Genomic DNA, 107,351 nt, shown 5'->3' with positions numbered 1-107,351 from the left:
TGATTTTTCTATCTTTAGCCCGACATGACACTTAAATCTGCCCGGTATATAGACGGAATCGCTGCACATGCGCAATATACTGCTCAATATTGCCCCCTGCCTTTATTCTGGACGACACTTCGTAATGACACCCCCTCCACATCGCAGCCTGGCCGCCACCCTGTATCCGGTTGCCCTACTATTAATAGCCATGGCCTCCATTCAATCGGGAGCCTCCCTCGCCAAAAGCATGTTCCCTGTAGTGGGCGCACAGGGCACAACAACGCTGCGACTCATTTTTGCCAGCCTCATCATGCTGTTATTGCTACGTCCCTGGCGTGCCAAGCTCACCGCCCAATCCCTGCGCACCGTGATCGTTTACGGGATGGCATTGGGCGGCATGAACTTTCTCTTCTATATGTCGGTTCGTACCGTTCCACTGGGCATTGCCGTAGCACTGGAGTTCACCGGCCCCCTGGCAGTCGCCATATACGCCTCACGCAGGGCAATCGATTTTCTCTGGATCGCCCTGGCAGTCGCTGGCCTGCTTCTGCTTATACCGACCGGTGCGACCAATGCCGGTATTGACCTGCTTGGAGCCGGCTACGCGCTGGGCGCAGGTGTTTGCTGGGCGTTGTACATCCTGTTTGGCCAGAAAGCCGGTGCGGACAATGGCGTACAAACCGCCGCTTTGGGGGTAATGATCGCCGCTCTGTTCGTCGCCCCGATTGGTATCGTGCACGCGGGTGCCGCACTGCTCACACCGAGCCTGATTCCAATCGCCATCGGCGTCGCCATCCTGTCTACGGCCCTGCCCTACACCCTGGAAATGATCTCCCTGACCCGAATGCCAGCCCGCACTTTCGGTACCCTGATGAGCGTCGAACCGGCAGTCGCGGCCCTGTCGGGGCTGGTCTTTCTGCAGGAGTACTTGTCCTTGGCCCAATGGCTAGCCATTACCTGCATCATCCTCGCGTCGGTCGGCGCAACGATGACCATGGGCAACACTGCGAAGCCTGCCGTCGCGGCAGATTGAAGCAGGATTTAACGAAGGTCTGGTATTTGCCCCGCATTTAGGCCATGTTTAGACCGGTAACCCAATGTCAGACATGGATTTTTTCATACAGGACGTCATGAACGCTTCAAGCAAGAGCGAACACAATCGTACGTGGACACAAGATCCACGACGATTATAAGGACGGGAATGAAACGAATTTTGATACTGATCGCCGTACTTGCAGTAGCGGGCTGTGCGGCAACATCGAAAACTGAAGTCAAGCGCGGCAAGAAAGGCCTGCACATCAACTGCTCCGGCCTGTCCTCATCCTGGGATCAGTGCGCCGCCAGCGCCGCCAATTCATGTGCTCCCAAGGGTTACAAGGTCATTGCCAAGTCCGGCGACGCCGTCGAGGAGCCCGGGGATTATCCCTTCGGGCTCAACCCCGCTGGCTATACCAGCCGCAGCATGATCGTCATCTGTAAATAGGCCACGTCAGTCGAGCCCTTGCTCGGCCATTCGGCGCCTAATCTCCTCATGACTGGATTTGAGGACGTCACGCTGGACCTGCGGCGTGACCAGCATCCGCGCAACCACCAATGCTCCCACGCATTGAGACAGGATGGCCCAGGCCAGACTGTCGCTTCCCAATATCCGCGCCCAGCTTTCGTGCAAACGACAGATCCACGTTTGCGCCGCCTCCCTCACCTGGACATCCGATCGCGCGATCTCGGCACCCAGCACCGGTAACGCACACCCTGCTTCGGGCTGCTCAACGTGGCTCATGCTCAGGTACTGCTTGAGGCAGCGCTCCAGCTTCATTGAGTCCATCGCACCGTCGCCACTCAGACGATCCAGGCTTTGGGCCAATTCCCGCTCAACAATGGCCTTGAAAAGCTCATCCTTCGATGAGAAGTGGCTATAAAACGCACCGCCGCTCAACCCGATAGCTTTCATCAAACCATCGACGCCGACCGTGGAGAAACCCGACTTCTTGGCAGAGACGGCACTGCTGGCGAGCAGTTTCTCGCGGGTTTCCATTTTGTGATTGGCTGAATATCGCATGGTTCCTGCCCCTGATTGCTCACCTTGACGCTTGCCGGATCTTAGCATAACGTCCGTTTAGTTAACGATCGTTTACCAATGAGGCTGACCATGAATAACAAGAAGGTCGTACTGGTTGTTGGCGCGGGCGATGCCACCGGCGGAGCGATTGCCAAACGCTTTGCGCAGGAAGGTTTTGTGGCCTGCGTTACCCGTCGCAGCGCCGACAAACTCGAACCCCTGGTGGATGGAATCCGCGCCCAAGGCGGCGAAGCCCACGGGTTTGCCTGCGATGCACGCAAAGAGGACGACGTGATCGCACTCATCGAGCAAATCGAGAACCAGATCGGCCCGATCGAAGCCTTTGTGTTCAACATCGGCGCCAATGTCCCCTGCAGCATCCTCGAAGAAACCGCACGCAAGTATTTCAAGATCTGGGAAATGGCCTGTTTCTCAGGCTTTCTCAATGCACGGGAAGTGGCCAAGCGCATGGTCAAGCGCCAGCGCGGGACAATTCTGTTTACCGGGGCAACGGCGGGATTGCGTGGCGCTTCGGGGTTTGCCGCATTCGCGGGCGCCAAGCATGGCATCCGGGCACTGGCCCAGAGCATGGCCCGTGAGCTGGGACCGATGAATATTCACGTGGCCCACGTGGTGGTGGACGGCGCCATCGACACTGACTTCATCCGCGATAATTTCCCGGAGAAATATGCCACCAAGGATCAGGACGGCATCCTGAACCCCGAACACATCGCCGACAACTACTGGTACCTGCACAGCCAACCCCGCGACGCCTGGACCTTCGAACTGGACCTGCGGCCCTGGAGCGAACGCTGGTAAACCTCCCCTCACACAACAAGAGAGCAGATCCCATGAGCAAATCGGTGGAGTTTTACTTCGATTTCGGCAGCCCGACCACGTACCTGGCCTACACCCAGTTGCCGACGCTATGCGCGCAGACCAACAGCCAGCTGATCTATCGCCCGATGTTATTGGGTGGCGTCTTCAAGGCAACCGGCAATGCATCACCGGCGACAGTGCCGGCCAAGAACCCTTACCTGTTCAAGGATCTGAATCGCTTCGCCAAGCGCTATGAGGTCGCCTTCAAGTTCAATCCTCACTTCCCCATCAATACACTGCAACTGATGCGCGCGGTGACTGGCATGCAATTGCGCCAACCTGAACGCTTCGAGGCCTTCGTCGATTGCCTGTTCCGCGCCTTTTGGGTGGACGCCCGCAACCTCAATGACCCCACGACCGTCGCAGCAGTCCTGAACGAAGGCGGTTTCGACGCCGACTATGTGCTGGCCCTGACGAACGACGAGCAGGTCAAGCAAGCCCTCAAGACCGCCACTGAAGAAGCCGTCGCACGAGGCGTGTTCGGCGCCCCGAGCATGTTTGTCGGCAACGAGTTGTTCTTCGGCCAGGATCGGTTGGACTTCGTCCGTGAAGCCCTTGCCTGATCCTCTACTTCAAATTGCCATCGTTCGCGTGTTCAGCCATTGCAGTGCGTCACCGTCCAGCAACGGGCCCAAGCGACGCTGAACCTCGGCGTGGTAAGCGTTGAACCAGTCTTTTTCGTCCTGGGTCAGCAAAGAAGGTTCCAGGCAGCGGGTGTCAATCGGGCACAGGGTCAGGGTTTCGAACTCAAGGAACTCGCCGAACTCGCTGCTTCCGGCTTCACGGTTCAACACCAGGTTCTCGATACGCACACCCCAGCGACCGGGACGATAAGTGCCCGGCTCGATGGAGGTGATCATGCCAACCTGCATCGCCGTTTGCGGCGCGGCAGCGGCTTGATAGGCAATCACCTGTGGGCCTTCGTGGACATTGAGGAAATAGCCGACACCATGACCGGTGCCGTGGCCGTAATCCACCTGCTCCGCCCAGATCGGTGCGCGGGCGATGGCATCCAGCAACGGCGAAAGAATGCCCCGTGGGAATTTGGCCCGGGACAGGGCAATCACGCCTTTGAGCACGCGCGTGCAATCTCGTTTCTGCTCGGCAGTGGGTGTGCCGACCGGCACCATGCGAGTGATGTCGGTGGTGCCCCCCAAGTACTGGCCGCCGGAATCGATCAGCAACAGGCCATCACCTTCGATGACCGCATGGGCTTCTTCCGTGGCGTGGTAATGAGGCATCGCGCCGTTGGCGTTAAAGGCGGCGATGGTGTTGAAACTCAGGGAGACGAAGTCCGGCCGGCGCGTGCGGGCGGCGGTCAGGTGCTCGTCGATGGTCAATTCGGTGATGCGCTCACGCCCCCAGGCCCCTTCCAGCCAGGCGAAGAACTCACAGAGCGCCGCGCCATCCTGCTCCATGGCCCGACGGATGTGCTCGGCATCGGCCAGGCTTTTTCGGGACTTGGCCAGCGTCGTTGGGTTGAGACCTTCGACCAGCTTCACGCCGCTGCCCAGATTATCCAGCAAGCCGACCGTCACCCGCGCCGGATCGATCTGCAGGCTCGCACCGTCCGGCACTTCACGCAAAGCGGCGGCGGCTTCGCTGTAATCGCGCAGGGTCACGCCGTCCTGTTCAAGAACGGCACGCAGCGCTGCGTCAACCTTGTCCAGGGCCACGAACAGCGTCGCCTGTTGCTGGCCGATCAAGGCAAAGGAGACGAATACCGGGTTGAACGACACATCCGCGCCACGCAGGTTGAACAACCAGGCGATGTCATCCAGCGTGGCGATGAAATGCCAGTCGGCACCACGCTCCTTGAGGGATTCGCGCAGCTTGGCGAGTTTCTCGACCCGGCTGACGGTCGCCTGGGGCGGCAAATGGGCATAGACCGGCTGATCCGGCAAGCTTGGGCGATCGCTCCAGGCCTCCTTGAGCAGGTCGATGTCGGTACGCAACCGCGCGCCACGCTCCGCAAGTTTGCCACCCAGGGTTCGGGCCGATGCCACGGCCATGACCGCGCCGTCGACGGCGACCACCCCACCCTCAGGCGTTTGTTCCGCCAGCCAGTCCAAGGGGCCGGGTTGGCCGGGAATGAGCTTGACCAGTTCGATACCACTGCCCTCCAGTTCCTTGGTGGCCTGCTCCCAATAACGGCTATCGGCCCAGACGCCAGCGAAACTGCCGGTCACGATCAAGGTACCCACCGAGCCATGGAAGCCCGACAGCCATTGCCGCCCCTGCCAATAGCCCGGCAGATATTCGGACAGATGCGGGTCGGCCGATGGCACCAGAAGCGCATGAATGCCCTCTCGGCTCATCAGTTGGCGGATTTTGGCCAGGCGCTGGGGAACCAGTCCACGGGACAAAGGCTCGGTGCTCATTGTTTCTCCTGCTCATTGATATTGTTGTTCGATGCCGAAAACGGCTTATGGGGTCGTGACCCAGAACGCCGGCGCAGTCGCGCACGCCGCCTGGATCAGCCGCACCGCCTCGTCGATATCCTGTTCAGTGGTAAAGCGGCCCAGGCTCAGGCGAATGGTCCGCCCGGCCGCGCGCGCATCGTGCCCCAGGGCCAGCAGCACGTGGGACGGGCTGTTCTGCGCCGAATTGCAGGCCGAGGTGGCGGAAAATGCAATCGATGCGCTCAACGCCGCCGGGTTGAACTCACCTTCGTTGAAGGTCAGGCTCAGCGTGTGGGGAATCCGGCGGCTCGCACTGCCGTTTATACGCACACCGGGCAAGGCCCGCAGCGGCTCAAGCAAACGATTGCGCAACCGGGCGATTTTAGCGAGTTCTTCCTCGAATGCCTCGGCCGCGAGTTCGAATGCGGCGCCCATGGCTGCGATCTGGTGGGTCGCCAGGGTCCCGGAGCGCAAACCACCTTCATGCCCACCGCCGTGAATCTGTGCCGACAGCCGTGGCCGGGCACGCTCGCCGACGTAGAGCGCACCGATGCCCTTGGGGCCGTAGATCTTGTGCGCGGAAAAAGACATCAGGTCCACCGGCCAACGAGACAGGTCGATCTGCACCTTCCCGGCGCCCTGGGCTGCGTCCACATGAAACAGCGCACCGTGCGCGCGAACGATCTCGCCGATGGCGATGACGTCGTTGACGGTGCCCAACTCGTTGTTCACCAGCATCAGCGACACCAGGAACGTGTCTTCGCGCAACGCCTCGCGAACCGCTTGCGGGCTGATCAGGCCCTCGGCGTCCGGCGCCAGCCAGGTCACCGCGACGCCGCTCTCTTCAAGCTGGCGCGCCGTATCGAGAATCGCCTTGTGTTCGATCAGACTGGTGATGACATGGCCGGCGGAACCACCGCGCGCCTGGGCCACCCCCTTGAGGGCCAGATTATTGGACTCGGTAGCGCCGGACGTCCAGACGATCTGTTCGGGCTGAGCCCCGACCAGTTGCGCCACCTGCTGGCGGGCACGCTCTACCGAGCGCCGGGCCTCCTGGCCGAAGGCATGGGAACTGGAAGCCGGGTTGCCAAAGTTGCCGTCAAAACCCAGACACTCGACCATGACCCGGATGACCCGCTCATCCACCGGCGTGGTGGCGGCGTAGTCGAAATACAAAGGACGTTTATTCATAGGAAACTCGCAGAGCCTGCTCCGGGATCAGGCGCCCTCGTTGGGTTCGAGACTAGCAATACCTGATCAAAGACCTTAAAGAAGTCGGACTTCGTTTAAAAGTGCGTAGGAACGCTCCTGAACAGCGAGCTTAGCAGGCATCGCGGCGAAGCTCAGCCCTCAACTGATGCTTTCGAGCAACAATGGATACAGCGAAGCGACCAACAGCAGCGCCATGCCCCAGTTGAACAGGCGCAACCAGCGACGATCACGCAACAGGTTGCGCAACAGGCTGCCGCAGACCACCCACAGACTCACGCTTGGCAGGTTGATCAGGGCAAACACCGCCGCAATCACCAACACGTTGAAGAAATAACCCTGCAGTGGCGTGTACGTGCTGATGGCACCGATGGCCATGATCCAGGCCTTGGGATTGACCCATTGGAACGCCGCCGCGCCCCAGTAGCTGATCGGCGTATTGTCTCCCGGCTGGCTTTCCGAAACCGGACCGGAGTGGGCGATTTTCCACGCCAGGTACAACAGATACGCCGCGCCGATGTAGCGCAGCGCGGTATAAAGCAGTGGATAAGTCTGGAACACCGCGCCCAGGCCAAGGCCCACCGCCAGCACCAGGGAAAAGAAGCCGCAGGTAATACCCAGCATGTGAGGAATGGTGCGGTTGAAACCGAAATTGACACCCGAGGCCAACAACATGGTGTTGTTAGGGCCAGGCGTGATCGAGGTCACCAGGGCAAACAGGGCGAAGCCCAGCAGCAGGTCAAGCGAAAGGGTCATTTCAAGGCAGTCCATCAGGGCGATCAGTCAAGTCACGACCCTACCCCACGCCTTGGCGCAAACCCACGGACAGTTGGGCAAAACTTTAAGCGGTACAGTCCCTCAACTTGACCGACCTGGCTGTTGCACGACCCGCTCGGCACTCATCTGGCCCTGATCGTCGAAACCCACGTTTTTCTGCGACGAACCGAGTAACTCGGCTTTTTTCGCGTGGTACTCATCGAACGAGAGGCCGCGGCGATTCAGGGCCTCAAGCGCCAGTTCGCGGGTCTCGTCGGCGGTGTAGGGGCGCAGCTCCGGGGAAGAACTGGCGCAACCGCCCAAGAGGGTGGCGGTCAACAGCAGCAAAACAGCAAGGGTACGGTTCATGGCAAGTGTCCGGTGTTCTGGAGTTGGGCGATGAACAAAGGCTACCCGCCAGCCCTGCGCGGCAGAAATCAACCCTCTCGATAGTGGCTATTGCCTTTGCGGATCAGCCGCTGCACTCAGTCGACCAACTGGCAATGCAACGCGTTGTCCAGACTGCGCTCGATGTTGCGCAGCACTTGGAACGAGCCAAACGTCACGGCTTTGGCTCGATGAGCCTGAATCAGCCACCAGAAATCCCGCTCGCCCGTTTCGAAGCTTTGAAGCGCCGCCTCGCCTGCCTCGCGGGTTTGCCACTGCAAATAGTTGAGCACCCGCCGACCATCCTCGCTGGCCTGGATACTGGCACTCAGGAACCCCAGGTGGTCCCGAGCCAGGCGCTCGGTTTGTTCCGACAAGGCGGTTACCAGCGCCTGCTGCCATTGCGGTTCGATATCGAACTCCATCAACTGGGTGAAACTGCGGTTGTTCCTTGGTGATTGCATGAAAGGTCCCCTCTGCACGTAAGGCGGATCTTGCGACCCGAACGCGAGCAGGGTAAAACCTAAAGTTAACTTTAGGTCAAGCAGCGAATCGAAGCGATGACGCAGATCGATATCCACAAGGAACTCACCGTCGGCCAAGTGGCCGCCCGCAGCGGCGTGGCGGTCACGGCGCTGCACTTCTATGAATCCAAGGGGCTGATCAAAAGCACGCGCAACCAGGGCAACCAACGTCGCTACTCACGGGCAGTATTGCGCCGCGTGGCGCTGATCAAGGTTGCCCAGCGCCTGGGCATTCCTTTGGCGGAAATCGGCGAGGCGTTGAAAAGCCTGCCGGACAACCGTGCGCCAACGGCCGCCGACTGGCAGACCTTGTCGGCGCAGTGGAGCCGGGACCTGGACGAGCGCATCAACCAATTGGTGGCGCTGCGTGATCGACTCAACGGCTGCATCGGCTGCGGATGCCTGTCGATGGAGGCTTGCCCGCTGCGCAATCAGGGCGACGTGCTGGGCAAACACGGGCCAGGGGCTCACCTGCTGGAGCAGCCGTGAAGCGTTCGTCGGGACATGAGCCCGTCCACGGCGGCTGACCTATAGTGGATGGGCGCAAAACCGACGAAGACTCTCTTCGCCCCCCCATAACAACAAGGAGAACCGTCATGGGTGTCAAAGCCATTCCCGAAGGTTTCCATAACATCACGCCCTACCTGGGCATTCAAAAAGCTGCCGAAGCCATCGACTTCTACAAAAAAGCCTTCAATGCCACCGAGGTCATGCGCTTGGCCATGCCCGACGGAGGCATCGGGCATGCCGAACTGCGGATCAACGGGTTTGCGATCATGCTCGGCACGCCTTGCGACCAAGGCCCACTGAGCAACCCGGACAAATCGCCATCGGTCGGCCTGCATTTATATGTCGAGGACGTGGACAGCGCATTTGCTCAGGCCATTGCGGCTGGTGGCACAGTGATTTCAGAGGTCAAGGACCAGTTTTACGGCGATCGTACCGGCACCTTGAAAGATCCCTATGGACATCTGTGGTTCCTGGCGACGCACAAGGAAGATCTGAGCCAGGAACAGATCGAGCAACGGGCCAGGGAGATGTTCCAACAGCAAGGCTGATTTGCCCAGAAGCTCCCTGGCCACAAAAAGCACTGAAACTAAACGCGAAACATTTTCTTTCATCTTCCTTTTCGGGATTTCGCTCGCTCGTTCGTCTTAATTAGATGCAGTAGGCCGCGTCGGCAAAAGCCACGGCCTGCCTTTTACGGTTCACGGTACTGCGAAGCCCGTAATACCGAACCTTTCATCGAATCAAGACGTTCAATCATGTCGAAGAAATCCCGCTCCAAACTCTGGTTCCTGGTCCATAGCTGGCTGGCACTGCCCATCTGGTTTTTCGTGCTCATCGTTTGCGTGACCGGCACCCTCGCGGTGGTCAGCCAGGAGATCGTCTGGCTGGTCAACCCTGACATGCGTGCCAGCAAGCCCTCGGACGATGCCCCGCTGCTCAGCTATGACCAGGTGATTGCCTCGATCAAGCAAGCCCAACCGCAAACTCAGGTGCAAAGCATCGCGCGTCCGGACGAGTCGCATTTTGCGCTGGAGGCCAAGGTGACCTATCCCGATGGGCGCCCCGACACGGTCTACGTCAATCCGTACAGCGGCGTCATCCAGGGCTCGGCACCGGCGTTCAATTTCAGGGGCTTCACCCGCGCGCTGCACGGATGGTGGTTGGTGCCGTTCACCAACGGCTACAGCTGGGGCTGGTACCTGGTGTCGCTCCTGGGGCTACCGTTGCTGGCGTCCCTGGTGACCGGGCTGGTGGTCTACAAGCGCTTCTGGAAAGGCTTTTTCCGTCCAACCTTGCGTATCCGCCACGGCGCCCGCATTTTCTGGGGCGACTTCCACCGGCTCAGCGGTATCTGGTCGATCTGGTTCATCGCGGTCATCTCCGTCACCGGCACCTGGTTCCTGATCGAAGCCTTGCTGTCCGACAACCAGATTTCCATCTCCAGCGCCCCGGTCATCCCGGTCGTCGCCCGGGAAAGCGTGCCGCTGTCCGTCGATGGCGTTGCGCCGCCGCAACTGAACCTGGACCGGGCCATCGAGATCGCCCGGCAGCGCATCCCGGGCTTGGAAGCGAGCTTTGTCAGCCTGCCCGGCAACGCCTACAGCCATCTGGAAGTCGGCGGCCGTGGTTGGTACCCGCTGATGTACCAGACCGCCACCATCAATCCCTACAACGGTGACGTGGCGGCCTCGCGGTTGCTGTCGGACCGCACGACGCTGGAGTTCGTCACCGAGTCCATGCGCCCGTTGCACACAGGCGACTTTGGCGGCCTGTGGATCAAGCTCATCTGGTTTTTCTTCGGTTTGGTCCTGAGCATGATGGTCCTCAGCGGGTTGCTGATCTGGACCAAACGCACCGCCCTGGCCACTGCCAATGCGTTCAAGCGCAGCCAAAAACCTGCACGTGAAGCCCGGGCTGCCCGGGCATTGCAGCCGTCCATGCAACGTGAATCGCCGGAGGGCAACCTGTGAACCCGTCCAACACAGCCTCGCCACCGTCACGCCTGAGTCTGTTCTGGCACAAATGGCGCTTTCACCTCAACGTGTTGTTGCTGCTGATTCCCCTGGGCTTCATGCCCAAGTATTTCTCGGAGGCGTCGTTGTTTCGCGGCGACGCCGGGCTCGGCGAGCGGGAAGTCGGTGAAGTCCAGGTCGGTCCCTGGAGCCTGCGCCTGGCGGAGTTTCGCAACGAAGCCCCCCGCGTCCAAGGGCCTGCCGGGCCGATGAAACACTTCAACGCCGCCCTGTGCCAAAGCTGTATCGACCAGGTCAAGGCCACCTACCTGCGTATCGGCAAGCCCCGCAGCCTGCGGGCCGCCGGGGTGATTTTCTTTGGCTCGCCCTATCGCATGGGCGCCTTGTTGCCGGTTCCACCAAAGACCCAGCCCGATGCCGAACTGTGGATAACCCTCGAAGGTTGGGACGGTTCGATGCATCAGGCCTCCATTCCCCTGAGCCAGGCCTCCCCGGCCACCGTCGCCTGGCTGAAGAACCAAGGAGCCAAACCATGACCCTCCGCGCTTTATCCAAGGGCTTGGCGCTGCTGTTCTGCGCAGGTGCAAGCACCAGTGCCCTGGCCCACAACCCGATGTGCGAATGCAAGGCCATCGACGCCGAGCAGATCCAATGCACCGGAGGTTTTTCCGACGGCAGCGGTGCACCCGGAGTGACCCTGGACGTGATCGGCTATGACGAGACCATCCTCGTCCCGGGCAAGCTCGGCGCCGATTCGAAGCTGACCTTCAAGAAGCCGGACGCAGAGTTCTACGTGCTCTTCGACGCCGGTCCCGGCCACGTGGTGGAAATCGACCAAGCCGACATCGAGGCCCCATGACCCACACCACTACCCAAGTCATCCGCCCCGCTGGCGCGGGCCATGAAACCCTGTATGTGTTGCTGCTGTGCCTAGTCATCGTGCTGGTCGCCGGATCTGTGGTGGCCTGGCATGGCAAAGCCGAAGACACCACGCACCTGGCCTCGAACCAACTCGACGCCCGTCGCGACCTCAGCGCCGCCGAGCAGGGCATCTACGCCGACCTGCGGGTGACCCTGGATGAAATTCGCTTGCTGCGCGAAGACCAACCCACCCTGCCCAGTCCGCCAACCCTGGCCGAAGAAGGCTTCGCGCCATTCGCCCAGGACGCCAGTTCCGTCAGCCGGGGCGGCCACGCCTGGCAACAACTGCAGAACCGGGCTTACTTCGGCGCCAGTGCCAATCCGTCGGTGGCCGGCTCGTTTCTGATGCGTATCGGCGAAGCGTCCGACGCCGCCCCGGACATCTGGCTCAACCGCGGAACCGGCCTAGCGACGCCCACCGCGCTGGACGATGCGACGCTGTCCGCCACCGGCTGGCAACAGATCGTCGCGCAATTCGATGCCGGCGTAACCCGCCAGCACCGGCACTGACCCCACGCCTTCATTCGAGAGAAGACCGTTTGCCCATGCCTATTGCATCCCAACGCCGCCCCTTGCTGCGCCTGCTGCTGATCGGCCTGCTGGCCTGCCTGTTCACCTCGCCGGTGAGCGCCGAAACAGCCAAGCGCCTGCGCATCGGCATCACCCTGCACCCTTATTACAGCTATGTGACCAACATCGTCGGCGACAAAGCCGAGGTCGTGCCGCTGATCCCGGCCGGTTTCAACCCCCATGCCTATGAACCACGGGCCGAGGACATCAAGCGCATCAGCGGCCTCGACGTGATCGTGCTCAACGGCGTGGGTCACGACGACTTCGCCGACCGCATGATCGCCGCCAGCGAAACCCCGAATGTGAAAGTAATCGAGGCCAATGAAAACGTGCCCCTGCTGGCTGCCACCGGCACGGCGGCTCGTGGCGCGGGGAAGGTCGTGAATCCACATACTTTCCTGTCCATCAGCGCCTCCATTGCCCAGGTCAATAACATCGCCCGAGAGCTGGGCAAGCTCGACCCGGACAACGCCAAGGCCTACACCCAGAACGCCCGCGCCTACGGCAAGCGCTTGCGTCAGATGCGCGCCGCCGCCCTGGCGAAGCTGACCCAGGCCCCCAACGCCGAGTTGCGGGTCGCCACGGTGCATGCCGCCTACGACTACCTGTTGCGCGAATTCGGCCTGGAAGTAACCGCCGTGGTCGAGCCGGCCCATGGCATCGAACCAAGCCCCAGCCAATTGAAGAAAACCATCGACCAACTGCGCGAGCTGGACGTGAAGGTGATCTTCTCGGAGATGGATTTCCCGTCCACCTACGTCGACACCATCCAGCGTGAATCGGGCGTGAAGCTGTACCCGCTCTCACATATTTCCTACGGCGACTACAGCCCCGAGAAGTACGAAAAGGAAATGGCCGGCAACCTCGACACCGTGGTCCGGGCCATCCAGGAGTCTGGCGCATGACCGTCCAGGAAACCCTCACTCTGCAGCACGTTGGCCCCTTGATCGAGTTCGCCGACGTCAGCCTGAACCTGGGCCGCACCACCATTCTCGACCGCGTGGCGTTTCAGGTGGAACCCGGCAGCATCCATGCCTTGGTGGGCCCCAATGGCGGCGGCAAGAGTTCGCTGATCAAGACCTTGCTCGGGCAGATGCCACACCAGGGGCTCTTGAGCCTGCAATGGCCAGGCGAGCCCGGCGTGATCGGCTACGTGCCCCAGGCGCTGGAGTTCGACCGGGGCCTGCCCATGACGGTGGACGACTTCATGGCGGCGATGTGTCAGCGGCGACCGGCTTTTCTCGGCTTGAGCAAACACTACGCTGGGGCCATTGGCCAGGCCCTGGAGCGGGTCGGCATGCAGGACAAGCGCAAGCGGCGCATGGGCGCGCTATCCGGTGGTGAGCGCCAGCGAGTGTTGCTGGCCCAGGGGCTGATTCCCTCGCCGCAACTGCTGGTACTGGATGAACCGATGTCGGCCCTGGATGAGGCCGGTATCCAGGTGTTCGAGCAGTTGCTGCAGGACTGGCGCCAAGCCGGGATCACCGTGCTGTGGATCGAACATGACCTGGAAGCCGTCGGGCGCCTGGCCGACCGTGTCACCGGCCTGAACCGCCGGGTGCTGTTCGACGGTCCGCCCCGCCAGACCCTGACGCCAGAACGCCTGCTGACGCTGTTTTCCACCCATCCGCGCACGAACGGGAGCGCTGCCTGATGAGTTATGAAGCCTTTCGTCTGATGGTTCAGGGCTGGGCCTCGTCCGGTTACCTGCCCGAGGCGCTGGCCTACGGGTTCGTGGTCAATGCGTTGCTGGCCGGGTTGTTGATCGGCCCGGTGCTGGGCGGTCTCGGCACGCTGGTAGTGGTCAAGCGCTTCGCGTTTTTCTCCGAGGCGGTGGGTCATGCGGCGCTGACCGGCGTGGCCATCGGCATCCTGCTCGGCGAACCCTACACCGGCCCTTACGGCAGCCTGTTCGGCTACTGCCTGTTGTTCGGCATCCTGCTCAATTACCTGCGCAACCGCACCGGCCTGGCGCCGGACACGCTGATCGGCGTATTCCTGTCGGTGTCCCTGGCCTTGGGCGCTAGCCTGCTGTTGATCCTGGCGGGCAAGATCAATGTGCACATCCTGGAAAACGTACTGTTCGGCTCGGTGCTGACGGTCAACGGCAATGACCTGCTGGTGCTGGCGGTGGTCGGCTCGCTGGTGATGGCCCTGGCCTTGCCGCTGTACAACCGCATCATGCTCGCCAGCTTCAACCCGCAACTGGCGGCAGTGCGCGGGGTGGCGGTCAAGACACTGGACTACCTGTTCGTGATCCTGGTGACGCTGATCACCGTGGCAGCAGTGAAAGTCATCGGCGCCATTCTGGTGGGCGCGTTGCTGGTGATTCCGGCTGCGGCGGCTCGCCTGCTCAGCCAATCATTGAAAGGCTTTTTCTGGTGTTCAGTGCTGATCGCCACCGCCAGCACCTTGTGCGGGATCCTCGCGCCGATTGTGTTCGACCTGCCGATCCCATCCGGTGCCGCGATCATCCTGGTGGCCGGCATCGCTTTCGCCCTGAGCGCCATCGCCCGCGGTGTCGTCCCCAGCCTCAAAGGGAATCTTGGATAAATGGTTTTTTCATTGCGACAACTGAGCCTGGCCGTCGCGTTATGCGGCGTGGCCATCACCTCGTCATTCGCCGGCGAAAAGGTTCGTCTGCTGGCTTCGTTGCCGGTCACCTACGGATTGGGCGAGGCCTTGCTCAAGGGCACCGAGGTCAGCCTGGAGCGGGCCGCGCCCGCCAATCTGCCCGGCACCCGGCAGAGCGCCTACTTCAGCGGCCGTGGCGCGCCGGCCTTGAGCAAACTGGCCAGCGCTGCTGACGGGGTCATCGGCCTGCGCTCGCTGTGGCCGGACGATCCGCTGTACCCCATGGCCCGACGCAGCAATATTCGCATCGTCGAAGTCGATGCCGCGCGCCCGGTGGACGGTGCCCTGCCCGGTATCGCCGTGCAACCGGGCATGGCCGACGGCCTGGCGAGCCAACCGTGGATGGCCAGTCATAACCTGGGGCGCATGGCCGACGTGATCGCCGCCGACCTGGTGCGCCTGGCCCCGGCGGACAAACCGAAGATCGACGCCAACCTGGCGACCCTGAAGCAGCGCCTGCTCAAACTCAGCGCCGATAGCGAAAAACGCCTCGCCAGCGCCGACAACCTGAGCGTGGTCAGCCTGAGCGAGCATTTCGGCTACCTGATCAGCGGGCTCAACCTGGACGCCATCAGCACCGATACCCGGCCCGACGCCGACTGGACAGCCGAAGCCCTCAAGCAATTGACCGCGACCTTGAAAGACAACGACGTGGCGCTGGTGCTGCACCATCGCCAGCCTTCGGAGGCGCTGAAAGCCGCCATCACCGAGGGTGGCAGCCAGTTGTTGGTGCTCAGCACCGATGGGACCGATCCGGTGACGGAGCTGGAAAGCAATGTGGGGCTGGTCGTTACCGCGCTGACGGAAGGCTGACGGCCATCCCCAGTGGGAGCGAGCTTGCTCGCGAAGAGGCCATTAAGGCAATCGATACACCCGTGGCGAGGGAGCTTGCTCCCGCTGGGCCGCGAAGCGGCCCCAAAACCTGCCGAATGCGGAGCATCAGACACACTGCATCCGCCGGTCTACGACCGCTTCGCGGCCGAGCGGGAGCAAGCTCCCTCGCCACAGGGGATTGGTGGTGGACGCAGAATTCGTGAACACCTGGGATCAAAACTGTGGGGGCCTGCTCGCGATGAGGCCAGCACATTCAGCATTGATATCGGCTGACACACCGCCATCGCGAGCAGGCTCGCTCCCACAGGGTTCAACTCAGCTCAGAGCTTGCCCTGGCACCCGCACAAACCCTTCCATCAACACCCGCGCGCTGCGGCTCATGATGGCTTTTTTTACGGTCCATTCGCCGTTGACCTGGCTGGCCTCGGCGCCGACGCGAAGAGTGCCGGACGGGTGCCCAAAACGCACCGCGTTGCGCTCGACGCCGCCGGCCGCGAGGTTGACCACGGTGCCGGAAATAGCAGCGGCCGTGCCAATGGCCACCGCTGCGGTGCCCATCATGGCGTGGTGCAGCTTGCCCATGGACAGCGCCCGCACCAACAGGTCAACGTCCCCGGCCGCGACAGCTTTTCCGCTGGATGAAACGTAGTCCGCCGGCGGCGCGACGAACGCCACTTTCGGTGTGTGCTGGCGCTGGGCGGCTTCGTCCAGGTGCTTGATCAAGCCCATGCGCAGAGCGCCGTGAGCGCGAATGGTTTCGAACATGGCCAATGCCTTGGGATCGCCGTTGATGGCGCCCTGCAACTCGGTGCCGATGTAGCCGACGTCGCGGGCATTGATGAAAATCGTCGGGATCCCCGCGTTGATCAGCGTCGCCTTGAAGGTGCCAACACCGGGCACTTCCAAGTCGTCCACCAGATTGCCGGTGGGAAACATCGAGCCACCACCGCCCTCTTCCTCGGCCGCCGGGTCCATGAATTCCAGTTGCACTTCGGCCGCCGGAAAGGTCACGCCGTCGAGTTCGAAGTCCCCGGTTTCCTGCACCGCGCCGTCCGTGATCGGCACATGGGCGATGATGGTCTTGCCGATGTTGGCCTGCCAGATCCGCACCACGGCCACGCCGTTCTGTGGGATGCGACCAGCGTCCACCAAACCACTGCTGATAGCGAATGAACCGACCGCTGCCGACAGGTTGCCGCAATTGCCGCTCCAGTCCACGAACGGCTTGTCGATGGACACCTGGCCGAACAGGTAATCGACGTCGTGGTCGGCTCGGGTGCTCTTGGACAGGATCACAGTCTTGCTGGTACTGGACGTCGCGCCGCCCATGCCGTCGATCTGCTTCTCGTACGGGTCGGGGCTGCCGATTACCCGCAGCAACAGGGCATCCCGGGCGGTGCCTGGGACACGGGCCGCTTCGGGCAGGTCTTGCAGACTGAAGAACACGCCTTTGCTGGTGCCGCCACGCATATAGGTAGCGGGAATTCTGATTTGCGGTGCGTGAGCCATGATGCTCCTCAAGCGGACACTCCGGGTGTCCGCGGCTGTGATTTAGACGGCAACCGCCGATTCAAGGAAGTCCTGGGCAAAGCGTTGCAGCACGCCCCCGGCTTCATAGATCGACACTTCTTCAGCGGTATCGAGGCGGCAGGTCACCGGCACCTCGACGCGCTCGCCGTTCTTGCGCGTGATGACCAAGGTCAGCGTCGCACGCGGGGTGCGCTCGCCGATCACGTCATAGACTTCGCTACCGTCGATGCCGAGGGTCTTGCGATCGGTGCCGGGCTTGAACTCCAGCGGCAATACGCCCATGCCCACCAGGTTGGTGCGGTGGATGCGCTCGAAACCCTCGGCGGCGATCGCCTCGACACCGGCCAGGCGCACGCCCTTGGCCGCCCAGTCCCGGGACGAGCCCTGGCCGTAGTCGGCGCCGGCAATGATGATCAGCGGCTGCTTGCGCTCCATGTAGGTCTCGATGGCTTCCCACATGCGCATCACTTTGCCTTCCGGCTCGACCCGGGCCAGGGAGCCCTGCTTGACCTTGCCGTTTTCCTGGACCATTTCGTTGAACAGTTTCGGGTTGGCGAAGGTGGCGCGTTGCGCGGTCAGGTGGTCGCCGCGGTGGGTCGCGTAGGAGTTGAAGTCCTCTTCCGGCAGGCCCATTTTCGCCAGGTATTCACCGGCGGCGCTGTCCAGCATGATGGCGTTGGACGGCGACAGGTGATCGGTGGTGATGTTGTCCGGTAACACCGCCAGCGGGCGCATGCCCTTGAGCGGCCGCGCACCGGCCAGTGCGCCTTCCCAATATGGCGGACGACGGATGTAGGTGCTTTGTGGGCGCCAGTCGTACAGCGGCGTCACTTTCGGCCCGGTGTCTTCCTGGATGGCGAACATCGGGATGTACACCTGGCGGAACTGCTCCGGCTTCACCGAGGCCTTGACCACCGCATCGATTTCTTCGTCGCTCGGCCAGATGTCCTTGAGGCGAATTTCGCGATCGTCCACCACGCCCAGCACATCTTTTTCGATGTCGAAGCGGATGGTCCCGGCGATGGCATACGCGACCACCAGGGGTGGCGAAGCCAGGAACGCCTGCTTGGCGTACGGATGGATACGTCCGTCGAAGTTGCGGTTGCCCGACAACACGGCGGTGGCGTACAGGTCGCGGTCGATGATTTCCTGTTGGATCACCGGGTCCAGCGCGCCGGACATGCCGTTGCAGGTGGTGCAGGCGAACGCCACCACGCCGAAGCCCAGTTGCTCCAGCTCTTTGGTCAGGCCCGCTTCATCCAGGTATAGCGCCACGGTTTTCGAACCCGGTGCCAGGGACGACTTGACCCATGGCTTGCGGGTCAGCCCGAGTTTGTTGGCGTTGCGCGCCAAGAGGCCGGCGGCGATCACGTTGCGCGGGTTGCTGGTGTTGGTGCAGCTGGTGATGGCGGCGATGATCACCGCGCCGTCGGGCATTTGCCCCGGCACATCGTCCCACTGCCCGGAAATGCCTTTGGCGGCCAGGTCCGACACCGCGACGCGGGCGTGGGGGTTGCTCGGGCCGGCCATGTTGCGCACCACCGACGACAGGTCGAAGGTCAGGCCACGCTCGTATTGCGCGCCCTTGAGCTTGTCGGCCCACAGGCCTGCCTGCTTGGCGTAGGTCTCGACCAGTCGCACCTGGTCGTCTTCACGGCCAGTGAGCTTCAGGTAATCGATGGTTTGTTGGTCGATGTAGAACATCGCCGCCGTCGCACCGTATTCCGGGGCCATGTTGGAAATGGTCGCGCGGTCGCCCAAGGTCAGGGCACTGGCGCCTTCGCCGAAAAACTCCAGCCAGGCACCGACGACTTTTTGCTTGCGCAGGAATTCGGTCAGCGCCAGCACCATGTCGGTGGCGGTGATGCCCGGTTGCAGCTTGCCAGTCAGCTCGACGCCGATGATTTCCGGCAGGCGCATCCACGAGGCGCGCCCCAGCATGACGCTTTCGGCTTCCAGGCCACCGACGCCGATGGCAATCACGCCCAGGGCATCGACGTGGGGGGTGTGGCTGTCGGTGCCGACGCAGGTATCGGGGAATGCCACGCCATCACGTTGCTGGATCACCGGGGACATTTTTTCCAGGTTGATCTGGTGCATGATCCCATTGCCCGGCGGAATCACGTCGACGTTCTTGAAGGCCTTCTTGGTCCAGTTGATGAAGTGGAAGCGGTCTTCGTTGCGCCGGTCTTCGATGGCGCGGTTCTTGGCGAAGGCTTGCGGATCGGAACCGCCGCTTTCCACCGCCAGGGAGTGGTCAACGATCAGTTGGGTCGGTACCACCGGGTTGACTTGCGCCGGGTCACCGCCCTGCAAGGCGATGGCGTCGCGCAGGCCGGCCAGGTCCACCAGCGCGGTCTGGCCGAGGATGTCGTGGCACACCACGCGCGCCGGGAACCACGGGAAGTCCAGGTCGCGCTTGCGCTCGATCAGTTGCAGCAGCGACTCGCGCAGCGTGGCCGGGTCGCAGCGACGCACCAGGTTCTCCGCCAGTACGCGGGAGGTATACGGCAGGCCGTCGTAGGCGCCGGGGCGGATGGCATCCACCGCCTCGCGAACGTCGAAATAATCCAGCGAAGTGCCGGACAGCGGTTTGCGAAATTCTGTGTTCATCGTCAGGACTCGGTCACGGTGGTTTCAGAAAGGCGCTTGCCACGACCATGATCGCTCCCACGCTCTGCGTGGAAACGCATCCAGTGACGCTCTGCGTCACAGGGACGCGGAGCGTCCCGGGCGGCATTCCCACGCAGAGCGTGGGAACGATCATGGCAATAGCGCGGACCCTCCAGCTCAGCGTTGTTCGATTGGCACGAACTTGCGCTGTTCGACGCCGGTGTATTCGGCGCTCGGTCGGATGATGCGGTTGTTGGCGCGTTGTTCGAACACGTGGGCGGCCCAGCCGGTCAGGCGCGAGCAGACGAAGATCGGCGTGAACAGCTTGGTCGGGATGCCCATGAAGTGGTACGCCGAGGCATGGTAGAAATCGGCGTTGGGGAACAGCTTCTTCTGCTCCCACATGGTCTTGTCGATGGCTTCGGACACCGGGAACAGCACCGTGTCGCCCACTTCATCGGCGAGTTTTTTCGACCAGCTCTTGATGACCTCGTTGCGCGGGTCGTTGTCCTTATAGATCGCATGGCCGAAGCCCATGATCTTGTCCTTGCGCGCGAGCATGCCGAGGGTGCCTTCGATGGCCTCCTGCGGTGAGCTGAAGCGCTCGATCATTTCCATCGCCGCTTCGTTGGCACCACCATGCAACGGGCCGCGCAACGAGCCAATGGCCGCGGTGATGCAGGAAAACAGGTCCGACAACGTAGAGGCGCAAACCCGGGCGGTGAAGGTCGAGGCGTTGAATTCGTGCTCGGCGTAGAGGATCAGCGACACGTTCATCACCTTGACGTGCAACTCGCTCGGCTTCTTGCCGTGCAGCAAGTGCAGGAAATGGCCGCCGATGGACACTTCGTCGGTCACGCATTCGATGCGCTGGCCTTCGTGGCTGAAGCGATACCAGTAGCACATGATCGCCGGGAAAGCGGCCAGCAGACGATCGGTCTTGTCATGCTGCTGGGAAAAGTCCTGCTCGGGTTCCAGGTTGCCCAGGAACGAGCAGCCGGTGCGCATGACGTCCATCGGGTGGGCGTCGGCGGGAATGCGCTCCAACACCTCTTTCAAGGCTTGGGGCAAGTCCCGCAACTGGCGCAGTTTACCGGTGTAAGCGTCCAGCTGTGCCTGGGTCGGCAGCTCGCCGTACAGCAGCAGGTAGGCCACTTCTTCAAATTGCGCATCTGCCGCCAGGTCGCGAACGTCGTAGCCGCGATAGGTCAGGCCGGCGCCCGACTGACCCACGGTGGACAATGCGGTTTGCCCGGCCACCTGGCCGCGGAGCCCGGCGCCACTGAGTACTTTTGCTTCGGCCATTTGCTGTCTCCATTTTCTTGAATTTGTAGGGGAGTCGCGCCTTACTTCTTCGCCGCGAACAACGCATCGAGCTTCTGCTCGAAGGTGTGGTAGTCGATGCGATCGTAAAGCTCCATGCGCGTTTGCATGGTGTCGATGACATTCTGTTGTGTGCCGTCGCGGCGGATCGCGGTGTAGACGTTCTCGGCCGCCTTGTTCATGGCCCGGAAGGCCGACAAGGGGTAGAGCACCAGGGACACGTCGGCACCGGCCAGTTGCTCGGTGGTATACAGCGGGGTCGCGCCGAATTCGGTGATGTTGGCCAGGATCGGCGCTTTCACGCGGCTGGCGAACAGCTTGTACATCTCAAGCTCGGTGATGGCTTCGGGGAAAATCATGTCGGCACCGGCCTCGATGCACGCGGCGGCGCGGTCCAGGGCCGACTCCAAGCCTTCCACCGCCAAGGCATCGGTACGGGCCATGATCACGAAACTGTCATCGGTACGGGCATCGACGGCGGCCTTGATGCGGTCGACCATCTCTTGCTGGGAGACGATTTCCTTGTTCGGACGATGGCCGCAACGCTTGGCGCCGACCTGGTCTTCGATATGAATCGCCGCGGCGCCGAACTTGATCATCGACTTGACCGTGCGCGCCACGTTGAATGCCGAGGAACCGAAGCCGGTGTCCACGTCCACCAGCAGCGGCAGGTCGCACACGTCGGTGATACGCCGTACGTCGGTCAGCACGTCATCCAGGCCAGTGATCCCTAAGTCCGGCACGCCGAGGGAGCCGGCCGCCACGCCGCCGCCGGACAGGTAGATCGCCTTGAAACCGGCGCGCTTGGCCAGCAGCGCGTGGTTGGCGTTGATGGTGCCCACCACTTGCAGCGGATGCTCATTGGCGACCGCATCGCGAAAACGCTGGCCTGGAGTGCTGTTGCTCATGACTCACCTCGTTCAGTGGCGCTGTCCTGGAAATGACGCGCGATGTTGCGTTTGGAAGCGCCGATGTGCCGGCGCATCAGTAATTCAGCCAGTTCGCCGTCGCGGTCGGCGATGGCGTCCAGAATCCGATGGTGCTCGGCAAAGGCCTGGCGCGGACGGTTGGGCGTGGTGGAAAACTGGATGCGGTACATGCGCACCAGTTGGTACAGCTCGCCGCAAAGCATTTGCGTCAGGGTGCGGTTGCCGCTGCCCTGGATGATCCGGTAATGGAAGTCGAAATCGCCTTCCTGCTGGTAATAACCGACACCGGCCTGGAACGCCGCATCGCGCTCGTGGGTTTCCAGCACCCGGCGCAGTTCGTCGATTTCTTCCAGGGTCATGCGTTCGGCCGCCAGGCGGCAGGCCATACCTTCGAGGGATTCACGGATTTCGTAGAGTTCCAGCAGCTCGGCATGGCTCAGCGACACCACCCGGGCACCGACGTGAGGCACCCGCACCAGCAGGCGCTGGCCTTCCAGGCGATGAATCGCCTCGCGCAGCGGCCCGCGGCTGATGCCGTAGGTGCGCGCCAGCTCGGGCTCGGAGATCTTGCTGCCGGGGGCGATCTCGCCTTTGACGATGGCGGCCTGGATACGTCGGAAGACGTTCTCGGAAAGCGTCTCCGAATCGTCTTGGGCCACCACCGGGGTTTCGAGCTGATCGAGCATATTGTCGACACCTTGCAAATCAATATGGCAAAAACTAACCAATAGCGGCGTTAACGTCAAAGAAAAAATCAATATTGTCGACAATCGTCTAATAAGCTCACCCGCCATAACCGCTCGTTTGAATGCGTCGTAGCGTCCGGCCAGCGGTGGCGTCAGAAAACCACCGTGCTAGAATGCCGCGCGATTTGCCGCTCTCCTTTTATAGGGAAGGCTGCCCAGGGAGCTTGTGCAGTAATGCCAGGGCCTGAACCGATAAACGGAACGCTGCGCACCAGGATCTATGACACTCAAGCCCTTCACCGCTGCTCTTTATTTCATGTGCCTGCCGGGGCTTGCCGTGGCGGGTGAAAAAACCGTGTACGGCCTCAACGAATACGCCGCCCTGCAGGGCATCGACCTGGAGGTCGCCGCCAAGCTGGACACCGGCGCCAAGACCGCCTCCCTCAGCGCCCGGGACATCAAGCGCTTCAAGCGCAATGGCGAATCCTGGGTGCGGTTTTACCTGGCCATCGACGCGGCCCACTCGCACCCCATCGAACGTCCGCTGGCCCGGGTCAGCAAGATCAAGCGCCGCGCCGGTGACTACGACCCGGACGAAGGCAAGAAATACACGGCCCGGCCGGTCATCGAACTGGACATCTGCATGGGCTCGGCCCTGCGCAGCATCGAAGTGAACCTGACCGACCGTAGCGCCTTCCAATACCCGTTGCTGATCGGTTCCGAGGCGCTCAAGCGCTTCGATGCGCTGGTCGACCCCAGTCTTAAATACGCTGCCGGCAAACCCGCCTGCGCCAATGCCGCTCAAACCGCAGAGTAATTCCAATGCGCTCCCTTACCCTCCATCTGAAAATGCTGATCGCCATCCTGGTGGTGCTGGGCCTGTCGGTGACGGCCTATCAGATTTTCGTGCTCGGCATCCCGGTCACCGAAGACGCCACCGACGACTTGTGGAACATCGACGCCAAGGTCGAGTTCGTGCCCAACGCCAAGGATCCGGTGAAGATCCAGATGTTCGTGCCGCCCCTGAGCCGCGACTACGTCAGCCTCAACGAAAGCTTCATCTCCAACAATTACGGGGTGGCGGTGAACCGGGTCGACGGTAACCGCAAGGTGACGTGGTCGGCCCGTCGGGCCAAGGGCAACCAGACCCTGTATTACCGCCTGGTGCTGACCAAGCGCTACAGTGCCGAGAAAACCAAGGTCAAGGGCCCGACCTTCCGCGACAGCATCGCCGTCGAAGGCCCGGAGAAACTGGCCGCCGAAGCCCTGCTCGCGCCGATCCGCCAGCATTCGGCCGACGTCGAGACGTTCATCAGCGAAGCGATCAAGCGGGTCAACAACCTCAACGACGACAACGTCAAGCTGTTGCTGGCCGGCGACCCGTCCTCGGCCAACAAGGCGCGCATCGTCGAACTGGTGCTGTCCATCGCCCACGTGCCGGTGGAAAAGGTCCACACCATCCGCCTGGTGGCCGAGCAGCCGCAGACACCTGAACTGTGGCTGCGCAGCTTCAACGGCACCGACTGGCTGTATTTCAACCCGGACACCGGCGAACAGGGCCTGCCCACCGACCGCCTGCTGTGGTGGACCGGCGATGAAAACTTGATCACCGTCGATGGCGGCAAGAAAGCCACCGTCACCTTCAGCATGAACAACAGCGAAATGAACGCCATTCGCCTGGCCAAGCTGACGGACGAGAACACCGACGCCAACTTCCTCGAATACTCGCTCTACGGCCTGCCGCTGCAGACCCAGCAAACCTTCATGATCATGGTGATGATCCCGATCGGCGTTCTGGTGATCCTGATCCTGCGCAACCTGATCGGCCTTCAGACCCTGGGGACCTTCACCCCGGTGCTGATCGCCCTGGCCTTCCGTGAAACCCAACTGGGCTTCGGCATCATCCTGTTCACGGTGATCACCACGCTGGGCCTGTCACTGCGTTCGTACCTGGAACACCTCAAGCTGCAGATGCTGCCAAGGCTCTCGGTGGTGCTGACGTTCGTGGTGGTGCTGATCGCCGCCATCAGCCTGTTCAGCCACAAGCTGGGCCTGGAGCGCGGCCTGTCGGTGGCGCTGTTCCCGATGGTGATCCTGACCATGACCATCGAACGCCTGTCCATCACCTGGGAAGAACGCGGCGCCGGCCACGCGATGAAAGTCGCCATCGGCACTCTGTTCGCTGCGTCCCTGGCGCACCTGATCATGAGCGTGCCGGAACTGGTGTACTTCGTGTTCACCTTCCCGGCGATCCTGCTGATCCTGGTGGGCTTCATGCTGGCCATGGGTCGTTATCGCGGCTACCGCCTGACCGAGCTGGTGCGGTTCAAGGCCTTCCTCAAGGCAGACTCCTGATGTTCGGCTTCTGGAAGACCTGGAAGGCCCTGGAAGCCCGGGGCATCATGGGCATCAACCGGCGTAACGCCGATTACGTGCTCAAGTACAACAAGCGCAGCCTGTACCCCATCGTCGATGACAAGATCATCACCAAGGAACGGGCCATTGCCGCCGGCATTCATGTGCCGGAGCTGTACGGGGTGATCTCCACCGAGAAGGAAATCGACAAGCTCGACGAGATCATCGGCGGGCGTACCGACTTCGTGATCAAGCCGGCCCAGGGCGCGGGCGGCGACGGCATCATCGTCATCGCCGACCGCTTCGAAGGCCGTTACCGCACGGTGTCCGGCAAGATCATCAGCCATGAGGAAATCGAGCACCATGTCTCCAGCATCCTCACGGGCCTGTATTCCTTGGGCGGGCACCGTGACCGGGCGCTGATCGAGTACCGCGTGACGCCGGACCAGATCTTCAAGAGCATCAGCTACGAAGGCGTGCCGGACATCCGCATCATCGTGCTGATGGGTTATCCGGTGATGGCCATGCTCCGGCTGCCAACCCGACAGTCCGGCGGCAAGGCCAACCTGCACCAGGGCGCCATCGGTGTGGGCGTCGACCTCGCCACGGGCCTGACCCTGCGCGGCACCTGGCTGAACAACATCATCACCAAACACCCCGACACCACCAACGCGGTGGACGGCGTGCAACTGCCCTACTGGGACGGCTTCATGAAACTGGCCGCCGGTTGCTATGAACTGTGCGGGCTGGGCTACATCGGCGTCGACATGGTGCTGGACCAGGAGAAAGGACCGTTGATCCTGGAACTGAACGCCCGGCCAGGCCTGAACATCCAGATCGCCAACGACTGCGGCCTGACCTTGCGCACCCACGCAGTGGAAGCCCACCTGGAAGAACTCAAGGCCCGCGGCGTTACCGAAACAGTGGAAGAGCGCGTGGCGTTTGCCCAGGCGTTGTTTGGGCATATTCCGCCGGTTGAAGGCTGAGGGCTGAGGGCTGAAACTGAGGTTTGAAGTTTGCCCCTGTGGCGAGGGAGCTTGCTCCCGCTGGGGTGCGAAGCGCCCCCAAACCCGGCACCACGGTGCATCAGGCTGACCGCGTTAACTGCCTGGGGGTTGCTGCGCAACCCAGCGGGAGCAAGCTCCCTCGCCACAAGGTGTTCACACCCGAATATTTTCGATAGCCCCCATACTTACTCATCTCCGACATCCCCCTAGGAGCAAATCCTACAGGGGATTACAATCGCTCCCCCGCCTGAACGGCTGATCCGCCCCGCCCATGCCAACCTGCTCCGTATACCCGCTGCCCTACCACGCCAACCCCGCCGAGTACTTCGCGGCGATCCGTCATGCCCCCGGTAGCGTGCTGCTCGACAGTGGCCGGCCGAGTGCGGAACGCGGGCGTTACGACTTGCTCAGTGCCTGGCCGCTGGAACAACTGGCCGTATTGCCCGACGAGAGCGGTAGCGATTTCCTGCAACGCCTGCGCATTCAGCTGACGCAGCTAGGTGACGCGGAACTACCGACCACAGTGCAATTGCCCTTTGCCGGCGGCGTGATCGGCTACTTGAGCTATGACTTCGGCCGACACCTCGAAACCTTGCCGTCCCACGCCAAGGACGACCTGCAACTGCCCGACGCGCGTTTCGGCGTGTACGACTGGGCGCTGGTCAGCGATCACCAGGCCGGCACCAGCCAATTGGTCTTCCACCCCCATTGTGGCGAAGACGAACGCCAGCGCCTGATCGCGCTGTTCAGCCAGCCGACTGCGGCATCCGTTGGCGTCTTCAGCCTCGAAGGACCGATGACCCCCGACCTCAGCGCCGAAGCCTACCGACAGGCCTTCGAGCGCATCCAGGCGTATATCCAGGCCGGCGACTGCTATCAGGTCAACTTTGCCCAACGCTTTCGCGCGCCCTGCCAGGGCGACGCCTGGGCCGCTTACCAAGCGCTGCGGGCGGCGTGCCCAACACCATTTTCCGGCTTCCAGAGCCTGCCCGATGGCGGCGCCGTGCTGAGCCTGTCCCCCGAACGCTTCGTCAAGGTCAGCGAAGGCCAGGTGGAAACCCGGCCGATCAAGGGCACCCGGCCCCGCGGCACAACACCCAGCGAAGACGCGGCCCACGCCGCCGAGCTGCTGGCCAGCCCCAAGGACCGGGCGGAAAACCTGATGATTGTCGACCTGCTGCGCAACGACCTGGGCCGCACCTGCCGCATCGGCTCGGTGCGGGTGCCGGAGCTGTTCAGCCTGGAAAGCTACCCGAACGTGCATCACTTGGTCAGCAGCGTGACCGGCGAACTGGCTGTGGATAAGGACGCCTTGGACTTGATCGCCGGCAGCTTTCCCGGCGGCTCGATCACCGGCGCGCCAAAAATCCGCGCCATGCAAATCATCGACGAACTCGAACCGACCCGACGCGGCCTGTATTGCGGCTCGTTGCTGTACCTGGACGTGCGCGGGGAAATGGACAGCTCCATCGCCATCCGCAGTTTGCTGGTCAAGGATGGACAGGTGTGCTGCTGGGGCGGCGGCGGGATTGTCGCGGACTCGGACCGGGAGGCCGAATACCAGGAGTCGATTACCAAGGTCAGGGTCTTGCTGGAAACCTTGCAGAACCTCTAACCCTATCGCGAACTACACACAAACCCTTGTGGGAGCAAGCTCGCTCCCACAGGTTTTTTACTTACAGGCTGAGATTGCGGTTCGAAGCCTTGAGGAATTCCTGCTTCAACTCGGCAAAGCTATGCACCGCCGGGAATTGCGGGAATTCACGAATCACGTTTTCAGGCGCATGGAACAGAATCCCGGCGTCGGCCTCACCCAGCATCGTGGTGTCGTTGTAGGAATCCCCCGCCGCAACCACGCGGTAGTACAGGCTCTTGAAAGCCAGGACCGACTGGCGCTTGGGATCTTTCTGACGCAACTGGTAGCCGGTCACCCGCCCGCTGTCATCGGTAATCAAGCGATGGCAGAGCAATGTCGGGAAGCCCAACTGGCGCATCAACGGCTGGGAAAACTCATAGAACGTGTCGGACAGAATCACCACCTGGAAGCGCTCGCGCAGCCAGTCGACGAACTCGATGGCGCCGTCCAGCGGCTGGAGGGTGGCAATGACTTCCTGGATGTCGGAAAGCTTGAGGCCGTGCTCATCGAGGATGCGCAACCGTTGCTTCATCAGCACGTCGTAGTCGGGAATGTCCCGAGTGGTTGCCCTGAGGGAGTCAATCCCGGTTTTTTCAGCGAAGGCGATCCAGATCTCCGGGACCAGCACACCTTCCAGGTCGAGACAGGCAATTTCCACAAGACACTCCCATTTTTTCTGATGTTTATCGGTTGAGCGAACAAAAGGCTTGCCGACTCTAGCCATTCCCCGGTGGCTGCGCAACGCACAGGAGCGCGCCAGCCACGACAGCTTTTGTTACCATCAGCCCTATATAGAGCGCCCAGCGCCACCGACCTGTAGGAAACCGCCCTGATGAGCCCATCGTTCGACGTCGTGGAACTCGCCACGACCTATGCCAACAAGTCCCCCCAGGACATCCTCAAGCTGGCCTTCGCCGAGTTCGGCGACGACCTGTGGATATCGTTCAGCGGCGCCGAAGACGTGGTGCTGGTGGACATGGCCTGGAAACTGAACAAGAACGTCAAGGTGTTCAGCCTCGACACCGGCCGCCTGCACCCGGAAACCTATCGTTTCATCGATCAGGTGCGCGAGCACTACAAGATCGACATCGAGCTGGTTTCGCCGGACTACACGAAACTTGAACCCTTCGTGAAGGAAAAAGGCCTGTTCAGCTTCTACAAGGACGGTCACGGCGAGTGCTGCGGCATCCGCAAGATCGAGCCCCTGCGACGCAAACTGACCGATGTCCGCGCCTGGGCCACCGGCCAGCGCCGTGACCAGAGCCCCGGCACCCGCAGCCAGGTGGCGGTGTTGGAAATCGACACGGCGTTTTCCACCCCGGAGCGCACCCTGTACAAGTTCAACCCCCTGTCGCAGATGACCAGCGAAGAAGTCTGGGGCTACATCCGCATGCTCGAGCTGCCTTACAACAGCCTGCATGAACGCGGCTTCATCAGCATCGGCTGCGAACCCTGCACCCGCCCGGTGCTGCCAAACCAGCACGAGCGCGAAGGCCGTTGGTGGTGGGAAGAAGCCACGCAGAAAGAATGCGGGCTGCACGCCGGGAACATCATCGCCAAATCCAAGACCGTCTAAGCGTCCGCCGCCCCCTGTACACAAAAATGTCACTACAAGTGGCATTTTTGTGTGCACTTATTACGTTAATGCCCCCAAAAGTTACACACCTTCCCGCCTCGTCAGCCGTTCCAACCCCACTGACGTTCGCCAAAAAATAAATACCTGTTTAAACGGTCAATTTTAAATTTAGGTATTTCAGTCAGTTATTCAAAGATCATAACGAAACGAAATTAGCGCTTCTGCGGATAGATCCGTAAGTGGCATAGATCTGGCTTGATCTTACACGTGTTTTGTATACAACTTACCTAAAACATACACACACTTTAGATCCGCAAGCCTGAAGCGCCCTATCCCGTACAGGCTGCAGATGCCCCGTAATCAATGATGCTCGCCCGCCGCGACGAAGATTTGTCGAGCCCCGCGCTCACGCACAGTCATCGCTGCGCCGAGAATCAGGAGCCTGCCGGAATGCGTACAAGTCTCTCCAATAACATCGCGCTGGATCTGCCCTCCACCACCACGGCCCTCGACGACACAACTGCCACGTCCCCGGCCCTGAGCCCGAGGCTGCACAACAAAGACCTGGCGCCGACCAAGGCCGAGGGTCGACGCTGGGGTCGCTACAGCATCTTTGCCCTGTGGACCAATGACGTGCATAACATCGCCAACTACTCCTTCGCCATCGGTCTCTATGCCCTGGGCCTGGGTGGCTGGCAGATCTTGCTGTCCCTCGGGATAGGCGCGGCGCTGGTGTATGGCTTCATGAACCTGTCCGGCTACATGGGCCAGAAAACCGGGGTGCCGTTCCCGGTGATCAGCCGGATCAGCTTCGGGATCCATGGCGCGCAGATTCCGGCCTTGATCAGGGCGGTCATCGCCATTGCCTGGTTTGGGATCCAGACCTACCTGGCGTCGGTGGTGTTCCGCGTGTTGCTGGTGGCGATCCACCCAGGCTTCGCCGACTACGACCGCGACTCGGTCCTCGGCCTGTCGAGCCTGGGTTGGGTGTGTTTCGTGGCGATCTGGTTCGTGCAACTGGTGATCCTGGCCTACGGCATGGAGACGGTGCGCCGGTATGAAGGTTTCGCCGGCCCGGTGATCCTGGTGACCGTCGCGGCCCTGGCCGGTTGGATGTATACCCAGGCTGGCGCCACCATTGCCTGGTCGATCCGCGAGCCGCTGACCGGTGGTGAAATGTGGCGCAATATCTTTGCCGGTGGGGCGCTGTGGCTGTCGATCTACGGCACCTTGATTCTCAATTTCTGCGACTTCGCCCGCTCCTCGCCGTGCCGCCGGACCATCATCGTCGGTAATTTCTGGGGCTTGCCGGTGAACATCCTGGTGTTTGCCGGGATTACCATCCTGCTCTGCGGTGCGCAGTTCCAGATCAATGGACAAATCATTGAAAGCCCGACCCAGGTCATTGCCTCGATCCCCAACACCTTCTTCCTCGTGTTGGGCTGCCTGGCCTTCCTGATCGTCACCGTGGCGGTGAACATCATGGCCAACTTCGTCGCCCCGGCGTTCGTGCTCAGCAACCTGGCGCCCAAGTACCTGACCTTCCGCCGCGCCGGGTTGATCAGCGCCGCCATTGCCGTGCTGATCTTGCCGTGGAACCTCTACAACAGCCCCCTGGTGATCGTGTATTTCCTCTCCGGCCTCGGTGCCCTGCTCGGGCCGCTGTACGGGGTGATCATGGTCGACTACTGGCTGCTGCGAAAAGGCCGCATCAACGTGCCGCAACTGTACAGCGAGGACCCAAACGGTGCGTATTTCTACAGCAACGGGGTCAACCTGCGCGCGGTGGCGGCGTTCATTCCGGCGGCGCTGATCGCGATTATCCTGGCGTTGGTGCCTGGTTTTGACAGCGTTTCGCCATTTTCCTGGCTGATTGGCGCTTCGATTGCAGGGCTGCTGTACCTGATCATTGCCAAGCGCCAACCGAATTACGAGGACGTCAGCGGTGAATCCATCGCTGTGGATAACGTTCATCATTGATCCCTCAAACGGCCCGGCCGGTACGGGTCGCTTACTTTCATGCATCAAGGAGGACAGTTCATGCGAATTCTCGTGGTCAACGTCAACACCACCGAATCCATCACCCAGGCCATCGCCCGCCAGGCCCAGGCCGTGGCCGCGCCGGGCACCGAAATCGTCGGGCTCACGCCGCATTTCGGTGCCGATTCCATCGAGGGCAATTTTGAAAGCTACCTGGCGGCCATTGCGGTGATGGACCGGGTGATGTCCTATGACCAGCCGTTCGACGCGGTGATCCAGGCTGGCTACGGCGAGCATGGCCGCGAAGGTCTGCAAGAACTGCTGAACGTGCCTGTGGTGGACATCACCGATGCCGGCGCCAGTACCGCCATGTTCCTCGGCCACGCTTATTCGGTGGTCACCACCCTGGACCGTACCGTGCCGCTGATCGAAGACCGGCTCAAGCTGTCCGGCCTGTTCGACCGCTGCGCCTCGGTACGGGCCAGTGGTTTGGCGGTGCTGGAGCTGGAGCAGGACCCGCAACGGGCGATTGACGCCATCGTGCAACAGGCGGAACTGGCAGTGAGCCAGGACAAGGCCGAAGTGATCTGCCTGGGCTGCGGCGGCATGGCCGGGCTCGACGAGCAGATCCGCCAGCGTACCGGCGTGCCGGTGGTCGATGGCGTGACGGCGGCGGTGACCATTGCTGAATCGCTGGTGCGGCTGGGGTTGTCGACGTCGAAAGTGCGCACCTACGCGACGCCTCGGCCCAAGACCATCATTGGCTGGCCGGGGCGGTTTGGGCGGTGAGTTCACGGCTTTAGACTTTCGCCTGGGCGGCATCGGAACCATAAGCGGCCATGACAGGAAAAACGGCTATACACTCCAACCTGTCCCCCAAAAAAACGGCAAATCAAAATCTCCGGAACGATTGCCATCCCCCCGCTTCGAACTCATACATCCATCACCCATTGCGAGGTGTACCATGACGCCGCAAACGCAAGACAAGGACGAGAACGACTCCTCGGGCACGCCTGTCGTCAATGACCCGGGCAATGAAGACCCCGGGTCCCTGATGGATGACGCCCAGGTTCCCTTGATCGAGGAGGATGAAACCCCGGAATACCCGCTGCCTTCGCCCACCAACTCCCTGAGTCGCGACCAACGTCCGCCCGATGACGATGCGGGCGTCGAGCAGGTACCCAGCGACGATGAGGATGTCGAAGCGACCCCGGATGACCCGGACATCGCCGGTGACGATGCCTCTGGCAAGCCGAGCTGATCGCGGGCCCGTCTGTCGATTCAGTGGCACCATCGTCCCGCCACGCGTGCCACACATCAGGTAAGGATCTTGAAAAGGAGACTCACCATGATGAAGTCCAACATGACAGCGCTGACACTCGCCGGGATTCTTTCGCTCAGTTCACTGGCTGCCTTGGCAGAATCTTCGGGCGGCACGCCCCCCGTGGACAAGGGCGGGATGCCACCCTCCTCAGAAATGGAGGCCGGCTCCAGTTCCGGTGCCAACGGTAACGCCTTGCCCCCGGGCTCCGTGAGCGGCGGGAACGGCGGCGATGCCAACGGCAGCAGCACTAGCCCCGGTACGGGTAGCGGTTCGATGAGTGGAGGCAGCACGATGGGCGGTGCCGACGCCGGCGGTGGGACCAACGGAGGAACCGGTACCAGCGACAGCGGTGGCAGCTCGGGCGGCAGCAGCTCGGGGTCGGGCGGCTCCGGCAGCTCGGGACAATAACCATCCCTTCACACCCATCCGCTTTCTGTAGCGAGGGAGCTTGCTCCCGCTGGGTTGCGAAGCAGCCCCCACGATCCTACGGTTGCCGCGCACCCGAGCGGGAGCAAGCTCCCTCGCCACGAACCCCATCCATGGATTTCCCATTGCCGGTTCCAAGCCCCCTTCGTTATCCTGCTGAATCCTTTAAGGCGAACACGCTGCCCTGGCCGCACCTGAGCCATCCCTGGAATGTTGTGTTGATAACGGATCAGATGCGATGAATACACCGCTGAAAGAGTTTGGCCCGATCAAAGCTGTGATTTTCGACATGGATGGGTTGTTGCTGGACACCGAGGGGATCTACACCGAGGTCACGTCCATCATCGCCGAGCGCTACGGGCGCACGTTCGATTGGAGCGTCAAGCAGAACATCATCGGGCGTGGGGCCACGGACCTGGCCAATTACGTCGTCCAGGCGCTGGAGTTGCCGATCACCCCCGAAGAGTTCCTGGTCATCCGCGAGCCCTTGATGCGCGAGCGCTTTCCTCACGCCCTGGGGATGCCCGGTGCGGAGGAGCTGGTGCGGCATTTGAAAGCCCACAACGTTCCGATTGCGGTGGGCACCAGTTCGTCGAGCCCTACGTTCGCACTGAAAACCACCTTGCACCGGGACTGGTTCGCACTGTTCGACTTCATCGTGACGGCGGACGACCCCGAGGTCGGCGCGGCGAAACCGGCACCGGATATCTTCCTCACCGCCGCCCGGCGCCTGGGTGTCGATCCGCGCGATTGCCTGGTGTTCGAGGATTCGCCGTTCGGCGTGACGGCCGCGAAAGCCGCCGGCATGACCGCCATTGCCATTCCGGATTCGGCCATGGCGGATGAAAAATACGCCCACGCCGACGGGATCATCCGCTCCTTGAAAATGTTCCAGCCCAGCCTTTGCGGTCTGCCGGAGTTAGAGTGGGCCTGACACTGGCGCGCTACACAGCAAAATGCCGGTCATGGTTAAAGCCATGACCGGCTTTTTTTCATGCCTGGATCAGGCGCCGAAACCACCGTCGATGGTCAGGCTGGCACCGGTGATATAACCGGCTTCCGGCCCTGCCAGGTAGGCGACGAAGCTGGCGATTTCATCGACGTTGCCATAGCGCCCGACAGCCATCAGCGACAGCAGGCTGGAGGCGAAGTCGCTGTCGGCCGGGTTCATGTCAGTGTCCACCGGGCCGGGCTGCACGTTGTTGACGGTGATGCCGCGTGGGCCGAGGTCACGGGCCAGGCCTTTGGTCAGGCCCACCAGCGCGGCTTTGCTCATGGCGTAAGGCCCGCCGCCAGCGAAGGGCATGCGGTCGGCGTTGGTGCTGCCGATGTTGATGACACGGCCACCTTCGCCCATGTGCCGCGCTGCCGCCTGGGTGGCGACAAACACGCTGCGCACGTTGACGGCCAGGGTCTGGTCGAAATCTTCGAGTTTGAATTCATCCAGCGGCCCCATGGCCAGCACACCCGCGTTATTGACCAGGATATCCAGCCGTCCAAAAGCTTCGACGGTGGCGGCGACGGCGTTACGAACGGCGTCGGCGTCGGCGCTGTCCGCCTTGATTGCCAAGGCCTTGCCGCCCGCTGCGATGATGCTGTTCTGCAGTTCTTCTGATTTTGCGCCAGAGCTGACGTAGGTGAAGGCCACGGCGGCGCCTTCCGCGGCAAGGCGCTTGACGATGGCGGCGCCGATGCCGCGAGAACCGCCCTGGATCAAGGCGACTTTACCGTTCAGTGCTTGGATATTCATGATGTTCTCCAAAAAGTGCCGAGGCGAGGTGCCGCGGTGATGGAGCGAGTATCAAGAAGGTGCCGTGGGCTGTGTAGACCGTCATTGCTATAGTCTGTCTAAACCAAAAGTTTAGAGTGAGGCTCATGGAGACCTTCAACAGTATCGAATGCTTCGTGCGCAGCGCGGAAGTCGGCAGCTTTGCCGAGGCGGCGCGACGTCTGAGCGTGACCCCGGCCGCGGTGGGTAAAAGCGTCGCCAAGCTGGAGGCGCGAATGGGCGTACGCCTCTTTCAGCGCAGCACCCGCAGCTTGAGGCTGACCGAAGCCGGCCAGTTGTTCTTGAGGGAGGTCGGCAGCAGCTTCAACACCATCCAGAACGCCGTTGCCAACCTGGCCAGCGCCGGTGGGCAACCGGCGGGAACACTGAAGGTGAGCATGGGCACGGCGTTCGGTCGATTGTATGTCGTGCCGCTGCTGGGGGAATTTCTGCGACGTTATCCGGCGATCAACCCGGACTGGCATTTCGATAACCGCCAGGTAGACCTGATTGGCCAGGGGTTCGATGCCGCCATCGGCGGTGGTTTCGAGCTGCCCCAGGGGGTGGTGGCGCGCAAATTGACGGTGGCTCATCGGGTGCTGGTTGCATCCACGGACTACCTGAACACTCACGTTGCATTAGTGGAGCCGGAAGATCTGGCGCAGCACCAGGGCATCCTGATTCGCTCGCCACAAACCGGTCGCGTGCGCTCCTGGCAACTGACCAGCCGAACCCAGCAACACAGCCCGCTCATGCTCAAGACCCGCATGACCATGAGCGATTCAGAAGCCGACTGCGCGGCCGCGGCCCAAGGGCTGGGCATCGGGCTGGTGAGTATGCCGGTGGCCGTGCCTTACCTGGAGTCCGGCGCACTGCAACGGGTGCTGCCGGACTGGTACGTCGACGATGGCAACATCTCCATCTACTACGCCGAACACAAGCTGTTGCCAGGCAAGACCCGGGCGTTCGTGGATTTCATCATTGAGCAGTTTGCCGAGCAGGGGTTGGCGCGGCGGTTTAGCGCGGTTTGAGCTGGGCTTTGGATCGAGTTGGCCTCAATCGCGAGCAAGTGATCTCGACGTCCCTTCAACCCAAAAAAGCGCAAAAAAACGGCGCTTCCCATCCCTGAAAGAAGCGCCGTTTTTTCCAAGCGAACAGCAATCACGGCACAAGGCCAGGTCTCTTCATCCAAGCATCCGCTTAACGATGCTTTTTCTTGTGCTTGTACTTCTTGCCACTGGAATGACGGTCGTTGTCATTGGACAGGTTACTACCCAACGCGCCGCCCGCCGCGCCGCCGATGCCTGCACCGATGGTGGAGCCGGTGGAGCCGCCCAGACGGTTACCGACAATCGAACCACCGGCCGACCCCAAGCCACCGCCAATGGCCGCTTCGGTGCGGCTGCCCTTGCGAGCGCCCACCGCACTGCCAGCTGCGCCGCCAACGCCCGCGCCAATCGCGGCGCCGGTGCTGCCGCCCATCTGCTGGCCGACCACGTTGCCCAATACACCGCCCAGACCACCGCCGACCGCGGCAGTACCGTCGCCGGCAGCCATCGCGCCCTGGGCAACCACCAACCCCAGTACCAAGGTGGACAAAGTCAAACGCATGATAGAAACCTCAAAAATGCCGCATCGGGGAGAAATGGCCGGTGCGCGCGGGCGTGAGTTTACGCCAGACAGCGTCAGCCATGACGGTTGGACAACGAAACGGCGGTTTATTTTATGACAGGCAAAAAAAAGCCCGCTGGGGAAACGGGCAGGTACTGCTTTCTAACGGATGAGCTGAGAGTACGTACTTGCTTGTGAAAGAAACGTGAAAGAAAACGCCCGTTGAGAAAAGATGAAAAATATCTATGTAGAGGCCCCAGAAGCGGAACCCGGAGCGTCCCTGGCGATGTCCCACGCAGGCGCCTGAAAACTGTCAAAAAAAAGGGCTGCTATGCAGCCCGGCGGGAGCAAGCTCCCCTACCATGATCCACCGTCACTTTCTGACCGGGACCCTGGGCAAGAACTTGGCCTTTTCCCCTCGCTGCACTTTGGCCACCTTTGTCTTGATGGACTTGATCGGCTCGTCACCGAAGTCTGCATGATAGGCCGACTGGCCACACTGCAACCCTTCATTGATCGGATACGCGGCAGTGTTCTCCTCGCTGTACGGTGCTCCCATTGCCTTTCCCCTTTCATCGAGGCCCATACCGGCAACAACCGATTGCCTGAAAATATCGACCTTCACGACAATGAGACTAGTCGGTCATCAACAGACTGTTGATTCAACAAAGCCCTTGGCCGACGAATGGAACTCACTGTTTCAATAAGGAAACACTCATTCAGCCCCCAGTATCGTCCTGTTTAAAACCCGGGAAACCTGATCGGCCGAATAGGGTTTGGACAAGAATTCAAAGCCCTCATGGCCGCTGTGGGCCAACTCTTCGCTGTAACCAGAAGTCAGCACCACCGGCAAATCCGGGCGCCGCTGGCGCAGTTCCCTGGCCAGGGCAATGCCGCTGATCCCCGGCATCATTACGTCAGAAAATATCGCGTCGAATGCCATCGCATCCGGGCCGACCATTTCCAGCGCTTCTTCGGCGTTGGTCGCCCAGGCGGTCTCGTAGCCCAGGTCCTGAAGGATCTGGTTGGCAAAACGCCCCACCTCCAGGTTGTCTTCCACGATCAACACCCGACGCTTGCCCTTTTCCGGCAGCAGATGCGTGTGTTCTTCCCGGACAGGCTCATGGCTTTTTTCGGGCGCTACTTCCGGCAGGTACAAGGTGAACACCGTGCCCTCACCCACCACGGTCGAGACATCGACGTTGCCACCGGACTGCTTGGCAAAGCCAAACACCTGGGACAAGCCCAGCCCCGTGCCCTTGCCCACCTCCTTGGTCGTGAAGAAGGGTTCGAAGATGTGCTCGAGCACTGGCGAGTCAATACCGGTACCCGTGTCCGCCAGGGCAATGGCAGCAAAGGATTGCCCGGCCCCGGCATGACCACGGATCGGCGGCATGCCACCGCCGCAACTGAGCCGAAGCCACAACGTACCCTGGCCATTCATGGCATCCCGGGCATTGAGGGCTATGTTGATCAGCGCGGTCTCGAACTGGCTCAGATCCGCCCGGATGTAACAGGGCCGATCGCACAACTCGACGTGAACCTGGATCCGCGCCCCGGTGACGGTTTGCAGCATGTCCCCCAGGCTCTGCACTTGCTTGCCCACATCGATGACTTGCGGCTTCAACGGCTGGCGCCGAGCAAACGCGAGCAACTGGCTGGTCAACTTGGAGGCGCGCTCCACGGTTTCGGACACCGCCGTCATGTAGCGTTGCCGACGCTCCTCGGACAGGCTGGGTTTGCGCAGGAAGTCGACCGAAGAGCGAATGATGGTCAGCAGGTTGTTGAAGTCATGGGCCACGCCGCCGGTAAGCTGGCCGATGGCTTCAAGTTTTTGCGATTGACGCAGCGCCGCTTCGGTCTGTTTCAAGCGCGTGGTGCGCTCCTCGACCCGTTCTTCCAGCGTCGCGTTCAATTCGGCCAGGGCCGCCAGGCCTTCGCGCACGGCAGCGTCGGCACGGGCGCGCTCGATGTGGGCCCAGGATCGCTCGGTGACTTCCATCAGCAGCGCCAGGTCGTAGGATGACCAGACCCGCGGCGTTTTATCGTGGATCGCCATCAACGCGGTCAATCGGCCGCCCTTGATCAACGGCACGCAGATGGTGGCCGCGATGCCAATGGCCTGGAACGTCGCCGCTTCCTCCGGCGCCAGTTCCTTGAGGTTATCGTTGATCACCAGCGGCTTGCCGGCCCGCAGGTTAGTGACCGCCAGTCGGCCAAAATCAGCCAGTCGATAATGCCCAAGGATATGGGGCGAACCCACCCTGGCCCAATCACCACGAATGGTGAAGCCGTCTTCGTCCTCATCCATGTCTGCGTAAGCACAATTGGACAGGTTCAGGTGCGCCGCCAGGATCCGTGTGGTGGCTGCCATGATGCTCTGCGGGTCGGTGGCATTCGCGACGGCATTGCCAATGGCATCGAGCACCGCCAGCCGCTGGGTCATGAACACCGTGGAAGTGGTCTCGGTAACCGTATCCAGCATGCCCACGACCTTGCCGAACTGGTCACGGATGGGGCTGTAGCAGAATGTGAAATAAGCCTGCTCGGGACCGCCGCCGCGCTCGATGACCAAGGGGAAGTTCTCTATAAAGGTCGCTTGCCCATCGAAGGCCGCGCGCACGATCGGCCCGATATCGCTCCAGACCTCCCGCCACACCTCATCGAACCGCCGCCCCAGCGCCTCGGGCTTGCTGCCGAGGATCGGCAGGAACGCGTCGTTGTACAACGTGATCAGGTCCGGCCCCCACACGATGGCCTGGGGAAAATGCGAGGCAAGGCTCAGGGCCACGGTGGTCTTCAGTACATCAGGCCACTGCGAAGGCGGCCCGAGCGGCGTGTCCCCCCAGGGATGGCGCCGAACCCGTTCAGCCATTTCTCCAGAGCTCTGAAGCCAATCTGTCATTGCGTTCGATCCTTCTGAGACGCCAATACCAACGAGGGGGGAAACGCTTATGACCCCAAGCAGGGCCGTATTATCCCGCGCCGGATGGGAATGCGCGATTGGATTGTGGAACGTGTCGGGGGGCAAATGGGAGGTAATGGGCAGATACGGGCGGTGAGGCTACAGAAATATCCTACATATCGTTGGGATTTAGCCCGATGTAAGTGAGGGGCTTGCTCAGTTGTAAGACATACAGCTCAGATACTTACGGCTGCGGCAACGTCCTACACATGATTGGGAATCCCCTTCGCTATCAATCCCTTGCGTATTTTTTGCGGCGGCGACTATAGTCTTCGCGTCGCCCAGATGGCGACCGGGTTTGGCGACCCGCAGTGGGATGCAAAAGCGCTTGCTTTGTTGCAGGCGTTCTTGCATCTGTAGAGTTGTCGTTATGGCAGCTGTACGCGGGAGACCTTCGGGTCTGCCGGCTTCCACTCCGGTTCGCCAACCTGCGTACAGTTGCCACCTTTCGTTTGGCGACGATTAGGTGGTGAAACTTTTCCAGTGGAGCTTACTTATGAATCAATATATGGGCCTTACCAGCAACGCCGACGACCAACCCCTCTACGTCGACACCACCGCCCCGCTACACATCCTGCTCGACTCAGCCGCCTACCGAATCCGTGCCGCCACCCAATTCCTGGAGAATCTGGCGATGCGTGATGAACTGACCATCGATCCCGCAACCCTTCAGGACCTAGCACAACTGTGCTGCATCCCACTGCGTGATGGGTGCGACGTGATGGATGTGATTGCCCGAAGATTGGATGCGGCACCGGCAGGTTCCCCCCTATAAACCTGCCCGCCGACAACCTGTGGCGAGGGAGCTTGCTCCCGCTGGGCTGCGCAGCGGCCCCTTTCGTGAGCGCTGCGCACTCAAGCGGGAGCAAGCTCCCTCGCCACGAAAGAACAGCTCCATGCCGTGGTTTGGCTGTAGTGGAGGACTCCCCAATGATGCAAACCGCTACCGACAGTGTCGCAACTCAGGTCCGAAAGCTTGCTAAAGCCCACAATGTCACGGCTGAACTAGACGGTATGAGCCGTATGGCTGCAACCATCACTCGTCTGGCTGGAGACGTCGTCGAGCTGGATGGCATCGAACAGTTGCTCGTCAATCTCAAGAGAAAAGGCGTTCTGAGTAAGTCGGAGATCCTGACGCTCCAAGGCGAGTACCTTCAGGAGAAAAGACGCGCCAAGAAACGTAGCGCATGAGTTTTGATCCGTTCGGTGATTTCGAAACCGCTGGATATCTTCAAAACTCACTACGTCTTAAAGATCCTATTGAAGTAAAAGAATCTGAACATCTTTCCTTCGAGGCTAGTATCGAAGATGCTCTTGCCTGCTTGGCGAAAAAGAAACCCATTACCTTCCAGACTGTACTCGACGTTCACAAAATTCTATTTTCAGGTTTTTATCACTGGGCAGGAAAAGATCGAAACGAACTTGTCCCTCCCTTGGCCGTATTCAAAGGCTCGCATGATGAATCCGTGCCGCCACCCAATTCCTGGAGAATCTGGCGATGCGTGATGAACTGACCATCGATCCCGCAACCCTTCAGGACCTCGCACAACTGTGCTGCATCCCACTGCGTGATGGGTGAGACGTGATGGATGTGATCGCCCGAAGATTGGATGCGGCACCGGCAGGCTCCCCGCTATAAGCCTGCCCACCGACAACCTGTGGCGAGGGAGCTTGCTCCCGCTGGGCTGCGCAGCAGCCCCTTTTGTGAGCGCTGCGCACTCAAGCGGGAGCAAGCTCCCTCGCCACCGGTGCATCGTCGACCTGAACTACTCGACAATCCCGTTATAAACAACAGTCACAGCGCCCTCCTTCTTGACCATGAGCTTGTTCCCTTGCGCCATGGCCTCGACCAACTCAGAACAGCCGTCCACTTCACGCTTGCCATCCACGCGCTCGGCCTGGGTGTCGAAACTGAATACATAGGTCGACGCCGGGCAAGCATTGCCACCCTCCCCCGTGGAAACCACCAGCACATACTTGTTCGGACCAAACGTATAAGCCTTTTCAATCGTCACATAACCGGTGTACTCGGCCTGCTCGACGATGGATTCCATGACGTTCATCACACCCGCTCGCGATTGGTAATTCAGCGCAGTTGCCATCGCCTCAGTCTGCGTCGTGAAAGGTCCGGCACGCTCGGTATTGACGGGCAGCGGTTGATAGGCAACACCCGGAGGCGCGGGTGGTGCGGCTTGAGTCTTGGCGGTGGTTTTTGCAACAGGGCTTCGCTGGAGCTGAGGGCTGTCGCATTGGCCGTTTTTGCAGATGAAATCGCCCTGACAATCGATATCTTCCGAACACTGGTTCGTTTCTTCGAAGGTGCTCTGGTCGGCCTTGGCGTAGCCGACGACGGCCAGTGTCAGGAGGGTGCAGGCGAACAAATGCTTCATCAGTGAAGTCCTTTTCTTGGATGGTGGCTGGATGATAACTGCAAACCTACCGGGATTGTCTCTGGTCGCCGTCCTTTACCAATGTCGGGTGGTCCCACTTTGGTTTACAGACTAGCCTTCCAAATGCCCGCCCAAGGACGAACCATGGCTGACCACAAACAACTCCACCAAGACGGCTACGCCCTGCTCCGTCAAGCAATCCCGAACGAGTGGCTGGCCGACCTTCGTGCCGTGTTCGATGCAGGAGTGAAACCGTCGGACCAATGGCCAGTGCCCCGCGGCATGGACTGGCGCTATTCGATGCTGGACGATGACTCAAAGATTCAGGCCGTGTGTCGTCTACCCCAGCTACTGGCCGTGGCGGGGGAATTGATCGGCGAGCGGTTCTTCCTCTCTCAAGTGGAAGGCCGCGAGCCCCTTGCCGGTAACGGCCACCAACAATTGCACCGCGACTTGTCAGCCCAACGGCCAGGCGACATCGCCATCGCCCTGGCTTTCTTCGACGATTACGGCCCCGAAAACGGCGCGACACGGATCGTCCCCGGCAGCCACCGCCCCGAGCCGGATGCCCCGCCCTTCGACTTCAATGACGAGTCAGGCGCCATACAGCTTTCAGGCTCTGCCGGTGACATCCTGGTGTTCGATGTCGATCTGGTGCATGCGGGCAGCCTGAACGTGATCGGCGCACGCCGTCGTTCCATTCTGATCAGCTATTTCTCGGAGTCGCTCTATGCGTCACACTTGGAAACCGTGGCGCTGCGCAATATTCGTATGGACACCAGCGACCGATTCGCACCGTCGGGGGTTGCTTTCGGGGACTAGTTTCTCGGGTTGATGAAAGTCATGCGCAGCGGTTCGAATCTGAGCTTTAATGCCCGTGCTCATCGCCCCCCATTCGTCTAATCAAGGAAGAAACGACATTGAAAACAGCTTTCGGCGCCCTGTTGTTGGCCTGCCTGACAACGACCGCATTGGCTGACAAAAACCCCATCGGTTTCCAATCTTCCACCCTGCCGGATCCGCACAATGGCCGCGCATTGGAGATGGTCGTCTGGTACCCCAGCGCAACGACCGAAACCGCGCAACTGATCGCCGATAACGCGGTGTTTGTCGGCGCGTCTGCCGTGCGTAACGCGCCGCCAACGGCCGGCGAACATCCATTGGTGGTGCTCTCTCACGGATACAGGGGTAACTGGAGCAACCAGATCTGGCTGGCCAGTGCGTTGGCCCAGAAGGGTTACATCGTCGCAGCCGTCAACCATCCCGGCAGCACCACCCATGACCGCAGCCCCCAAGCGGCGGCGCAGTTATGGCTGCGGCCCGTAGATCTGCGTCGAGCCATCGATGCGGTCACGACCCAGCCTGAAAAATTTGGCCGGGTCGCCAATGGTCGAATTGCAGCCGTGGGCCATTCACTCGGCGGCTGGACGGCCCTGGAGATTGCCGGCGCTCGCTTCGACCCAGAGCGCTTCGCCCAAGACTGTAAAACCCACCCGCAGCTAGCCAGCTGCACCGTTTACGAACAGATGAACCCCGCCAGCACCGCTGAATCAAAGGCCGAACTGGCCGCCGCTTGGCGCGATAAACGCGTCACTGCGGTGGTGACATTGGACCTCGGCCTTTCACGGGGCCTGACCGATAAAAGCTTGGCCGCGCTGCCTGTCCCCGCTCTGGTGATCGCTGCCGGGGTACCGTCGCAAGAACTTCCCGCAGAGTTGGAATCTGCCAACCTGGCCAAGCGCCTGCCCCCAGCGTCTAGCCGTTACATCGAAATCAGCGATGCGAGCCATTTCAGCTTCATGTCGATGTGTAAACCCGGGGCGGAGGAAATGCTTGAGGAGGAAGTGCCGGGGGATGGGATCATTTGTCGGGATGGTGATGGCGGTCGTGCTCGGGAGGTGATTCAGCAGCAGGTCGCATCGCTGATAACGGAGTTTCTGGCGCAATCACCTGCAGACAAAAAAGGCAGTTTGTAACCGATCACCTGCGCAGTGTTCGAACTATCCTTTACGCCTCCACCCCAAACGGAATTCGCCAAGATGTACCTGCGCTCAAGCGTGTTGTGCCTGTGCCTTTTCAGCAGCCTGAGCCAGGCCGCTGTCAACTGTTCTGCCCTGGCGGAAAAGATCTCCGGAACGGTGCCTGAGTTTCATCCGTCAGTGCAAGGCAAGGTCATTGGCACCGGGCGCCTGCATTTTCACGAAGCGCCGGATGAAGCCTGTGCCAATAAGAAGATTTTCGTCATACCCGGCGACTCCCTCACCGTTTATTCCAGCCTTGAAGACGAATCATGGCTGGAAGTGAACTTCATCGCCAAGAGCGGCGACGACTATACCGGTTGGGTAAAGGCTGATCGGGTCGAGATTGGCGCACCTTACGGAGCGCCACCGGAAGGTGTCGAAGATGAACCGGCGGGTGATGCCCAATAAATACCTTTTTCATTTTTGAAGCGCAGGAGAAACGATGACGGGTTCGCCAGAAGAGAACGGTCTATTCACGGCCAGCACACACGGCGACCTAGACGTGGCTGATGTCACGGGTTTCGACGCCTGGGCTCGCGTCTGGGCGGAGCTTGGCGTCGTACGCGTGTCACGCGAGACATACGAAGAACTCATTCGACACTACTGCGAGCCGCACCGCGCCTACCACAACCTCCAGCATCTGAAGGAATGCCTTCAAGTGCGCCGATTCATCAACGCGGCCTGCCGGGCTTCCGCCGAAATCGACCTCGCGCTGTGGTTCCATGACGCGATCTACGACCCCCTTCGCAGCGACAACGAACTGCGCAGTGCGCAATGGTTGGACGACGTGGCACGTGACAGCGGCCTGGACGATGAAACGCGACACAGGCTTTACAACCTGATCATGGTGACGCGACACGACGGCGCCCCGGCATCGACAGACGAAGCGGTGTTGGTGGACACGGATCTGGCGATCCTTGGAGCGTCGTTCGAACGGTTCGAGGAATACGACCAACAAATTCGCCGCGAGTACCAATTTGTGCCCCTGCCGGTGTACCGCCAAAAACGGCGCCAGGTCCTTGAAGGCTTCCTGGCGCGCGAGCGCATCTATACGACTGCGGCGTACTTCGACGCATTCGAGCAACAGGCACGCGCAAATCTTGTACGCGCCATAGACCGTCTCGACTGAAGGCTGGATTCAAGCGGCGAAGGGATAACTTACTCCCCTGACTGCACGCTCTTCATCGCTTCGAGAAGCTGGCCCTCAAAGTACTCGCTCCCATCTCATTCCTGCTCTTTTATGCGGCGCTTTGCTTCTATAAGCATCTGCGTGACAGCGATGCCCTGATTCAAAAAAGTGACAACCATCAGGTCGGTCAAATTTGCTAAAGGGGTATCCCAGACCGCCCTGCAACGCTGCATCAGACCTGTAAGTGAATCCCCACACCACGGACCCAAAAAATTTGAGATTGTAAGATTCGAATTCATGGACCGACCCTCTGATAGAAATCGAAGGGTTGGTGATTTCGCATGACCAAAAGATAGCTAAAAAACGAGATCGGATGACTACTTTTGGCCGATTGAGAACCTTCGCGATAGGCAGCATACGGCCAACAGTGTTGAAAAAAATGGTAGCCCCCCCATTTAAGCTTCAAGCTCAACACATTGCCCCCGGAGCGTTCGAATGAAGCTTTATCACTACACAAGTGTGCCACTCGCAGAAGCCATCTTTTTCTCCAGTCTTCGTATTGGACAATATAAGACCGAAAAAGGGATGACGTTTCAGTGCGTGTGGCTCACCGAAAATCCTGCTCCAGAGGGGCATGGGCTTTTGACAGGGGAGCAGTTGACCACGGCTCAAGTTGAGCGCCTCCGCAACAGGGGAGAAGCCGTAGCCAATAATCATACTCACGACAAAACCCAGGTTCGCATTGAGTTGGATTCAAGCAACCTGAGCAGTTTTTCCATCGATGCTGAGAGCCGGCCGCACGGGCTTATCCGCTACGTGGAATTGAGCGAAATGGTTGGTGACCAGGATTTGTACAGGAAATACATGGGGCTTTCCTGTTATTGCGATATGGCCACGGTCACCGATGAGCAATTGGTTTATCTGATGAAAAACCAGCCCACACAGGAAGAAGGCTGGTGGCTCTATTTTGGGGAGATATCTTCCGAGCTTTTCAGCGGCGTGTCGTTCATGCAAAGTGATATCGCGACACCCTATTCGTTTGAAAGCCATGGACGAAGCGTGGTGGATACGTATGGACTTCACATTGCTTCGGAACCAGCCCTCGCAGACCTGCACCAGATTCTCCCCCGCCTTGGTCGATTTGATACTCCCAAGGCATTAGCGTTTTGCAGGGAGCACGACAGCAAGCCCAGCATTAACTTCCAATGGGATAAGTCCATCTGGGATATCTCTCTCGACGGGCAGTACACTACGAATTTGATATTCGGAGAACTGCCGGAAAATATCAGTCTGGTCATTGACTGGATGTCGAGTAATGACGGGCAGCTACAGGCTCTATGGTTAGCTGCGGTTGAATCTTACAATCGTTTCTATCCCGACAAGCCCCGAGCTTGATCACTCTGAGGGCTTGAGCCCCTTGTTGCTGCACCTTTGTGCTTGAGCGGCTGATAGCGCATACGGCCACTAGCAGAGTCACCTCTGAAAGATGCATTGCCAGATGGCCGCTTCTGGCCGATTCTGTTGAAAAAGTCCGCTTCGGTTTCCAAGGTAGAAAAGTAAGTGCTTGAGATTGAAATCTTTACATTGAACAGAGGATTCCGGGCTAAGATTTCGCATAGCAGCGCGCAAAAAAGGCGTTTTCAGCGGGCAGTAAGCGGGCAGTCTGGAAAGACCGACTTTTTCAACAAAATCGGCCGAAAGCGGTCAGCCATGACCGCCTACTTTCGATCCAAAAGGGACCTACTGTATACACCCATAAAAGCGAAATTCACCCACCACTCAACCTTCAAATCAACCGATCCACAACCCTCGCATTCCACAATTCCCGATACCGCTCCCGCCAGCCCGGACTCCCCTTATCCAACCACTCCAACGTCGCCTCAATACTCTCAGGGCTGATCATGAAGTGATTGATATGCTCCTCGATCCGCTCCTCCGATAAATGCAACGAATCCAGATAGCCATTGAAAGAATCCGCCAGCACCACGTACTCATCGCCCTGCTGGCGGCGCCCAGTCCAGGCAGGTAAGCCCGCCACCATCGCCGCCACATCCTGGCGCCCTTCCCGCAGGTCCAGCAGCAAGATACTCGCGCCGCCGTCGCGACCGATCGGCAGCAATCCCGTTGCAGGGAAGCCGGGCTGCGCACGCAGTTGCTCCAGTTCGAAGGGGTTGGATTCATACTCTTTGTCCGGGTCCAGCCCGTACAGTGAAAAACTCAGTAGCTCCTCGTCGCCATTGGCCAGGGTCGCCAGCACATCGTATTCCACGTAGGCGCCGTTGCAGGTCTTGAGGAATTGGCGATAGTCGTCCGGCAAGCGGGCACCCAGGCGGGTTTCCAGTTGTGCGATGGCGCGGTCGGTGGCGCCTTCACGGGTGTCTTCGAGGATGAGTCCGCGGTAGTCAGTCATTGTTGTCTCGAAAAGGTATTGGGGCCCTAGAGGTCTTGAAACACACCGCGTCGCACAATCAGTCCGACGCATCGATAACAAGCGGCAAGTGCTGCGCTCACTCGCTGGCCAGATGTCTCTCGATCAGCCTCGCGGCCTCATCTGCGTGAGTAAAGCCCAGGCTGTGATCGGCGCCAGGGAAAACGTGCAGTTCAGCGCGGGGCAACAGTTGGGCAAGGTACTGGCCGACGCGAACGGGGCTGATCGGATCAGCGTCGCCCCAGAGCAGCAGGACCGGCATGCGCAACTCGACCAAGCGGGATGTGAGGTCGGTGCGGTCGTCGAGGAACCAACTCGGCAGTGTCGAGTTGGCCGCCGCAAAATCCGGGCGCCAGTCGTGCGCGCCCAGCGCCGACATGTCCACCCCGCCCGAGGTGACGGTCAGCACCAGGTGGGTGATCAGCTCTGGGCGTTCAAGTGCTGCGAGCACCGCGACGATACCGCCCATGGATTGCGCCACAAGCGCTGTGGGTTGGTCGATCTCGGCCAGCACACGCGCCACCAGGTCATTCATGCCGGTCACGCCAGGCATGGGCGGTGTGTCTCCAAAGCCGGGCCAGCCGATATGAACTGGCTGCGCCAGGTGGGCCAAGCGCTCAGCCACTGGATGCCAGAATTGGGTGTTGCCTGAGGCGCCGGGCAAGAAGATGAGTTTGGCGGGGGATGCGGTCACGGGTTCGTCCTTGAAAATGGGATTGAAAGAGTCAGCAGGAGGCCAAAGGGATACCAGCAGGTTCAATGACCGGCTCCAGCCTCACACCACACTCGCCCGATGCAGGCTGCTCATATGCCCAACGCCCGCCGCCTTCAAACGACTCACCAGATCCTCCCGCGCCGCTCGCCCTCCCGAACGCACGTATTCCAGCTCCGCCGCCGTAATCAATACCACCGGCACCAATCTGACCGGAGACAAGGGCATGTCATCCAGTTGGGTAGGAAAATCCGGTGCCGGGGCGCCGAGCAGAACGCCGGTGGAGTCGTCATCGGTCACGAAGAGCTTGGGCAGTTGATCGCTCATGTGATGGGATTGGCTCAGCCCGGGAAGCTCAAGGGATAGCGCCCCGTGCTGGTCGAGTTGATGGGTGATGCCGCCCGCGTCGGCCACCGTTTTGGCAACATGCTCCAACAACTCGAATGCCCAGCTGCGTTTGAACGGATCGACCTCTCCCACGGGGCCATAGGCGTGCTCGGGGATATTCGCGGTTTCAACGAACAATTCCATCTCGAAACCGTTGCCCATTCCTTCCGTATCATCGAATGGATCGGACAGGCCTTCAGTGGCGAGGATGATCGTGTCGCCACGGCGCACCACGCGGTAGGCCTGGCGGGTCGAAGGCCAGTACGGGCCGCCGGAAAAGGTCGGGCTGATCAAGTAGGCAAGGACATCCCGCTCGACCGTGCCGACAGCGCTCCAATGACGATCCAGGCACGCTGCGCCAGCTTCCCGGACGGCCAGATTGGCGGCCTCAGCCGCGGTCAGGTCGCCAAGCTCCTGGGGTTGCGATGCAGGCTGGTCGTCTTGGGTTTCAGGCGCTTTCGATGAGCCGAAGAGCTTCTTGAAAAAATTCATGGGCGTTCCTTGCTGGTTTTTCGCTGAGCCTCATCTGTGTCAGCACTCGCTGATCCAAGGGCAGGCGTTGGGCGCATTGTGGCGTGTTGGCGTTGATATGAAAACGCGGGCAGGTACTTGCGGGCAGTTTCAACGAAAGGCGTGACAATCAGGCTATACACCGTCAGGTAACGCGCGTGGTCCTGTTCTCCGGTGCCGAAACGCAAGTGCTCGGGCTGCGAGCGGGTGACATAGAGCGTGCCGAACATCCAGTCCCACAGCGACAGGTTGACGCCGAAATTGCGATTGAAATGGCGCGGTGCATCGCTGTGGTGGATCTGGTGCTGGGCCGGACTGTTCAGCACATGTTCCAGCACCGGGCCAAAGGACAACCAGACATGGGTGTGGCGCAAGTTGGCCGCCAGGCTATTGAAGATGAACACCAGGTACGTCACACCGAACAACGTGTAGCGGCTGATCTCACCACCACAGACATACCAGAAGCCGCCCGCGAAGAGGCCCATGCAGGCGGTGATGCCGAGCTTCTCGACGATCTTTTCCACAAAATGCACCCGACTGGCCGTAGCCGGCACTAGCACTGGCGCCGAGTGATGCACCTTGTGAAACGCCCAGAGCCAGCGCGAATGAAACGCCCGGTGCGCCCAGTAGTGGACGAAATCCTTCACCAGGAACACCCCCAGCCCATAGAACAAGGCGAGCGAAAGGTTCTCCCCCAGACGCGGACGCGCGCCCCAGAGGTTGCTGAAAAAAGCCAGGTAATCCCCGGAGCGCAGGATGTACGGATCGACCAGATGAACAATGGGCAACACCAGGGCAATCTTGAGAATCGCCCGGACGAAGTAGTAGCGATAGTCCAGCAGTGCCGAACGGTGCAGATGCACCTGGTTGCCGCCAATGAATTGCCAGAACGAACGGGCGTCAGTCAGGCCGCGGTGTTTTCTGAAACGGAACAGGCCATAGGCGACACCGTAGGAGGCGCAGAGAAACAGGACCCCGAGGCGGCCGTTCAGGTTGAAAATGCCGAGGAACTGCTGGGTGACGGGTTCGATTACCCATGCGCCCAGGTGTTGATAGACAAGGGAAAACGCATCCACGAACGGCCGCTCTCTGTCGAAGGAACGGCATTGTAAATCAGTCGCGTTGGGATGGGCTTGGGTTTTCAGGCATTTTCTGGGAGACCGCTCAAAAGAATCCAGGGGCGGCCCGATCTAACACGACGCATATGGATGAGTGCGGTTCTACGATTATCTGGAGAAACTCGCTCTTCGACAGCAAAGGGCAAAAAGCCCAGCTTTGGATAAAGCAGCAAGCCCGCCGTATTTTCATTGAAACACGATACCTGCACCTCAGTGGCGTCATAGCGGTCGAACGCCAGGGCCGTCATCGTTTCCACAAGAAAACTGGCAACGCCTTTACCTCGCGCCTCTTGGGCAACGATGACATTGCCGATACAGCAAACCCCATCTTTTTCGGCCCGATAGAAGTTAGCAAAACCAACGACACGGTTCCCAGCCTCGATGACCGTCGAATCGAATCGTTGGGCGATAGCCTCAGCCAACTGAGCCTCAGTCAGAGGGTATTGGGCTTTCGGGAACATATGGAACAGTTCCCGAGCGTCCTGTGCAAAGTTACAGAGGGTCTTGATGTCATCAGCCATCACTGGCCTGCTTTGCAATATCATTGGGCGTCCTTGAGATCTATGTACTGGGTGCCTTGGCTCACCTGATTTTGCTCAAACATCTGTCGGGGCGCCAGGACCGGACCGATTCCAAAAGGATGAATATGACATTGACGGTCGAACGTTTGGTCAGGATAGCAATGGCCAATCCAATCAACGCGCAAATCACCTCGCGCTTGCCTTCACTCGGGTTGAATCAATGCATGCTCACCGCTGGCTGCCTGTTCCAAGCCGTCTGGAATCATCAGTCACAACGGCCACCGGCCTGGGGCGTGAAGGATTACGACGTTTTTTACTTCGACCCTGATGTGTCTTGGGAAACCGAGAACGAAGTCATCAACGCCGCCCAGCGTGTCTTCCAGGACCTCGACGTCAACATCGAGATCAAGAACCAGGCTCGCGTCCATCTTTGGTACGGTCAGCGGTTTGGCAAGCCTTATCCTCAACTTCAGTCGGCCAGGGATGGCATTGATCGTTACTTGGTTGCCGGTACGTGTATTGGACTGGACGTTGAGACCGGTGAGGTCTATGCGCCCTATGGCCTGGACGACGTCGAGCAAGGTGTTCTTCGTATCAATCCAAAGAACCCCAAGCCCGATTTGTTCGCTGAGAAGGCGAAAAGTTATCAGGCTCGCTGGCCGTGGCTCAGGATTATGGAGAAATGATGCAAACCGCCATAATCCTGTGGCGAGGGAGCTTGCTCCCGCTGGGCGGCGAAGCCGCCCCAAAACGGTCTTCCAGACAAACGGCATCAACCGGTCTACGACGGCTACGCCGCCGAGCGGGAGCAAGCTCCCTCGCCACGGAACGTGTTGCAAATCCCTGCTCCAGGATTGAAACACCTACCGACTCAGCCCTGACTCATCATCCCCGAAAAACTCACCTCCACCGGCCCGATAAGAAAGACCGCGCCCACGCCGTCCCATTGAACCGTCACGCTCCCACCATCACATTCAACCTCAACGCGCGGGTCCAACAAACCACGACGAATCCCATTGACAACCGCGCCACACGAGCAAGATCCCGAACCCAGCGCAATACCCGCCCCGCGTTCCCAGATGCGCAAGCGAATATGCGTGCGATCAATGATCTGGACGAAATGAACGTTGGTCTTGAGTGGGAATAGCGCGTTGGTTTCAATGGCTGGGCCGATGGTCGCGATATCAACGGTTGCCAGATCATCGACAAAATAGGTGCAGTGCGGATTTCCCATGCTGCACGCGGCTGGAGCGCCGGCAAGTGGCAACACAGTGGTATCCAGCTCTTGGGCCAAAGGAACGTCCGACCAGTGGAAAAGCGGCACGCCATGTCGACGGAAATGTCGCCGGTTGGGGTACGCTCGCACGTCAGCAGGCCTCGGTTAGTGCGCAGGGCTACCGAAGCAACATTTGCTTCGCGCATCAGCATAGCCGCCGCACCCCGCGTCGCACTGCCACAAACGTCCAGCGCGGAGCCATCCGCGTTCCAGAACATCACGCGGGCATCGGCATCGTCGCAATCGAGCAACACCGCGAGTTGGTTGAAGCCCACACCCCGGTTCCGATCCCCCATTCGCTGGGCCATGGCACTCGTCACCGGGTTGGCCGAATGTCGCGAATCGACGATAACGAAATCATCGCCATTGGCATGCATCTTTTGAAAGTTCAGCGGCATGCAAACGCCCTGCTGGAGATGGAAATCGAATTACCGTCAGGGTCTTTGGCGTTGGCGAAAGAGTAACCGTCCGCCCTGTGCGTAGCGCCAAACCTCAGGCCTTGGGCCAGGCACTTGGCCTTGAAACCCTCGACGTCCTGAAGATCAAAGACAAGCTTTACCGTGACTTGCCCTGTTTTAACGGCCTTACCTGCCGGGTGAACCATCAGGATCGCGCCACCGTTTGCAGGGCTCAATTCGGTGACGCGGTCATCGGTTTTTCGTTGACTGGTAAAACCGAAATGACGCTCATAAAAATCGCAGGTCGCTTGAACGTCCCGGACATACAACATGATTCGATTGAGTGACGGCTGCATGGGTTCTTCCTTGATCATTATTAGTGTTGTGTCTGCTCATATGCCTTAGTCATCACCTCCCAGGTCTTCGCGTCGGCAGGAATCAGATGTTCGATACGCAATGAGCTCATGGTGATGTCGAGCGGCATGCCGAAGGTTGTGAACGTTGACATGAACTTCAGCTCACCGTGGGGAGAGTCGACTCGCGTCAGCAACAGCGGAGGCAGCTCGTTAACCAGTGCCGCAGAGCTGTGTGGGGCCGGCAGGCTCTTCAGAATCTCAGCCAACGCGGGATTACTCAAGGCTTCCCGAGACGCCCGTTGCCAGGCCACTAATCTTATTTCCTCGGCGTTACTCAAATGATCGCCCAAGCCACCGGGTTGCAGCAGTGTCACCAAGAGGTTGAGCCCATCAGGCGCATCTCTGGCAAGACCCACCAGATCGAACAGAACACCCGCGCTGGTGTTGGCTGCAAGGATGTCCCATTGGGCACCCAGAACAATCGCCGGAGCGGGGTTATTGGCGTGAAGTACATGATTAATGGCATCACGTACCACTTCCATTGACGACGACGTGAGCGGCGTCGTTTCGTAGCGAGGGGCATAACCACTGGCGATGAAGATGTCGTTGCATCGCTCCAAAGGTACATCCAGGGCAGTCAACAAGTTATGCAGAGTGCCAGGGCTTGGCTTGGCGCGCCCCGTCTCGATGCAACTAAGGTGACGCTGAGATAACCCTGTTATCAGTGCACAGTCCAACTGACTCAGCCCGGCCTGTTGGCGCAAGTGACGCAGTTGCGCACCGGCCGAGGTTGGTGGCGTTGTTCGAGAAAAAGGTCGACTGGTCATCCGTTGACTCTGGCATTGCGGGTGAGTGGCGTCCATGACCTCAGAGGTCATTGAAACCATGACGGTCAAATCACTAGCCTACCTCTATTGCCCCATGAACGAGTCCAAGGAGGTAAAGTGAAAAGACCCTACGTTGCACTTGTCGCGCTCCTGCTTTTTTCAATTTACACGGCGAGTACTGTGTTTCTCGCCGAGCAATCGCTCCTGGAATTCGGCGTCAGGCTCATGTCCAGCCCGGACACCGCGCAGGTAGTCATCGACCTTTATCTGCTCGCTAGCATGGCGTGCATCTGGATGTACCGGGACACACGTTCGAAAGGCAGGTCGCTCACCTCGTTGCTGCCTTACTTCCTGATCACGGCGATCTTCGTATCAATCGGTCCACTGTTGTACATCGTCGTTAACGGATTTGGACGTCAATCGCCAGTTCAGCCTCCACCTAGCTGAGCACCAGAAAAGATGCACTGGCTCGAACCACGCGCTCCTCTCCAGCGCTGATATAGGTATTGGCAAACACCAATCGACTACCGGTTTTTTGAATATCTACGGCAGCCTCCAACCAATCGCCGATCTTAGCGGAGCCAGCGAAATCAGTAGTCATCGTGGTCGTCACGAGCTTAAGAGGCGGATCTTTCGAGAACGCAGCGCTGTAGCCCAGCGCGATATCAGCCAGCGCCATGAACAATCCTCCGTGAGCGATTCCACGCGCATTGGTATGTTTCTCCTCCACCCGAATCCCAACGGTAAAACCTTCGGAGTTTTCCCGATAATAAAAGGGACCAAGTAAGTCAAGAAAAGGGCTGCTACGAAATAACGGCCTGAAACCCTGTGGAATATCCATTTCACATTCCTTTATCCGTTAACCCGACAGATAGATCCTGACGACGACCGTGTTGAATTGTCGTTCACAGGCGACTTGACCCATTTGACTCTGCTCAATTCGATCCCAACGCGGACTTTTTCTCAAGCCAATTCTCACGCGTTATTTCCCAGATATCCTTAAGCAACGACCCACAGACAAACTCCCCCTGCTGCGTCCCGATCAGGCGCATGCCTTCATGCTCCGAAACTTTGCGCGAAGCCTCGTTGCCCACCGCCTTGGGCACTTGCATGACGGGGCGTTCAAGGTTTTCAAACCAATAGGCATTGATCGCTTCACAGGCCTCGCGCATGTAGCCCTTTCCCTGCCATTGCGGCGCCAGCCAGAAACCACGGTTGTTGCCGGGCTGGTCGTACAGGCTGATGCTGCCGATGCTCTGTGTCGGTTCTTCGGCAATGCGGATCATCCAGTGCCACTCGCTCCCGGCTGCAATAGCCGGGAGCGCATGGTCGCGCACGTACGTCAGCGCGCCGTCATCCGGGTAAGGCCAGGGCACGCGGCTGTCCAGGTAACGGACCACTTCCCAATGGGGAAATAGCCGTTGGATCGCCGGTGCATCCGTCAGCTCAAGGGGTGTGAGGATGAGGCGGCGGGTTTGGAACGTGGGGCTGGGGCTCATGATGAAACTCCTTTTTCAACGTTATGGCGTCCTTGGAAAACCCTCCATGCTAAAAGTTATCCGTCGCCCTGCAGAGTTTGCTGTCCTTCAAGAATGAACGGGGAAGTTGTGTCGTTGCCGCAGGCAGTTGCTTGAGCCTCACCTCACACTCATAACGCCCCGCAGCATCCAGCTGGTAATCCTCCCCTGCCTTAGGGACAAAGCTGAACATGTTGTAGCATTGAGCACCGATGTAATGAAAGGCAATGGGCTGCCCGGCAGGCACCAGCAGCTCAGTCATGACCGTGGAAGACGAGTGTTTGTCGTCATCCGGCATGCCCAGGCTTTCGCCGTTGCGATTGGCGTAGCCATCGCGGAACGCCACCATGACGCCCGCGCCCGGCAGGCGGAAGTCCACGCAATCGGACTTGGGTACAGCCCTGACCATGCCATCGCTGATCACCCGCAAGCGGGCGGTCTCACCACCATCAGGCGTTGAGTAGGGAGTGGAAAAAGAGCGGACGTCCGATAGCGCTCCGCAGCCGGTGAGCAGGGTCAGTAAGGTGAGGCTCCAGGTATATCGCAGGACGCGGGACGTAATGAGCGGGCAAATGTCAGTTCGGGAGTTGAGGGGGTGCGGCGATTGGCTCACGATGATGCTCCATGCGGGTCAGATATCCAGGGCCAACGACGGTCGAGAAGAACGCGATGCCAGCGCGGGATTTTATAGAGGGTTCGGGGATTGGCTGCAATGGCCGAGGTATCGAAACGCGTGTCATCCTGAACTTCCGTGAATCGACAACCAATCCTGCCCCTTTCAGCAGATGATTGCCCTATCCCTTGTCCGGCTCTTTGGCTGTCTTTCTGTGGCCCTTCGAAGTCACCACGTTGTACTCACCGACACCGGCCTCTTCCACTGAACATGCGATCGGAGAGCCCTCGTGCAAAACGTAATGACCTGAAGCGCTAACGGAAAGAGGGACAGTTTCGATATGAGCCGCCACCTTTGCTGAGGTCGCGGTCAAGAAAGCACTCGGCTCCATCGCAAACCGCTCCGCCAGCGCATACGCCATCTTGTGGCTGATAGGCCTATCGCCATTGAGCACTTTGGACACCGCCGTTTTATCACCGATTTCAGGAAGGTCCGAACCGGTGAGCCCGAGCGTCTCCATCAGATCCTTGATCAATTGCACAGGCGTGCAGGTCGCCTCAAAAGCGGCATTCGACTCGCGAAACTGTTCGGAGTCGCGCTGGTAGGCCAGGATTTCCTCCTCGAGCTCAACGAGAATTTTCGCCTCAGTCTTGCTCAGTTCGCGTCCGTCGGTGAGCGCATCGAGCAGGTCGGTCGCACGCTCATAATCGGCAGGGGTCTTGATGCCATGCACAAACTCACCGCGCAGGCGATCCAGTACCGCATGTAGCTCGCCAAGCGTTGCGATCACGGTTTGAAAGTCGTTCCGGGCTGCGCTCATCGTCTTACCCCTTCGTTTCTTGCATACCAACTGTTGGCAACGTCGTAATCGGCATGCGTGTAGATGTGTTTGACGTAGAACTTCTGCCGGGTGTAGTTGACGCCACCTATCACCCTGAGATTATTGCCGCCTACGTCGATCACCACCCAATTCATTGCGGCTCTGGGCTTGAACAAGTCGACACCGTGCGTACCGAAAAGCTTTTGCAGGTCCGCGAACGCTTTGGGGCGTGCCATCCTCAAAATGCGCAGGCATCGATCAAGCCCGGCCTTGTCGTTCGGGTACAAAATCGCAGCGTCGTCAAAACGTGATGGCGTGAGTATATCCATGGGCTTCCTTGTCTTTGAGCCGATGGTACTCTGGTTGTGTTTTTTCACAACTCCAATTTATTGGCGGCAGCGGGATTCATGCCGTGGCAAGCAGGCGATTTGGCCGGCAGCATTGGGCCAAATGGGTTATCACCTACACATCCCGAGACAAAAACATGAACCCTGTCGACTCGAACCGCCTGAAAACCTGGCAGGCCCTTTCCTCGCTCTTCCTGGATACCGAGATCGACGACCTGACCTACGACTACATCGCTCGCGTAGTCCTTGAAACCAATTATTCGCCAAAGGAAATCCACGGCATCCTGTGGAATGAAGTGTTCCCGGTGCTCGAAACGAACCTCAGGTCCATGGCGGGTGAATGGGCGGGATGGACGGATGAGTGGCTGCTGAAGCGCATCATTGCAAGTGATGGGATCGAGCCCAGGAAAGGCCGCGGCAGCATTGCCAAGGAAATTGCAAGGTGTTGGAGCCAGGTCGCGACGCGGCTCCCACCCGGATACGCTTGATACAACTGCATTGCCAGGTCGCAAAGGCACTAGCGGCTGGTGCTTTCATCTTCGATGCGGAACAGTTTTTGAACCTGATCACTACGGGCGAGATGCCTTGAGACATCCGATGCAAAGTCGTTTGAGCGGTTTGACATAGCGGCGGAATATCCATCCCCAAAAGCAACGGTATGCGGGGCTGACTAACATGCCTTGCTGACCCCGACGTCAAAAGCGATGGTGTCCACCTAACTTTAAAGTGGACATCACTTCTAGCCTGGCTCCATCGGTACTGTCCCACCATGTAATCAATGCCCATTGGCGATATCAGCCTCAGCTTCGCCAATGAGCTCGTCAAGAGACACATGGACAGGCGTCTCATTGGCCTCGATCCGTGCCTTTACCATCTGTGCCAGCTCCAGTTCATCCAGGCGCTCAACCATGGCCTCGTAGGCACTTGCCGGGACCATGTAGCCCATAACACGGTTATGGTTCAACACGGCCACTGGCGCGCCATTAGCACCGTTCAGGACGGATGACGGATTTTTTTTGAGTTCGGATAGGCTGACGGCCACATCAGCCAAAACGAGTTGCATGGAGGCGGCTCCTTCAAAATAGGTCGTTATTTTGGTCTTTATTAACTGCACGGGCAAAGCGCAGACCAGCACACAACCTGAGACCTTACCTTCGCTTCCGCCTCAACATAGCAAGTTCATTAATTTGACCGTGTCATGACCTCCTTAAAGCTCTACACCCTCACCCCGTCACACACCCCTGCGGCACTTTCCCAGCAAAACTATCCACCAGACTCGCCACCACCATCTCCCCCATCCGCGTGCGGGTCTGCAACGTCGCGCTCGCCCGGTGGGGTTGCAGCACCACCTGCTCATTGCCAAACAATGCCTCAGGCACATGCGGCTCATCGACAAACACATCCAGCGCCGCACCGGCGATTTCACCAGCGGTCAGCGCCGCCACCAGGTCGACCTCGTTGACCAGTTTGCCTCGCGCCACGTTGATCAGATACCCTCCCTGGCCCAAGGCACGCAGCACCTCGGCATCGATGATGGCTTCAGCCTTGTCCGCAGCGGCCGCGAGGATCAGGGCGTCGCTGTCGCGGGCCAGTTGCTTGAGGTCGGCGACGAACGTGTGGTTCACGTCACTCATGGGTTGCAGATCGGTGTAGCTGATCGGGCAACCGAACGCGGCGGCGCGGGTAGCCACGGCGCGACCGACCCGGCCCATGCCGACGATGCCGATGCGCATGCCGGACACCTGACGGGCCAATGGCAGCGGGGACAATGGCGTCGGGCTGTGAGGCCATTGGCCGGAGCGCACGTAACGGTCACCGGTGCATAGCCCGCGACACACGGCAATCAATAGGCCAATCGCCAGGTCGGCGACATCTTCGGTCAGCGCGCCGATGGTGGCCGTCACGCGGATTCCGCGATCCCTGGCGTAGGCCAGGTCCACAGCATCGGTGCCCACGCCGTTGACCGCCACCACTTCCAGCTTGGGCAGTTGGGCCATGAGCGCCTGGCTGATGCCGGTATGCCCGCCAGTGATCACACCGCGAATATTGGCACCGTGTTCTTGCAGATAGGCTTGTTTGTCGGTCTGTTCGAAATAGCGCCGCACCGTGAACAGCTCGTTGAGCCGGGCGTTGATTTCAGGGATCAGGATCGGGCTGAGTTGCAAGACTTCTGGCTTCATGTAGACCTCGTATCGAAATAGGAAAAACTAACTCAAGCGCAATCAAGGCGTGCTCGAATCAGTGTGTGGCGAGGGAGCTTGCTCCCGCTTGAGTGCGAAGCACTCATAAAAAGAACTGGGGCCGCTACGCAGCCCAGCGGGAGCAAGCTCCCTCGCCACGAATGCACACCCTCGAAAATGAACGGCACGCAGGCTCAACCGCGGCCGGCAAACGGCATGGCCGTGGCCATGACGGTCATGTTCAGGACGTTGGCCGACAACGGCAGGCTGGCGATGTAGCGCACCGCATCGGCGACATGCTTGACGTCCACCATTGGCTCCACCGCGATGCTGCCGTTGGCCTGGCGTACGCCCTTGGTCATGCGCACGGACATCTCAGTGAGGGCGTTGCCGATGTCGATCTGGCTGCAGGCGATGTTGTATTCACGTCCGTCCAGGGCCAGGGATTTGGTCAACCCCAGCACCGCGTGTTTGCTGGCGGTGTAGGCGCTGCTGAACGGTCGTGGGGTGTGGGCCGAGATCGAACCGTTGTTGATGATCCGTCCACCCTGGGGCTGTTGCCGGCGCATCAGGCCGAAGGCACCACGGGCGCACAGGAAAACGCCGTTGAGGTTGGTGTCGATCACGTTTCGCCACTGCTCGAACGTCAGCTCATCCAGCGGCACGGCGGGCGCATTGACGCCAGCGTTGTTGAACACGACGTCCAGGCGTCCGTAGACCTCGGCGATGGTTGCAAACAGCCCATCGACACTGACCGGGTCGCGTACATCAGTGGGCACCGCCAGGGCTTCGCGACCCTGACTGGCCGCCAACTCGGCCAATGCCTGCAAGGGCTCTGGCCGACGACCGGCCAACACCAGTGTGTAACCGTCTTCCATCAGGCCCAGGGCCACCGCTCGGCCAATCCCGCTGCCGGCGCCAGTCACCAAAGCCACTTTCAATGCGTTGGACATGTGGGTTCTCCTTTCTCGAATTCAGTAAGACAAACGCGGACCGACGCGCATTTCCAATTCGCCAATACCGTCGATGCCGGCCGTGACGACATCACCCGGCTGCAGCACATCGACGCCTGCCGGGCTGCCGGTCATGATCAGATCGCCGGCCCGCAGCGCCACCGATTGGGAGATGCGGGCGATCACTTCACTGACCGACCAGATCTGGCTGTCGAGGCTGTCGCGCTGACGCTCCTGGCCGTTTACGTTCAGCCACAACTCGCCATCGGGGTGCCCCGCCCGGGAGACCGGCACGATGGCGGTCATTGGCGCGGCGCCGTCAAACACCTTGGCGCCCTCCCACGGCAAACCGTTACGCTTGGCCTCGCGCTGGACATCACGCCGGGTCAGATCCAGACCCGCCGCGTAGCCCCACACATAAGCCAACGCCTGGCTCTCAGGGATGTGGGCGCCGCCCTCACCGATGGCCACGACCAATTCGATTTCGTGGGCGAACTCCTCGGTCACCGATGGAAACGTCACCTCACCCGCCGCTTCCACCACGCAACTGGCTGGCTTCATGAAGAACACCGGTGGCACTCGGGATTCACCCTGGGTATCAGGCCAGGGGTAGTTGCGACCGACGCAAAAGACCCGGCCGACGGGAAAACGCTGCGGGCTGCCGACAACCGACAACGTCACTGGCAGGTCCGGGGTAAAGACATATTCGGGCATGTTCATCCTGATAAAAGTCCTGTTGGAGGGGTCAGCGTACGGCGGCAATCCTCGGCGAAGTTGGAGGAATGCCACCTCGTGTTGGAGAAAAACAGCTTTTTTCCGGGCTCAACGCGCCTTGAGTTCAATGCGATACAAACGGCCGAGCAGCAACGAATAGGACAAGGTGCCGATCAGCGCCACGCCGCCGATGAACCAGAAGGCCAAGGCGAATGAGCCGGTCTTGTGGACGATTGCGCCAATCACGATGGGGGTGACAATCCCGCCGATGTTGGCCGCCAGGCTAGTGATCCCGCCGGTCAGCCCGATCAGTTCCTTGGGCGCCACTTCCGACACCGCCGCCCACGAGGACGAAGCGATGCCCTGGGCGAAAAAGGCAATCGTCAGTACGGCGATGCAGATCACGTTCGAATCGGTGAAATTCACCAGGACGATGGACATGCCCAGCATCGACCCGACCACCAACGGCAACTTGCGAGCGAAGGACAGCGAGTAGCCGCGACGGATCAGCAGGTCGGACACGATCCCGGCGAGCAGGATGCCCACCGTCGCGCCCACGAACGGCAGCACGGCGAAGATCCCGGCCTTGATCATGGTCAGCTGACGCTCTTCGATCAGGTACGTGGGGAACCAGGTGAGAAAGAAGTACAGCGCCGAGGTGCTGGCGAACTTGCCGATGCAAATCGCCCAGACCTGCCGATAGCTGAACAGCTCGGCGATCTGCCGCCAGTTGAAGCGGGTGCGCTCCTGGCTGCTCTTGACCAGCCCTCCCCCGGCTTCGATGTACTTGAGTTCTTCCTTGCTGACTTTCTTGCAGTTCATCGGGTCGCGATACAAGAACAGCCAGGCCACACCGAAGACGATGCCAAGTGCGCCGGTGCTGTAGAACACATGGCGCCAGTCATAAGTGGTGGCTAGCCAGAGCAGTGCACCGGTAAACAGCGCCGTGCCCAAGTACTGGCCGCAGACGTAAATGCTGCTGGCCAGGCCCCGTTCACGCGCCGGGAACCACACCGTGACCGCCCGGCTGTTGGCCGGAAACGCCGGCGCTTCCATCGCGCCGACGGCCAGGCGCAGACCGAACAGCGAAGCGAAGCCCGTGGCCAAGCCCTGGCACACGGTGACGGTCGACCAACTGATCAGCGACACCCCGTAGGTGAACCGGGAACCGAAGCGATCGGCGATGAAGCCGGCCGGCACCAGTGCGATCGCGTAAGTCCAGGCAAACGCCGAAAAAATCAGGCCCATCTCGATCTTGTCCAGGCCCAGGTCCTTGGCGAGGAACGGCGCGGCAATCGAGATATTCACCCGGTCGATGTAGTTGATGATCGTCGCGATCAGCAGCAACGACAGCATGAACCAACGCCGCCGCGACGGCAGACGCTCTGGTACTGCGGCGTCCCGGGCGCTGGCAATTTGGGAGGTATGAGAGTTCGACATGGTGGACCTCGTTATTGTTAGAAGCGTCGAAATGTTTACGAGCAGCCGAAATCAATGCCCTCGATGCCGGGGCAGAACAATCGCTACAGGAATGAGAAGCGCGAACAGCCGGTGTCAGGTGTTCAAAGAGGCCTTGCAACAGGAACTGTCGCAGGAGCAATCGGGAGGGTCGGCGTGAAGCAGGAACAGGTTCATGATGAACGCACCTTTTGATTGTTTTTGGATGGAGAGACGGGTTGCGTGGCCCAACAGTGGTCGTACGACCATTCAAAATCAACTGAGCTGTTAGATCATTTTTCCCGTTTAAAACCGCATCAAAGGAACCTGTCCAAAAAAACCAGATGGGCGCTTTTTTTCATAATCTTTCTAAGTTCAACCTAAGCGTTTGTTTTTAAAAAACAAATTATGAAAATAAAATTTATCGTTTTTGGACAAGCGCCCTCCATTTTCAAGAGACAGAAAATTCACGCCAATAGCCACGTCATCGTATGACTTCTTGAAAATCATCCAGATGCACAGTCACAATCGTCATCAACGTCATGCACCGCAAAGGATTCCCAGGAGATGTCATCACCGAGCCGAGTCCCCACCTACGTCATGCAGCAACGCAGCGAATTGACGGATTTCTACATCCGCGACAAAAAGGGTCGGCGCGCCGAAACCAGCCCGCACCGCCACGAATACTTCCAGATCCAGATCAACCTTGGCGGCGACACCGTGCAACACATTGGCAACGTCGAACGTCCGTTTCCGCGCAACACCCTGGCCTTCATCCTGCCCCACCGCGTGCACGTGATTCCGCACCCGGCCGAGAGCAACTTCATGGTGATCAATTTTTCCCAGACGTTCCTGCTGCCGCATCTGCAGTGCGACCCGATGGACCTGGAAGAGGTCTCGATTCTGCTGGCGCCGGAACTGTCACCGTTCCGCTTCCAGGAACACTTGGACTTCATTCTGGGGGATGAGGATTTCGCCAAAGCCTGCGCGCTGATCGAGCAGATGCGTGGCCTGGACCAGAACCGTCAGTTCGGCACCCGCGAGATGCTCAAGGGCTTGTTGCTGCAACTGATCGGCAGCGTCTGCGCCTTGTACGCCGAGCCGCTCAAGCGCTTGGCCGAAGAGAACGCCGCCGAAGTCAGCCGACGCGATGCGCTGGGCCGGATGTCCGAGTACTTGCGCAAGAACATCGCCGACCCCGACCTCAACCTGATCAAGGTGGCCGCGGCAACTTACCTGTCACCGACGTACCTGACCCACTGGCTGCGCAAGGAAATCGGCAAGACCTTCACCGAACTGGTACTCGAACGCCGGATGCATACGGCGCGCAATTACTTGCTCAATGGAACACGGCCAGTGGGCGAAGTGGCGAGGTTGTGCGGTTTTGCCGACGAAGCCTATTTTTCCAGGCGTTTTCGCCAGATACATGGACAGCCGCCGGGGCAGTTCAGGCGACAGCAGTTGAATCCGGACAGTCCGCAGTTGCCGTTGAACAATGGCTAGATACATCCGACGCCATGAGCCGGCATCGTCCGTTATCTATACTGGCTTCCCGGATGAAAATCAGAGCGTGAACAATGGCCCTCCCCCCCAATCAAAACCCTCCAGTCATACTGGTCCCCACTCAACAAAACGACTCGGAGGATCTGGCAGGCATTCGAATCGAGGCCATGCGCGAAAGCCTGGAGCGTGTGGGGCGATTTGATCCGGTGCGGGCGCGCGAGCGGTTTCTTGGTAGTTTCGAACCCTGCCATACACGCCACATCGAGGTGTCGGGAAAGAGGGTCGGGTTCGTTGTGGTCAAGCCTTTCAGCCATGAACTCTTGCTTGACCACTTGTATATAAGGCCCTGTGCGCAAGGATCAGGAATAGGCGCTGCTGTTCTCGATCATATTTTCAAGGAAGCGGATGCGGCCGCGCTCCCGCTCAGGGTGGGTGCCCTTAAGGAAAGCGCGTCAAATCGCTTTTACATCCGCCATGGCTTCCAATTCGTCGAAAGCAGCGAGTTCGACAATTATTATGTTCGGCAGAGCGTTCGCACGACGGGCCCGGCTAGCTAGCCAATCGACACAGTCACCGCAGAATCAACACCGCGGCCACCGCAATCACGGCCACCACGCCAAAGACCATCCGCGCGATCCACGGCGCGGTGAGCCAGACGCCGGTCACCCCGGCAATCTGTCCCACGTTCTTCTCAGTCAAGCGGAAACTCGGCTCCCGGAAAGGATTGCCGCAATGTGGGCAGGCGTAGGCCTTGTCGGAAATTCTGGAAGCGCATTCAGGGCAATCGATCAGACTCATTGTGCGACCTCAGGGAGAGACGAACTTGGGGTACTGACAAAGACCACGCATTTCCGGTTTTTGTTCTGAATCGAGTAAACCTTTTGGAGAGCACGCCACGGAAAAGCGAACTGCTTCACAGCCAACAAGATAGCCCAGCCACTACTGTGGGGGTTTTACGCGCCGGATAAGATCGTTCAGCACGTAGGTGTCCAGGAAGGCGGTGACTTCAATGATCTGACCATTCTTGAAGGTCATGTGCCACAGGTAGGTGTTGTTGTAGGGCTTGTGATCAAGCGCCGTGGCTGTTCCGTTCCACAGCACAACCACGACATCATTCTGAGCAACGATGCTCTGCACCGTGGGGACAATTGGTGTTGCCAGTCGCGCGGTAATCGGCCGCACGACTTGGGCCAGCTCAGCCTTACTGTTATAGACACCGGAAACAGGACTCGTCCCGGCCACGGTCCATTTCGCATTGGGCGCCAGCAGGTCGAACACCGTGCCTTTGCCCTGCTGCCAGTTAGTGAAGGCCTGGCGGACCAGCGTCGTATTCGCGTGCTCGGTGTTTTCCGAAGCCCAGACGTTGTTCGTAAACAATATTAAAGACAGTGCAAGCGCCTGGACGCGCCAAGCCAAATTCATCCATCGGGTCATGATGTTCTCTCACAGCCATGCAGTTGATAAGACGCTCTTCCAAGAGGACCTTAACGGCATGTGCCCAGAAACCTTTGCCCGATACTGCTGTGAGGTTGCCTGATGCTGTCCAGTGGCGAGGCTCCACGGGCAGCCGTCCATCAAGCAATTTGCCGTGCCTTTCTGCCTTCAATCTTCGCGACCTTCTTGCCCCAGTGCTCAATCTCCCCGCCCACCGGAAGCTATCGCACGCCTGAGGAGAATTTTTCATTCAGAGAAGGCTGGTTTCCAGAACCGCCCGGCCAGCCAGCGACTGACGCTCAAGGCCCAGGCAAGCAGAGCGATCAATCCGACACTAAGCAGCATCCCATTCACGCCCGTGCTGCTGATGAGCTTGCCGGCGATAAAGGGAAACCCGAATACGCCAATGAAGTAGGACAGGCTGAAAAGCAGCAGCGCTTGTGCGGTCAGCCCAGGTGGCGCCTCGTTGGCAGCCAGGCCATTGATGACTGAATAGTTGAGACCGTAACCGACCCCAAGCAAGGCGGCGGTCACCCCATAACTCAGACTGTCATGGACCCACACACCGAACCCTATCACGGCGACCAACATCAACGTGGTCAACAGGCAAGAAGTCGCGAGAGGGTCACGGCTGACCACCCACCCGGCAATCAACAACCGACAAGCGATAGCCGCCCCCATGAAGCCGACGAAAAACAGGGAGTAATCAAGTCCCTGACTGGCGGCATAACTGGTCTGGAAACTGCCCAGGCCGCCAAAGATCGCGCCGCCCAGCCCCACCATCAAAATGGACAACGCCGAACGTGAGCGCAGCACATCCGTCGCCGATCTCAGCCCCATCCGAGCCTTATCGCCAGAGCGGCGCTCCACTTCGGCAAAGCCCGTTCTCAGCCACCAAAAATACAGCCCACCCAACAATGCTGCGGCGGCGGCAAAGAAGAAAGCCGTCTGTATGGGGAGCCCAACGGAGCTGGCCAACTTGCCTGAAAGAGGGCCACTACCGATCCCCGTCAACATGCTGCCCGACAAAAGCGCGAAGCAATGAGTCCGCCTGGATGGCTCGACCATCGCTGCGACCATGATGGGCCCAACCGTGTAAAACAGTCCCCAGCCGATCCCCAGCATCAAACCGCAGGCCAACAAACCGATACCAAGGTCCGATAGCAGCGCAAACCCCATGGACGCAATGACCAGAAACACAGCGCCAAGGGCCACGCACAGTGCAGCGCCTACGCGCTGCATCAAATGCCCCGAGGCGACCACCGCGACCAGAGTACTCGTCATGGCAACGGCAAAGACTTGCCCTGCATCGCGCTCAGTTCCCCCCAGGGAGGACACCAGCAGGGAGATCAGGAAAGTGGCGCCATAAGAAATGGACAGAAGGAAACTGGCTACGCAAAACAGGCCAAATCGATTGGAGGGCCTGCCGTTGGAGAGCGGTGGCATCGGAGTTTTCCCACGCGTTGAACAGGCCGTTTTGTAGCACGGCTACATGGGGGGATAGTCATTTGGGTGGCGGAGTCAAGGTTAGGAAATTCACACCTTTTGCACTGCCGGCGTATCACCTGGGGGCCATTGCCCCTATCGTCTTTTTTTTCAGACGGCAGAAACCACAAAACCCCTGGTTTTCTTGGAAAACCAGGGGTTTTGTGTGTATCGAATTTGGCGGTGAAGGAGAGATTCGAACTCTCGATACAGTTTCCTGTATACACACTTTCCAGGCGTGCTCCTTAAGCCACTCGGACACTTCACCGTATCTCGGCAAACTGTTCAGTCTGTCGAGGCGCGCTAATGTAGTCGAAAGCTTTTCCGATGGCAAAGGTTTTTTTCAGAATTTTCATGCGGTTAAGCTTGGTCGGGCTTTTCAAACGCGCCTGGGCAGGGCAAACCGGCCAATCTTCGGGGTTATGAAGGCGCTGCTCTATAGATGAAGGCAAAGCAGGATGGGCGGGCCAGGCTGTTTGCGGGGCTTGGGGCTGACCGGTGAGTCAGTCACGGCGCTTTACCTGACCTGCGGCGGTGGGTAACGTCTGCGTCACTTCTCTTACAAGGAATAGCGTCATGAGCGACTTGATTACCTACCATCTCGAAGACGGTATCGCGACCCTGACCTTGAACAATGGCAAGGTCAATGCCATCTCGCCGGATGTGATTGCCGCGTTCAACGCTGCGCTGGACCAGGCGACGGCGGATCGGGCGGTGGTGATCATTACCGGGCAACCGGGGATTTTGTCGGGTGGTTACGATCTGAAAGTGATGACTGCCGGTCCCAAGGAAGCGGTGAGCCTGGTCACGGCCGGCTCGACCCTGGCCCGTCGCCTGTTGTCGCACCCCTTCCCTGTCGTTGTCGCTTGCCCAGGGCATGCGGTGGCCAAGGGTGCGTTCCTGCTGCTCTCGGCGGATTACCGCATTGGTGTGGAAGGGCCATTCAGCATCGGCCTGAACGAAGTGCAGATCGGCATGACCATGCACCACGCCGGTATCGAGCTGGCCCGTGATCGCCTGCACAAGTCGGCGTTTCATCGCTCGGTAATCAACGCCGAGATGTTCAATCCGCAGGGCGCTGTGGATGCCGGTTTCCTCGACAAGGTGGTGTCGGCCGAAGAACTGCAGGGCGCGGCCCTGGAAGCGGCGCGTCAGTTGAAGAAGATCAACATGACAGCCCACAAGAACACCAAGCTGAAAGTGCGCAAGGCTCTGCTGGATACGCTGGACAGTGCGATTCTGCTGGATCAGGAGCACTTGGGCTGACGCTTGTAGAGCCGGGCTTTTTCCTACGCGCGCCGTTTAAAAGTCCGCAACCGCTCTAGGCCGCTTCTGTCACGTTATTTGGAAACATGCGCTTAAACATCGTCTATTTCCTACATCTATAGGGGCAATTGCCGAAAACAGTGCACATCCGTACACTGCGCAACCTTTTGTCCCGATGGGGCCCGTAGATGCTGTTTGTATTGCGTATGTTATTGATGGGCCTGCATTTTGTAATGGCTGGCGTGCTCGGGGTGATTCTGGGCCTGTGCCGGCCGTTCAACCCGGACAACAGCCGTTTATGCGCAAGGTTGTACGCATTGCCGGCGATGTGCATTTTGCGTTTGCGGGTCCGGACGCAGGTCGACTCGCTGGTGAATAAGCCCAACGGCTGCGTCATCATCGCCAACCACCAATCCAACTATGACCTGTTCATGTTCGGCAACGTGGTGCCGCGCCGTACCGTGTGCATTGGCAAGAAGAGCCTGAAATGGGTGCCGCTGTTCGGGCAATTGTTCTGGCTGGCGGGCAACGTGTTGATCGACCGCGGCAACGCGATCAAGGCCCGAAAGTCGATGCTGACCACCACCCATACCTTGCAGCACGAGGACACCTCGATCTGGGTTTTTCCGGAAGGCACGCGCAATCTGGGCGCAGACCTGCTGCCATTCAAGAAAGGCGCCTTCCAGATGGCAATAGCCGCCGGAGTGCCGATTGTTCCGGTGTGCGTGAGCAGCTACATCAAGCACATGCGCCTCAACCGTTGGCGCAGCGGTGACATCCTCATACGTTCATTGCCGGCGATTCCTACGGCCGGATTGAGTATGGATGACATGCCCCGGCTCATCGCCCAATGCCGTGAACAGATGCGCGAGTGCATCGCGACAATGGACCGGCAGTTGCAAGCCGCCTGAATGGAAACCCACCCCCTCGGTGGGTTTTCTTTTGCTGCCGAACTCCGCAGATTTTGCTGACTCTCAAGCTACAGGGCGCGTTAAGCTGGACGCCGCCTGTCACTGCCATTTCCAATAAGAAGTGAACCACATTATGGGTAGAGTCGTTGCTGCTGCGGTCTACAGCGCCGGTAAGAAAGTCACCAATATCACCCTCGACGAAGGCAGCACCTGGGCTGCCAAACCTGGTCATTTTGTATGGATCGGTCTCGAAGAGCCCAGCGCCCTGGAGCTGACCAACCTGCAGCGTCAATTCAACCTGCACGAATTGGCAATCGAAGACGCCATGGAGAAACACAGCCGTCCCAAGCTGGAGACCTTTGGCGATGCGCTGTTTATCGTCACGTATTCGCCGATACGCAAGGACGGCAAGCTGCAGTTCATCGAAACCCATATCTTTGCCGGCAAGGGCTACATCATCACGGCTCGCAACGGCCACTCCGCGTCCTACGCCCACGTCCGACAGCGCTGTGAGGCGCGTCCGCTTTTGCTGAAACACGGGGAAGATTTCGTCCTCTATGCCATCCTTGATTTCGTGATTGAAAACTACCAACCAATGGGTGAGGCCATCCACGCCGAAATCGATGAGCTGGAACACAATGTCATGTGCAGTTCCCTGAACGAACGGGATATCCAGAACCTGCACAGCTTGCGCCGCGACGTATTGCGCCTGCGCCGTTATGCGGCGCCAATGGTGGAGATCAGTGAAGAGTTGCAGCGACTGGACTTCCCCTTCATCGACAAGAACATGAGCCCGTACTTCCGCGACGTGCAGATTCATGTCACCCGGCAAATGGAAGACCTGACAACCCTGGCCGACATCGCCAGCCAGACCATCGAAGTCGGCGTGTTGCTCGAAGCGTCGCGCCAGAGCGTGGTGCAGCGCAAGTTTGCAGCTTGGGCGGCGATCCTGGCGTTTCCCACGGCTGTGGCCGGGATCTATGGGATGAACTTTCAGGACATGCCGGAGCTGAGTTGGCAATACGGCTATTTCGCGGTGCTAGGAGTTATTGCGGTGGGATGCTCGTCGCTGTGGTGGAGCTTCAAGCGCTCGGGATGGTTGTAGGCGAGCGTTCTTCGCTGGAATGTGTGCGAGATTCATCGCGAGCAAGCTCGCGATGACCTGGCACATCCAGCATCAGGCCAACTGATCCACCGCTATCGCGAGCAAGCTCGCTCCCACATGAGGGGTGATCGTTAGCCTTGGGTGGCTTCGGCCTGCGGCTTGTGCGCGACGAAACGCATCATCCACTCCGCCACCGTAGTGCCGTGGTGCTCGTGGGCAAGGCTCGCCACACCCTGGCTATAGATCTGCTCGCCGAGGTGCTGCTGGCGAATCTCCAGCAAGGCCCGGGAATAATCGTGGATGAACTCTGGGTGGCCCTGGAAGCACAGCACCTGGTCGTTGATGTGGTAGGCGGCGAACGGGCAGAAATCGCTGGAGGCGATGACCGTCGCGCTTTCGGGCAATTCGGTGACCTGGTCCTGATGGCTGATCAGCAAGGTCAATTCTTCCATCACCGGGCTCATCCAAGGCGCCTTGGCGGCGAGTTTGTAGCGATGGGTGCCGACGCCCCAGCCTTGGGTGGCGCGCTCGGTCTTACCGCCCAGCAACAACGCCAGCAGTTGGTGACCAAAGCACACACCGAGCAATTTATCGCCGCGCTTATAGCGCGCCAGCAGGTAGGTCTTGAGGGTTTGAATCCAAGGGTCGGTGCCGAAGGAATCAGCCTTGCTGCCAGTCACCAGATAAGCGTCGAACTGCTCGTCATCGCTGGGGTAATGCCCCTCCATCACGTTGTACACAACAAATTCGGCCGCAATGGGCTGCTGCGAAAACAGGCGCTGGAACATCTGCCCGTAACCCTGATATTGGTCGACCAGTTCCGGACGCAGGATATCGGTTTCCAGAATGCAGATGCGTAGCGACATAAAAAATACCTGACACGATGATGGGAATATTGCACACCCCAGAGCCTGCCTTGAAACATGGTTCCAAGGCAAGCCCTTCCCCGGTCTGTCAGAACAGTTCGTGGCGGGCGGCTTTCTCCAACAACAAGGCCGGCGGGGAGAAGCGCTCGCCGTATTGCTCGGCCAGATACTGGGCGCGACCGACAAAGTCTTGCAGGCCGTATTGGTTGATGAACTGCAGCGCACCGCCGGTCCAGGCAGCGAAGCCGATGCCGAAGATCGAGCCGATGTTGGCGTCGGCCGTCGAAGTCAGCACTCCCTCCTCCATGCATCGCACGGTTTCCAGGGCCTGGATGAACAGCAGGCGATCCCGGATATCCTGCGGGGAAATCTGCCCATCGGTTTTCTCGAAGCGGCTCTTCAGCTGTGGCCACAGGTACTTTTGCCCGTTGGCCGGGTATTCATAAAAACCGGCACCGGCGGCCTTGCCCGACCGCTTGTACTCGTTGAGCAGCAAGTCAATCACGGCGAATGCCGGGTGCTCAATCGGCATCTTCCCTTCTGCGTGCAGGTCCTTGGCGGTTTGCGCGCGGATATGGCTCATCAGGCTGAGGGAAACTTCGTCAGAGATCGCCAGAGGCCCGACCGGCATCCCGGCCTTGCGCGCTTCGGTCTCGATCATCGGCGCGCTCACGCCCTCGCCGAGCATGGCGATGCCCTCATTGGTAAAGGTGCCGAACACCCGCGATGTGAAGAAACCGCGACTGTCGTTGACCACAATCGGCGTCTTGTTGATCTGCAGGACAAAATCGAAACCCCGAGCCAAAGTCGCGTCACTGGTACGCGCCCCCTTGATGATCTCCACCAGGGGCATTTTTTCCACCGGGCTGAAGAAGTGCAGGCCGATGAACTTCGTCGGGTCCGGTACAGCCAGGGCCAGGCCGGTGATAGGCAAGGTCGAGGTGTTGGAAGCGATCACCGCATCATCGCCCACCACCGCCTGGGCGGCGGCCGACACGCTGGCTTTCAGGGCGCGATCTTCAAACACCGCTTCGATGACCAGGTCGCAACCGGCCAGGTCTGCGTTGCTGTCGGTGGGGTGAATCCGCGCCAGCGTGGCTTCGCGCTGCTCGGCGGTGAGTTGGCCGCGGGCGACCTTTTTATCCAGCAACGCCGCCGAACGGGCCTTGCCCTTCTCGGCCGCCGCCAGATCGACATCCTTGAGTACCACCGCGATGCCGGCCACGGCGCTGACATAGGCGATACCCGCCCCCATCATGCCTGCGCCGAGCACGCCGACTTTTTTCGTCAGATAAGGCGCAAGACCCTGTGGGCGAGAACCACCGGCCTTGATCTCGTTGAGCTGGAACCAGAAGGTGCCAATCAGGTTCTTCGCCACCTGGCCGGTGGTCAGTTCAGTGAAGTAGCGGGTTTCGATCAGGTGCGCGGTGTCGAAATCAACCTGGGCGCCCTCCACCGCTGCGCAGAGGATTTTCTCCGGTGCTGGCAGGCAACCCTGGGTCTTGTTGCGCAGGATCGAAGGGGCGATTGCCAGCATTTGCGCAACTTTCGGATCAGACGGCGTGCCACCCGGGAGTCGATAGCCCTTTGCATCCCAGGGTTGGATGACGCTGGGGTTGGCAAGAATCCAGGCCCGGGATTTGGCCAGCAGTTCATCACGATCCTTCGCCAGCTCATCGATCAGACCGGCCTGCAGTGCTTGTTGCGCATTGACCTTCTTGCCCTCGAGCAGATACGGCAAGGCCTTTTCCAAACCGAGCAGGCGCACCATCCGCACCACCCCGCCACCACCCGGCAACAGGCCGAGCGTGACCTCCGGCAGGCCGAGCTGCACCGACGGCAGGTCCAGGGCCACACGATGATGGCAGGCCAGGCAGATTTCCCAACCACCGCCGAGGGCCGCGCCATTGATGGCCGCCACCACGGGTTTACCCAGGGTCTCCAAAGTACGCAGTTGGGCCTTGAGCAGCAGGACCCTGTCGTAGAAAGCCTTGGCCTCGGGCTTGCCGACCGTGATCAATTCATTGAGGTCACCACCCGCGAAGAAGGTGTGCTTGGCCGAGGTGATGATCACACCGGCAATCGAGTCCTTTTCAGCCTGCAAACGGGCGACACAGGCGGCCATGGCCTCACGGTACACCGCGTTCATGGTGTTGGCGCTCTGGCCCGGCATGTCCAGGGTCAGGACGACGATCCGGTCCTGGCCAGTTTCGTAACGGATGGCATCGGTCATGAAAAAGTGTTCCTTGAAGTCGGGGCTCAGAGGCGTTCAATGACGGTGGCAATGCCCATGCCGCCGCCGACACACAGGGTCGCCAGGCCATAACGCAGGCGACGCACCTCCAATTCGTCGAGCAACGTACCGAGAATTGCGCACCCCGTGGCGCCCAAGGGATGCCCCATGGCGATGGAGCCACCGTTGACGTTGACCTTGGCAGGGTCGATGGCCATGTCCTTGATGAACTTGAGCACCACCGAGGCGAAGGCTTCATTGACTTCGAACAGGTCAATATCCTCCACCCGCAACCCGGCCTTGGCCAGGGCCTTGCGGGTAGCCGGCGCCGGACCGGTGAGCATGATGGTCGGGTCGGTACTGGTGACAGCGGTGGCGACGATCCGCGCCCGGGGTTGCAGGCCCATGGCGCGCCCCTTGGCTTCGGAACCGATCAACATCAGCGCCGCGCCATCGACGATGCCGGAACTGTTGCCCGGCGTGTGCACGTGATGAATTCGTTCGACATGGCTATAGACGCGCAACGCCGTGCCATCGAACCCCATCTGGCCTATGGCCTCGAAGCTTGGCTTGAGCTTGCCCAGGCCTTCGAGCGTGGAGTCGGCGCGGATGAACTCGTCGTGGTCCAGCAGCACGATGCCATTCTGGTCCCGCACGGCGACCAGGGATTTATTGAACGAACCGTCAGCCCGGGCACGCGCTGCTTTTTGCTGGGAGTGCAGCGCATAACCGTCGACATCCTCACGGCTAAAGCCTTCCAGCGTGGCGATCAAGTCGGCGCCGATGCCCTGGGGAACGAAGTGACCGTGCAGGTTGGCTTGCGGGTCCAGCGCCCACGCGCCGCCATCGCTGCCCATGGGCACCCGGGACATGGATTCGACGCCGCCGGCCACCACCAGGTCTTCGAACCCGGAACGCACTTTCATCGCCGCCAGGTTCACCGCCTCCAGGCCCGAGGCGCAAAACCGATTGAGTTGCACGCCTGCCACGCTGACATCCCAATTGGCCACCAGCGCGGCGGTCTTGGCGATATCGGCCCCCTGCTCACCTACCGGGGTCACGCAACCGAGCACGATGTCATCGACCTGGCTGGTGTCCAGATCCATGCGCTGCTGCAAAGCGCTGAGCAGGCCACCCATCAGGTTCACCGGCTTGACGCTGTGCAAGGCGCCATCGGCCTTGCCCTTGCCGCGGGGCGTGCGTAATGCGTCGAAAATCAAAGCTTGGGTCATGACGTCCTCGAAACCACGGGGTAATGCGATGCCTTCAACCATAAGCCCAGCGGCGCCGGATTCAATGACCGCAGTGCTCAATGGCGTTGACGGCCACGCTCAGACGAACGGTAGCGAGCTATCGGGTTAACCGATTCAGGAGGGCAAGCTGTCTAGCAAAAGGGCCGACAGGAAGGTGGCAATAGGCCTCATTCCTTTTTTAGAGCAACCTGTACCAAGCTGATACGAATTGGATCTAAGCCAAGGCCGCCGCGGCCCCTAATGTAATCCTTGTACAAGAAAGTCGTCGGGTTTTGCCGAGGCGCTTGTCGAACAGGAAGTGCAATGCCAGCCGCCATGGATATGCAGGCTGGCTTTTAGGAAATAACAATAAAGGCGGGTCAGCCATGTTCAAACATTCGAAAGTTCGCCAAGCCGGACTCATTCTCTTTGCCACGACGCTGCTGTTGATTTTGCCGAATATCACCAAGGTGATTGGCTGATTCCTGCGCGAGGGCATCTGCATCATCCATTAGTTGTGTCGCCAAAAAATGTGACGGGTTCTCTGTTCGAGCCGCGATGGCTGTGCCAACCTTTGCGGCATCCCCTCGACATGGAAGGCGATCGACTTGAAAGCTCTTATTGTGTTCGGGGCGTTGCTGCTCAGCACGCCCCTTCATGCCGCTCAACTGGTGCTGGAGTTGGGCGCGGGCACGCGCACCTGGCAAACCGAAGAACTGCTCAAGCATCCGGACGTTCAAACGGTCCAGATCGCTGATGACGTTTCCTACAAGAAACCGATGAGCTATCGAGCCGTGCCGCTGACGGCACTATTGACGGGCGTCCAAGCGAACGACCACCTGCAAGCCGTTGCCCTGGACGGCTTCGCTGCCGAAATGCCTGCGGCGCCGTTACTCAACAAGAGCGGGGCCCGGGCCTGGCTGGCGATCGAGGACCCGGCCAAGCCATGGCCGTCGCTGGGGGAAGGCAAGCACAGTGCCGGGCCTTTCTATCTGGTCTGGACCGATCCGCAGGCTGGCCACATCAGCCCGGAGCAATGGCCCTACGCGGTGGCGACCATCAAGCGCCTGTCGGCCGTGGCCGAACGCTTCCCTGCCCTACTGCCGGCGCCCAGCCTGGCCAAGGACGACCCGGTCAATAAAGGTTTCGAACTGTTCCAGAAAAATTGCCTGGCATGCCACCGGCTCAATGGCGCAGGCGATGCACAGTTCGGCCCTGACCTGAACATTCCCTTCAACCCGACCGAATACTTCTCCGGGGATTTCCTCAAGCACTACATTCGCGACCCGCAAGCGCTGCGTCGCTGGCCCCAGGGCAAGATGCCCGGGTTCTCGGCTGCGGTGCTGCCGGATTCCGAGCTGGATTTGCTGGTGGGTTATTTGAAGCATATGGCGGGACGCAAGCAGCCATTGGCCCCGTGAGATTGCTTTTTTTGTGGCGAGGGAGCTTGCTCCCGCTGGGCTGCGCAGCAGCCCCTTAAAAAGCTTGCGAGCGCTTCGCACTCGAGCGGGAGCAAGCTCCCTCGCCACAAAAGCGCCCTCGTTGGAAGGTTATTGTTGTTGCACCGTGATCACCGGCGCCGGTGGCACGACCAGCTTGGCATGCATCTGCTCGCAACCGCCGCCACGACGCATGCCACGTACCGGGCAGGCGTCCAGGTAATCCAGGCCCACGGCCAGCTTCAGGTGGCGCTCCGGACGGGCCAGTTGGTTGGTCACGTCGAAGCTGTACCAGGCGTCGTCAAGCCAGGCCTCCGCCCAGGCATGGCTTGCCAGGTGTTCGCTCTCTTCGCTGAACAGATACCCCGAGACATACCGCGCCGGCACCCCCAGGCTACGGGCGCAGGCCAGGAAGGCGTGGGTGTGATCCTGGCACACCCCGCTACGACCGGCAAAAGCCTGGGCCGCACTGGTCTCCACCTCAGTGGTGCCTGGGGTGTAGATCATGTGCTGGTTCAGCCCGTGCATCAGGTCGATCAGCGCCGAGCGATCACGACGCTGCTGGCATTGCTGCGCGGCGAAGGCTCGAAGGGCTTCGTCCGCTTCCGTTAGCCGGGTGAAGCGCAGGAACGGCAGCGCCGATTGGCTCTCGTGCTCGGCTTCGCGCAACGGATCGATATCCACCTGTCCGCGGGCACCGATGATGATTGTTTCGTGGGGTTCGTCCAGGGTCAGTACGTGAAGGATATTGCCGAACGGGTCCAACTGCGCACGCACCGGCCGGGGCAAATCCAGTTGCCAGCTCAGCACATGCTGGCGTTCGCTGTCGTGGGGCGTCAGGCGCAGGTACTGAATGCTGGCGCGCACCTGATCTTCATAGTGGTAGGCCGTTTCATGGCTGATCGAGAGTCTCATATGACCTCCAGGTAGGAACTGTGAATGGCATTGCCCAGTTCACGGACCAGTGGGATGAATTCGGTAAGCCAGGCGTGCAGGCCCCCGTCGAGGATTTCATTGATGCCGGTGTAGCGCAGGCGTGCGTCCATTTCCGCCGCCAGCCGTTGTGCCTGCCGACCGTTGGTGCCCGGCAGGCTCGCGAGGATCTGGTTGATTTCTTCGGTGCAGGCGCGCAGCGAACGCGGCACATCGGCGCGCAACAGCAGCAACTCAGCCACATGGCGAGCGCCCGGGGCGTCACGGTAGATCTCGGTATAAGCCTCGAAGGACGACAAGGCCCGCAACAAGGCGCTCCATTGGTAATAGGCGTGGGCCGTGCCATCGCTGACCGTGTCGGCCTGGTCACCGGCCATTTCGTAGCGGGCGTCGAGCAAGCGCAGGGTGTTGTCGGCCCTTTCGATGAAGGTCCCCAGGCGAATGAAGCGGAACGCGTCGTTGCGCATGATGGTGCCGTAGGTGGCGCCGCGAAACAGGTGGGATCGCTCCTTGATCCACTCACAGAAACGGCTCATGCCGTAGCGATTCAAGCCTTGCTCGGCGATACCGCGAATTTCCAGCCAGGTGGCGTTGATGTTCTCCCACATGTCGGCGGTGATTCGCCCACGTACCGCGTGGGCACTGGCTCGCGCGGCGCCAAGGCAGCTGTAGATACTGGCCGGGTTGGCCGCTTCAAGGGCAAAGAAATGCAGCAGGCGCTCGGCGTGCAGATCGGCGTGTCGCTCCCGGTAATCATCCAGCGTGCCGGTGATCAGCAATGGCATGGCCAGCTCGTGCAAGCCATCGCCACGCCCGTCCTGGGGCATCAGTGACAACGAATAGCTGACGTCGAGCATCCGTGCGAGGTTTTCCGCGCGCTCCAGGTAGCGCGACATCCAGTACAGGTCCGAGGCGGTTCTACTCAGCATGGCAGCTCCTCAATCCTCGACTACCCAAGTATCCTTGGTCCCACCGCCCTGGGATGAATTCACCACCAGGGAGCCTTCGCGCAGCGCCACCCGCGTCAGCCCACCAGGCACCACGCGGGTCTCGCGCCCCGACAGCACAAACGGCCGCAAGTCGATGTGGCGCGGGGCGATGCCGTTTTCGACAAAGGTCGGGCAGGTCGAGAGCGACAGCGTCGGCTGAGCGATATAGGCGTGCGGCTTGGCCTTGATCCGCTCGCGGAAGGCATCGATCTGCGCCGTCGTCGCGGCCGGCCCCACCAGCATTCCGTAACCGCCGGAACCCTGGGTTTCCTTGACCACCAGGTCGGGAAGATTCGCCAGCACGTGGGAAAGTTCAGCAGGATTACGACATTGCCATGTAGGGACGTTCTTCAGAATCGGCTCTTCATCCAGGTAGAAACGGATCATGTCGGTGACGAAGGGGTACACCGACTTGTCGTCCGCCACGCCCGTGCCGATGGCGTTGGCCAGCACCACGTTGCCGGAACGGTAGGAGGACAACAGGCCCGGCACCCCGAGCATCGAGTCCGGGTTGAAGGCCAGCGGATCGAGGAACGCGTCGTCGAGGCGACGGTAGATCACATCCACCGCTTTCGGGCCGTCGGTGGTGCGCATGAACACTTTGTCATCGCGCACGAACAGGTCGGCGCCTTCCACCAACTCCACGCCCATCTCTCGGGCCAGGAACGCGTGCTCGAAGAACGCGCTGTTGAAACGCCCCGGCGTGAGCACCACGACACTGGGATCGTCCAGCGGACTGGCGCTTTTCAGGGTGTCGAGCAGCAGGTTCGGATAATGATCGATGGGGGCGATGCGCTGGGCGGCGAACAGTTCGGGGAACAGGCGCATCATCATCTTGCGGTCTTCGAGCATGTAGCTGACGCCGCTGGGCGTACGAAGATTGTCTTCGAGCACGTAGTACGTGCCGTCACCGTCGCGAACCAGATCGACACCACAAATGTGGGCATAGATGTCGCGGTGCAGATCAAGCCCCTGCATCGCCAGTTGGTACTGCTCGTTGACCAGCACCTGTTCGGCGGGAATGATGCCGGCCCGGATGATCCGTTGTTCGTGGTAGAGGTCGGCCAGGAACATGTTCAGCGCCTTGACCCGCTGGATGCAGCCGCGTTCGACCACCCGCCATTCACTGGCCGGGATGCTGCGCGGAATTGTGTCGAAAGGGATCAGGCGCTCGGTCCCCTGCTCGTCCCCGTAGAGCGTAAACGTAATGCCTGCACGATGAAACAACAGGTCGGCTTCGCGCCTGCGTTGCGCCAGCAGCTCACCAGGCGTTTCAGCCAGCCAGCGGGCAAACGCCTGGTAATGCGGGCGGACCTGGCCGTTGGCATCGTACATTTCATCAAAACCGCTGCGGATCATGCCGTACTCCTTGTCACCCTGGCAGCAAGGCTTCGCAAGCCCCGTGCCATCGGCATAAACGCTTTATGATCAACGGGTTGGATTCTCCCCTGACAGCCCGCGCACTTTTCTAGTGCAACAAATGCCCCCACCCCGCTGCCCCCGCTTCATTGCGACGCAGGGGCGTCGCTCTGCTGAGCATAGTCTCGGAAAAACGACGCGACTTGATCTGGATACAGTTAAGTACAAAACCTGGGGAAGTGATTGTGGTGTGTCAGCGGGTAATGATGTTGATCGTGCAGCCGCCATCGCGAGCAAGATCGGCTCCCACAGGGACTCTCGTTAGCTCACAGACATGAAAACGGCCGACACAAAGGTCAGCCGTTGCTGTGGTTGCGGTGAGTGACTGTCAGGCCTGCAGGCGCCGGATCTCTTGCTTGACACCCCAGCCCTCGATCACACCACCCAAGGGTTCGACGACTGCCTCAAAGTCTTGCTCGAAGTCGCCAATGTCATCGTAAGTGGCGTACATCACCCGGCTCAGTTCCAACGACCAAGCCCCATCGTCCCGTGCACTGATCTGCGCGTTCAACGATTCTCCCCGAAAATGACCTGCCGCCCTGCGCGCCCGCTCCTCGTCCGGGAAAATGGCGTAGAACTCAATGGGATGGAATCGGGAAAAATCGAAACCGCCTTCTTTCATGCGGCGCAACACGCTGGTGCTGATGTCTTCTTGATAGGCTGTGCTCATGAAACGTCCTCCTGAAACCAATGGATAGACTTTCCGTCTTCCCGTGCGTGAAGCCCTCAGGCTGCAAGCGGTACGGCATCAAATGGCCGCCGGGACACAAGCATGTAGCTGACAAGACCGGACCTTGGCGATCCTTTCGCTGATCTCAATTGCAGAGTAGCCGCAAGTGGCAGCCGCTGCCAAGCGAGACCAGGCACCGTTTCATGAAATCGGTGTAATGCTGATGATTTCGATACTGTGCTGGGACTTGAGGTTCTTGACGGTGGGATCTTCAGTGCGACCTTCCAGGTCGTTGAGGTCCAGTTGGGCGGAAACGGGCAGCAATTTTTCGCGAATCAGTTGTGCAGCCTGCTCCATCGTAGGCTCCTGCTCGTAGTCGAACTGCTCGGCGATGGCTTCGCCATGATCATCCACGAAAGTGATTTCCCACTTTTGCATCGGTGTCTCCTTGATCAATTCAGGGCCTGGCTTACCTTTATCTCGACATTGAAGTCCGGACAATCGTTCCGCCGGGCGTCTGGACGGCACCCATGAAAAGACCGCCTCTGGGGCGGTCTCTGGGTATGAAGCCGTGGCCGATCAGTTTTCGGCGCGTTCCTTCAAGGCTTTCAAAGTATTGAACGGTGCATCCACCACGAACTTGTTCGCCAGCCAGGACGGCACGTCACCCCCTGGTTCGGTGTGGACCTGGTAGGTCACTTCGATCTGGCCAGCGCCCTTTGGCGTGAACTTCCAGAAGCCGTCGACCTGGGTCACTCGCACGAAACCTTGCTCTTCGGGCAGGTATTTCGGCACCCCCTTGAGCTTGCGGGTCAGGCTGCCATCGGCGCCCTCCTCGGTGGTGACTTCCAGTACCGAGTCCCGGGACGTCACGGGCCATGGCGTGTTGAACTGAGTGTAGGTCCAGCTCTGATTGCCTTCGTGCTTGAGCAGTTTCTGGCTCTTGCATTCATGAATCCAGGCGCAGGCACCGGGAACGTCTTCCTGCAGGGTCCGAAGCTTGGCCATGGTGGTTTTCATCACCGTCACGCCGCGATAGGCCTTGTATTTGGAGCCCGCCACCTCACTGAGGGAAACCTTGATACCGTCTTTCTCCTTGGCAACCTGCCAATCCTCTGCCTGAGCGGTGGCCGTTGCCAGCAACACGGTCAACCCACACAACACAGCCATACGATGCAGCGAACCCATAGTTCTTTTCCTTATTGTCCAAGTTCGTTCAGTTAGGATCCGTTCATTGACTCATTACGCTGCCGTGATTTGCTCCCACCAACCGATCAGCCGGATGGCCTCTTCACTGCTGCTGCCGCAAACCTCGATGTCGGCTTCGAACGCCGAGCACACCGCCGGACGCTCCGGCAGACCGAAGATCCGGCACAGGTTATCGACCGACAATTGCACGCAACGTTCTCCCGCCGGCTTGCCTTGGGGCATGCCAGGGATAGGTGAGCTGATGGAAGGGGCGATGCAACAGGCGCCACAGCCTTCACGGCATTTCATGACGACAACATCCTCAGGACAGGTAATGGTTAGTAACAGAACACAGAGTAACGGCTAAAACACTCGTTTTAAATTACCGTCTGCGTGTTTTTTTGCCCACGACGGGATGACCGAATGGTCAGCGACGAACTGCAGGCCTGTCGAAGGTTTATTGCTTGAATTCGAAATCCAGTGCTGCACCTTCCACCTCATTGCGCTCCTGGTTGCGCAGTGGCAGCTGCATTTCATTGCTCAACAAACGGCCATTGAGCTGAAACGGCCCGGGTTTCTCGCCGAACATCGACGGCAAGAGGGGTTCACGCTTGAACTGCACCCCCTTACCCGCTGGTTGCAGTTGATCGACCATCTCATGGGGCAAGCTCAAATCCAGCTTGGCCGGCGGTAATGGGGTCTTGGCGACCTCGTGGGCGGATTTGCTCTTGGAGGCGATGGGCGCGCGTTTTTTCTTCGCCGGTGCCACCTTCTTGACCGAAGGCTTCCTGGCCGCCGTGGTTTTTTTCGGCGCATCCTTCGTGGCACTGGCGGCCGGTTTTTCCTGCGCCGGCGCTGCCGCGACTACGCCTCCCATGTGGAAGACGCTCAACAGGCCGATCAAAACCCAGGCAGCAGGAACAATGGCTTTCATAGATACAACAGCATTGACGGCAGAGACCCCCATGCTCGCCTGATAATGAGGCGCTGACAAGCACATCGAGCTAAGCCACTGACGTCTAAAGAAATCCGTTGGCCGTCTCCTGGCACAATTGAGTGGCCAACAGCCCCAGCGTCATCAAGGCCCGCTCTGCCTCACGGTTCCAAGGAGTGCCGCAGTTCAAGCGAATGCAGTGGTTGAACTGCTCGGTGTTACTGAAAATCAGCCCTGGCGCGATGCTGATGCCTTGTTGCAACGCCCGCACATGCAACTCCTGGGTATTGACCCGCCCCGGCAGGCTGACCCACAGGATGAAGCCTCCAGTGGGACGGCTCATCTGCGTGCCTTCGGGAAAGTACTGCTGCACCGCCAGCTGAAAGGCACTGAGGTTCTTGCGGTACTCCTGCCGGATATAGCGCAAGTGCCGGTCATAGCCGCCGTTTTCCAGGTACGCGGCAATGCCCATCTGCGTGACGCTGCACGCCGAATGCGTACTGAAGGTCTGGAGCCGCTGGATTTCCTGCTGGAATTTCCCCGCGATCATCCAACCGATGCGCACACCCGGCGACAACGTCTTGGAAAAACTCGAGCAGTAGATGACCCGGTCCAGCCGGTCGTAGGCCTTGAGGGCCTTGGTGCGCCCCTGCTCGAACATCAACTCGCCATAGATATCGTCCTCGACGATCTGGATGTCGAAGTCCGACGCCAGGCGCAGCAGTTGCTTTTGCCGCTCTTCCGGCATGGTGCCGCCAAGAGGATTGCTCAGGCGCGTGGTCAGCACCAGCGCCTTGATCGACCATTGGTTGGCCGCCAACTGCAAGGCCTCCAGGCTCATACCGGTGACCGGGTCGCTGGGGATCTCGATGACCTTGAGGCCCAACAGATCCGCCAGTTGCAGCAAGCCGTAATAGGTCGGCGACTCAGCGGCGATCAAGTCCCCGGGCCGCGTCAGCACCCGCAAGGACATCTGCAACGCATCGACGCAGCCGTGGGTGATCACCACCTCGGAAGGGTCCACCACGACGCCGGCATCGCGCATGCGAATCGCCACTTGGCGGCGCAACGGCTCGAAACCCGGGCTGAACATGTAGCTGAACGCCCGCGGGCTGTGGAAGCGTGTGACCTTGGCCAATTGCTGATGCAGGGCCCGGACAGGCAGATAGTCGACGCTCGGGACCGCCGCGCCCAGGGGAAACACCCCTTCGCGGCGCGACTCGACCAATACTTGCTGAATGATGCTGCTGCGCGTCACCAGCCCCGGACGCTCGACCCGGGCAATGTCCGGCGTCGGTGCCGTCAGGGCCGGCGTCTGGTGCACGTAGTAGCCCGACTGCGGCCGCGCGCGGATCAGCCCCTGGTCTTCAAGGTTGGCGTAGGCCTGCAGCACCGTGGCATGGCTGACGTTGAGCTGCGAGCTCATCTTGCGCACCGAAGGCACGCGTTCACCGGGCTGATACACACCGCGCCGGATGTCTTCAGCCAGCTGTTGAGCAATACGTTGATAGAGCAGAAGGTTGGTCATGACGCAGCACTCGATTTCACGGGCATTTTATTCTTGTCGGAAACGATACCGGAACAGTTTAGAAGTGTACTGGGACAGTTGCCAGATTACTCGACAGTACAGTGGAGTGACAGCTCTAACTGTACTCATCGCGCATCGATTGCAGGGCCAAAAAAACCCGGCGCCTTCTACAGGGGCCGGGTTTTCCAGTGACGCAACCCTTAGCGGGCGGCGCCGAGCTGGCCTTTTTCGTCAGAGAACACAATTTCAACGCGACGGTTCTGTGCCCGGCCGCGCTCGGAAGCATTGACGTCCACCGGGTATTCATCGCCGTAGCCTTCGACCTGGATGCGCTTTTCATCAACCCCAAGGTCCACCAGCACATCCGCGACCGCTTGCGCGCGATCGCGAGACAGCTTGAGGTTTTCCTGCTTGCCGCCCGTGCTGTCGGTGTACCCCTCGATACGCACCACGCGCTTGGGATTGAGCTGTAAGAACTGCACAATCTTGAGCACCACCCGGTTGGCCGAGTTTTTCAGTTCCGCTTCGCCGGTGTCGAACAGCACGTCGCCCAGGGTCATCACCAGGCCGCGATCGGTCTGGGTGGTCGCCATCGCCATGATCTGTTCTTCGAGCCATTTGCCCTGCTGCTGCACACTCAGCAACTTGGATTCGCGCAGGGCCAGTTGCAGGCGCTGGCGCTCCAGTTCGAGCTTCGCCGCGCGCTCTTCGTTGAGCACCTGATTGCTGTGCTCCCGGGCGATCGCACTGTAGCGCTGGCTCAGGTAGGCGTAATGCTGCACATCTTCGCCGCTGCCCCAGTAGCTGGACAAACGATCGGCACGGGCCAGGGATTCACCAGCGCGAATCACGTCCCGGGGCGCGGCACGCAACACGTTGGCGTCTTCCTTGACCTTCTGGAAATCGGTGCTGGCCTGCTCGAGCGCCGCTTCGCTGCGTTGGCCGGCGCAGCCATACAAGCTGGCCAGGCCGGCGAGGACCAGGCTGCCCAATACGTGGGAGTGCTTCATTGGGCATCCTCCCTCAGCTGTTTGCGCAAGCGCTTGATGCGGGTGTCGAGCACGTTCAGTTGCTCCTGGCTCTTGAGGGTCAGCACCTTCGCTTCGGCCAGGCGGGCGTCGAGTTCGGCCTGTTCGGCCCGCATGCGCGCCTTCTTGTAGGATTCGTCGGCCATGTTGGATTTGGCGCGAGCGAATTTTTCTTCAGCCAGTTTCAATTCGGGCACTTCGTCGGCAGTAGCGCCAACGGCCCGCGCTTGCTCCAGTGCCTGTTCGGTCAGGCGGATCTGTTCATTCGGCGCCGGATCGGCTGCGCAGCCCGCCAGAGCCAGAACGGCCAGGGCAGCGAAAAGAGGTCGAATAGTCACTAATGTTCCCTACTGTTTTGGGGCACTGACAGGTGGCTGCAACTGTGTTTTCCAACGCTCGAGATTGCGCTGCAACACAGCCTCCGTCAGACCGGACGCGGCCAATTCTGTCATCTTTTGCGCCAGCTGTCCGCGTAACCATGGGTCATTGCAGGCGGAGTTATGGGAAACCGCGAGGAACAGCCCGGGTTTGTCCACCGGTTGCGGTGCGGCTTGCAGATCGTTGGCCATCCCCAGTGTCTGCGCCATCGCCAGGCCCGAATAGCGCCCCGCCAGGACATATTCCACCTCGCCCAGCAGCAGTTTCTGAAAGGCCTGGGTCAGGTTGGGCGTGCGCACCAGGGACAATTTCTGCTCGGCAAAGACGCCAAATCCCTGGGTCATACGGGCCTTTTCCGACAAGGCCCCGGGATGACCGTGAAGGTCCGCGGGCTGGTTGATGACCAGCGTCGAGTCCTTGCGGGTCCAGACCAGGTAATCGTTTTCGAGCAAGGGCGGATGAACGTAATCCAGCACTTCAAGCCCGGTAACGGTCAGTGGCGCGTCGGTGAGCAGGTCCATGCGTCCGCTGCGCACTTCGTCCAACGCCTGGGCGCGCTTGCCGGCATACAGCAGTTCGATCTTGATCCCCAGTTCTTGCGCGACGTGCGCCAGCAGGTCGGCACTGGCGCCAATCAAGTGCTTGGGGTCTTGAGGGTCCTGCCAGAGATAGGGCGGCGCATCCGGGCTACCGGTAGCGATCAGTCGTTCACATTTGCCGGCGGCGACAGACAGGCCTGGCACGAGCGCCAACGTCCACAGCAACGGCCAGCCGGCCAAACGACGCAGATCCATGGCAATACGCTCCTCTGAGGCAGAAATAAAAAGCCCGGCCAAAGGGCCGGGCTCTTTATAAGTGAAGACGCCGGATTAGACCAGCTTCTCCAGCTCAGGGATGGCTTCGAACAGGTCCGCCACCAGGCCATAGTCGGCCACCTGGAAGATCGGCGCCTCTTCGTCCTTGTTGATCGCAACAATCACTTTGGAGTCTTTCATGCCCGCCAGGTGCTGGATCGCGCCGGAGATACCGACGGCGATGTACAGCTGTGGCGCAACGATCTTGCCGGTCTGGCCGACCTGCATGTCGTTGGGCACGAAGCCTGCGTCGACCGCCGCGCGGGAAGCGCCGACCGCCGCGCCCAGCTTGTCGGCCAGGGCGTACAGGTGCTTGAAGTTATCGCCGTTCTGCATGCCACGGCCGCCGGAAACGACGATCTTGGCAGCGGTCAGTTCAGGACGGTCGGACTTGGCCAGTTCTTCGTTGACGAAGCTGGAGATGCCGGCGTCGTGGGCAGCGCCTAGCGCTTCAACGGCAGCCGAGCCACCTTCGGCGGCAACCGGGTCGAAACCGGTGGCGCGGACGGTGATGACCTTGACCGCAGCGGTCGATTGCACGGTGGCAATGGCGTTGCCCGCGTAGATCGGACGCTTGAAGGTGTCGGCGCTTTCGACCGAGATGATCTCGGAGATCTGGTCGACGTCCAGTGCAGCAGCCACGCGCGGCAGGATGTTTTTGCCGTTGGACGTGGCGGCCGCCAGAATGTGGCTGTAGCCCTTGCCCAGCTCGGCTACCAGCGGCGCAACGTTTTCCGGCAATTGGTGCGCGTAGGCAGCGTTGTCAGCCGACAGCACTTTGGCTACGCCCGCGATTTTCGCAGCAGCTTCAGCCACGGCGCCAGCACCCTGGCCAGCTACCAGCACGTGAATGTCGCCACCGATTTTAGCGGCAGCAGCAACAGTGTTCAGCGTGGCCGGAGCCAGCGCCTTGTTATCGTGTTCGGCGATTACGAGGATAGTCATGATCAGATCACCTTCGCTTCGTTTTTCAGTTTCTCGACCAATTCAGCCACCGACTTGACCTTGATGCCCGCGCTGCGTGCAGCCGGCGCTTCGACCTTGAGGGTCTTGTTGGTGGAGGCGGTGGAAACGCCCAAAGCGTCAGGCGTCAGCACTTCAAGCGGCTTCTTCTTGGCTTTCATGATGTTTGGCAGGGACGCATAACGCGGCTCGTTCAAACGCAGGTCGGTGGTGACGATCGCTGGCAGTTTCAGGGAAACGGTCTGTGCGCCGCCGTCGATCTCGCGGGTCACGGCAACGCTGTCACCAGACACTTCGACTTTGGAGGCGAAGGTGCCCTGACCGTAGCCGCTCAAAGCAGCGAGCATCTGGCCGGTCTGGTTGTTGTCGCTGTCGATGGCTTGTTTGCCGAGGATCACCAGCGATGGTTGTTCCTTGTCGACAACGGCCTTGAGCAGCTTGGCCACAGCCAGCGAGGTCAGGTCTTCGGCGGATTCGACGAGGATGGCGCGATCGGCACCCAGTGCCAGCGCGGTGCGCAGTTGTTCCTGGGCGGTGGTCGGGCCGATGGAGACGACGACGATCTCAGTCGCCACGCCTTTTTCCTTCAGGCGTACGGCTTCTTCTACGGCGATTTCGCAGAAAGGGTTCATCGACATCTTGACGTTGGCGAGGTCGACGCCGGAGTTGTCCGCCTTGACGCGAACCTTGACGTTATAGTCGACCACTCGTTTGACAGCTACAAGAACCTTCATGGATTCCTCGTTACTCTCCGGTGAAAAAAAGTCGCCTAGGCGAACCTGGCGGTTGATGCTCATGGGCGCAAGGGCACCTCTAAAAACGCCGGCATGAACCACACATGACCCAGCTCACGGGAGTGAAGACCATTCGTCAGTGATGACCGATGAGTCATTCATTATCGCGGCGTGTAAACTGCGCGTCGGAACCACGCAATGCGTCACTTTGTGCTGCCTTCGCCCTGTCTTTAGAGGTGCTCTTGAAACCAACAGTCAGCCTACGGCGAGCGCAAAACCGCCCGTATCTTGACCGGAACGCCTATTCCGGTCAATACGGCAAAATGGTCAGTCATAAGCCGTACGTCAGTGATTTATCTGGGCTGCGGCAATTTCAAACAAACGTTTGTATTGGACCCTGAGAGTGGTGTAGATATAATGCGCCGCTTAAGAGAGACACGCGTTTCATCCATTGTCGCTTTCGTCGCTTTTTGCGAAGGAAACAACGGATGCAACGCCAAACCTCCAATTAGAAAAAACTGTGAGCCTTGAGTAGGAGATAGCCCTGTGGAACGCGAATACATGGAATTCGACGTGGTCATCGTCGGTGCCGGCCCCGCTGGCCTGTCTGCCGCTTGCCGACTGAAACAGAAGGCCGCCGAAGCCGGTAAGGAAATCAGCGTCTGCGTGGTCGAAAAAGGCTCGGAAGTCGGTGCGCACATTCTCTCCGGCGCGGTGTTCGAACCCCGTGCCCTGAACGAACTGTTTCCAGACTGGAAAGAACTCGGCGCACCGCTGAATACGCCCGTCAAACGCGATGACATTTATGTCCTGAAAAACGCCGAGACCGCGAGCAAAATCCCTGACTTCTTCGTGCCCAAGACCATGCACAACGAAGGCAACTATATTATTTCCCTGGGCAACCTGTGCCGCTGGCTGGCCCAACAGGCCGAAAACCTGGGCGTGGAGATCTACCCAGGGTTCGCCGCCCAGGAAGCGCTGTTCGACGAGAACGGCGTGGTGCGCGGGATCATCACCGGCGACCTGGGTGTCGACCGCGAAGGCAATCCGAAGGAAGGCCTCTACACCCCGGGCATGGAACTGCGTGGCAAATACACGCTGTTCGCCGAAGGCTGCCGTGGTCACATCGGCAAGCAGTTGATCAAGCGCTTCAACCTGGACAGCGAGGCCGACGCCCAGCACTACGGCATCGGCCTGAAGGAAATCTGGGAAATCGACCCGGCCAAGCATCAACCCGGCCTGGTGGTGCACACCGCCGGCTGGCCGCTGGACATCATGGGCACCGAGAACACCGGCGGCTCCTTCCTTTATCACCTGGAAAACAACCAGGTGGTGGTCGGCCTGATCGTCGACCTGTCCTACAGCAATGCCTACCTGTCCCCGTTCGACGAGTTCCAGCGCCTCAAGCATCACCCGGTACTCAAGCAGTACCTGGAAGGCGGCAAGCGCGTCAGCTACGGCGCCCGCGCCATCTGCAAGGGCGGCCTGAATTCGCTGCCGAAAATGGTCTTCAAGGGCGGCGCGTTGATCGGTTGCGACCTCGGCACTTTGAACTTCGCCAAGATCAAGGGCAGCCACACCGCCATGAAGTCCGGCATGCTCGCCGCCGAGGCGGTGGCCGATCGCTTGTTCGCCGAGTCCGAAGGCGGTGATGAACTGACCGCCTACGTCGACGCTTTCAAGGCCAGTTGGCTGTATGAAGAGCTGTTCGCCAGCCGCAACTTCGGCGCGGCGATCCACAAGTACGGCGCCATCATCGGTGGTGGCTTCAACTGGCTCGACCAGAACATCTTCGGCGGCAAGCTGCCGTTCACCCTGCACGACAACAAGCCGGACTACGCCTGCCTCAAGCTGGCGGCCGATTGCAAAAAGATCGACTACCCGAAACCGGACGGCAAGCTCAGCTTCGACAAACTCAGCTCGGTGTTCATCTCCGGTACCAACCATGAAGAAGAACAGCCCTGCCACCTGAAGCTGACCGACCCGAGCATCCCGATCAGCAAGAACCTGCCGTTGTACGACGAACCGGCCCAGCGCTACTGCCCGGCCGGCGTGTACGAAGTGGTGACCAAGGAAGACGGCGAGAAACGCTTCCAGATCAACGCCCAGAACTGCGTGCACTGCAAGACCTGTGACATCAAGGACCCTTCGCAGAACATCACTTGGGTGTCGCCGGAAGGCGCTGGCGGACCGACTTACCCGAACATGTAAGCCGACACTCTGTACATCGAGGCTCCCGCAATGGGGTAATGCTGTTCACTTAAGAAAAATGATGGACCTGTGGCGAGGGAGCTTGCTCCCGCTCGGCTGCGAAGCAGTCGTAAATCGGCGGGTGCGGTGTGTCTGATGCTCCGTATTTGGCAGGTTTTGGGGTCGCTTCGCGGCCCAGCGGGAGCAAGCTCCCTCGCCACGGGTTTGTCGACTGCCTTAAGTGAACAGCATTACCCGCAATGGGGGCCTTTTTGTTGCCTGCCATCTAAGCAGCACCACAGCTCGCTCCCACAGGGCGAAATCAGCGGATCAGGCGGCGCGCTCTTCCCCAGGGTTGCGCTCGAAGTAACGCTTGTACTCCCGACTGAACTGCGACGAACTCTGATACCCCACCTGATGCGCGACCTGGGCCACGCCCAAGCCTTCGCTGAGCAGCAGTCGCTGAGCCTTGAGCAGGCGCAAACGCTTGAGGTACTGCACTGGCGACAGCAAGGTGCTGCGCTTGAAATGCTCATGGAAGGTCGAAGCGCTCATGTTCGCGCAACTGGCCAATGTCTCGACGTTCAGCGGCTCGGTGAAGTGCGCATGCAAATGGCTCAGGGCCGCGGCAATCCGGGCGAATTGGCCTTGCTGCTCCACCAGCGCCCGCAGCACATCGGCCTGGGGCCCGCGCAACGCGACGAACAGCAACTCCCGCAGCCGCGCCTGCCCCATGACCTGGCATTCCAGTGGGTCATGCAAGCACTGCAACAGGCGTTCGACGCATCCGCGCATGGCGCCATCGAGCACGGCGCTGGTCATGGACTCCGGCGTCTGGGCCGCGAGGCTTCGCCCCGGCATCAATCCCATGGCCAGCACCAGCTCGCCCAACAGCGCCCGATCGATCGCAACCGAAATCCCGAGCAACGGAGCATCGGGCATGGCGTAGGTTTCACATTCGAACGGCACCGGCAACGCCTGGATCAAGTAATGCCCGGCGCCGTACTCCAGCGTACGCGGTCCCAGGTACGCCAGCTTGCTGCCTTGGGCGATGATCACCAGGCTCGGCTCGTAGAGCTGCGGGCCACGGGCGATGTCCTGGCTGCACCGCAGCACTTGCACGCCAGGCAGGTGCGTAGGAATAAAGCCGTCACGGGTCGCCAAGGGTTCGATCAGCGAAACCAGCGCCGCGTTGGCATCGAGATGACGGGTCAGCAACATGGGGAAACTTCACGAAAAAATGGATGGGAACATCATCGCAGGTCTGGCGTCACATAGGAGCAATCCTAGGCCAAGGCCGGAGGATTAGGCATGACACCCGTAGGAATGGTCATCGCCGCATACCGTCAAGGCTCCCAGAATAGATCACCTCACTGCTCACTACTTAGCGAGGTCCATCATGTACACCGCCATCGGATACGCCGCCCAATCGCCCACCACTCCCCTCGCCCCCATGAAGTTCGAACGCCGCAGCCCGCGAGCTGACGATGTGGCGATCGAAATCCTCTATTGCGGCGTCTGCCACTCCGACATCCACCAGGCACGCAACGAATGGGGCATCGCCGTTTATCCACTGATGCCTGGCCACGAGATCATCGGCAAAGTCACCGCCGTCGGTGCAAATGTCACCCGTCATAAGGTCGGCGACTTGGTGGGTGTTGGCTGCATGGTCGATTCCTGCCGCGAGTGCGAAGCTTGTCACGCGGACCTGGAGCAATACTGCTATCAGGGCATGACCCAAACCTATGCCAGCCCGGACCGGGTCAGCGGCGGGCATACCATGGGGGGCTACTCCAACAGCATCGTGGTCCAAGAGCACTTCGTGTTGCGCATCCCGGCCGCGCTCGACCCGGCCAGCGCCGCACCGATTCTCTGTGCCGGCATCACCACCTACTCGCCCCTCAAGCACTACGGCGTGAAGGCCGGCGACAAGGTCGGCGTGCTGGGCATGGGTGGCCTCGGCCATATGGGTATCAAGTTCGCCAAAGCCATGGGCGCGGAAGTCACGTTGTTCACCCGCTCGGCCAGCAAGGCTGAAGAGGCCCGTCGCCAGGGCGCCGATCATGTGATCGTGTCCACCGATCCCGAGCAGATGGCCGCCGCGGCCGGACGCTTCCATTTCCTGCTGGACACCATTCCAGTGCAGCACGATCTCAATCCCTACCTCAGCACCCTGCACTTCGACGGCGTGCATATCCTGGTGGGTCTGGTCGAGCCGATCGATCCACCGGTCCATGCGGCCAACTTGATCATGGGTCGTCGCGTCCTGGCCGGTTCGTTGATTGGCGGGATCGCAGAAACCCAGGAAGTGCTGGATTTCTGCGCCGAGCACAACATCAGCTGCGACATTGAAATGCTCGACATCCGCCAGATCAACGAGGCCTACAGCCGCATGATCGCCGGGGACGTGAAGTACCGTTTCGTCATCGACATGGCGACGCTCAAGGCCTGACCTTCGTCAAACCTTGGCACCCAGTTCCGCCGACAGCCGGGCTGTGACCCCTTTGACCAGGGGAATCAGCTCGGCCATCTTTTCCAGCGGCATGTACGGCACGGTGCTGGCGATGCTGATACCGGCAACGATGCGCTTGCCGGCGTCCCGGATCGGCGCCGCCACACAGCGAATCGACGGTTCGTTGTCTTCCAGGTCGAAGGCATAACCCCCCGCCACGTACTCCAGCATCCGTTGCTGGAACTGTTCCCAGGATTGCTCCTGATGCTGGGGCCAGAACTGATTCTTCCCACCGGCTGGCAGGCTGATTTCATACAGCCGCTTCCATTGTTCCTGCGAATCATCGAGCATCAGCGCCTTGCCGATCCCGGTGCGCGCCAGCGGCATGCGATGGCCTACGCGCGAACGCATTTCCGGGCCGTTGCGCCCTGGATTCTTCAGCAGGTACAAGACTTCGTCGCCCTCACGAATCGCCAGGTGAACGGTGTCCCCGGTCAGTGCCGACAGTTCGTCCAGATACGGCCCCGCCAGGCTCACCAGTGGCAATTCTTCCCGGGCCTGAAAGCCCAGCTCGATCAATTTCGGCCCCAGCAGATAGCCCACCTGCGGCACCACGCGCAGGTAACGTTCGTCCACCAGGCAACTGGCCAGGCGATGGGTGGTGCTGCGGGTGGTGCCAATCAGCCGGGCGATTTCCTTCAAGTCACGGGCGCCGCTGGCGACCGCCTGGACCACCCCCAGGCCACGCAACAATGTCTGCGTGCCCGTAGGTGCGGCATCCTTGGTGATTTTTGGATCGTCTTGCTGCATAGCCGGCCTTCAACAGTGAGCGGGAACGGGCGGCATTATGGTCGCCCGCCCCGTCGGACTACAACTCGATGCGCTCGACCTTCCCGACCAGCAGGATGTAGGACAGCGCGCCAGCCAGTGCCAGGACAGAGATATAGGTGATGGCCGGGGCAAACGAATCACCGCTGGCAAGGAAGCCAATGACGATCGGCGTGGCGATCGCCGCCAGGTTGCCGATGAAGTTGAACACCCCACCCGTCAACCCGAGCAGTCGTGCCGGGGCCAGTGTGGAGACCAGCGACCAGGTGATCGACGCCAGGCCATTGCCGAAGAACGCCAGGGCCAGGAAGGCGATCACCAGCGGCGTCGATTCAACAAAGTTGGCGCCGATGATCGAGGTGGAGATCAACAGACCGCCAATGATCGGCAGCTTGCGGGCAAACCCCACCGTGGCGCCGCGGCGAATCAGCCAGTCGGAGAAGAACCCGGAGCACAGCACGCCGACAAACGCCGCGAGGAACGGCAACGACGCCAGCAGACCGGACTTGATGAAATCCATGCCGCGATATTTCACCAGGTAGGTCGGGAACCACGTCAGGAAAAACCACAGCGTGGAGTTGAGGCAGAACTGGCCCAGGTAAATGCCCCACAACTTGCGTTGCGTCAGGACAATGCCCAGGTCGGACCAACTGAATTTGGCCTTGACCTTGGCGGTATCGGCCTGGATATCCACCAGCCCGCCGCCTTCGCGGATCAGTTCGATTTCGGCGGCGTTGGCGCCTTTGAAATCCCGTGGCTCGCGATACACCGCGTACCAGATCGCCGCCCAGAGAATGCCCACCGCGCCCGTGGCGACAAACACCATGTGCCAACCGAAGGCGTGTTGCAGCCACGCCAATACCGGGGTCAGGAAGGCCAGCCCGACAAACTGCCCGGAGGTATAGAAACCGATGGCCGTGGCCCGCTCGCGTTCGGGAAACCAGGTAGTAACCACGCGGCTGTTGATCGGATAAGCCGGCGCTTCCAGGGCACCCACCGCCATGCGCAGCACGAACAGCGCGATAAAACTGGCGGCAAAACCCAGCATGACCGTGGCCACCGACCACAACAGCAACGCCACGCTATACAGAATGCGCGGCGGCACCCGGTCCACCAGCCAGCCACCGGGAATCTGCATGGCGGCGTAGGTCCAGCCGAACGCCGAAAAAATCAGCCCGATATGGATCGGATCGATGCCCAGGTCGCTGGTCAACGCGGGGGCGGCGATCGACAGGTTGCTGCGGTCCAGGTAATTGATCACCACGGTGATGAACAGCAGGACCATGATGAAAAAACGCTTGCGGCTGGGCGTCACCAACGACGCCTGCGCGCTCAGGGTGTGCGCTTGCATGTGAGGTGCCTCTTTTTATGTTTATTGAGGGCGAAACTAACGAGCAGTCGAGTCGACCCGTGGCGAGGGAGCTTGCTCCCGCTGGGCTGCGCAGCAGCCCCCTGTATGTATGAACTGACATCTCTGCGACTGCTGCGCAGTCGAGCGGGAGCAAGCTCCCTCGCCACAGGGGTTGTGGTTGTCTAGAGAATCACCACTCGGCAAAACTGCCATCGGCATGACGCCAGATCGGGTTGCGCCAGCGGTGGCCGATGGCCGCGCGTTCGATGACGTATTCCTCGTTGATCTCGATGCCCAGGCCCGGGCCATTCGGGATTTTCACGAAGCCCTTGTCGTAGTCGAACACCTGCGGATCCTTGATGTAGTCCAGCAGGTCGTTGCTCTCGTTGTAGTGGATACCCAGGCTCTGTTCCTGGATGAACGCGTTGTAGCAGACCGCGTCCAGTTGCAGGCACGCCGCCAGGGCGATCGGGCCCAGCGGGCAGTGCAGCGCCAGCGCCACGTCGTAGGCCTCGGCCATGTTGGCGATCTTGCGGGTTTCGGTGATGCCGCCGGCATGGGAGGCATCCGGCTGGATGATGTCCACGTAACCTTCGCTGAGCACCCGCTTGAAGTCCCAACGGGAAAACAACCGCTCGCCCAGGGCAATCGGGGTGCTGGTCAGCGGCGCCAACTCCTTGAGGGCTTCGTAGTTTTCGCTGAGCACCGGCTCTTCGATGAACATCAACTTGTAGGGGTCGAGTTCCTTCATCAGCACCTTGGCCATCGGTTTGTGCACCCGGCCGTGGAAGTCCACGCCAATGCCGACGTTCGGCCCCACCGCATCCCGCACCGCCGCCACGTTGGCCAGGGCAAGGTCGACTTTTTCGAAGGTGTCGAGAAACTGCAGCTCTTCGGTGCCGTTCATCTTCACCGCCGTGAAGCCCCGCGCCACCGCCTCTTTCGCCGCACGAGCGGTGTCCGCCGGCCGGTCGCCGCCGATCCACGAATACACACGGATCTTGTCCCGCACCTGGCCGCCCAGCAGGTCGCTGACCGACACACCCAGGGCCTTGCCCTTGATGTCCCACAGCGCCTGGTCGATGCCGGCCAGGGCGCTCATGTGAATGGCCCCACCACGGTAGAAGCCGCCGCGATAGAGCACGGTCCAAATGTCTTCGATGTTGCGTGGGTCTTTGCCGATCAGGTAGTCGGACAATTCCTCGACAGCCGCCGCCACCGTGTGGGCACGGCCCTCGACCACAGGCTCGCCCCAACCGGTCACGCCCTCGTCGGTCTCGACCTTGAGGAAGCACCAGCGCGGCGGAACGATAAACGTGGTCAGCTTGGTGATTTTCATCTTGTTGTCTCTCTTGTCAGATGCAGCGCACGGGGCGCTGGAAAAGTCTTCAGTTCAAGGCGTTCCATGCCGCCACGTAGGCCTTGGCGCGCACCGCCACTTCATCCGCTGTCAGGCCCGGCTTGAATAGCCCGGAACCGAGGCCGAAACCCTTGACGCCGGCTTCGACGAACACCGCCATGTTGTCCGGCGTAATCCCGCCCACCGGCACCAGCACGGTCCCGGCCGGCAGCACCGCGAGCCAGGCCTTGACCACCGCCGGGCCCATCTGCTCGGCGGGGAACATCTTCAGTACATGGGCGCCTTCGGCCAGCGCGGCAAACGCTTCGGTAGGCGTGGCGACACCCGGCGACAGGTACAGACCCGCCGCTTTCGCCGCCCGCAGCACCTTCGGATCGCTGTGAGGCATGACGATCACTTGGCCGCCAGCGGCTTTCACCTGCTCCACCTGCTCCGGCGTGAGCACGGTGCCGGCGCCGATCAGGCAATCGGCGGGCAAGGTGCTACGCAGGATGCGGATGCTTTCGTACGGCTCGGGGGAATTGAGCGGCACTTCGATGACGCGAAATCCGGCGCTGTACAGGACTTCGCCGATGGCCGCCGCCTCTTCGGGACGCAGACCACGCAGGATCGCAATCAGCCCGTTGTGCGCCAGTGCTTGAGTGAGCATGTCAGACCTCCAGTCAGGTTCAGGGGGCGGTGGAATCGAGCAATCCGGCCGCTACGGCCAGTTGCCACAAACCGCGTTCGGTGGCCTGTTCGGCCAGGACCACCCGGGCGAAGCCGCAGGCGTCGAGGGCCCGTTGATAACGGACACAGAGTTGGGAGTTGCCGATCAGCACCACCGTCGGCAGATGGAGGCTGTCGCGCCGCCGACGCTGCACCTCGGCCAGCGCCGTCAGCTCATGGCCGATCAGCAGGCCCGAAAGGTAATCGGCCTGGGCGCTGGCCTCCAGTTCGCCGGTCAAGCCCAGGCTGCGAGCGCTGAACACCGTGGACAACGGACCGATCTGGCCGTCCGCCGACAACGCCACCTGAACGCCACGATCAAAGGCCACGCCATCGAAGGTCGTACTCCGTTGCTGGGTGCGGCCGAGAATGCTGTGGTCACTGAGCACGGCAAAGATCTCGCCGGTCATGAAAGTGTCGAAATGCACGATGCAGCCATCGGTCACTTCCACCCATTTCGAATGGCTGCCGGGCAAGCCGATCAACACCGCTTCGTCCGGCAGGCTGTGCAAGGCGCCGAGCACCTGGGTTTCTTCACCGCGCATGACATTGGGCAAGCGTGAACGCTGAATCACGCCGGGCACGATGTGCACATCGACACCGCGAAGGCTGCGAACGGTTTGTAGGGAATGTCCGAGATTGGCGACGTTGGCGGGTGTGTCGCAGTAAGGCGCTTCACGCCAGCCCTGAGCGCTGCCGACCATGCCACAGGCAATCACGGGCAAGCCTGGCTGGGCATCGAGCCAGTCGCCGCAGGCCTCGTCGAAGGCCAGTTCGAAACCATCGATGCACGCCCGGCCGGCCACGGTTCGCGGCTGGGAAGGCAACTGCATGATCCCCGATGACAGCGAGCGCTGCTCGAGCACCTCGCCACCGGCTGCGAGTTTGTAAGCCCGTAATGAGGTGGTCCCCCAATCGAGCGCGATCAATTGCGCCTGCATCCGCTTCACCTGTTCTGTTTTTTGGCAGTGAGTGGAACGGACTATAAACCTGGGCGCGACAAAATCTCAATATATAAATATCACTCCCATATATTGGGATTCTATGAGCCAACCCTAAAGCCCATCGCCATCCGTCCCAGACCCTGCTACGTTTCTGAGCGGACGCCAAACAACTAGGGAAAAAGTGATGGGACAACAGCTGAAAATCCTCGGTCGCACTTCCTCGATCAATGTCAGAAAAGTGTTGTGGACCTGCCAGGAATTGGAAATCGCCTACGAGCGCGAAGACTGGGGCATCGGTTTTTCCTCGACCCACGACCCGGCGTTCCTGGCCTTGAATCCCAATGCCCAAGTGCCGGTGATCATTGATGAGAACGGTGTGCTCTGGGAGTCGAACACCATTTGCCGCTATCTGGTGGGCAAACATGGGCGCAACGACCTGCTGCCTGTCGAACCTGCCGCACGGGCGCGTGTCGAGCAGTGGATGGACTGGCAAGCCACAGAGCTCAACCCGTCATGGGGCTACGCATTCCATGCCCTGGTACGCAAGAATCCAGACTTCCAGGACCCACTGCGTATCGCCGCCGGCGTCAAAGGCTGGAACGAGAAGATGGGTTTGCTGGAGCAGCAGTTGAACCGCACCGGCGCCTACGTGGCCGGTACGGCGTTTTCCCTTGCGGATGTGCTCATCGGCTTGTCGGTGCACCGCTGGCGCCAAGCGCCCATGGAGCGTCCCGACTATCCAGCGGTCGCCGCCTATTGCAAGCGGTTGGAACAGCGCCCCGGATTTGCCGAGTACGCATCCGCCGCGCACTCATGAAGTGCTCAGTTGCCGTTAGCGAAATCCCGTAGCACCTTGCCGTCCATTCGGTAGCGCACCCATTCTTCCTGGGGCTGCGCGCCGAGGGATTTGTAGAACTCGATGGCCGGGGTGTTCCAGTCCAGCACACTCCATTCGAAGCGACCGCAATCGTTGTCGCAGGCAATTTTCGCCAGGTGCCGCAACAAGGTCTTGCCCGCCCCGCCGCCGCGCTGCTCAGGCGTGATGTACAAATCTTCGAGGTACAGGCAATTGCTACCCAGCCAGGTGGAATAACTGAAGAAAAACACCGCAAAACCGATTGGCACGCCGTCACGCAAGCAGATCAGTCCATGGGCGGTCGCGCCCTCGCTGAACAGGCTACGTTCGATGTCCGCCACACTGGCGATGACTTCGTGACGGGCCTTTTCGTAATCGGCCAGCTCGGTGATGAAGGCAAGGATTTGAGGCGCATCGCTGGGTTGCGCAGGACGGATCTCGATGGACATGAACGGGCCTTGTAGCCAATTGAAAGCGCCATACTAAGCCGCAGCGTGTCGCTCGTCACATATCGATCCAACTATTTGATTGCGGCGCACGCCTCCTTCAGAACCGCCATTCGTCGCGTCCGAGGCACCAACCCAAATCCAGCGAGGCCCAAGATCAGGTAAGCATTCTGAAAAATGGAGGCGACACCCATGATCACTTCAAGGCTGACCGCATTCACCTTCGCCGCGTTGCTGTCCTCGGTGGCCTTCGCGGCTTCGACCTCCGGCACCGGGCCGACCGATCCCGTGCAAGCGCCCAACTCTCCCGCCACGCAAGGCCTGCCCAAATTGAACACCGACGGTACCGGCGGCGGCCTGAACAATGGCCAGCCACCCGCCACCGGCACCGATCCGCGTGTGCAGGGTAATGACACGGGTCGTCAGGGCGGCATGAATACGCCGGACTCGACAGCGCCTGATAACGCCGAGACCGGGGTGGGCTCGAAAACCACGACCGGTGGCTCGGGCTCCGAAGGGGGCGCCGCCAGCCAATAGCCTCTGCTCAGACATTTGAGGAGGAACATCCATGCCTCGTGGAAGCAAAGACAAATACACCGCCGAACAAAAGCGCAAGGCCGAGCACATCGAAGAGAGTTACGAGAAGAAAGGCCTGTCCAAGGACACGGCCGAGGCACGCGCTTGGGCAACGGTCAACAAACAGTCCGGCGGCGGCGAACGCTCCGGCGGTTCGGGGAAGGCGAAACCGGCCGCGGAAAAGAAAACCGACCGCAAGGAATCAGCCCGCCGCGCCGCCAAGACCCGCGAAGGTCATCCACGCACCAGCAAGGCCTCTCATGAGGCCCAGACGGTGGACAGCCTGATGAAGGAGGCCCGGGCGAAAAACATTCCCGGGCGCTCGAAGATGCGTAAGCAGCAATTGGTTGAGGCGTTGCGCAAGGCGGGGTGATTGTCGGCGTCTGGGTGCACGCCTTCGCGAGCAAGCCCCCCCACAGTGGGTCTGCGCTGTGCTGGAGTTCTGCGCCCCGGCACAACATCCTGTGGGAGCGAGCTTGCTCGCGATAGCGGTAGATCAGTCGCCAGAGCTCGCTATGGGTTGTTCAGCGCTGTTTCAGGCGGTCGATCACCACCGCCAGCAGCAGGATCGAGCCGCGGATGACGTATTGGTAGAAGGTGTCGATGTTCTTCAGGTTCATCGCGTTTTCGATGATCGCCAAAATCAGCACGCCTGCAATGACGTGGCGAATCATGCCGATACCACCGCTCAACGACACCCCACCCAGCACGCAAGCCGAGATCACGGTCAGTTCGAAGCCCTGGCCGATCATCGGCTGGCCCGAGGTCATGCGCGAGGCCAGGATCACCCCGGCCAGGGCACCGATCACGCCATGCACGGCGAAGATGATGATCTTGGTGCGATCAACGTTCACGCCGGCCAAGAGCGCCGCTTCCTGGTTGCCGCCAATGGCCATGGTGTTGCGCCCGTAGGTGGTGTAGTTCAGCAGCCAGCCGAAAAACAGGAAGCACACGATGGTGATCAGGATCGGCACCGGCACGCCGAACATCTGCCCGTTGCCGAACACGAAGAACGATTCCTGGGACACGCCCACTGCTTTGCCGTTGGCGAAGATGTAAGCCAGGCCGCGGACGATCTGCATGGTCGCCAATGTGGTAATCAACGCATTGACCCGCAGCTTGGCAATGACGATGCCGTTGATCAAGCCGACGATCAACCCCATCACCAGCGCCGCGCTGATGCCAAGGAACACGCTGTTGGTGTCGCGCATCACCACCGCCGCGACCACGCCGGCACAGGCAATTACCGAACCGACCGACAAGTCGAAGTGCCCGGACGCCAGGCAATACAACATGGTGCAGGCCGCGATGCCGGTGGTGGAAATCGCCAGGCCCAGCCCGCGCATGTTCAGCGGCGACAGGAAGTTGTCGATCATCAGGGTGCAGAGCACGAAGATGCCGATGGCCGCCAGCAGCATGACCCAGTCATCCAGGAAGCGACGCAGGTCCAGGGGTTTGCGTGCCGTTGGCAGTGCATTGTTTTGAATGGTCATGATTTACCTCTCAGTTCGCCGCGTCGGCAACGCGTTGGCGCGGCAGCGCCAGTTGCAACAGGTTGGATTCGTTGGCCTGGTCACGCGACAGCTCGCCGCGCATGGCCCCTTCGCAAAGCACCAGGATTCGGTCGGAAATGCCCATCACTTCCATCAGGTCGCTGGACACCACAATCACCGCGATGCCATCGGCCGCCAAGTTGTGGATAATCTGGTAGATCTCCGCCTTGGCCCCGATGTCGATGCCGCGAGTAGGCTCGTCCAGCAGCAGGACTTTCATCGGCATCGACAGCCAGCGACCAAGAATCGCTTTCTGCTGGTTGCCGCCGGACAGGTACATGATTTTCTGTCCCGCCGTGGGGGTCTTCACTTTCAGCGACTTGATCTGTTTGTCGGCATTGCCCCGCTCCCAGTCGCCACGCAACAGGCAGCCGAGCGTGGAATGAGACGGGCGCGCACTGATGTTGATGTTCTCGCCCACACTGCCCAACGGGATGATGCCTTCTTTCTTGCGATCCTCCGGGCAGAGCAGCACGCCCGCGGCGATGGCATCCCGAGGTGAACGCAGTTTCAGTTCCTTGTCGTGCAAGACGAGACTTCCTTCGCGCTGGCGCTCCAAGCCACTGAGCAAGCGCAGCAGCTCGGTACGACCGGCGCCGACCAGCCCGAACAAACCGAGGATCTCACCCTTGTGCACCTGGAAACTCACCGGTTCATGCAGGCCCGGCCCCAACAAGCCCTTCACTTGCAGCGCCACATCGCCGCGCTCCCGAGGACGGTAGTCATAGATGTCCTGGATATCGCGACCGACCATGCACGTGACGAGTTGATCATGGGTCAACTCGCTCATGTTCTCGAAGGTCCGCACGTAACGACCGTCCTTGAACACCGTCACCGCATTGCAGATGCGGAACACCTCTTCCATGCGATGGCTGACGTAGAGCACCACTTTGCCCTCGTCTCGCAGCCGGCCGATGATCGCCATCAAACGGTCGATTTCCCGGGCCGACAGGCTACTGGTGGGCTCGTCGAAAGCAATGACGTGAGCACCGCGAGACAAGGCCTTGGCAATTTCCACTAATTGGCGCTGGCCGAGGGACAGGCGACCGACTTTTTCCTGGGGGTCGATTTCGTCGGCCAGGCCTTTGAGCAGCGTCAGCGCCTGTTGGCGCAGCACGCCACGATTGACCAGGCCGAAACGCGCCGGCAAATGGCCGAGAAACAAATTTTCAGCGACGGTCATTTCCGGCACCAGGTGCAGTTCCTGGTGAATCACCGCCACGCCGCTGGCGATGCTGTCGGCGGTGCCTTTGAAGGCCATCGTCTGCTCGCCGATCTGCAAGTCGCCGCTGCTCGGGATGTAGGCACCACCGAGGATCTTCAGCAACGTGGACTTGCCAGCGCCGTTTTCGCCCATCAAGGCATGGACCTGCCCCGGATGGGCGACGAAACTGATATTGGCCAGCGCCTGCACGCCGGGAAAGGACTTGCCGATCCCGTTGAATCGCAAGCTGCCGCCGATGTTGTGTTGCCGTGTCGCTGTTTGCGCTTGCATAACCACCTCGAACTTACAGAGATCAAGCGACCCCGCCACTCAAGTGACCAGGGCCGCTTTTGAATCAACCGGCCATCAGTTCCACAGGCCGATTTTTTCCAGCTCTTGCTTGAAGTTCTCCCGGGTGATCAGCGTCACCTCGTCCATGGCGGTGTACTTCGGCGGCTCCTTGCCGGTGGTGATCCACTCGTACATCATTTCGGCGGTCTTGTAGCCTTCGATGTGAGGGCTTGGCAGCATCGAGCCGAAGAAGCCGCTGTCAGGCTTCTTCAATTCACCGATGGCGTCGGTGCCGTTGATGCCGATGCCGATCACATTGGCCGCCTTGAACCCCGCGGCTTCGGTGGCGCGCACGCCGCCCAGCACAGTGTTGTCATTCATGCCACCGATGATCAGGTTCTTGGCGGCGCTTGGCAGCTTCACCAGGGCCGAGTTGGTGGAGTCCATGCTCCCGGGTACGTCGAGGGTCTTCAGCGCCGAATAAAGGATGTGGTCTGCCGGCATCCCGGCCTTTTTCAGGGCATCGACCGAACCGTCGGTGCGCTTCTTGCCGGTATCCAGTTCGTTATAGGTGTTGATGACGGCATAGGTGTCTTTCCAATCCCAGCCACGTTTTTTCGCCTCAGCCGCCATGGCGCTGCCCTGCTTCTGGCCGACTTCGAACGCCGCCATGCCCAGGTACGGTACGTCTTCCATGAACTTGCCATCGGAACCGACGAAGCGGTCGTCGACGGCGATCACTTTCATGTCATTGAGCTTGGCCTTGGCCACGATGGCCGGGCCGAGGGAGACGTCCGGCGGGCAGATCACGAAGCCCTTGGCACCGTTGGCGGCCAGGCTGTCGATAGCCGAGAGGGTTTTCTCGCCGTCGGGCACGGCGATCTTGATCAACTGGAAGCCTTTATCCTTGGCCGCCTTCTCGGCAAACGCCCATTCGGTCTGGAACCAAGGCTCCTCGGCCTGCTTGACCAGGAAACCAATTTTTACCGCATCGGCCGCCAGCAAGTGGCTGCTGAGGCTGACCGCGGTAACCGCCAGGGCGGCGCGACACAGGGAACGGATCCCACGACGATGTTTCATAGTTGACTCCTTGTTTTTTTTATTGAAAGCCAAACGACCAGGGTTCTGCTCCACCGTCGGTGGAAATGCGCAGGCTGGGCGGTCACATCAAGTTGCTACACAGCATAGGCCCAAATAGTCATATCGTATGATGATTGGATTACAGGCGAAGTTTCCCACTGCAATCCAGGAATATTCAGTCGTGGTACATGACTGAACGTCCCCCATCGATGGTGATGCATGAGGCATTGATAAACGGTGCTTCATCGCTGGCCAGGAACACGGCCGTCATTGCCACTTCGATCGGTTGCCCGATGCGCCGTGGCGGGTGCAGATCCAGCGCACGCTGGCGTTCGGCATAAGGATCGGCAAAGCCGTTCCAGTAGTCGACGTTCAGTTGGGTCTCGATATAACCCGGAGCGATGGCATTGACGCGTACGCCTTTGGGTGCGTATTCGATGCCCAGGGCGCGGGTCAGGCCGAGCAGGCCATGCTTGGCCACCGGGTAAGGGAAACAACCGGGAATGATGTGGGACGAATGGGTCGAAGCAATGTTGATGATGCTACCCACGCCCTGCTCGATCATCTGCGGCAATACCGCCTTGCAACCGTACCAGGCGCCATCCAGGTCGATGGCGAAGCAGCGACGCCAGTCTTCTTCGGTCATTTCCAGCGGGTCACGGAACACATTGACACCGGCGCAATTCACCAGCACATCGATGCGACCATGCCGCTCGACGGCATGCCGGGCCATGGCGTACAGGTCCTGCTGGTTCGACACATCGGCTTTCAGCGCGTGCACGTCCGCCCCGCGTTCACGCCAATGAGCGGCAACCGTCTCGACCTTCTCGGCCTGAATATCGCTGATCACCAGCCGTGCCTGTTGCGAAGCGAACGCGGCGACGATCGCCTCGCCAATGCCCTGGGCCGCGCCGGTCAGCAGCACCACTTTATTTTTCAGGCGCTCGCCCTTCGGGGGCTCGGGCACTGGCGGCAATGAAAGCGGCTCAGCCATGGATCAAGACTCCCGGACGCAGGCACGACAAAAACCGGGCATCCAGGGACGACCGGTCAAAAGACGTTGTAAGCAGCCGTGAATCGCGTACGCCGCCGAGGCGTACGGGGGAGGATCGTTGCATCACTTCACCTGTTTTGTTTTTTTAGTGTGAGTGCGTATTGCCGATGGAGCCGACTATAAACCCGACCGCCGAATAATCTCAATATATATATTTACATCCCATATTTTGGGATTCATCCCGCAAACCGAGTACAGGCCACGCCCGGTATGTCGACCCGCATGGACAGCACCGCACCGTCCAGCGGATGACCCAACGGGCTCGCCGCACTGGTGATGTACAACGTCTTGAGGTCTTCGCCTCCAAACACACAGCTGGTCGGCCGGCTGACGGGCAGTTCGATCACCCGGTCGACCTGGCCTTGCGGATTCAATCGCAGCAGGCAACTGCCGTCCCAGCGCGCGTTCCAGATATAACCCCGGGCATCCATCGCCGAACCGTCCGGCCCGCCGCGCGGGTGTGGACCGAACCAGACCTCGGCGGGAGCCAGGCTGCCATCGGGATGGATAAAGTGCCGATACAAAGTGCCGTCGAGGCTCTCGCCGAAATACACCGTGGTGCCATCTGGACTCCACAACAAGGTGTTCGGGATACCCAGCCCGCGTAACAACGGCATGACCCGGCCATCGCCACTGACACGAAAGAGGCCGCCGGAGCGCCGCTCGATGGGTAGGTCCTCTGCGTTTTCACCGATGTTGTTCTGCATGGTGCCGAGCCAGAGCTGGCCCAAGGCATCGCAACGGGCTTCGTTGGCACGATTGCCCAGTTGCGGGTCGGCCATGCACAGCAGGGTCAGGCGCGGTTCCAGGCCCGGCGAATCGAGGTCCAGCCGGTAGACACCACTGCTCAGCGTCACCAGTGCATCGCCACTCTGCGTCGGGATAAAGGCGGACACATGCTCGGGCATCTGCCAGATCTGCACATTGGCGCCGATCAACCGCAGCGCCTGCTTGCCGGCGATATCGACCCAGTACAACGCCTGGGTCGGCTCATCCCAGAACGGCCCCTCGCCCAAGATCGCCCGATGCTCCGTAACAGCCGTCCACTTCATTGAAACCTCCCGTTCCCTATCTGCCCGGCAGCGTCTGTCCGACCGGCCATGACATTAGGGTAAAAGCGCTTGATGGCCAGGTCTGCGTTATCGATCAAGGTCATGCAGGCCCACACACCCCGCGCCGCGTCACGGGCAGCGATGGCGTCGGCGATGTCCTTGTGGATGGGTAAGGTGCGGCGCAGTTCATCCGGGTCGGCAGCCGACACCTCGAACGATACCGCCAGCAGCGCGCCCAGGGCCGGGACCATCTGTTCGATGAATTGATTATGGCTGGCGGCGAGGATGCATTCGTGGAAAAACTGGTCGGCGCGGTTGTAATCCGCGCCGCTGTCCACGGCCCGCTCCAGCGCATGGTAGGCCAGGCGGATCGCCTGCACCTGGTCGGCCGTGGCCCGTTCACAGGCCCAACGCACCGCCATCGGCTCGATGGTACGGCGCAGGTCCAGCAAGTCATCGACGAAATTTTCCGGCAAGCCGCTGCGTGACAGCCAGCCAACCACTTGGGGGTCGAACAGGTTCCAGCGTCGCACCGGCAACACCCGCGTGCCGACTTTCGGCCCGACCTCCAGCATGCCTTTGGCCACCAGGGTCTTGATCGCCTCGCGAATCACCGTGCGACTGACGCCCAGTTGTTCGCCCAAGTCCGCCTCGACCTTGATGGTTTGCCCAGGCTTGACCTGGCCGGCGGCTATCCAGCCCCCCAGCCAATCGACGGTCGATGCATGAAAACTGCTGGACATGAAAACCCCGCGAGCCACTCTTATAGGAGGCTCACGCTAATCATCATATGATTGGGTGTCAATTTGAATTTACGTAACCCACCTGTGGGAGCGAGCTTGCTCGCGATAGCGGTCGTCCAGCCAACACAGCTGTTGGATCAACCATCGCTCCCAAAAGGGCTCAGGGTTCCAGGCCTATGGGGAAGAACTCGCCACCGCTCCACACGCCCAACCAGCGCTGCCCATCGATCTCGCGACTGACCGCCAGCTCCACCAGTTGGTAGAACACATTGCGGTGGATCAGTGCTTCGAGATTACTGCGCACATGCACGTAGGGCGCGGGTTCCTGGGTCTGGGGATCGATCACCACCCGCAGTGGATGCTCGCCGCCGGCCTCAGTGGTTTCCTCGACATTGGTGGTGAAGCGCAACAACTGCCCTTCCCCCTGCCCTTCGACCTCGAGGGTCACGGCCACGAACGGCGCGTCATCGACCTTGATGCCGACTTTTTCCACAGGAGTGATCAGGAAGTAATCATCGCCGTCGCGGCGGATGATGGTGGAGAACAGCTTGACCATCGGCTTTCGCCCGATGGGCGTACCCAGGTAATACCAGGTGCCGTCCCGGGCGATGCGCATGTCGATGTCGCCGCAGAAATCCGGGTTCCACAAGTGGACCGGCGGCAGGCCTTTGGTCTTGGGGATCTGCCCCAGCAAGTCATTGGCTTTTTGCGGTCCGCTCATGGTGACTCCTGATTATTTATTCGTCGCTCATCCCCAGCAGGCTGCGGGCATATTCACGCAAAGGCGTGGCGATGAGGTCTTGTGGCTGCTTGTCGTGCAACGTCAGTAAACCGCCACGACTCTTGATCCGTGCAGTATCAATCAAATACTGGGTGCTGGTCTCGATCAACATGATTTGAATCACGCTGGTATCGACACCCAAGCGATCCAAGGCTTCTTCATCCTGCCATTCATCCGTGTTGCCGATGCGGTTGTCAGCCTTGGCGAAGCGGGTGTACAGCAAATAATGGGCACCAGCGGAACGGGCCTCGCCCATGGCCTGGTCGAGGCCTTCGGGAACGCGGGCGCGACGGACCATGGGGAAATATTCGATGAAGCCATTGAAGGCTTCCTCGGCCACGACGTTGGGACGCGGATAAGCACTGCCTGGCGGAGCGAAGGCGCCCTGGGCGATGTAGATGAACGAGTCGGGCTGAATACGCAGGTTGTTCACACGACGGCTGTCGCTATGGTCCAGCAGGCCGGCGTCGCTCATGTGGTAACGAACGCCCTCTCCCATGTCACTGACATTCATGCAGCCACCAAGCGCCAAAATGGCCAGCAGCAAAACCAGGCTACGCATCCTACCCTCCAAAAACCGGTGTCGGAAAACCGGCGAATGGTCGTGGGATGCAGCTTTTGCGCCAGACCTTGGGATTGATTGGATTTTCCGCCTGGAATGCAGTCGTGGCGAGGGAGCTTGCTCCCGCTGGGGCGCGCAGCGGCCCTAAAACCCGGCGACGCGGTGGATCAGGCTGATTGAGTGAGCTTGAGAGGGGGCTGCTGCG

Annotated in this window: 116 protein-coding genes, 1 tRNA gene and 3 pseudogenes; 48 read left to right on the top strand and 72 right to left on the bottom strand. The window is 60.2% G+C overall.

The window, feature by feature from the left end; genetic code table 11:
• Positions 1-124 precede the first annotated feature (124 nt).
• Positions 125-1,015, top strand: a complete 891-nt coding sequence (gene rhtA / locus V7773_RS18270) for a threonine/homoserine exporter RhtA (RefSeq protein WP_072348772.1) — start codon at positions 125-127, stop codon at positions 1,013-1,015.
• A gap of 168 nt (positions 1,016-1,183) precedes the next feature.
• On the top strand, positions 1,184-1,465 hold the full coding sequence (locus V7773_RS18265) for a hypothetical protein (RefSeq protein ID WP_014337379.1): 282 nt from the start codon (positions 1,184-1,186) through the stop codon (positions 1,463-1,465).
• Between the two features lie 6 nt (positions 1,466-1,471).
• Here V7773_RS18265 and V7773_RS18260 read toward each other — a convergent pair whose 3' ends face one another.
• Positions 1,472-2,041, bottom strand: coding sequence for a TetR/AcrR family transcriptional regulator (locus V7773_RS18260; RefSeq protein WP_018600292.1), 570 nt, complete (start codon positions 2,039-2,041; stop codon positions 1,472-1,474).
• A 90-nt stretch (positions 2,042-2,131) separates the two neighbouring features.
• Between V7773_RS18260 and V7773_RS18255 the strand changes: the two genes are divergently transcribed.
• Both V7773_RS18255 and V7773_RS18250 read left to right on the top strand, forming a co-directional pair.
• Positions 2,132-2,860, top strand: a complete 729-nt coding sequence (locus V7773_RS18255; protein ID WP_063325020.1) for an SDR family oxidoreductase — start codon at positions 2,132-2,134, stop codon at positions 2,858-2,860.
• A 32-nt stretch (positions 2,861-2,892) separates the two neighbouring features.
• The gene (locus tag V7773_RS18250; RefSeq protein WP_336074357.1) at positions 2,893-3,483 is read left to right on the top strand and encodes a 2-hydroxychromene-2-carboxylate isomerase; all 591 of its coding nucleotides are present in this window, start codon (positions 2,893-2,895) and stop codon (positions 3,481-3,483) included.
• 9 nt (positions 3,484-3,492) lie between these two features.
• On the opposite strand, the gene V7773_RS18245 is transcribed toward V7773_RS18250, so the two are convergent.
• The 5 genes from V7773_RS18245 to V7773_RS18225 all read right to left on the bottom strand — a co-directional run bounded on the left by V7773_RS18245 (position 3,493) and on the right by V7773_RS18225 (position 8,138).
• Positions 3,493-5,301: an aminopeptidase P family protein gene (locus V7773_RS18245; protein WP_336074356.1), complete on the bottom strand. Its 1,809-nt coding sequence runs from the start codon at positions 5,299-5,301 to the stop codon at positions 3,493-3,495.
• A gap of 45 nt (positions 5,302-5,346) precedes the next feature.
• A complete protein-coding gene (locus V7773_RS18240; protein WP_336074355.1) occupies positions 5,347-6,513 on the bottom strand; it encodes a cysteine desulfurase family protein in 1,167 nt (388 codons plus the stop codon).
• 159 nt (positions 6,514-6,672) lie between these two features.
• On the bottom strand, positions 6,673-7,287 hold the full coding sequence (locus tag V7773_RS18235) for a LysE family translocator (RefSeq protein WP_014337373.1): 615 nt from the start codon (positions 7,285-7,287) through the stop codon (positions 6,673-6,675).
• A 102-nt stretch (positions 7,288-7,389) separates the two neighbouring features.
• Positions 7,390-7,656 carry a hypothetical protein gene (locus tag V7773_RS18230; RefSeq protein WP_092147440.1) on the bottom strand — a complete coding sequence of 89 codons (267 nt, stop codon included), beginning with the start codon at positions 7,654-7,656 and terminating at the stop codon, positions 7,390-7,392.
• 116 nt (positions 7,657-7,772) lie between these two features.
• Positions 7,773-8,138, bottom strand: coding sequence for an antibiotic biosynthesis monooxygenase (locus tag V7773_RS18225; RefSeq protein WP_063325016.1), 366 nt, complete (start codon positions 8,136-8,138; stop codon positions 7,773-7,775).
• A 96-nt stretch (positions 8,139-8,234) separates the two neighbouring features.
• Here V7773_RS18225 and soxR point away from each other — a divergent pair, with 96 nt between their 5' ends.
• From soxR to V7773_RS18175, 10 genes are all read left to right on the top strand, one after another.
• Positions 8,235-8,687, top strand: coding sequence for a redox-sensitive transcriptional activator SoxR (gene soxR, locus V7773_RS18220; RefSeq protein ID WP_063325015.1), 453 nt, complete (start codon positions 8,235-8,237; stop codon positions 8,685-8,687).
• Between the two features lie 107 nt (positions 8,688-8,794).
• A complete protein-coding gene (locus tag V7773_RS18215; protein WP_063325014.1) occupies positions 8,795-9,256 on the top strand; it encodes a VOC family protein in 462 nt (153 codons plus the stop codon).
• Positions 9,257-9,463: 207 nt separating this feature from the next.
• Positions 9,464-10,678: a PepSY-associated TM helix domain-containing protein gene (locus tag V7773_RS18210; RefSeq protein ID WP_336074352.1), complete on the top strand. Its 1,215-nt coding sequence runs from the start codon at positions 9,464-9,466 to the stop codon at positions 10,676-10,678.
• Complete coding sequence (locus V7773_RS18205; RefSeq protein WP_063325012.1) at positions 10,675-11,217, top strand: hypothetical protein; 543 nt, start codon at positions 10,675-10,677, stop codon at positions 11,215-11,217. The genes V7773_RS18210 and V7773_RS18205 overlap by 4 nt, the downstream gene beginning before the upstream one ends.
• Complete coding sequence (locus tag V7773_RS18200; RefSeq protein ID WP_336074351.1) at positions 11,214-11,540, top strand: hypothetical protein; 327 nt, start codon at positions 11,214-11,216, stop codon at positions 11,538-11,540. The genes V7773_RS18205 and V7773_RS18200 overlap by 4 nt, the downstream gene beginning before the upstream one ends.
• Positions 11,537-12,112 (top strand): DUF6162 family protein, encoded by a 576-nt coding sequence (locus V7773_RS18195; RefSeq protein WP_336074350.1) that lies wholly within the window; start codon positions 11,537-11,539, stop codon positions 12,110-12,112. The genes V7773_RS18200 and V7773_RS18195 overlap by 4 nt, the downstream gene beginning before the upstream one ends.
• Positions 12,113-12,147: 35 nt before the next feature.
• Entirely contained in the window at positions 12,148-13,077 is a 930-nt protein-coding gene (locus tag V7773_RS18190; RefSeq protein ID WP_063325009.1) for a metal ABC transporter solute-binding protein, Zn/Mn family, read from the top strand.
• Positions 13,074-13,826: a metal ABC transporter ATP-binding protein gene (locus V7773_RS18185; RefSeq protein ID WP_336074348.1), complete on the top strand. Its 753-nt coding sequence runs from the start codon at positions 13,074-13,076 to the stop codon at positions 13,824-13,826. Before V7773_RS18190 ends, V7773_RS18185 begins: the two co-directional genes overlap by 4 nt.
• On the top strand, positions 13,826-14,725 hold the full coding sequence (locus V7773_RS18180) for a metal ABC transporter permease (protein ID WP_003204050.1): 900 nt from the start codon (positions 13,826-13,828) through the stop codon (positions 14,723-14,725). Before V7773_RS18185 ends, V7773_RS18180 begins: the two co-directional genes overlap by 1 nt.
• On the top strand, positions 14,726-15,619 hold the full coding sequence (locus V7773_RS18175; RefSeq protein WP_336074347.1) for a metal ABC transporter solute-binding protein, Zn/Mn family: 894 nt from the start codon (positions 14,726-14,728) through the stop codon (positions 15,617-15,619).
• 336 nt (positions 15,620-15,955) lie between these two features.
• Here the strand turns inward: V7773_RS18175 and prpF are convergent, their stop codons facing one another.
• From prpF to V7773_RS18150, 5 genes are all read right to left on the bottom strand, one after another.
• A complete protein-coding gene (gene prpF, locus V7773_RS18170; protein WP_063325006.1) occupies positions 15,956-17,149 on the bottom strand; it encodes a 2-methylaconitate cis-trans isomerase PrpF in 1,194 nt (397 codons plus the stop codon).
• Between the two features lie 42 nt (positions 17,150-17,191).
• Complete coding sequence (gene acnD, locus V7773_RS18165; RefSeq protein ID WP_336074346.1) at positions 17,192-19,783, bottom strand: Fe/S-dependent 2-methylisocitrate dehydratase AcnD; 2,592 nt, start codon at positions 19,781-19,783, stop codon at positions 17,192-17,194.
• Positions 19,784-19,960: 177 nt separating this feature from the next.
• On the bottom strand, positions 19,961-21,088 hold the full coding sequence (gene prpC, locus V7773_RS18160; protein ID WP_336074345.1) for a bifunctional 2-methylcitrate synthase/citrate synthase: 1,128 nt from the start codon (positions 21,086-21,088) through the stop codon (positions 19,961-19,963).
• A 41-nt stretch (positions 21,089-21,129) separates the two neighbouring features.
• The gene (prpB, locus tag V7773_RS18155; protein WP_047228278.1) at positions 21,130-22,014 is read right to left on the bottom strand and encodes a methylisocitrate lyase; all 885 of its coding nucleotides are present in this window, start codon (positions 22,012-22,014) and stop codon (positions 21,130-21,132) included.
• Positions 22,011-22,721, bottom strand: coding sequence for a GntR family transcriptional regulator (locus tag V7773_RS18150; RefSeq protein ID WP_063325003.1), 711 nt, complete (start codon positions 22,719-22,721; stop codon positions 22,011-22,013). The genes prpB and V7773_RS18150 overlap by 4 nt, the downstream gene beginning before the upstream one ends.
• 280 nt (positions 22,722-23,001) lie before the next feature.
• Here V7773_RS18150 and rloA point away from each other — a divergent pair, with 280 nt between their 5' ends.
• From rloA to pabB, 4 genes are all read left to right on the top strand, one after another.
• Positions 23,002-23,538 (top strand): retropepsin-like aspartic peptidase RloA, encoded by a 537-nt coding sequence (gene rloA, locus V7773_RS18145; RefSeq protein ID WP_072348736.1) that lies wholly within the window; start codon positions 23,002-23,004, stop codon positions 23,536-23,538.
• 5 nt (positions 23,539-23,543) lie between these two features.
• A complete protein-coding gene (gene rloB, locus V7773_RS18140) occupies positions 23,544-25,076 on the top strand; it encodes an osmotic stress tolerance membrane protein RloB (RefSeq protein WP_003204068.1) in 1,533 nt (510 codons plus the stop codon).
• Positions 25,076-26,062, top strand: coding sequence for an alpha-L-glutamate ligase-like protein (locus tag V7773_RS18135; RefSeq protein ID WP_013693958.1), 987 nt, complete (start codon positions 25,076-25,078; stop codon positions 26,060-26,062). Before rloB ends, V7773_RS18135 begins: the two co-directional genes overlap by 1 nt.
• A gap of 292 nt (positions 26,063-26,354) precedes the next feature.
• Positions 26,355-27,698, top strand: coding sequence for an aminodeoxychorismate synthase component I (gene pabB / locus V7773_RS18130; protein ID WP_336074344.1), 1,344 nt, complete (start codon positions 26,355-26,357; stop codon positions 27,696-27,698).
• Positions 27,699-27,759: 61 nt separating this feature from the next.
• Here the strand turns inward: pabB and thrH are convergent, their stop codons facing one another.
• Positions 27,760-28,377, bottom strand: coding sequence for a bifunctional phosphoserine phosphatase/homoserine phosphotransferase ThrH (gene thrH / locus V7773_RS18125; protein ID WP_336074343.1), 618 nt, complete (start codon positions 28,375-28,377; stop codon positions 27,760-27,762).
• Between the two features lie 174 nt (positions 28,378-28,551).
• Here thrH and V7773_RS18120 point away from each other — a divergent pair, with 174 nt between their 5' ends.
• The 6 genes from V7773_RS18120 to V7773_RS18095 all read left to right on the top strand — a co-directional run bounded on the left by V7773_RS18120 (position 28,552) and on the right by V7773_RS18095 (position 33,959).
• Positions 28,552-29,295 carry a phosphoadenylyl-sulfate reductase gene (locus V7773_RS18120; protein WP_063325000.1) on the top strand — a complete coding sequence of 248 codons (744 nt, stop codon included), beginning with the start codon at positions 28,552-28,554 and terminating at the stop codon, positions 29,293-29,295.
• Positions 29,296-29,745: 450 nt separating this feature from the next.
• On the top strand, positions 29,746-31,275 hold the full coding sequence (locus V7773_RS18115; protein ID WP_336074341.1) for an NCS1 family nucleobase:cation symporter-1: 1,530 nt from the start codon (positions 29,746-29,748) through the stop codon (positions 31,273-31,275).
• Between the two features lie 60 nt (positions 31,276-31,335).
• Complete coding sequence (locus tag V7773_RS18110; protein ID WP_072343912.1) at positions 31,336-32,064, top strand: aspartate/glutamate racemase family protein; 729 nt, start codon at positions 31,336-31,338, stop codon at positions 32,062-32,064.
• A 265-nt stretch (positions 32,065-32,329) separates the two neighbouring features.
• Complete coding sequence (locus V7773_RS18105) at positions 32,330-32,536, top strand: hypothetical protein (RefSeq protein ID WP_027911463.1); 207 nt, start codon at positions 32,330-32,332, stop codon at positions 32,534-32,536.
• A gap of 87 nt (positions 32,537-32,623) precedes the next feature.
• A complete protein-coding gene (locus V7773_RS18100; RefSeq protein ID WP_336074340.1) occupies positions 32,624-33,007 on the top strand; it encodes a hypothetical protein in 384 nt (127 codons plus the stop codon).
• Positions 33,008-33,263: 256 nt separating this feature from the next.
• Positions 33,264-33,959: an HAD-IA family hydrolase gene (locus V7773_RS18095; protein ID WP_092147384.1), complete on the top strand. Its 696-nt coding sequence runs from the start codon at positions 33,264-33,266 to the stop codon at positions 33,957-33,959.
• Positions 33,960-34,028: 69 nt separating this feature from the next.
• Here the strand turns inward: V7773_RS18095 and V7773_RS18090 are convergent, their stop codons facing one another.
• Positions 34,029-34,775 carry a 3-oxoacyl-ACP reductase family protein gene (locus tag V7773_RS18090; RefSeq protein WP_336074339.1) on the bottom strand — a complete coding sequence of 249 codons (747 nt, stop codon included), beginning with the start codon at positions 34,773-34,775 and terminating at the stop codon, positions 34,029-34,031.
• Between the two features lie 125 nt (positions 34,776-34,900).
• On the opposite strand from V7773_RS18090, the gene V7773_RS18085 reads away from it, so the two are divergent.
• Positions 34,901-35,824, top strand: a complete 924-nt coding sequence (locus V7773_RS18085; protein ID WP_336074338.1) for a LysR family transcriptional regulator — start codon at positions 34,901-34,903, stop codon at positions 35,822-35,824.
• A 169-nt stretch (positions 35,825-35,993) separates the two neighbouring features.
• Here V7773_RS18085 and V7773_RS18080 read toward each other — a convergent pair whose 3' ends face one another.
• The 3 genes from V7773_RS18080 to V7773_RS18070 form a co-directional block, all read right to left on the bottom strand.
• Entirely contained in the window at positions 35,994-36,404 is a 411-nt protein-coding gene (locus tag V7773_RS18080) for a glycine zipper domain-containing protein (protein ID WP_063324994.1), read from the bottom strand.
• A gap of 373 nt (positions 36,405-36,777) precedes the next feature.
• Entirely contained in the window at positions 36,778-37,029 is a 252-nt protein-coding gene (locus V7773_RS18075; protein WP_336074337.1) for a hypothetical protein, read from the bottom strand.
• A 90-nt stretch (positions 37,030-37,119) separates the two neighbouring features.
• Positions 37,120-39,309, bottom strand: a complete 2,190-nt coding sequence (locus V7773_RS18070; protein WP_336074336.1) for a response regulator — start codon at positions 39,307-39,309, stop codon at positions 37,120-37,122.
• Between the two features lie 556 nt (positions 39,310-39,865).
• On the opposite strand from V7773_RS18070, the gene V7773_RS18065 reads away from it, so the two are divergent.
• The 4 genes and pseudogenes from V7773_RS18065 to V7773_RS18050 form a co-directional block, all read left to right on the top strand.
• Positions 39,866-40,144, top strand: coding sequence for a short-chain dehydrogenase (locus V7773_RS18065; RefSeq protein WP_072343936.1), 279 nt, complete (start codon positions 39,866-39,868; stop codon positions 40,142-40,144).
• A gap of 155 nt (positions 40,145-40,299) precedes the next feature.
• Positions 40,300-40,560 (top strand): hypothetical protein, encoded by a 261-nt coding sequence (locus V7773_RS18060; RefSeq protein WP_336074335.1) that lies wholly within the window; start codon positions 40,300-40,302, stop codon positions 40,558-40,560.
• Positions 40,557-40,832, top strand: a pseudogene (locus V7773_RS18055) (cell filamentation protein Fic); the annotation flags it as partial. The gene V7773_RS18060 and the pseudogene V7773_RS18055, both read left to right, overlap by 4 nt.
• Positions 40,832-40,948 (top strand): annotated as a pseudogene (locus V7773_RS18050) (short-chain dehydrogenase); the annotation flags it as partial. The pseudogenes V7773_RS18055 and V7773_RS18050, both read left to right, overlap by 1 nt.
• 187 nt (positions 40,949-41,135) lie before the next feature.
• Here the strand turns inward: V7773_RS18050 and V7773_RS18045 are convergent.
• Positions 41,136-41,759, bottom strand: coding sequence for a hypothetical protein (locus V7773_RS18045; RefSeq protein WP_336074334.1), 624 nt, complete (start codon positions 41,757-41,759; stop codon positions 41,136-41,138).
• Between the two features lie 144 nt (positions 41,760-41,903).
• Here V7773_RS18045 and V7773_RS18040 point away from each other — a divergent pair, with 144 nt between their 5' ends.
• The 4 genes from V7773_RS18040 (at position 41,904) to V7773_RS18025 (ending at position 44,909) form a co-directional block, all read left to right on the top strand.
• A complete protein-coding gene (locus tag V7773_RS18040) occupies positions 41,904-42,581 on the top strand; it encodes a phytanoyl-CoA dioxygenase family protein (RefSeq protein ID WP_336074333.1) in 678 nt (225 codons plus the stop codon).
• A 98-nt stretch (positions 42,582-42,679) separates the two neighbouring features.
• Complete coding sequence (locus V7773_RS18035; RefSeq protein ID WP_336074332.1) at positions 42,680-43,735, top strand: alpha/beta hydrolase family protein; 1,056 nt, start codon at positions 42,680-42,682, stop codon at positions 43,733-43,735.
• Between the two features lie 63 nt (positions 43,736-43,798).
• Positions 43,799-44,188 carry a hypothetical protein gene (locus tag V7773_RS18030; protein WP_336074330.1) on the top strand — a complete coding sequence of 130 codons (390 nt, stop codon included), beginning with the start codon at positions 43,799-43,801 and terminating at the stop codon, positions 44,186-44,188.
• Positions 44,189-44,222: 34 nt separating this feature from the next.
• On the top strand, positions 44,223-44,909 hold the full coding sequence (locus V7773_RS18025; RefSeq protein ID WP_336074329.1) for an HD domain-containing protein: 687 nt from the start codon (positions 44,223-44,225) through the stop codon (positions 44,907-44,909).
• A gap of 95 nt (positions 44,910-45,004) precedes the next feature.
• On the opposite strand, the gene V7773_RS18020 is transcribed toward V7773_RS18025, so the two are convergent.
• On the bottom strand, positions 45,005-45,208 hold the full coding sequence (locus tag V7773_RS18020; RefSeq protein ID WP_336074328.1) for a hypothetical protein: 204 nt from the start codon (positions 45,206-45,208) through the stop codon (positions 45,005-45,007).
• A gap of 196 nt (positions 45,209-45,404) precedes the next feature.
• Between V7773_RS18020 and V7773_RS18015 the strand changes: the two genes are divergently transcribed.
• On the top strand, positions 45,405-46,304 hold the full coding sequence (locus tag V7773_RS18015; protein WP_336074327.1) for a hypothetical protein: 900 nt from the start codon (positions 45,405-45,407) through the stop codon (positions 46,302-46,304).
• A gap of 391 nt (positions 46,305-46,695) precedes the next feature.
• Here V7773_RS18015 and V7773_RS18010 read toward each other — a convergent pair whose 3' ends face one another.
• The 5 genes from V7773_RS18010 to V7773_RS17990 form a co-directional block, all read right to left on the bottom strand.
• Positions 46,696-47,319, bottom strand: coding sequence for an SMI1/KNR4 family protein (locus tag V7773_RS18010; protein WP_336074325.1), 624 nt, complete (start codon positions 47,317-47,319; stop codon positions 46,696-46,698).
• A 97-nt stretch (positions 47,320-47,416) separates the two neighbouring features.
• Positions 47,417-48,031, bottom strand: a complete 615-nt coding sequence (locus V7773_RS18005) for an alpha/beta fold hydrolase (RefSeq protein ID WP_336074324.1) — start codon at positions 48,029-48,031, stop codon at positions 47,417-47,419.
• Positions 48,032-48,112: 81 nt separating this feature from the next.
• Entirely contained in the window at positions 48,113-48,928 is an 816-nt protein-coding gene (locus V7773_RS18000; protein ID WP_336074323.1) for a suppressor of fused domain protein, read from the bottom strand.
• A complete protein-coding gene (locus V7773_RS17995; RefSeq protein ID WP_336074322.1) occupies positions 48,925-50,022 on the bottom strand; it encodes a sterol desaturase family protein in 1,098 nt (365 codons plus the stop codon). Before V7773_RS17995 ends, V7773_RS18000 begins: the two co-directional genes overlap by 4 nt.
• Before the next feature lie 65 nt (positions 50,023-50,087).
• Positions 50,088-50,609, bottom strand: a complete 522-nt coding sequence (locus V7773_RS17990) for a GNAT family N-acetyltransferase (RefSeq protein ID WP_336074321.1) — start codon at positions 50,607-50,609, stop codon at positions 50,088-50,090.
• A 101-nt stretch (positions 50,610-50,710) separates the two neighbouring features.
• On the opposite strand from V7773_RS17990, the gene V7773_RS17985 reads away from it, so the two are divergent.
• A complete protein-coding gene (locus tag V7773_RS17985; protein WP_336074320.1) occupies positions 50,711-51,271 on the top strand; it encodes a nucleotidyltransferase family protein in 561 nt (186 codons plus the stop codon).
• Positions 51,272-51,456: 185 nt separating this feature from the next.
• Here the strand turns inward: V7773_RS17985 and dapF are convergent.
• The 3 genes and pseudogenes from dapF to V7773_RS17970 form a co-directional block, all read right to left on the bottom strand.
• Positions 51,457-52,259: pseudogene (dapF, locus tag V7773_RS17980) on the bottom strand (diaminopimelate epimerase).
• On the bottom strand, positions 52,250-52,615 hold the full coding sequence (locus tag V7773_RS17975) for a VOC family protein (RefSeq protein ID WP_092147336.1): 366 nt from the start codon (positions 52,613-52,615) through the stop codon (positions 52,250-52,252). The pseudogene dapF and the gene V7773_RS17975 overlap by 10 nt, the downstream one beginning before the upstream one ends.
• 20 nt (positions 52,616-52,635) lie before the next feature.
• Positions 52,636-53,442 carry a helix-turn-helix domain-containing protein gene (locus tag V7773_RS17970; protein ID WP_336074319.1) on the bottom strand — a complete coding sequence of 269 codons (807 nt, stop codon included), beginning with the start codon at positions 53,440-53,442 and terminating at the stop codon, positions 52,636-52,638.
• 117 nt (positions 53,443-53,559) lie between these two features.
• Between V7773_RS17970 and V7773_RS17965 the strand changes: the two genes are divergently transcribed.
• Complete coding sequence (locus V7773_RS17965) at positions 53,560-53,889, top strand: DUF2834 domain-containing protein (protein ID WP_092147334.1); 330 nt, start codon at positions 53,560-53,562, stop codon at positions 53,887-53,889.
• Here the strand turns inward: V7773_RS17965 and V7773_RS17960 are convergent.
• The 5 genes from V7773_RS17960 to V7773_RS17940 form a co-directional block, all read right to left on the bottom strand.
• Positions 53,882-54,283: a PaaI family thioesterase gene (locus tag V7773_RS17960; protein WP_092147332.1), complete on the bottom strand. Its 402-nt coding sequence runs from the start codon at positions 54,281-54,283 to the stop codon at positions 53,882-53,884. The genes V7773_RS17965 and V7773_RS17960 overlap by 8 nt on opposite strands.
• Positions 54,284-54,377: 94 nt before the next feature.
• Positions 54,378-54,941, bottom strand: a complete 564-nt coding sequence (locus tag V7773_RS17955; RefSeq protein ID WP_336074318.1) for a GNAT family N-acetyltransferase — start codon at positions 54,939-54,941, stop codon at positions 54,378-54,380.
• Positions 54,942-54,990: 49 nt separating this feature from the next.
• Positions 54,991-55,572: a hypothetical protein gene (locus V7773_RS17950; protein WP_336074317.1), complete on the bottom strand. Its 582-nt coding sequence runs from the start codon at positions 55,570-55,572 to the stop codon at positions 54,991-54,993.
• A 181-nt stretch (positions 55,573-55,753) separates the two neighbouring features.
• The gene (locus tag V7773_RS17945) at positions 55,754-56,392 is read right to left on the bottom strand and encodes a helix-turn-helix domain-containing protein (RefSeq protein ID WP_092147325.1); all 639 of its coding nucleotides are present in this window, start codon (positions 56,390-56,392) and stop codon (positions 55,754-55,756) included.
• On the bottom strand, positions 56,389-56,721 hold the full coding sequence (locus V7773_RS17940; protein ID WP_336074316.1) for a type II toxin-antitoxin system HigB family toxin: 333 nt from the start codon (positions 56,719-56,721) through the stop codon (positions 56,389-56,391). Before V7773_RS17940 ends, V7773_RS17945 begins: the two co-directional genes overlap by 4 nt.
• Before the next feature lie 155 nt (positions 56,722-56,876).
• On the opposite strand from V7773_RS17940, the gene V7773_RS17935 reads away from it, so the two are divergent.
• Entirely contained in the window at positions 56,877-57,227 is a 351-nt protein-coding gene (locus V7773_RS17935) for a DUF7079 family protein (RefSeq protein WP_336074315.1), read from the top strand.
• A 287-nt stretch (positions 57,228-57,514) separates the two neighbouring features.
• On the opposite strand, the gene V7773_RS17930 is transcribed toward V7773_RS17935, so the two are convergent.
• The 5 genes from V7773_RS17930 to V7773_RS17910 all read right to left on the bottom strand — a co-directional run bounded on the left by V7773_RS17930 (position 57,515) and on the right by V7773_RS17910 (position 62,026).
• The gene (locus tag V7773_RS17930; RefSeq protein ID WP_092225097.1) at positions 57,515-57,802 is read right to left on the bottom strand and encodes a type II toxin-antitoxin system Phd/YefM family antitoxin; all 288 of its coding nucleotides are present in this window, start codon (positions 57,800-57,802) and stop codon (positions 57,515-57,517) included.
• Positions 57,803-57,962: 160 nt separating this feature from the next.
• Entirely contained in the window at positions 57,963-58,919 is a 957-nt protein-coding gene (locus V7773_RS17925; protein WP_336074312.1) for a 2-hydroxyacid dehydrogenase, read from the bottom strand.
• A gap of 194 nt (positions 58,920-59,113) precedes the next feature.
• A complete protein-coding gene (locus V7773_RS17920) occupies positions 59,114-59,872 on the bottom strand; it encodes an SDR family oxidoreductase (RefSeq protein ID WP_336074311.1) in 759 nt (252 codons plus the stop codon).
• A 21-nt stretch (positions 59,873-59,893) separates the two neighbouring features.
• On the bottom strand, positions 59,894-60,592 hold the full coding sequence (locus V7773_RS17915) for a fumarylacetoacetate hydrolase family protein (protein ID WP_063324966.1): 699 nt from the start codon (positions 60,590-60,592) through the stop codon (positions 59,894-59,896).
• Positions 60,593-60,694: 102 nt separating this feature from the next.
• Positions 60,695-62,026, bottom strand: a complete 1,332-nt coding sequence (locus V7773_RS17910; RefSeq protein WP_063324965.1) for an MFS transporter — start codon at positions 62,024-62,026, stop codon at positions 60,695-60,697.
• A gap of 564 nt (positions 62,027-62,590) precedes the next feature.
• Here V7773_RS17910 and V7773_RS17905 point away from each other — a divergent pair.
• Positions 62,591-63,526 (top strand): helix-turn-helix transcriptional regulator, encoded by a 936-nt coding sequence (locus V7773_RS17905; RefSeq protein WP_336074310.1) that lies wholly within the window; start codon positions 62,591-62,593, stop codon positions 63,524-63,526.
• Positions 63,527-63,600: 74 nt separating this feature from the next.
• Positions 63,601-64,083, top strand: a complete 483-nt coding sequence (locus V7773_RS17900; RefSeq protein WP_336074309.1) for a GNAT family N-acetyltransferase — start codon at positions 63,601-63,603, stop codon at positions 64,081-64,083.
• A gap of 13 nt (positions 64,084-64,096) precedes the next feature.
• Here the strand turns inward: V7773_RS17900 and V7773_RS17895 are convergent, their stop codons facing one another.
• From V7773_RS17895 to V7773_RS17880, 4 genes are all read right to left on the bottom strand, one after another.
• A complete protein-coding gene (locus V7773_RS17895; RefSeq protein WP_003204158.1) occupies positions 64,097-64,324 on the bottom strand; it encodes an integrase in 228 nt (75 codons plus the stop codon).
• A 141-nt stretch (positions 64,325-64,465) separates the two neighbouring features.
• Entirely contained in the window at positions 64,466-64,948 is a 483-nt protein-coding gene (locus V7773_RS17890) for a nuclear transport factor 2 family protein (RefSeq protein WP_336074358.1), read from the bottom strand.
• Positions 64,949-65,206: 258 nt separating this feature from the next.
• The gene (locus V7773_RS17885; RefSeq protein ID WP_336074307.1) at positions 65,207-66,406 is read right to left on the bottom strand and encodes an MFS transporter; all 1,200 of its coding nucleotides are present in this window, start codon (positions 66,404-66,406) and stop codon (positions 65,207-65,209) included.
• A gap of 217 nt (positions 66,407-66,623) precedes the next feature.
• Positions 66,624-66,713, bottom strand: a tRNA-Ser gene (locus V7773_RS17880).
• Between the two features lie 308 nt (positions 66,714-67,021).
• Between V7773_RS17880 and V7773_RS17875 the strand changes: the two genes are divergently transcribed.
• From V7773_RS17875 to V7773_RS17865, 3 genes are all read left to right on the top strand, one after another.
• The gene (locus V7773_RS17875) at positions 67,022-67,711 is read left to right on the top strand and encodes a crotonase/enoyl-CoA hydratase family protein (RefSeq protein WP_336074306.1); all 690 of its coding nucleotides are present in this window, start codon (positions 67,022-67,024) and stop codon (positions 67,709-67,711) included.
• A gap of 188 nt (positions 67,712-67,899) precedes the next feature.
• Positions 67,900-68,622 (top strand): 1-acylglycerol-3-phosphate O-acyltransferase, encoded by a 723-nt coding sequence (locus V7773_RS17870; RefSeq protein ID WP_063324952.1) that lies wholly within the window; start codon positions 67,900-67,902, stop codon positions 68,620-68,622.
• A 133-nt stretch (positions 68,623-68,755) separates the two neighbouring features.
• Positions 68,756-69,727: a magnesium and cobalt transport protein CorA gene (locus V7773_RS17865; RefSeq protein ID WP_063324951.1), complete on the top strand. Its 972-nt coding sequence runs from the start codon at positions 68,756-68,758 to the stop codon at positions 69,725-69,727.
• A 131-nt stretch (positions 69,728-69,858) separates the two neighbouring features.
• On the opposite strand, the gene V7773_RS17860 is transcribed toward V7773_RS17865, so the two are convergent.
• From V7773_RS17860 to V7773_RS17850, 3 genes are all read right to left on the bottom strand, one after another.
• On the bottom strand, positions 69,859-70,593 hold the full coding sequence (locus tag V7773_RS17860) for an amidotransferase (RefSeq protein WP_336074304.1): 735 nt from the start codon (positions 70,591-70,593) through the stop codon (positions 69,859-69,861).
• An 88-nt stretch (positions 70,594-70,681) separates the two neighbouring features.
• Entirely contained in the window at positions 70,682-72,826 is a 2,145-nt protein-coding gene (locus V7773_RS17855) for a 3-hydroxyacyl-CoA dehydrogenase NAD-binding domain-containing protein (protein ID WP_336074303.1), read from the bottom strand.
• A 26-nt stretch (positions 72,827-72,852) separates the two neighbouring features.
• Positions 72,853-74,058, bottom strand: coding sequence for an acetyl-CoA C-acetyltransferase (locus V7773_RS17850; protein WP_336074302.1), 1,206 nt, complete (start codon positions 74,056-74,058; stop codon positions 72,853-72,855).
• A gap of 608 nt (positions 74,059-74,666) precedes the next feature.
• Between V7773_RS17850 and V7773_RS17845 the strand changes: the two genes are divergently transcribed.
• The gene (locus V7773_RS17845) at positions 74,667-75,479 is read left to right on the top strand and encodes a c-type cytochrome (protein WP_092147202.1); all 813 of its coding nucleotides are present in this window, start codon (positions 74,667-74,669) and stop codon (positions 75,477-75,479) included.
• Positions 75,480-75,608: 129 nt separating this feature from the next.
• On the opposite strand, the gene V7773_RS17840 is transcribed toward V7773_RS17845, so the two are convergent.
• From V7773_RS17840 to V7773_RS17775, 14 genes are all read right to left on the bottom strand, one after another.
• Positions 75,609-76,412 (bottom strand): transglutaminase family protein, encoded by an 804-nt coding sequence (locus V7773_RS17840; RefSeq protein WP_063324947.1) that lies wholly within the window; start codon positions 76,410-76,412, stop codon positions 75,609-75,611.
• Positions 76,409-77,359: an alpha-E domain-containing protein gene (locus V7773_RS17835; RefSeq protein ID WP_063324946.1), complete on the bottom strand. Its 951-nt coding sequence runs from the start codon at positions 77,357-77,359 to the stop codon at positions 76,409-76,411. The genes V7773_RS17840 and V7773_RS17835 overlap by 4 nt, the downstream gene beginning before the upstream one ends.
• A 9-nt stretch (positions 77,360-77,368) precedes the next feature.
• On the bottom strand, positions 77,369-78,778 hold the full coding sequence (locus V7773_RS17830; protein ID WP_063324945.1) for a circularly permuted type 2 ATP-grasp protein: 1,410 nt from the start codon (positions 78,776-78,778) through the stop codon (positions 77,369-77,371).
• 388 nt (positions 78,779-79,166) lie between these two features.
• Complete coding sequence (locus tag V7773_RS17825; RefSeq protein WP_003179463.1) at positions 79,167-79,508, bottom strand: ribonuclease E inhibitor RraB; 342 nt, start codon at positions 79,506-79,508, stop codon at positions 79,167-79,169.
• A gap of 201 nt (positions 79,509-79,709) precedes the next feature.
• A complete protein-coding gene (locus tag V7773_RS17820) occupies positions 79,710-79,946 on the bottom strand; it encodes a hypothetical protein (RefSeq protein WP_057452053.1) in 237 nt (78 codons plus the stop codon).
• A 141-nt stretch (positions 79,947-80,087) separates the two neighbouring features.
• A complete protein-coding gene (locus V7773_RS17815) occupies positions 80,088-80,696 on the bottom strand; it encodes an START domain-containing protein (RefSeq protein ID WP_092147196.1) in 609 nt (202 codons plus the stop codon).
• A gap of 54 nt (positions 80,697-80,750) precedes the next feature.
• Positions 80,751-81,005, bottom strand: coding sequence for a YkgJ family cysteine cluster protein (locus tag V7773_RS17810; RefSeq protein WP_063324943.1), 255 nt, complete (start codon positions 81,003-81,005; stop codon positions 80,751-80,753).
• 148 nt (positions 81,006-81,153) lie between these two features.
• Complete coding sequence (locus tag V7773_RS17805) at positions 81,154-81,630, bottom strand: translation initiation factor 2 (RefSeq protein ID WP_336074301.1); 477 nt, start codon at positions 81,628-81,630, stop codon at positions 81,154-81,156.
• Between the two features lie 85 nt (positions 81,631-81,715).
• Positions 81,716-83,158: an aminotransferase-like domain-containing protein gene (locus V7773_RS17800; protein ID WP_014339472.1), complete on the bottom strand. Its 1,443-nt coding sequence runs from the start codon at positions 83,156-83,158 to the stop codon at positions 81,716-81,718.
• Positions 83,159-83,358: 200 nt separating this feature from the next.
• Positions 83,359-84,168, bottom strand: a complete 810-nt coding sequence (locus V7773_RS17795; RefSeq protein WP_336074300.1) for an OmpA family protein — start codon at positions 84,166-84,168, stop codon at positions 83,359-83,361.
• Entirely contained in the window at positions 84,165-84,524 is a 360-nt protein-coding gene (locus tag V7773_RS17790; RefSeq protein WP_003204190.1) for a DUF4398 domain-containing protein, read from the bottom strand. The genes V7773_RS17795 and V7773_RS17790 overlap by 4 nt, the downstream gene beginning before the upstream one ends.
• A 9-nt stretch (positions 84,525-84,533) precedes the next feature.
• Positions 84,534-85,358 carry a substrate-binding periplasmic protein gene (locus V7773_RS17785; RefSeq protein ID WP_336074299.1) on the bottom strand — a complete coding sequence of 275 codons (825 nt, stop codon included), beginning with the start codon at positions 85,356-85,358 and terminating at the stop codon, positions 84,534-84,536.
• 75 nt (positions 85,359-85,433) lie between these two features.
• Entirely contained in the window at positions 85,434-86,363 is a 930-nt protein-coding gene (locus V7773_RS17780) for an electron transfer flavoprotein subunit alpha/FixB family protein (RefSeq protein ID WP_336074298.1), read from the bottom strand.
• Between the two features lie 2 nt (positions 86,364-86,365).
• Positions 86,366-87,115, bottom strand: a complete 750-nt coding sequence (locus tag V7773_RS17775; protein ID WP_014339477.1) for an electron transfer flavoprotein subunit beta/FixA family protein — start codon at positions 87,113-87,115, stop codon at positions 86,366-86,368.
• A 546-nt stretch (positions 87,116-87,661) separates the two neighbouring features.
• Here V7773_RS17775 and V7773_RS17770 point away from each other — a divergent pair.
• Positions 87,662-89,326, top strand: a complete 1,665-nt coding sequence (locus V7773_RS17770; RefSeq protein ID WP_336074296.1) for an electron transfer flavoprotein-ubiquinone oxidoreductase — start codon at positions 87,662-87,664, stop codon at positions 89,324-89,326.
• A 309-nt stretch (positions 89,327-89,635) separates the two neighbouring features.
• On the opposite strand, the gene V7773_RS17765 is transcribed toward V7773_RS17770, so the two are convergent.
• Positions 89,636-90,526 carry an AraC family transcriptional regulator gene (locus V7773_RS17765; RefSeq protein WP_336074295.1) on the bottom strand — a complete coding sequence of 297 codons (891 nt, stop codon included), beginning with the start codon at positions 90,524-90,526 and terminating at the stop codon, positions 89,636-89,638.
• Between the two features lie 178 nt (positions 90,527-90,704).
• Between V7773_RS17765 and V7773_RS17760 the strand changes: the two genes are divergently transcribed.
• The gene (locus V7773_RS17760) at positions 90,705-91,757 is read left to right on the top strand and encodes an NAD(P)-dependent alcohol dehydrogenase (protein WP_336074294.1); all 1,053 of its coding nucleotides are present in this window, start codon (positions 90,705-90,707) and stop codon (positions 91,755-91,757) included.
• Between the two features lie 6 nt (positions 91,758-91,763).
• Here the strand turns inward: V7773_RS17760 and V7773_RS17755 are convergent, their stop codons facing one another.
• From V7773_RS17755 to V7773_RS17735, 5 genes are all read right to left on the bottom strand, one after another.
• Positions 91,764-92,567 (bottom strand): IclR family transcriptional regulator, encoded by an 804-nt coding sequence (locus V7773_RS17755; RefSeq protein WP_063324935.1) that lies wholly within the window; start codon positions 92,565-92,567, stop codon positions 91,764-91,766.
• Positions 92,568-92,625: 58 nt separating this feature from the next.
• Positions 92,626-93,936 (bottom strand): MFS transporter, encoded by a 1,311-nt coding sequence (locus tag V7773_RS17750; RefSeq protein WP_336074293.1) that lies wholly within the window; start codon positions 93,934-93,936, stop codon positions 92,626-92,628.
• Positions 93,937-94,126: 190 nt separating this feature from the next.
• On the bottom strand, positions 94,127-95,275 hold the full coding sequence (dgoD, locus tag V7773_RS17745; protein ID WP_003179439.1) for a galactonate dehydratase: 1,149 nt from the start codon (positions 95,273-95,275) through the stop codon (positions 94,127-94,129).
• 49 nt (positions 95,276-95,324) lie between these two features.
• Positions 95,325-95,945, bottom strand: a complete 621-nt coding sequence (locus V7773_RS17740) for a 2-dehydro-3-deoxy-6-phosphogalactonate aldolase (protein WP_003204208.1) — start codon at positions 95,943-95,945, stop codon at positions 95,325-95,327.
• A gap of 19 nt (positions 95,946-95,964) precedes the next feature.
• A complete protein-coding gene (locus tag V7773_RS17735) occupies positions 95,965-96,945 on the bottom strand; it encodes a 2-dehydro-3-deoxygalactonokinase (protein WP_336074292.1) in 981 nt (326 codons plus the stop codon).
• Positions 96,946-97,132: 187 nt separating this feature from the next.
• Between V7773_RS17735 and V7773_RS17730 the strand changes: the two genes are divergently transcribed.
• On the top strand, positions 97,133-97,765 hold the full coding sequence (locus tag V7773_RS17730; RefSeq protein WP_063324931.1) for a glutathione S-transferase family protein: 633 nt from the start codon (positions 97,133-97,135) through the stop codon (positions 97,763-97,765).
• Positions 97,766-97,770: 5 nt separating this feature from the next.
• Here the strand turns inward: V7773_RS17730 and V7773_RS17725 are convergent, their stop codons facing one another.
• Entirely contained in the window at positions 97,771-98,253 is a 483-nt protein-coding gene (locus V7773_RS17725; protein ID WP_014339485.1) for a GNAT family N-acetyltransferase, read from the bottom strand.
• 189 nt (positions 98,254-98,442) lie between these two features.
• On the opposite strand from V7773_RS17725, the gene V7773_RS17720 reads away from it, so the two are divergent.
• The gene (locus tag V7773_RS17720; RefSeq protein ID WP_018613594.1) at positions 98,443-98,787 is read left to right on the top strand and encodes a hypothetical protein; all 345 of its coding nucleotides are present in this window, start codon (positions 98,443-98,445) and stop codon (positions 98,785-98,787) included.
• 31 nt (positions 98,788-98,818) lie between these two features.
• Positions 98,819-99,199, top strand: coding sequence for a Rho termination factor N-terminal domain-containing protein (locus V7773_RS17715; protein WP_336074290.1), 381 nt, complete (start codon positions 98,819-98,821; stop codon positions 99,197-99,199).
• A gap of 151 nt (positions 99,200-99,350) precedes the next feature.
• On the opposite strand, the gene araH is transcribed toward V7773_RS17715, so the two are convergent.
• From araH to V7773_RS17675, 8 genes are all read right to left on the bottom strand, one after another.
• Positions 99,351-100,319 (bottom strand): L-arabinose ABC transporter permease AraH, encoded by a 969-nt coding sequence (gene araH / locus V7773_RS17710; protein ID WP_063324929.1) that lies wholly within the window; start codon positions 100,317-100,319, stop codon positions 99,351-99,353.
• 10 nt (positions 100,320-100,329) lie between these two features.
• Positions 100,330-101,874 carry an L-arabinose ABC transporter ATP-binding protein AraG gene (gene araG / locus V7773_RS17705; RefSeq protein ID WP_063324928.1) on the bottom strand — a complete coding sequence of 515 codons (1,545 nt, stop codon included), beginning with the start codon at positions 101,872-101,874 and terminating at the stop codon, positions 100,330-100,332.
• A gap of 75 nt (positions 101,875-101,949) precedes the next feature.
• On the bottom strand, positions 101,950-102,954 hold the full coding sequence (locus V7773_RS17700) for a substrate-binding domain-containing protein (protein WP_092147154.1): 1,005 nt from the start codon (positions 102,952-102,954) through the stop codon (positions 101,950-101,952).
• A gap of 175 nt (positions 102,955-103,129) precedes the next feature.
• Positions 103,130-103,948, bottom strand: coding sequence for an SDR family oxidoreductase (locus V7773_RS17695; RefSeq protein WP_336074288.1), 819 nt, complete (start codon positions 103,946-103,948; stop codon positions 103,130-103,132).
• A gap of 236 nt (positions 103,949-104,184) precedes the next feature.
• Positions 104,185-105,060: an SMP-30/gluconolactonase/LRE family protein gene (locus V7773_RS17690; protein WP_092147151.1), complete on the bottom strand. Its 876-nt coding sequence runs from the start codon at positions 105,058-105,060 to the stop codon at positions 104,185-104,187.
• Positions 105,057-105,803: a FadR/GntR family transcriptional regulator gene (locus V7773_RS17685; RefSeq protein WP_063324924.1), complete on the bottom strand. Its 747-nt coding sequence runs from the start codon at positions 105,801-105,803 to the stop codon at positions 105,057-105,059. The genes V7773_RS17690 and V7773_RS17685 overlap by 4 nt, the downstream gene beginning before the upstream one ends.
• Positions 105,804-105,963: 160 nt before the next feature.
• The gene (locus tag V7773_RS17680) at positions 105,964-106,524 is read right to left on the bottom strand and encodes a DUF1285 domain-containing protein (RefSeq protein ID WP_014339492.1); all 561 of its coding nucleotides are present in this window, start codon (positions 106,522-106,524) and stop codon (positions 105,964-105,966) included.
• A 16-nt stretch (positions 106,525-106,540) separates the two neighbouring features.
• On the bottom strand, positions 106,541-107,146 hold the full coding sequence (locus V7773_RS17675) for a DUF4823 domain-containing protein (RefSeq protein WP_063324923.1): 606 nt from the start codon (positions 107,144-107,146) through the stop codon (positions 106,541-106,543).
• Positions 107,147-107,351: the final 205 nt, after the last annotated feature.

The sequence above is a fragment of the Pseudomonas sp. 3JA genome, assembly GCF_036961705.1.
Classification (GTDB): Bacteria; Pseudomonadota; Gammaproteobacteria; order Pseudomonadales; family Pseudomonadaceae; genus Aquipseudomonas; species Aquipseudomonas fluorescens_Q.
This window is presented reverse-complemented; position numbering and strand designations above follow the sequence as displayed.

What these genes read in the sequence shown, in the direction of transcription:
- rhtA (WP_072348772.1), top strand. Translation starts at nt 125, where the DNA reads ATGACACCCCCTCCACATCGCAGCCTGGCCGCCACCCTGTATCCGGTT.
- V7773_RS18265 (WP_014337379.1), top strand. Translation starts at nt 1,184, where the DNA reads ATGAAACGAATTTTGATACTGATCGCCGTACTTGCAGTAGCGGGCTGT.
- V7773_RS18260 (WP_018600292.1), bottom strand. Translation starts at nt 2,041, where the DNA reads ATGCGATATTCAGCCAATCACAAAATGGAAACCCGCGAGAAACTGCTC.
- V7773_RS18255 (WP_063325020.1), top strand. Translation starts at nt 2,132, where the DNA reads ATGAATAACAAGAAGGTCGTACTGGTTGTTGGCGCGGGCGATGCCACC.
- V7773_RS18250 (WP_336074357.1), top strand. Translation starts at nt 2,893, where the DNA reads ATGAGCAAATCGGTGGAGTTTTACTTCGATTTCGGCAGCCCGACCACG.
- V7773_RS18245 (WP_336074356.1), bottom strand. Translation starts at nt 5,301, where the DNA reads ATGAGCACCGAGCCTTTGTCCCGTGGACTGGTTCCCCAGCGCCTGGCC.
- V7773_RS18240 (WP_336074355.1), bottom strand. Translation starts at nt 6,513, where the DNA reads ATGAATAAACGTCCTTTGTATTTCGACTACGCCGCCACCACGCCGGTG.
- V7773_RS18235 (WP_014337373.1), bottom strand. Translation starts at nt 7,287, where the DNA reads ATGACCCTTTCGCTTGACCTGCTGCTGGGCTTCGCCCTGTTTGCCCTG.
- V7773_RS18230 (WP_092147440.1), bottom strand. Translation starts at nt 7,656, where the DNA reads ATGAACCGTACCCTTGCTGTTTTGCTGCTGTTGACCGCCACCCTCTTG.
- V7773_RS18225 (WP_063325016.1), bottom strand. Translation starts at nt 8,138, where the DNA reads ATGCAATCACCAAGGAACAACCGCAGTTTCACCCAGTTGATGGAGTTC.
- soxR (WP_063325015.1), top strand. Translation starts at nt 8,235, where the DNA reads ATGACGCAGATCGATATCCACAAGGAACTCACCGTCGGCCAAGTGGCC.
- V7773_RS18215 (WP_063325014.1), top strand. Translation starts at nt 8,795, where the DNA reads ATGGGTGTCAAAGCCATTCCCGAAGGTTTCCATAACATCACGCCCTAC.
- V7773_RS18210 (WP_336074352.1), top strand. Translation starts at nt 9,464, where the DNA reads ATGTCGAAGAAATCCCGCTCCAAACTCTGGTTCCTGGTCCATAGCTGG.
- V7773_RS18200 (WP_336074351.1), top strand. Translation starts at nt 11,214, where the DNA reads ATGACCCTCCGCGCTTTATCCAAGGGCTTGGCGCTGCTGTTCTGCGCA.
- V7773_RS18195 (WP_336074350.1), top strand. Translation starts at nt 11,537, where the DNA reads ATGACCCACACCACTACCCAAGTCATCCGCCCCGCTGGCGCGGGCCAT.
- V7773_RS18190 (WP_063325009.1), top strand. Translation starts at nt 12,148, where the DNA reads ATGCCTATTGCATCCCAACGCCGCCCCTTGCTGCGCCTGCTGCTGATC.
- V7773_RS18185 (WP_336074348.1), top strand. Translation starts at nt 13,074, where the DNA reads ATGACCGTCCAGGAAACCCTCACTCTGCAGCACGTTGGCCCCTTGATC.
- V7773_RS18180 (WP_003204050.1), top strand. Translation starts at nt 13,826, where the DNA reads ATGAGTTATGAAGCCTTTCGTCTGATGGTTCAGGGCTGGGCCTCGTCC.
- V7773_RS18175 (WP_336074347.1), top strand. Translation starts at nt 14,726, where the DNA reads ATGGTTTTTTCATTGCGACAACTGAGCCTGGCCGTCGCGTTATGCGGC.
- prpF (WP_063325006.1), bottom strand. Translation starts at nt 17,149, where the DNA reads ATGGCTCACGCACCGCAAATCAGAATTCCCGCTACCTATATGCGTGGC.
- acnD (WP_336074346.1), bottom strand. Translation starts at nt 19,783, where the DNA reads ATGAACACAGAATTTCGCAAACCGCTGTCCGGCACTTCGCTGGATTAT.
- prpC (WP_336074345.1), bottom strand. Translation starts at nt 21,088, where the DNA reads ATGGCCGAAGCAAAAGTACTCAGTGGCGCCGGGCTCCGCGGCCAGGTG.
- prpB (WP_047228278.1), bottom strand. Translation starts at nt 22,014, where the DNA reads ATGAGCAACAGCACTCCAGGCCAGCGTTTTCGCGATGCGGTCGCCAAT.
- V7773_RS18150 (WP_063325003.1), bottom strand. Translation starts at nt 22,721, where the DNA reads ATGCTCGATCAGCTCGAAACCCCGGTGGTGGCCCAAGACGATTCGGAG.
- rloA (WP_072348736.1), top strand. Translation starts at nt 23,002, where the DNA reads ATGACACTCAAGCCCTTCACCGCTGCTCTTTATTTCATGTGCCTGCCG.
- rloB (WP_003204068.1), top strand. Translation starts at nt 23,544, where the DNA reads ATGCGCTCCCTTACCCTCCATCTGAAAATGCTGATCGCCATCCTGGTG.
- V7773_RS18135 (WP_013693958.1), top strand. Translation starts at nt 25,076, where the DNA reads ATGTTCGGCTTCTGGAAGACCTGGAAGGCCCTGGAAGCCCGGGGCATC.
- pabB (WP_336074344.1), top strand. Translation starts at nt 26,355, where the DNA reads ATGCCAACCTGCTCCGTATACCCGCTGCCCTACCACGCCAACCCCGCC.
- V7773_RS18120 (WP_063325000.1), top strand. Translation starts at nt 28,552, where the DNA reads ATGAGCCCATCGTTCGACGTCGTGGAACTCGCCACGACCTATGCCAAC.
- V7773_RS18115 (WP_336074341.1), top strand. Translation starts at nt 29,746, where the DNA reads ATGCGTACAAGTCTCTCCAATAACATCGCGCTGGATCTGCCCTCCACC.
- V7773_RS18110 (WP_072343912.1), top strand. Translation starts at nt 31,336, where the DNA reads ATGCGAATTCTCGTGGTCAACGTCAACACCACCGAATCCATCACCCAG.
- V7773_RS18105 (WP_027911463.1), top strand. Translation starts at nt 32,330, where the DNA reads ATGGATGACGCCCAGGTTCCCTTGATCGAGGAGGATGAAACCCCGGAA.
- V7773_RS18100 (WP_336074340.1), top strand. Translation starts at nt 32,624, where the DNA reads ATGATGAAGTCCAACATGACAGCGCTGACACTCGCCGGGATTCTTTCG.
- V7773_RS18095 (WP_092147384.1), top strand. Translation starts at nt 33,264, where the DNA reads ATGAATACACCGCTGAAAGAGTTTGGCCCGATCAAAGCTGTGATTTTC.
- V7773_RS18090 (WP_336074339.1), bottom strand. Translation starts at nt 34,775, where the DNA reads ATGAATATCCAAGCACTGAACGGTAAAGTCGCCTTGATCCAGGGCGGT.
- V7773_RS18085 (WP_336074338.1), top strand. Translation starts at nt 34,901, where the DNA reads ATGGAGACCTTCAACAGTATCGAATGCTTCGTGCGCAGCGCGGAAGTC.
- V7773_RS18080 (WP_063324994.1), bottom strand. Translation starts at nt 36,404, where the DNA reads ATGCGTTTGACTTTGTCCACCTTGGTACTGGGGTTGGTGGTTGCCCAG.
- V7773_RS18070 (WP_336074336.1), bottom strand. Translation starts at nt 39,309, where the DNA reads ATGACAGATTGGCTTCAGAGCTCTGGAGAAATGGCTGAACGGGTTCGG.
- V7773_RS18065 (WP_072343936.1), top strand. Translation starts at nt 39,866, where the DNA reads ATGAATCAATATATGGGCCTTACCAGCAACGCCGACGACCAACCCCTC.
- V7773_RS18060 (WP_336074335.1), top strand. Translation starts at nt 40,300, where the DNA reads ATGATGCAAACCGCTACCGACAGTGTCGCAACTCAGGTCCGAAAGCTT.
- V7773_RS18045 (WP_336074334.1), bottom strand. Translation starts at nt 41,759, where the DNA reads ATGAAGCATTTGTTCGCCTGCACCCTCCTGACACTGGCCGTCGTCGGC.
- V7773_RS18040 (WP_336074333.1), top strand. Translation starts at nt 41,904, where the DNA reads ATGGCTGACCACAAACAACTCCACCAAGACGGCTACGCCCTGCTCCGT.
- V7773_RS18030 (WP_336074330.1), top strand. Translation starts at nt 43,799, where the DNA reads ATGTACCTGCGCTCAAGCGTGTTGTGCCTGTGCCTTTTCAGCAGCCTG.
- V7773_RS18025 (WP_336074329.1), top strand. Translation starts at nt 44,223, where the DNA reads ATGACGGGTTCGCCAGAAGAGAACGGTCTATTCACGGCCAGCACACAC.
- V7773_RS18020 (WP_336074328.1), bottom strand. Translation starts at nt 45,208, where the DNA reads ATGAATTCGAATCTTACAATCTCAAATTTTTTGGGTCCGTGGTGTGGG.
- V7773_RS18015 (WP_336074327.1), top strand. Translation starts at nt 45,405, where the DNA reads ATGAAGCTTTATCACTACACAAGTGTGCCACTCGCAGAAGCCATCTTT.
- V7773_RS18010 (WP_336074325.1), bottom strand. Translation starts at nt 47,319, where the DNA reads ATGACTGACTACCGCGGACTCATCCTCGAAGACACCCGTGAAGGCGCC.
- V7773_RS18000 (WP_336074323.1), bottom strand. Translation starts at nt 48,928, where the DNA reads ATGAATTTTTTCAAGAAGCTCTTCGGCTCATCGAAAGCGCCTGAAACC.
- V7773_RS17990 (WP_336074321.1), bottom strand. Translation starts at nt 50,609, where the DNA reads ATGATATTGCAAAGCAGGCCAGTGATGGCTGATGACATCAAGACCCTC.
- V7773_RS17985 (WP_336074320.1), top strand. Translation starts at nt 50,711, where the DNA reads ATGACATTGACGGTCGAACGTTTGGTCAGGATAGCAATGGCCAATCCA.
- V7773_RS17975 (WP_092147336.1), bottom strand. Translation starts at nt 52,615, where the DNA reads ATGCAGCCGTCACTCAATCGAATCATGTTGTATGTCCGGGACGTTCAA.
- V7773_RS17970 (WP_336074319.1), bottom strand. Translation starts at nt 53,442, where the DNA reads ATGACCAGTCGACCTTTTTCTCGAACAACGCCACCAACCTCGGCCGGT.
- V7773_RS17960 (WP_092147332.1), bottom strand. Translation starts at nt 54,283, where the DNA reads ATGGATATTCCACAGGGTTTCAGGCCGTTATTTCGTAGCAGCCCTTTT.
- V7773_RS17955 (WP_336074318.1), bottom strand. Translation starts at nt 54,941, where the DNA reads ATGAGCCCCAGCCCCACGTTCCAAACCCGCCGCCTCATCCTCACACCC.
- V7773_RS17945 (WP_092147325.1), bottom strand. Translation starts at nt 56,392, where the DNA reads ATGAGCGCAGCCCGGAACGACTTTCAAACCGTGATCGCAACGCTTGGC.
- V7773_RS17940 (WP_336074316.1), bottom strand. Translation starts at nt 56,721, where the DNA reads ATGGATATACTCACGCCATCACGTTTTGACGACGCTGCGATTTTGTAC.
- V7773_RS17935 (WP_336074315.1), top strand. Translation starts at nt 56,877, where the DNA reads ATGAACCCTGTCGACTCGAACCGCCTGAAAACCTGGCAGGCCCTTTCC.
- V7773_RS17930 (WP_092225097.1), bottom strand. Translation starts at nt 57,802, where the DNA reads ATGCAACTCGTTTTGGCTGATGTGGCCGTCAGCCTATCCGAACTCAAA.
- V7773_RS17925 (WP_336074312.1), bottom strand. Translation starts at nt 58,919, where the DNA reads ATGAAGCCAGAAGTCTTGCAACTCAGCCCGATCCTGATCCCTGAAATC.
- V7773_RS17920 (WP_336074311.1), bottom strand. Translation starts at nt 59,872, where the DNA reads ATGTCCAACGCATTGAAAGTGGCTTTGGTGACTGGCGCCGGCAGCGGG.
- V7773_RS17915 (WP_063324966.1), bottom strand. Translation starts at nt 60,592, where the DNA reads ATGAACATGCCCGAATATGTCTTTACCCCGGACCTGCCAGTGACGTTG.
- V7773_RS17910 (WP_063324965.1), bottom strand. Translation starts at nt 62,026, where the DNA reads ATGTCGAACTCTCATACCTCCCAAATTGCCAGCGCCCGGGACGCCGCA.
- V7773_RS17905 (WP_336074310.1), top strand. Translation starts at nt 62,591, where the DNA reads ATGTCATCACCGAGCCGAGTCCCCACCTACGTCATGCAGCAACGCAGC.
- V7773_RS17900 (WP_336074309.1), top strand. Translation starts at nt 63,601, where the DNA reads ATGGCCCTCCCCCCCAATCAAAACCCTCCAGTCATACTGGTCCCCACT.
- V7773_RS17895 (WP_003204158.1), bottom strand. Translation starts at nt 64,324, where the DNA reads ATGAGTCTGATCGATTGCCCTGAATGCGCTTCCAGAATTTCCGACAAG.
- V7773_RS17890 (WP_336074358.1), bottom strand. Translation starts at nt 64,948, where the DNA reads ATGAATTTGGCTTGGCGCGTCCAGGCGCTTGCACTGTCTTTAATATTG.
- V7773_RS17885 (WP_336074307.1), bottom strand. Translation starts at nt 66,406, where the DNA reads ATGCCACCGCTCTCCAACGGCAGGCCCTCCAATCGATTTGGCCTGTTT.
- V7773_RS17875 (WP_336074306.1), top strand. Translation starts at nt 67,022, where the DNA reads ATGAGCGACTTGATTACCTACCATCTCGAAGACGGTATCGCGACCCTG.
- V7773_RS17870 (WP_063324952.1), top strand. Translation starts at nt 67,900, where the DNA reads ATGCTGTTTGTATTGCGTATGTTATTGATGGGCCTGCATTTTGTAATG.
- V7773_RS17865 (WP_063324951.1), top strand. Translation starts at nt 68,756, where the DNA reads ATGGGTAGAGTCGTTGCTGCTGCGGTCTACAGCGCCGGTAAGAAAGTC.
- V7773_RS17860 (WP_336074304.1), bottom strand. Translation starts at nt 70,593, where the DNA reads ATGTCGCTACGCATCTGCATTCTGGAAACCGATATCCTGCGTCCGGAA.
- V7773_RS17855 (WP_336074303.1), bottom strand. Translation starts at nt 72,826, where the DNA reads ATGACCGATGCCATCCGTTACGAAACTGGCCAGGACCGGATCGTCGTC.
- V7773_RS17850 (WP_336074302.1), bottom strand. Translation starts at nt 74,058, where the DNA reads ATGACCCAAGCTTTGATTTTCGACGCATTACGCACGCCCCGCGGCAAG.
- V7773_RS17840 (WP_063324947.1), bottom strand. Translation starts at nt 76,412, where the DNA reads ATGAGACTCTCGATCAGCCATGAAACGGCCTACCACTATGAAGATCAG.
- V7773_RS17835 (WP_063324946.1), bottom strand. Translation starts at nt 77,359, where the DNA reads ATGCTGAGTAGAACCGCCTCGGACCTGTACTGGATGTCGCGCTACCTG.
- V7773_RS17830 (WP_063324945.1), bottom strand. Translation starts at nt 78,778, where the DNA reads ATGATCCGCAGCGGTTTTGATGAAATGTACGATGCCAACGGCCAGGTC.
- V7773_RS17825 (WP_003179463.1), bottom strand. Translation starts at nt 79,508, where the DNA reads ATGAGCACAGCCTATCAAGAAGACATCAGCACCAGCGTGTTGCGCCGC.
- V7773_RS17820 (WP_057452053.1), bottom strand. Translation starts at nt 79,946, where the DNA reads ATGCAAAAGTGGGAAATCACTTTCGTGGATGATCATGGCGAAGCCATC.
- V7773_RS17815 (WP_092147196.1), bottom strand. Translation starts at nt 80,696, where the DNA reads ATGGGTTCGCTGCATCGTATGGCTGTGTTGTGTGGGTTGACCGTGTTG.
- V7773_RS17810 (WP_063324943.1), bottom strand. Translation starts at nt 81,005, where the DNA reads ATGAAATGCCGTGAAGGCTGTGGCGCCTGTTGCATCGCCCCTTCCATC.
- V7773_RS17805 (WP_336074301.1), bottom strand. Translation starts at nt 81,630, where the DNA reads ATGAAAGCCATTGTTCCTGCTGCCTGGGTTTTGATCGGCCTGTTGAGC.
- V7773_RS17800 (WP_014339472.1), bottom strand. Translation starts at nt 83,158, where the DNA reads ATGACCAACCTTCTGCTCTATCAACGTATTGCTCAACAGCTGGCTGAA.
- V7773_RS17795 (WP_336074300.1), bottom strand. Translation starts at nt 84,168, where the DNA reads ATGAAGCACTCCCACGTATTGGGCAGCCTGGTCCTCGCCGGCCTGGCC.
- V7773_RS17785 (WP_336074299.1), bottom strand. Translation starts at nt 85,358, where the DNA reads ATGGATCTGCGTCGTTTGGCCGGCTGGCCGTTGCTGTGGACGTTGGCG.
- V7773_RS17780 (WP_336074298.1), bottom strand. Translation starts at nt 86,363, where the DNA reads ATGACTATCCTCGTAATCGCCGAACACGATAACAAGGCGCTGGCTCCG.
- V7773_RS17775 (WP_014339477.1), bottom strand. Translation starts at nt 87,115, where the DNA reads ATGAAGGTTCTTGTAGCTGTCAAACGAGTGGTCGACTATAACGTCAAG.
- V7773_RS17765 (WP_336074295.1), bottom strand. Translation starts at nt 90,526, where the DNA reads ATGTTGCTGACCCGTCATCTCGATGCCAACGCGGCGCTGGTTTCGCTG.
- V7773_RS17760 (WP_336074294.1), top strand. Translation starts at nt 90,705, where the DNA reads ATGTACACCGCCATCGGATACGCCGCCCAATCGCCCACCACTCCCCTC.
- V7773_RS17755 (WP_063324935.1), bottom strand. Translation starts at nt 92,567, where the DNA reads ATGCAGCAAGACGATCCAAAAATCACCAAGGATGCCGCACCTACGGGC.
- V7773_RS17750 (WP_336074293.1), bottom strand. Translation starts at nt 93,936, where the DNA reads ATGCAAGCGCACACCCTGAGCGCGCAGGCGTCGTTGGTGACGCCCAGC.
- dgoD (WP_003179439.1), bottom strand. Translation starts at nt 95,275, where the DNA reads ATGAAAATCACCAAGCTGACCACGTTTATCGTTCCGCCGCGCTGGTGC.
- V7773_RS17740 (WP_003204208.1), bottom strand. Translation starts at nt 95,945, where the DNA reads ATGCTCACTCAAGCACTGGCGCACAACGGGCTGATTGCGATCCTGCGT.
- V7773_RS17735 (WP_336074292.1), bottom strand. Translation starts at nt 96,945, where the DNA reads ATGCAGGCGCAATTGATCGCGCTCGATTGGGGGACCACCTCATTACGG.
- V7773_RS17730 (WP_063324931.1), top strand. Translation starts at nt 97,133, where the DNA reads ATGGGACAACAGCTGAAAATCCTCGGTCGCACTTCCTCGATCAATGTC.
- V7773_RS17725 (WP_014339485.1), bottom strand. Translation starts at nt 98,253, where the DNA reads ATGTCCATCGAGATCCGTCCTGCGCAACCCAGCGATGCGCCTCAAATC.
- V7773_RS17720 (WP_018613594.1), top strand. Translation starts at nt 98,443, where the DNA reads ATGATCACTTCAAGGCTGACCGCATTCACCTTCGCCGCGTTGCTGTCC.
- V7773_RS17715 (WP_336074290.1), top strand. Translation starts at nt 98,819, where the DNA reads ATGCCTCGTGGAAGCAAAGACAAATACACCGCCGAACAAAAGCGCAAG.
- araH (WP_063324929.1), bottom strand. Translation starts at nt 100,319, where the DNA reads ATGACCATTCAAAACAATGCACTGCCAACGGCACGCAAACCCCTGGAC.
- araG (WP_063324928.1), bottom strand. Translation starts at nt 101,874, where the DNA reads ATGCAAGCGCAAACAGCGACACGGCAACACAACATCGGCGGCAGCTTG.
- V7773_RS17700 (WP_092147154.1), bottom strand. Translation starts at nt 102,954, where the DNA reads ATGAAACATCGTCGTGGGATCCGTTCCCTGTGTCGCGCCGCCCTGGCG.
- V7773_RS17695 (WP_336074288.1), bottom strand. Translation starts at nt 103,948, where the DNA reads ATGGCTGAGCCGCTTTCATTGCCGCCAGTGCCCGAGCCCCCGAAGGGC.
- V7773_RS17690 (WP_092147151.1), bottom strand. Translation starts at nt 105,060, where the DNA reads ATGAAGTGGACGGCTGTTACGGAGCATCGGGCGATCTTGGGCGAGGGG.
- V7773_RS17685 (WP_063324924.1), bottom strand. Translation starts at nt 105,803, where the DNA reads ATGTCCAGCAGTTTTCATGCATCGACCGTCGATTGGCTGGGGGGCTGG.
- V7773_RS17680 (WP_014339492.1), bottom strand. Translation starts at nt 106,524, where the DNA reads ATGAGCGGACCGCAAAAAGCCAATGACTTGCTGGGGCAGATCCCCAAG.
- V7773_RS17675 (WP_063324923.1), bottom strand. Translation starts at nt 107,146, where the DNA reads ATGCGTAGCCTGGTTTTGCTGCTGGCCATTTTGGCGCTTGGTGGCTGC.